At 71.0% G+C, this 115343-nt stretch carries 91 protein-coding genes and 1 pseudogene (2 of these 92 cut by a window edge); 45 read left to right on the forward strand and 47 right to left on the reverse strand.

The annotated features are described in order from the left end of the window. A protein-coding gene (locus tag ACSRUE_RS05155; RefSeq protein ID WP_441290047.1) for a tetratricopeptide repeat protein crosses the window boundary here: on the forward strand, window positions 1-2218 show its 3' portion. The gene continues 854 nt to the left of window position 1, outside the view; 2218 of the gene's 3072 nt are visible here — the last part of the coding sequence; its start codon lies beyond the left edge, outside the window; it ends in the stop codon at window positions 2216-2218. A gap of 354 nt (window positions 2219-2572) precedes the next feature. Continuing rightward, window positions 2573-5563 carry a kelch repeat-containing protein gene (locus tag ACSRUE_RS05160; RefSeq protein WP_441290048.1) on the forward strand — a complete coding sequence of 997 codons (2991 nt, stop codon included), beginning with the start codon at window positions 2573-2575 and terminating at the stop codon, window positions 5561-5563. A 121-nt stretch (window positions 5564-5684) separates the two neighbouring features. Here the strand turns inward: ACSRUE_RS05160 and ACSRUE_RS05165 are convergent, their stop codons facing one another. Beyond that, a complete protein-coding gene (locus ACSRUE_RS05165; protein ID WP_441290049.1) occupies window positions 5685-7256 on the reverse strand; it encodes a sigma-54-dependent Fis family transcriptional regulator in 1572 nt (523 codons plus the stop codon). A 621-nt stretch (window positions 7257-7877) separates the two neighbouring features. Here ACSRUE_RS05165 and ACSRUE_RS05170 point away from each other — a divergent pair. Beyond that, the gene (locus tag ACSRUE_RS05170; RefSeq protein ID WP_441290050.1) at window positions 7878-10835 is read left to right on the forward strand and encodes an HD domain-containing protein; all 2958 of its coding nucleotides are present in this window, start codon (window positions 7878-7880) and stop codon (window positions 10833-10835) included. Between the two features lie 406 nt (window positions 10836-11241). Here the strand turns inward: ACSRUE_RS05170 and ACSRUE_RS05175 are convergent, their stop codons facing one another. From ACSRUE_RS05175 to ACSRUE_RS05185, 3 genes are all read right to left on the reverse strand, one after another. Continuing rightward, window positions 11242-12693 (reverse strand): peptidoglycan-binding domain-containing protein, encoded by a 1452-nt coding sequence (locus ACSRUE_RS05175; RefSeq protein WP_441290051.1) that lies wholly within the window; start codon window positions 12691-12693, stop codon window positions 11242-11244. Window positions 12694-12881: 188 nt separating this feature from the next. After that, window positions 12882-13319, reverse strand: coding sequence for a hypothetical protein (locus ACSRUE_RS05180; RefSeq protein WP_441290052.1), 438 nt, complete (start codon window positions 13317-13319; stop codon window positions 12882-12884). A 112-nt stretch (window positions 13320-13431) separates the two neighbouring features. Beyond that, a complete protein-coding gene (locus ACSRUE_RS05185; RefSeq protein ID WP_441290053.1) occupies window positions 13432-13677 on the reverse strand; it encodes a hypothetical protein in 246 nt (81 codons plus the stop codon). A 275-nt stretch (window positions 13678-13952) separates the two neighbouring features. On the opposite strand from ACSRUE_RS05185, the gene ACSRUE_RS05190 reads away from it, so the two are divergent. Next, on the forward strand, window positions 13953-14675 hold the full coding sequence (locus ACSRUE_RS05190; protein WP_441290054.1) for a hypothetical protein: 723 nt from the start codon (window positions 13953-13955) through the stop codon (window positions 14673-14675). 516 nt (window positions 14676-15191) lie between these two features. Here ACSRUE_RS05190 and ACSRUE_RS05195 read toward each other — a convergent pair. Then, on the reverse strand, window positions 15192-16904 hold the full coding sequence (locus ACSRUE_RS05195) for an ATP-binding protein (protein ID WP_441290055.1): 1713 nt from the start codon (window positions 16902-16904) through the stop codon (window positions 15192-15194). A 192-nt stretch (window positions 16905-17096) separates the two neighbouring features. Here ACSRUE_RS05195 and ACSRUE_RS05200 point away from each other — a divergent pair, with 192 nt between their 5' ends. The 5 genes from ACSRUE_RS05200 to ACSRUE_RS05220 all read left to right on the forward strand — a co-directional run bounded on the left by ACSRUE_RS05200 (window position 17097) and on the right by ACSRUE_RS05220 (window position 23575). Continuing rightward, entirely contained in the window at window positions 17097-17687 is a 591-nt protein-coding gene (locus tag ACSRUE_RS05200; protein WP_441290056.1) for a Uma2 family endonuclease, read from the forward strand. Between the two features lie 225 nt (window positions 17688-17912). After that, on the forward strand, window positions 17913-18221 hold the full coding sequence (locus ACSRUE_RS05205; RefSeq protein ID WP_441290057.1) for an endo-1,4-beta-xylanase: 309 nt from the start codon (window positions 17913-17915) through the stop codon (window positions 18219-18221). 94 nt (window positions 18222-18315) lie between these two features. Further along, window positions 18316-19080, forward strand: coding sequence for an ABC transporter ATP-binding protein (locus tag ACSRUE_RS05210; RefSeq protein WP_012241252.1), 765 nt, complete (start codon window positions 18316-18318; stop codon window positions 19078-19080). Next, complete coding sequence (locus ACSRUE_RS05215) at window positions 19081-21201, forward strand: FtsX-like permease family protein (protein ID WP_441290058.1); 2121 nt, start codon at window positions 19081-19083, stop codon at window positions 21199-21201. 592 nt (window positions 21202-21793) lie between these two features. Further along, entirely contained in the window at window positions 21794-23575 is a 1782-nt protein-coding gene (locus tag ACSRUE_RS05220; protein WP_441290059.1) for a right-handed parallel beta-helix repeat-containing protein, read from the forward strand. Window positions 23576-23604: 29 nt separating this feature from the next. Here the strand turns inward: ACSRUE_RS05220 and ACSRUE_RS05225 are convergent, their stop codons facing one another. Then, a complete protein-coding gene (locus ACSRUE_RS05225) occupies window positions 23605-24384 on the reverse strand; it encodes an RNA polymerase sigma factor (RefSeq protein WP_441290060.1) in 780 nt (259 codons plus the stop codon). Between the two features lie 425 nt (window positions 24385-24809). Between ACSRUE_RS05225 and ACSRUE_RS05230 the strand changes: the two genes are divergently transcribed. From ACSRUE_RS05230 to ACSRUE_RS05240, 3 genes are all read left to right on the forward strand, one after another. Then, window positions 24810-26756, forward strand: coding sequence for a YgiQ family radical SAM protein (locus ACSRUE_RS05230; protein WP_437762933.1), 1947 nt, complete (start codon window positions 24810-24812; stop codon window positions 26754-26756). Then, complete coding sequence (locus tag ACSRUE_RS05235) at window positions 26731-27963, forward strand: aminotransferase class V-fold PLP-dependent enzyme (protein WP_441290061.1); 1233 nt, start codon at window positions 26731-26733, stop codon at window positions 27961-27963. The genes ACSRUE_RS05230 and ACSRUE_RS05235 overlap by 26 nt, the downstream gene beginning before the upstream one ends. 902 nt (window positions 27964-28865) lie before the next feature. Further along, complete coding sequence (locus tag ACSRUE_RS05240) at window positions 28866-31244, forward strand: hypothetical protein (protein WP_441290062.1); 2379 nt, start codon at window positions 28866-28868, stop codon at window positions 31242-31244. 6 nt (window positions 31245-31250) lie between these two features. Here ACSRUE_RS05240 and ACSRUE_RS05245 read toward each other — a convergent pair whose 3' ends face one another. After that, window positions 31251-31832 (reverse strand): hypothetical protein, encoded by a 582-nt coding sequence (locus ACSRUE_RS05245; protein ID WP_441290063.1) that lies wholly within the window; start codon window positions 31830-31832, stop codon window positions 31251-31253. Between the two features lie 39 nt (window positions 31833-31871). Further along, window positions 31872-32750 (reverse strand): hypothetical protein, encoded by an 879-nt coding sequence (locus tag ACSRUE_RS05250; RefSeq protein WP_441290064.1) that lies wholly within the window; start codon window positions 32748-32750, stop codon window positions 31872-31874. Between the two features lie 92 nt (window positions 32751-32842). Between ACSRUE_RS05250 and ACSRUE_RS05255 the strand changes: the two genes are divergently transcribed. The 4 genes from ACSRUE_RS05255 to ACSRUE_RS05270 all read left to right on the forward strand — a co-directional run bounded on the left by ACSRUE_RS05255 (window position 32843) and on the right by ACSRUE_RS05270 (window position 39197). Then, window positions 32843-34708: a bifunctional homocysteine S-methyltransferase/methylenetetrahydrofolate reductase gene (locus tag ACSRUE_RS05255; protein WP_441290065.1), complete on the forward strand. Its 1866-nt coding sequence runs from the start codon at window positions 32843-32845 to the stop codon at window positions 34706-34708. Between the two features lie 75 nt (window positions 34709-34783). Further along, the gene (locus ACSRUE_RS05260) at window positions 34784-37447 is read left to right on the forward strand and encodes a M1 family aminopeptidase (RefSeq protein WP_441290066.1); all 2664 of its coding nucleotides are present in this window, start codon (window positions 34784-34786) and stop codon (window positions 37445-37447) included. A gap of 44 nt (window positions 37448-37491) precedes the next feature. Continuing rightward, window positions 37492-38280 (forward strand): enoyl-CoA hydratase-related protein, encoded by a 789-nt coding sequence (locus ACSRUE_RS05265; protein WP_437762940.1) that lies wholly within the window; start codon window positions 37492-37494, stop codon window positions 38278-38280. 65 nt (window positions 38281-38345) lie between these two features. Next, window positions 38346-39197 (forward strand): hypothetical protein, encoded by an 852-nt coding sequence (locus ACSRUE_RS05270; protein ID WP_441290067.1) that lies wholly within the window; start codon window positions 38346-38348, stop codon window positions 39195-39197. A gap of 339 nt (window positions 39198-39536) precedes the next feature. Here ACSRUE_RS05270 and ACSRUE_RS05275 read toward each other — a convergent pair whose 3' ends face one another. Next, entirely contained in the window at window positions 39537-40682 is a 1146-nt protein-coding gene (locus ACSRUE_RS05275) for an FAD:protein FMN transferase (RefSeq protein ID WP_441290068.1), read from the reverse strand. Window positions 40683-40856: 174 nt separating this feature from the next. Between ACSRUE_RS05275 and ACSRUE_RS05280 the strand changes: the two genes are divergently transcribed. After that, on the forward strand, window positions 40857-42044 hold the full coding sequence (locus tag ACSRUE_RS05280) for a M20 family metallopeptidase (protein WP_441290069.1): 1188 nt from the start codon (window positions 40857-40859) through the stop codon (window positions 42042-42044). Window positions 42045-42150: 106 nt separating this feature from the next. Here ACSRUE_RS05280 and ACSRUE_RS05285 read toward each other — a convergent pair whose 3' ends face one another. Further along, on the reverse strand, window positions 42151-42732 hold the full coding sequence (locus ACSRUE_RS05285; protein ID WP_441290070.1) for a hypothetical protein: 582 nt from the start codon (window positions 42730-42732) through the stop codon (window positions 42151-42153). 227 nt (window positions 42733-42959) lie between these two features. Between ACSRUE_RS05285 and hemE the strand changes: the two genes are divergently transcribed. The 7 genes from hemE (at window position 42960) to ACSRUE_RS05320 (ending at window position 52484) form a co-directional block, all read left to right on the forward strand. Beyond that, complete coding sequence (gene hemE, locus ACSRUE_RS05290; protein ID WP_437296424.1) at window positions 42960-44009, forward strand: uroporphyrinogen decarboxylase; 1050 nt, start codon at window positions 42960-42962, stop codon at window positions 44007-44009. Between the two features lie 221 nt (window positions 44010-44230). Beyond that, window positions 44231-45016 carry a class II glutamine amidotransferase gene (locus tag ACSRUE_RS05295; protein ID WP_437762945.1) on the forward strand — a complete coding sequence of 262 codons (786 nt, stop codon included), beginning with the start codon at window positions 44231-44233 and terminating at the stop codon, window positions 45014-45016. Window positions 45017-46113: 1097 nt separating this feature from the next. Further along, window positions 46114-47013, forward strand: a complete 900-nt coding sequence (locus ACSRUE_RS05300; protein ID WP_012241235.1) for a GGDEF domain-containing protein — start codon at window positions 46114-46116, stop codon at window positions 47011-47013. A gap of 43 nt (window positions 47014-47056) precedes the next feature. Continuing rightward, a complete protein-coding gene (locus tag ACSRUE_RS05305) occupies window positions 47057-48418 on the forward strand; it encodes an aspartate aminotransferase family protein (RefSeq protein ID WP_441290071.1) in 1362 nt (453 codons plus the stop codon). 49 nt (window positions 48419-48467) lie between these two features. Then, on the forward strand, window positions 48468-49667 hold the full coding sequence (locus tag ACSRUE_RS05310; protein ID WP_441290072.1) for a LuxE/PaaK family acyltransferase: 1200 nt from the start codon (window positions 48468-48470) through the stop codon (window positions 49665-49667). A gap of 2 nt (window positions 49668-49669) precedes the next feature. After that, a complete protein-coding gene (locus ACSRUE_RS05315; RefSeq protein WP_441293060.1) occupies window positions 49670-50788 on the forward strand; it encodes an acyl-CoA reductase in 1119 nt (372 codons plus the stop codon). Window positions 50789-50921: 133 nt separating this feature from the next. Beyond that, on the forward strand, window positions 50922-52484 hold the full coding sequence (locus ACSRUE_RS05320) for a GAF domain-containing protein (RefSeq protein WP_441290073.1): 1563 nt from the start codon (window positions 50922-50924) through the stop codon (window positions 52482-52484). 27 nt (window positions 52485-52511) lie between these two features. Here ACSRUE_RS05320 and ACSRUE_RS05325 read toward each other — a convergent pair whose 3' ends face one another. Continuing rightward, window positions 52512-52652, reverse strand: a complete 141-nt coding sequence (locus ACSRUE_RS05325) for a hypothetical protein (RefSeq protein ID WP_437762949.1) — start codon at window positions 52650-52652, stop codon at window positions 52512-52514. A gap of 114 nt (window positions 52653-52766) precedes the next feature. Here ACSRUE_RS05325 and queD point away from each other — a divergent pair, with 114 nt between their 5' ends. Continuing rightward, the gene (gene queD, locus ACSRUE_RS05330; protein WP_437762950.1) at window positions 52767-53129 is read left to right on the forward strand and encodes a 6-carboxytetrahydropterin synthase QueD; all 363 of its coding nucleotides are present in this window, start codon (window positions 52767-52769) and stop codon (window positions 53127-53129) included. 4 nt (window positions 53130-53133) lie between these two features. Continuing rightward, the gene (locus tag ACSRUE_RS05335; RefSeq protein WP_441290074.1) at window positions 53134-53418 is read left to right on the forward strand and encodes a (2Fe-2S)-binding protein; all 285 of its coding nucleotides are present in this window, start codon (window positions 53134-53136) and stop codon (window positions 53416-53418) included. 51 nt (window positions 53419-53469) lie between these two features. Here the strand turns inward: ACSRUE_RS05335 and ACSRUE_RS05340 are convergent, their stop codons facing one another. Then, window positions 53470-54297, reverse strand: coding sequence for a class I SAM-dependent methyltransferase (locus ACSRUE_RS05340; RefSeq protein ID WP_437762951.1), 828 nt, complete (start codon window positions 54295-54297; stop codon window positions 53470-53472). Further along, complete coding sequence (locus tag ACSRUE_RS05345; RefSeq protein ID WP_437762952.1) at window positions 54297-54974, reverse strand: HEAT repeat domain-containing protein; 678 nt, start codon at window positions 54972-54974, stop codon at window positions 54297-54299. Before ACSRUE_RS05345 ends, ACSRUE_RS05340 begins: the two co-directional genes overlap by 1 nt. 198 nt (window positions 54975-55172) lie before the next feature. On the opposite strand from ACSRUE_RS05345, the gene ACSRUE_RS05350 reads away from it, so the two are divergent. After that, on the forward strand, window positions 55173-56114 hold the full coding sequence (locus ACSRUE_RS05350) for a hypothetical protein (RefSeq protein ID WP_441290075.1): 942 nt from the start codon (window positions 55173-55175) through the stop codon (window positions 56112-56114). On the opposite strand, the gene ACSRUE_RS05355 is transcribed toward ACSRUE_RS05350, so the two are convergent. Together ACSRUE_RS05355 and ACSRUE_RS05360 are read right to left on the reverse strand one after the other, a co-directional pair. Further along, window positions 56096-56788 carry a response regulator transcription factor gene (locus ACSRUE_RS05355; protein WP_437547491.1) on the reverse strand — a complete coding sequence of 231 codons (693 nt, stop codon included), beginning with the start codon at window positions 56786-56788 and terminating at the stop codon, window positions 56096-56098. The two genes, ACSRUE_RS05350 and ACSRUE_RS05355, sit on opposite strands and share 19 nt — an antisense overlap. A 177-nt stretch (window positions 56789-56965) precedes the next feature. Further along, window positions 56966-59323 carry a hypothetical protein gene (locus ACSRUE_RS05360; RefSeq protein ID WP_441290076.1) on the reverse strand — a complete coding sequence of 786 codons (2358 nt, stop codon included), beginning with the start codon at window positions 59321-59323 and terminating at the stop codon, window positions 56966-56968. Between the two features lie 698 nt (window positions 59324-60021). On the opposite strand from ACSRUE_RS05360, the gene mgtE reads away from it, so the two are divergent. Together mgtE and ACSRUE_RS05370 are read left to right on the forward strand one after the other, a co-directional pair. Beyond that, entirely contained in the window at window positions 60022-61413 is a 1392-nt protein-coding gene (gene mgtE, locus ACSRUE_RS05365) for a magnesium transporter (protein WP_441290077.1), read from the forward strand. A gap of 254 nt (window positions 61414-61667) precedes the next feature. Continuing rightward, on the forward strand, window positions 61668-62282 hold the full coding sequence (locus ACSRUE_RS05370; RefSeq protein WP_441290078.1) for a single-stranded DNA-binding protein: 615 nt from the start codon (window positions 61668-61670) through the stop codon (window positions 62280-62282). A 122-nt stretch (window positions 62283-62404) separates the two neighbouring features. On the opposite strand, the gene ACSRUE_RS05375 is transcribed toward ACSRUE_RS05370, so the two are convergent. The 4 genes from ACSRUE_RS05375 to ACSRUE_RS05390 form a co-directional block, all read right to left on the reverse strand. Then, a complete protein-coding gene (locus tag ACSRUE_RS05375) occupies window positions 62405-63073 on the reverse strand; it encodes a hypothetical protein (protein WP_441290079.1) in 669 nt (222 codons plus the stop codon). Then, complete coding sequence (locus tag ACSRUE_RS05380) at window positions 63054-63419, reverse strand: MerR family transcriptional regulator (RefSeq protein ID WP_437983059.1); 366 nt, start codon at window positions 63417-63419, stop codon at window positions 63054-63056. The genes ACSRUE_RS05375 and ACSRUE_RS05380 overlap by 20 nt, the downstream gene beginning before the upstream one ends. An 11-nt stretch (window positions 63420-63430) precedes the next feature. Continuing rightward, entirely contained in the window at window positions 63431-63736 is a 306-nt protein-coding gene (locus ACSRUE_RS05385; protein ID WP_012241218.1) for an integration host factor subunit alpha, read from the reverse strand. 319 nt (window positions 63737-64055) lie between these two features. Further along, window positions 64056-65621, reverse strand: a complete 1566-nt coding sequence (locus ACSRUE_RS05390; RefSeq protein ID WP_441290080.1) for a glycosyltransferase family 2 protein — start codon at window positions 65619-65621, stop codon at window positions 64056-64058. A 517-nt stretch (window positions 65622-66138) separates the two neighbouring features. On the opposite strand from ACSRUE_RS05390, the gene ACSRUE_RS05395 reads away from it, so the two are divergent. Beyond that, a complete protein-coding gene (locus tag ACSRUE_RS05395; RefSeq protein ID WP_441290081.1) occupies window positions 66139-67179 on the forward strand; it encodes a hypothetical protein in 1041 nt (346 codons plus the stop codon). An 82-nt stretch (window positions 67180-67261) separates the two neighbouring features. On the opposite strand, the gene ACSRUE_RS05400 is transcribed toward ACSRUE_RS05395, so the two are convergent. The 8 genes from ACSRUE_RS05400 to ACSRUE_RS05435 all read right to left on the reverse strand — a co-directional run bounded on the left by ACSRUE_RS05400 (window position 67262) and on the right by ACSRUE_RS05435 (window position 76072). Beyond that, entirely contained in the window at window positions 67262-67636 is a 375-nt protein-coding gene (locus tag ACSRUE_RS05400; protein WP_437762960.1) for a response regulator, read from the reverse strand. Between the two features lie 285 nt (window positions 67637-67921). Then, window positions 67922-68680, reverse strand: a complete 759-nt coding sequence (locus ACSRUE_RS05405; protein WP_437762961.1) for an ABC transporter ATP-binding protein — start codon at window positions 68678-68680, stop codon at window positions 67922-67924. After that, window positions 68677-69477 carry an ABC transporter ATP-binding protein gene (locus ACSRUE_RS05410; protein ID WP_441290082.1) on the reverse strand — a complete coding sequence of 267 codons (801 nt, stop codon included), beginning with the start codon at window positions 69475-69477 and terminating at the stop codon, window positions 68677-68679. The genes ACSRUE_RS05405 and ACSRUE_RS05410 overlap by 4 nt, the downstream gene beginning before the upstream one ends. Beyond that, window positions 69474-70724 (reverse strand): branched-chain amino acid ABC transporter permease, encoded by a 1251-nt coding sequence (locus ACSRUE_RS05415; protein WP_441290083.1) that lies wholly within the window; start codon window positions 70722-70724, stop codon window positions 69474-69476. The genes ACSRUE_RS05410 and ACSRUE_RS05415 overlap by 4 nt, the downstream gene beginning before the upstream one ends. Window positions 70725-70780: 56 nt before the next feature. Then, on the reverse strand, window positions 70781-71509 hold the full coding sequence (locus ACSRUE_RS05420) for a ClpXP protease specificity-enhancing factor SspB (protein ID WP_437762964.1): 729 nt from the start codon (window positions 71507-71509) through the stop codon (window positions 70781-70783). A gap of 259 nt (window positions 71510-71768) precedes the next feature. After that, window positions 71769-72998 carry a phenylacetate--CoA ligase family protein gene (locus ACSRUE_RS05425; protein ID WP_441290084.1) on the reverse strand — a complete coding sequence of 410 codons (1230 nt, stop codon included), beginning with the start codon at window positions 72996-72998 and terminating at the stop codon, window positions 71769-71771. A gap of 381 nt (window positions 72999-73379) precedes the next feature. Beyond that, complete coding sequence (locus ACSRUE_RS05430) at window positions 73380-74303, reverse strand: DMT family transporter (RefSeq protein WP_441290085.1); 924 nt, start codon at window positions 74301-74303, stop codon at window positions 73380-73382. Window positions 74304-74350: 47 nt separating this feature from the next. Then, window positions 74351-76072: an IgGFc-binding protein gene (locus ACSRUE_RS05435; RefSeq protein ID WP_441290086.1), complete on the reverse strand. Its 1722-nt coding sequence runs from the start codon at window positions 76070-76072 to the stop codon at window positions 74351-74353. Between the two features lie 122 nt (window positions 76073-76194). Between ACSRUE_RS05435 and ACSRUE_RS05440 the strand changes: the two genes are divergently transcribed. Further along, a complete protein-coding gene (locus tag ACSRUE_RS05440; RefSeq protein WP_437762968.1) occupies window positions 76195-76410 on the forward strand; it encodes a hypothetical protein in 216 nt (71 codons plus the stop codon). A 42-nt stretch (window positions 76411-76452) separates the two neighbouring features. Here ACSRUE_RS05440 and uvrA read toward each other — a convergent pair whose 3' ends face one another. The 8 genes from uvrA to ACSRUE_RS05480 form a co-directional block, all read right to left on the reverse strand. Next, window positions 76453-79491 (reverse strand): excinuclease ABC subunit UvrA, encoded by a 3039-nt coding sequence (gene uvrA / locus ACSRUE_RS05445; RefSeq protein ID WP_441290087.1) that lies wholly within the window; start codon window positions 79489-79491, stop codon window positions 76453-76455. A 137-nt stretch (window positions 79492-79628) separates the two neighbouring features. Then, complete coding sequence (locus tag ACSRUE_RS05450; RefSeq protein ID WP_441290088.1) at window positions 79629-80399, reverse strand: PP2C family protein-serine/threonine phosphatase; 771 nt, start codon at window positions 80397-80399, stop codon at window positions 79629-79631. A 301-nt stretch (window positions 80400-80700) separates the two neighbouring features. Further along, complete coding sequence (locus tag ACSRUE_RS05455; RefSeq protein ID WP_437762971.1) at window positions 80701-81147, reverse strand: hypothetical protein; 447 nt, start codon at window positions 81145-81147, stop codon at window positions 80701-80703. 13 nt (window positions 81148-81160) lie between these two features. Beyond that, window positions 81161-82045, reverse strand: a complete 885-nt coding sequence (locus tag ACSRUE_RS05460) for a DUF2894 domain-containing protein (RefSeq protein ID WP_441290089.1) — start codon at window positions 82043-82045, stop codon at window positions 81161-81163. 197 nt (window positions 82046-82242) lie between these two features. Continuing rightward, a complete protein-coding gene (locus tag ACSRUE_RS05465; RefSeq protein ID WP_437762973.1) occupies window positions 82243-82875 on the reverse strand; it encodes an OmpA family protein in 633 nt (210 codons plus the stop codon). Between the two features lie 115 nt (window positions 82876-82990). Continuing rightward, window positions 82991-86347, reverse strand: a complete 3357-nt coding sequence (locus ACSRUE_RS05470; protein WP_441290090.1) for a hypothetical protein — start codon at window positions 86345-86347, stop codon at window positions 82991-82993. A gap of 18 nt (window positions 86348-86365) precedes the next feature. After that, on the reverse strand, window positions 86366-87217 hold the full coding sequence (locus ACSRUE_RS05475) for a hypothetical protein (RefSeq protein ID WP_441290091.1): 852 nt from the start codon (window positions 87215-87217) through the stop codon (window positions 86366-86368). 112 nt (window positions 87218-87329) lie between these two features. Then, on the reverse strand, window positions 87330-89468 hold the full coding sequence (locus ACSRUE_RS05480; RefSeq protein ID WP_441290092.1) for a prolyl oligopeptidase family serine peptidase: 2139 nt from the start codon (window positions 89466-89468) through the stop codon (window positions 87330-87332). A 492-nt stretch (window positions 89469-89960) separates the two neighbouring features. On the opposite strand from ACSRUE_RS05480, the gene ACSRUE_RS05485 reads away from it, so the two are divergent. The 3 genes from ACSRUE_RS05485 to ACSRUE_RS05495 all read left to right on the forward strand — a co-directional run bounded on the left by ACSRUE_RS05485 (window position 89961) and on the right by ACSRUE_RS05495 (window position 93636). Beyond that, a complete protein-coding gene (locus ACSRUE_RS05485; RefSeq protein ID WP_441290093.1) occupies window positions 89961-92291 on the forward strand; it encodes a nitric-oxide reductase large subunit in 2331 nt (776 codons plus the stop codon). Further along, the gene (locus ACSRUE_RS05490; protein ID WP_441290094.1) at window positions 92288-92599 is read left to right on the forward strand and encodes a hypothetical protein; all 312 of its coding nucleotides are present in this window, start codon (window positions 92288-92290) and stop codon (window positions 92597-92599) included. Before ACSRUE_RS05485 ends, ACSRUE_RS05490 begins: the two co-directional genes overlap by 4 nt. Before the next feature lie 71 nt (window positions 92600-92670). Continuing rightward, window positions 92671-93636, forward strand: coding sequence for a universal stress protein (locus ACSRUE_RS05495; protein WP_441290095.1), 966 nt, complete (start codon window positions 92671-92673; stop codon window positions 93634-93636). A gap of 140 nt (window positions 93637-93776) precedes the next feature. On the opposite strand, the gene ACSRUE_RS05500 is transcribed toward ACSRUE_RS05495, so the two are convergent. From ACSRUE_RS05500 to ACSRUE_RS05530, 7 genes are all read right to left on the reverse strand, one after another. Further along, window positions 93777-94130 (reverse strand): Na+/H+ antiporter subunit G, encoded by a 354-nt coding sequence (locus ACSRUE_RS05500; RefSeq protein ID WP_437762980.1) that lies wholly within the window; start codon window positions 94128-94130, stop codon window positions 93777-93779. Then, window positions 94127-94405, reverse strand: a complete 279-nt coding sequence (locus tag ACSRUE_RS05505; protein ID WP_012241190.1) for a K+/H+ antiporter subunit F — start codon at window positions 94403-94405, stop codon at window positions 94127-94129. The genes ACSRUE_RS05500 and ACSRUE_RS05505 overlap by 4 nt, the downstream gene beginning before the upstream one ends. Continuing rightward, on the reverse strand, window positions 94402-94899 hold the full coding sequence (locus ACSRUE_RS05510) for a Na+/H+ antiporter subunit E (RefSeq protein ID WP_441290096.1): 498 nt from the start codon (window positions 94897-94899) through the stop codon (window positions 94402-94404). Before ACSRUE_RS05510 ends, ACSRUE_RS05505 begins: the two co-directional genes overlap by 4 nt. After that, a complete protein-coding gene (locus tag ACSRUE_RS05515; RefSeq protein WP_441290097.1) occupies window positions 94896-96554 on the reverse strand; it encodes a monovalent cation/H+ antiporter subunit D in 1659 nt (552 codons plus the stop codon). The genes ACSRUE_RS05510 and ACSRUE_RS05515 overlap by 4 nt, the downstream gene beginning before the upstream one ends. Beyond that, on the reverse strand, window positions 96551-96895 hold the full coding sequence (locus tag ACSRUE_RS05520) for a Na+/H+ antiporter subunit C (RefSeq protein ID WP_012241187.1): 345 nt from the start codon (window positions 96893-96895) through the stop codon (window positions 96551-96553). The genes ACSRUE_RS05515 and ACSRUE_RS05520 overlap by 4 nt, the downstream gene beginning before the upstream one ends. Further along, entirely contained in the window at window positions 96896-99811 is a 2916-nt protein-coding gene (locus tag ACSRUE_RS05525; RefSeq protein WP_441290098.1) for a monovalent cation/H+ antiporter subunit A, read from the reverse strand. An 87-nt stretch (window positions 99812-99898) separates the two neighbouring features. Further along, on the reverse strand, window positions 99899-100618 hold the full coding sequence (locus tag ACSRUE_RS05530) for a DUF998 domain-containing protein (protein ID WP_437762984.1): 720 nt from the start codon (window positions 100616-100618) through the stop codon (window positions 99899-99901). 126 nt (window positions 100619-100744) lie between these two features. On the opposite strand from ACSRUE_RS05530, the gene ACSRUE_RS05535 reads away from it, so the two are divergent. After that, window positions 100745-101644 carry a LysR family transcriptional regulator gene (locus tag ACSRUE_RS05535; RefSeq protein WP_437762985.1) on the forward strand — a complete coding sequence of 300 codons (900 nt, stop codon included), beginning with the start codon at window positions 100745-100747 and terminating at the stop codon, window positions 101642-101644. Between the two features lie 80 nt (window positions 101645-101724). On the opposite strand, the gene ACSRUE_RS05540 is transcribed toward ACSRUE_RS05535, so the two are convergent. Next, entirely contained in the window at window positions 101725-102765 is a 1041-nt protein-coding gene (locus ACSRUE_RS05540; RefSeq protein ID WP_441290099.1) for an SMP-30/gluconolactonase/LRE family protein, read from the reverse strand. Between the two features lie 335 nt (window positions 102766-103100). On the opposite strand from ACSRUE_RS05540, the pseudogene ACSRUE_RS05545 reads away from it, so the two are divergent. From ACSRUE_RS05545 to ACSRUE_RS05555, 3 genes and pseudogenes are all read left to right on the forward strand, one after another. Further along, window positions 103101-103208: pseudogene (locus ACSRUE_RS05545) on the forward strand (helix-turn-helix domain-containing protein); the annotation flags it as partial. Window positions 103209-103410: 202 nt separating this feature from the next. Continuing rightward, on the forward strand, window positions 103411-104016 hold the full coding sequence (locus tag ACSRUE_RS05550; RefSeq protein ID WP_441290100.1) for a substrate binding domain-containing protein: 606 nt from the start codon (window positions 103411-103413) through the stop codon (window positions 104014-104016). A 183-nt stretch (window positions 104017-104199) separates the two neighbouring features. Beyond that, on the forward strand, window positions 104200-104433 hold the full coding sequence (locus ACSRUE_RS05555; RefSeq protein ID WP_441290101.1) for a hypothetical protein: 234 nt from the start codon (window positions 104200-104202) through the stop codon (window positions 104431-104433). A 104-nt stretch (window positions 104434-104537) separates the two neighbouring features. On the opposite strand, the gene ACSRUE_RS05560 is transcribed toward ACSRUE_RS05555, so the two are convergent. The 3 genes from ACSRUE_RS05560 to ACSRUE_RS05570 all read right to left on the reverse strand — a co-directional run bounded on the left by ACSRUE_RS05560 (window position 104538) and on the right by ACSRUE_RS05570 (window position 108299). Next, window positions 104538-104804, reverse strand: coding sequence for a hypothetical protein (locus ACSRUE_RS05560; protein ID WP_441290102.1), 267 nt, complete (start codon window positions 104802-104804; stop codon window positions 104538-104540). Window positions 104805-105031: 227 nt separating this feature from the next. Next, entirely contained in the window at window positions 105032-107287 is a 2256-nt protein-coding gene (locus ACSRUE_RS05565) for a hypothetical protein (RefSeq protein WP_441290103.1), read from the reverse strand. Window positions 107288-107438: 151 nt separating this feature from the next. After that, the gene (locus ACSRUE_RS05570) at window positions 107439-108299 is read right to left on the reverse strand and encodes an aldo/keto reductase family oxidoreductase (RefSeq protein WP_441290104.1); all 861 of its coding nucleotides are present in this window, start codon (window positions 108297-108299) and stop codon (window positions 107439-107441) included. Between the two features lie 76 nt (window positions 108300-108375). On the opposite strand from ACSRUE_RS05570, the gene ACSRUE_RS05575 reads away from it, so the two are divergent. Further along, window positions 108376-109278, forward strand: coding sequence for a LysR substrate-binding domain-containing protein (locus ACSRUE_RS05575; protein ID WP_437762992.1), 903 nt, complete (start codon window positions 108376-108378; stop codon window positions 109276-109278). A 137-nt stretch (window positions 109279-109415) separates the two neighbouring features. On the opposite strand, the gene ACSRUE_RS05580 is transcribed toward ACSRUE_RS05575, so the two are convergent. Further along, window positions 109416-109853, reverse strand: coding sequence for a hypothetical protein (locus ACSRUE_RS05580; protein WP_441290105.1), 438 nt, complete (start codon window positions 109851-109853; stop codon window positions 109416-109418). A 133-nt stretch (window positions 109854-109986) separates the two neighbouring features. Here ACSRUE_RS05580 and ACSRUE_RS05585 point away from each other — a divergent pair, with 133 nt between their 5' ends. The 6 genes from ACSRUE_RS05585 to ACSRUE_RS05610 all read left to right on the forward strand — a co-directional run. Further along, the gene (locus ACSRUE_RS05585) at window positions 109987-110688 is read left to right on the forward strand and encodes a DNRLRE domain-containing protein (RefSeq protein WP_441290106.1); all 702 of its coding nucleotides are present in this window, start codon (window positions 109987-109989) and stop codon (window positions 110686-110688) included. Then, a complete protein-coding gene (locus ACSRUE_RS05590) occupies window positions 110685-112034 on the forward strand; it encodes an ABC transporter ATP-binding protein (RefSeq protein WP_441290107.1) in 1350 nt (449 codons plus the stop codon). The genes ACSRUE_RS05585 and ACSRUE_RS05590 overlap by 4 nt, the downstream gene beginning before the upstream one ends. Beyond that, window positions 112031-113119, forward strand: coding sequence for an ABC transporter ATP-binding protein (locus tag ACSRUE_RS05595; RefSeq protein ID WP_441290108.1), 1089 nt, complete (start codon window positions 112031-112033; stop codon window positions 113117-113119). The genes ACSRUE_RS05590 and ACSRUE_RS05595 overlap by 4 nt, the downstream gene beginning before the upstream one ends. A gap of 284 nt (window positions 113120-113403) precedes the next feature. Next, on the forward strand, window positions 113404-114183 hold the full coding sequence (locus ACSRUE_RS05600; RefSeq protein ID WP_441290109.1) for a hypothetical protein: 780 nt from the start codon (window positions 113404-113406) through the stop codon (window positions 114181-114183). Between the two features lie 199 nt (window positions 114184-114382). Continuing rightward, window positions 114383-115009: a hypothetical protein gene (locus ACSRUE_RS05605; RefSeq protein ID WP_441290110.1), complete on the forward strand. Its 627-nt coding sequence runs from the start codon at window positions 114383-114385 to the stop codon at window positions 115007-115009. Window positions 115010-115097: 88 nt separating this feature from the next. Beyond that, window positions 115098-115343, forward strand: the beginning of a protein-coding gene (locus ACSRUE_RS05610) for an NADPH:quinone oxidoreductase family protein (RefSeq protein WP_441290111.1). It continues 744 nt past the right edge of the window; the window shows 246 of its 990 coding nt (coding positions 1-246); its start codon is at window positions 115098-115100; its stop codon lies off the right edge, out of view.

Below are 115343 nucleotides of genomic sequence, written 5' to 3' on the forward strand. Positions count from 1 at the left end.
GCACCGCCGAGAGGCCGCGGATGCGCGGGCCGATCAGTATGCGTTCTGCGTGTCGCTGTGGGAGGCGCTCGCGGGCGAGCGTCCGTTCGCCGGCAAGACCTACGACGAGCTGCGCGAGAACGTGGCGCTCGGGCGCGTGCGAGAGCCGCCGCGAGGGGCCGAGATGCCGGCGCGGATCCGCCGCTGCCTCGAGCGCGGGCTCTCCGTCGACCGGGACGCGCGATACCCCGACATGGACGCGCTGCTCGCCGATCTATCGAAGGATCCGGCGGCGGCGTGGAGGCGCGGGCTCGTCGCGGCGTCGGGGCTCGCGCTCGCGGGCCTCCTCGTGTTCGCGTTCGCGCGGCAGCCTGCGGACAGGCTCTGCAAGGGCGGCGAGGCGAGGCTCGCGGGCGTCTGGGACGAGGCGACGATGGCGAAGGTGCGGGCGGCGTTCGCCGGCACCGGGCGGCCGTACGCGGAGGACACGTACCGGCGCGTGGAGAAGGCGCTGAGCGATCGAGCGCGCGCGTGGGTCGCGATGTACGCCGACTCGTGCGAGGCGACGCATGTGCGGGGCGATCAGTCGGCCGGGCTGCTCGATCTCCGGACGCTGTGCCTGGAGCGCCGCCGCCAGGAGATGGGGGCGCTCACAGCGCTCTTCGCGCAGGGAGCGGACGCCGGGGTGCTCGATCGATCGATCGAGGCGTCGCTCGCGCTCCCGGGCCTCGAGCGCTGCGCGGACGCGGGCGCGCTGACCGCGGCGGTCCCGCCGCCCGCGGACGCCGCGGCGCGGGCCCGCATCGACGCGCTGCGGGGTCGCCTGGCCGAGGTCAGGGCCCTCGACGAGGCCGGCAAGTTCCGCGAGGCGCTCGCGCTCGCGCGGCCGCTCGCCGACGAGGCCCGCGCGGCGGACCACGCCCCGATCGAGGCGGAGGCGCTGTTGATGCTCGGGCGCGCGGCGCGGGACGCGCACGACGCCCCGGCCGCGGAGGCGGCGCTCCGCGAGGCGCTGCGCGCGGCGGCGCGGGCCAGGGACGACGCCCTCGCGGCGGAGGCATGGCCGCAGCTCATCTACGTGGTCGGCTACCTGGGAGGCCGGCACGCCGACGCGCTCGCGCTGCAGCTGGCCGCCGAGGGCGCGGTCGAGCGGACCGGGGGCGACGCGCTGGCGAGCGCGCGGCTGCTCGGCACGCTGGGCAGCGTCCTCGACGAGCAGGGGAAGTACGGCGAGGCAGCGCAGCACGTCGAGCGCGCCCTGGCCGGGCTCGAGAAGGCCCTCGGCCCGAGCCACCCCGAGGTCGGGGCGACGTGGAGCCGCCTGGGCACCGTCCTCCTCCACCTCGAGCGGTTCGACGACGCGGAGCGCGCAACCACGCGAGCGCTCGCGGTCCGGGAGGAGACGCTGGGCGCCTCTCATCCGAGCGTCGCGCTCACGCTCAACAGCCTGGGTCGCCTCTTCAACACCCAGGGCAAGTACCGAGATGCGTTGCCCCGGATCGAGCGCGCCATCGCCATCCAGGAGACGGCGCTCGGCCCCGATCACCCGTTCCTGGCGGCCTCGGTCAACAACCTCGGCAATGCGCTCGTCATGCTCGGAGAGACCGACAAGGCCAGGCGTGCTCACGAGCGGGTGCTCGCCATCCGGGAGAAGGCGCTCGGCCCCGATCACCCCGACGTCGCGTCATCCCTCAACAACATCGGGGCCGTCCTGGAGATGCAGCAGAAGTTCGCCGAGGCGACGCCCTATTACGAACGGTCGCTCGCGATCCGCGAGAAGGCGCTCGGCCCCGATCACGCGAACGTGGCCTCTTCGCTCGCCAACCTGGGGAGCGCGCTCGTCGCGCAGAAGAGGTACGCCGAGGGCCTTGTGCGCCTCGAGCGCGCCGCGGCGATCCAGGAGAAGGCCGTGGGCCCGAGCTCGCATGCGGTCGCGTCGATGCTCACGGGGATCGCCAGCGCCTACAACGAGAAGGGCGAGCCGGGAAAGGCGCGCCCGTTCGCCGAGCGGGCGCTCGCCATCTATGCGGCGAAGGGCGAGGGTGTCTCTCCCATCGAGCTCGCGGATACGCGCTTCCACGCGGCCCGGGCGCTCTGGGGCTCGGCGCGGGACCGGGCGCGGGCGATGAAGCTCGCGGCCCAGGCGCGCGACGCCTATGCGGCCGAAGAGGGGGAGTACGCGAAGCACGCGCTCACGGCGGTGAACGGGTGGCTCGCGGAGCACGGCGGCGCTCGGTGAAAGGGGGGCCGCGCTCGGGGAGGAGCTCCCGAGCGGGTGGCAGGGGAACTCCCCTGTCGTGCCGGAATGATGGAACCGCCAAGACGCCATAAGACGCCAAGGTACTTGATATTCTCTTGGCGTCCTTGATGGATGGGCTCCGCCACCGCTTCAGCGATAAAGGTGCTGAGTTAGACGGCCCAACCAGCGGACGCACCCGACGCTGCGTCCAGCCGCGTGGCGGGGCTGGACGGCTGGGCACCCTCCGGCTGATTCGCAAGTCTCTATGCCCTTGATCGAACCATGCACTCACAGATTCCACGGAGGAGCCCATTTTTCTTGACAGCTCGAGCATCGAGATTGCTATCGTCGAGCATGCGTTCAGCCTCGTTCTTGCGCCGCTTCGCCCCCGTCCTCCTCGTCGCGCCGCTCGCTGCGGCGCTCGGATGCGATGACGCCGATGCCCCGCGAAGCCGCGTGAAGGAGCAAGGCATCGGGGCGGCTGTCGCCGCGCTCACGGCGCCACGCTGGGACATGGCGCCGCCGATGAACGTCGCCCGGAGCAGGCACACGGCGACACGTTTGCTCGACGGGAGGGTCCTCGTGGCCGGCGGAGCGAGCGAGACGGCCGAGGTGTACGACCCCGCGACGAATACATGGGTGCTCGTCGCGCCGATGAGCACGCGGCACACCGGCCACACCGCGACGCTCCTTCCGGACGGCAGGGTCGTCGTGGCCGGCGGCGTGACCGAGGTCGTGGAGATCTACGACCCCGCCAGGGATGCATGGACGCTCGCCGCGACGCTCCTCACGCCGCGCGAACGCCACACCGCGACGCTCCTGCCCGACGGCCGGATCCTCGTGGCCGCCGGCGAGTTCGAAGAGTGGGTGATGGGCTCGAGCGAGATCTACGATCCCGTCACGAATACGTGGACCGCCGCGGGCCCGTTGGCGCACGTGCGCTCCTCCCACACGGCCACGCTCCTGCCGAACGGCAAGGTCCTCGTGGTGGCCGGGGTGGACGCATCCGGTGACCCCATCGGCAGCGCGGAGATCTACGATCCCGTCACGAATACGTGGACCGCCGCGGGCTCGATCCAGAATCGGGAAGGGCACACCGCGACGCTCCTCGCGAACGGCAAGGTGCTCGTCGCCGGCGGCTACACCGATTACGGTGGTGAGGGGTTCTCCTCCACGAACCGCAGCGCGGCGCTCTACGATCCGGCGAGCGCTACCTGGACGACCGCGACGCCGATGAACGTCCCCCACCACAACCACACGGCCACGCCGCTCGCCGATGGCCGCGTGCTGGTCGCCGGCGGCGGCGCGCTCACGGAGGTCTACGATCCGGCGAGCGGGAGGTGGTCGCTCGGCAAGTACCTGAACATGGACCGGAGCCGCCACACCGCCACGGAGCTCGCAGGCGGGGGGGTGCTCGTGGCCGGCGGCGGGAGCGCGACCGTCGAGAGGCTCACCCTCGCGGCCCCGGGCGATTCCTGCCTCTTCGCGGGCGAATGCGCGAGCGGCTTCTGCGTCGACGGTGTCTGCTGCGATGCCGCGTGTGACGCGGGCTCGTGTGACGCGTGCGCGGTGAGCGCAGGCGCGTCGGCGAATGGCACCTGCACGCCGCTGAGCGGAGCCGTTTGCGGCAGCGCCGACGGCTGCACGGCGAACGGCGTCTGCCAGGCGGGCGCTTGCGTCGGGGCGTTGCCGGTCGGCTGTCAGTCCTCGTGGACGCCGGCCGGGAACATGCCCGTGCCGCGGCAAGACGGCACGTGGGCCGAGCTCGCCGATGGCCGCGTGCTCGTGGCCGGCGGGTACGACAACGACTGGAACGATACCCTGTCCGCGGACCTCTACGATCCGGCGACGAACGCCTGGAGCGGCGTCGCGTCGCTCTCGCGGGCGCGCCGCAAGCCCGCGTCGATCCGGGTCTCGACCGGCGAGATCCTCGTCGTGGGCGGTGATTCTCCGTCGACGGCCGAGGCATACGATCCGGCGAGCAATACGTGGACGCTCACCGGCGCCATGGTCGCGCACCACGATCCGAGCGTCGCTCTCTTGCGGCTCCCCGACGATCGTATCCTCGTCGTGGGCGGCGGGACGGCGGTCGCCGAGCTCTACGATCCGACGACGAAGTCCTGGGACGCGACGGGCTCGCTCGGCGTCTCGCGCTCGGGGCACTCGGCGGTCCTCTTGCAAAGCGGGAAGGTGCTGGTGAGCGGCGGCGCTGGCAATCCGGCGACGGCGGAGCTCTACGACCCGGCCATGGGGACGTTCTCCCCGGCGGGGACGCTGACCTTCGCGCATTCCGGGCACCGGGCGACGAGGCTGCTCGACGGCGGCGTGCTCGTGGTGAGCGGCAACGGCGCCGATCGGTATGACCCGGCCACGAACACATGGACGCCGACGCAGGCGTTGCTCATGCCGCCCGCCGATTTCACGGCGACGCTGCTCGGTGATGGTCGGGTGCTGGTCATGGGCGCGCCGCACGTCCCGCACGCGCAGGTCTACGAGCCGGCGACGAATGACTGGACGCTGACCGGGCCCCTGGACGTCGCGCGCCGACGTCATACGGCCACGCTGCTCGGAAACGGAATGGTGCTCATCGCGGGCGGCACGGAATGGACGGGCGGCAGCCAGTGCGACCTCCGGAGCGCCGCGGTGTACGACCCCGTGACGAATGGCTGGTCGATGGTGCCGAACCTGAGCAGGCTACGCAGCTCTCCGTCGTCCGTGCTGCTCGATGGCAATCGCGTCCTGGTCTTCGGGGGGCTACTGGGAGGTTGCTCGTCCGGGGACGGCGACCCCGAGGCGCATGCAAGCACGGAGGTTTACGAGGGCGGCGTCACCCCGGAGGGCAGCGGCGGAAGCGCAGGCGCCGACGGGTCCGGCGGAATGGGCGGCTCCGGCGGAAGCGTAGGCGCGGGCGAGGGCGGAAGCGCAGGCGGCGCCGGCGGAAGCGCAGGCGAGGGCGGGAGCGCAGGCGGAAGCGCAGGCGAGGGCGGAAGCGCAGGCGGCGCCGGTGGAAGCGCAGGCGAGGGCGGAAGCGCAGGCGGCGCCGGTGGAAGCGCAGGCGAGGGCGGAAGCGCAGGCGGCGCCGGCGGAAGCGCAGGCGAGGGCGGGAGCGCAGGCGGCGCCGGTGGAAGCGCAGGCGAGGGCGGGAGCGCAGGCGGCGCCGGTGGAATGGCCGGCTCCGGCGGTCAGGGCGGTATGGGTGGCGTGAGCGGCACCGGCGGCTCCAGCGACGGCGAAGAGCCGGGCGACGGCTGCAGCGCCGCACGCGGATCCGCGAAGAATAGCGGGAGCGGCTTCGCGGCCCTCGTGGCTTTGGGCGCCCTCTTCACGCGCCGCCGCAGGCGCTGAAACGCGAGAAGGCTCTCGCAGGCTGTGATTTGCTGGTGCTGCTCCTCGTGGCTCACCTGCTCCCTCATGCCGGTCTTGATCGACGCATCCGGCTTGGCGGTTCAAAGGCCGGCGGCGTCCGTCACCCATCGAAGGCAGGGCGCCGGCCACCTGCGCCGGCCACCCGGTGCTTCGCCAGGAGCTTCTGCAGGTAGGTCCGGTTGAACCCGGATTCCCGCGCCGCCTGCGACACGTTCCCTCCGTGTCGATCCATCAGCGCCACGAGGAACGCACGCTCCAGCTCGGCGACGCCCGCCTCGCGCGCCGCATCGAGCTCGTCGGCGGAGAGCCGCGAAAAGCGCGGCGCCAGGGGCCCGGGTCCTGCTGGCTGAGCCACATCGGACGGGAGCAGATCGACGTCGAGCTCCGGCCCCGCCGCCAGGATGCACGCGCGCTCCACCACGTGGGCGAGCTCGCGCACGTTGCCCGGATAAGCATGCTCGCGGAGCGCCCGCGCGGCGCGCTCCGTGAAGCGGGGCCGCTCGCCGGGGCGCTTCCAGCAGGTGCGGAGGAAATGCTCGACGAGGAGCGGGACATCGCTCGCGCGCTCGCGCAGCGGCGGAATCTCGATCTCGATCACCTTGAGCCGGAAGTACAGATCGCGCCGGAACTTCCCTGCCTCGACGAGCGCCGGCAGATCCTGGTGCGTCGCCGCGATCACGCGGACATCGACCTTCTCGGTCCGGTCGGAGCCCACGCGCTGGATCTCTCCGAACTGCAGGAAGCGCAGGAGCTTCGCCTGCACCTCGGGCGCGATCTCCGCCACCTCGTCGAGGAAGAGCGTGCCTCCCTGCGCCGACGCGACCCGCCCGACGCGGTCCCGGTCGGCCCCGGTGAACGCGCCTTTGACGTGGCCGAAGAGCTCCGACTCGAGGATTGTCCCCGGCAGCGCCGAGGTGTGCAGCGTGACGCAGGCCTTGCTGCGCCGCGGGCTGTTCACGTGGAGCGCGCGGGCGATGAGCTCCTTGCCCGTGCCCGTCTCCCCGCGGACGAGCACGGTCGCGTCCGAGTCGGCCACCTGCGCGACCGTCTTGAGGAGCGCGAGCATCCTGGCGTCCTGCGTGACGATGCCCTCGAAGTCGTAGCGGGCGAAGAGATCGCGCTCGAGGCGCTGGCTCCGGCGTCGAAGCGCCTCGCGCTCGAGGGCCCGCTTGAGGAAGAGCCCAGCGAGCTCGGCGAACTCGGCGACGAAGCGGAGCGCCTCGTCGCTGGCGGCCCGGGACTTGTACTCCACGTAGACGGCGCCGTAGACGTCGGCGCCGTGGGCGAGGGGCGCCACGAGCGCGGCGGACGCGCCCGACTCCTCGAGGCTCTTGAGGAGCGAGGCGCGCGGCTCGTCGGCGTCCCTGGAGAGGTGAACGATCTGCCGCGTCTCGATGGCCTGTCGCACGAGGCCGCGGCTGAACTTGCGCTCCTTGTCGGAGATCTTCGCCTTGTCGAAGTGGACGGCGAACTTCTGCTCGTAGGAGCCGTCCTCACGGACGACGATGAAGCCGCGATCGGCGCCCGTCGCCTCGAGCACGCGGCGGAGCACGAGCTCGGGGGCCTTCGCGTCGTCGTCCTCGGAGAGGAGGATCCGTACGATCTGAAGGAGCGAGGGGTAGAGATCCATGGCCGCGGCGGTCAGGGTACGATGCGGGGGGAAGGGGTGCACAGAGCGATTTCCTGCGGCGTCGGCGGGTCCGCGGTGGAGTCGCCGGGTATAAGCGCGGCGAATGGCTGGCCGCCTGCGCACGCCCTGGCGCTCGCGTTCACAGCGCAGGCCTGCCGGTCTCCAACACCGCTTTCTCGAGGGTGTCCGGGCTGCGTCAGCGCGCGCGTCGCCCAGAATCAAATTTCTACGGGTGCCCTCCGCGTCGGCTGCGCCCTCTTAGCGCCCCCCGCGCCCCGCTCGCCTACCGCCGCTGTGAACCTCGTGCGGCGCCCGAGCACCTCAACGCCGGCGAGCGCTCCACCCCGAACCCGCACCGGCTCCCAGTGCTCCGCCGACGACAAGGGCACCGAGTTCGCCGCGCGGCGCGGCGTGTTCCCGCCCTTAGCGGGAGAACCTGGACCGCTGCCCTGGTGCCGGAAAGCGAGCGACGGAAAAGGTTAACAATCTCCGCAGTTCCACGAACCACGGACCGCTGGGTCCTCTTCCGCGATGGCCCACCGAGGGCCCAACCGGTCGCCATCAGAAACTTAGCTCGCGGAGCTCGGCGTGCCGGGTCGGGCTCGCGGAGCTCGGCATCTGGCTCGCGCTGTGCTTACCTCGAGCTCCGCGAGGCAACCAACCATGTCCTTTCTCTTCGAGCAGGCACTCTACCGAAGATGCGATGAGAACCCGGATCTCTCTGTGCTCCAAGCCCAGTGGGCTTACGATCGACGACTTGTAGCAGACGCACTTCAAGTCATCGGGCGCACGTTTCCGCACTTCAGTCGCCACGACGCTTCGCACTCCAACACGATTCTTGTGCAACTCGCTCGGATCCTCGGTCCAGCGCGCGTAGAGACACTCTCAGCCACTGACCTTTGGCTCCTTTTAGAGGCTGCTTACCAGCACGACATCGGCATGGTTGTCACCGAGAGACAGGCAGCGGAGTGGCTGCGGGCGCCTGAATTTGCAGCTCACCTCGAACGGATGCGACACGCCGAGGACCGAGAACTTTCGGAGGCTGCAAAGCTTATTTCATGTCTCCCAGAACTCAAGAGCCACACGCCTGACTGGCCCCTTGTGGTACGGCGTGCGCTGACCTTGGTTCTTGCCGATTTTGGTCGCCAGCACCACGCGCGCAACGCTGAGCGCATCGTGCGCGATCCAGTGGGGACCATTGGCCTCCTGAGCCCGCGCACACCGCTCATCCCGGACCGCCTCTTTAGAATACTTGGTGCCGTGTGCGCACACCACGGCCGATCGTTCGATGAGACAATGCGCCTGCCGGAGCGGGAGGCTGGGGTGGGGACCGACGACGCTCATCCCCGTTTCGTTGCGTGCATGCTCCGACTCGGAGATCTACTGGACATTGACAACGGAAGATTTTGTCCTGTGATGATGACTAGTTTTGGGCAGCTTCCCCCATCCTCGGTTGCTCATGTCGAGAAGCACGCATCCATTTTGCATCTTGATATCGGTCCAGCGCGCATCGACGTCGAGACTGAATGCGACAACTACGCTTCGTACGAGGCCACCGAACAGTGGCTTGGCTGGCTTCGCGAAGAGCTAAAAGATCAAATGGCGCGATGGGTGGAAATCGTGCCGGCTTCCGGATTTGGTGCGCTCCCGAGCCTTGGAAGGATTAGCGCGCGCCTGCTCAGGCACATAGAACTAGAGCCAGGACGGCGCCCGCGGTTCGAGGTGGAGCGCGAGGCAATCCTCAATCTCGTGAAAGGGAGCAATCTCTACGCAGACCCATTTAGTTGCGTACGTGAATTGCTTCAGAACGGAGTCGACGCGACCATACTACGACTGTGGCGCGAGAAGTGGTCGCGCAGACGGGCGAATCTGGAGAAATTCGAGCCCAGGGATTTGAAGGACGCCCTCAGGACCTGGCCGATTCGGGTGCGGATTGAACGCCTTAAGTCCAAGAAGAACGAAGATAAGGTCAGATGGCGCGTCTCCATCAAAGACAGTGGAATCGGAATAAGCTTTGATGAGATTCAATACCTGCAGCGCGTCGGGGGTTCCAGTAAGAACACGCGTCGGCTTCGTGAGGTCGCATCCATGCCAGAATGGATGCGACCATCGGGAACATTTGGCATCGGATTTCAGAGCGTGTTCATGTGCACGAGCGAGGTCGTTCTCACTACGCGTCACCACGAGAGTCATAAAGCATATCGCATTGCTCTTCGGAGCGGACGCGACTTGGGAACGGACGGCCTCTACATTCAATCCATTGAAGATGAAGCGTCGCTGCGGATGAAAATCGGAACCAAAGTCGAGTTTGACATTGAGGTCGAGAGGCTTCCCTCGCGCTTTAGCTACAATACCGAGAACACGGAACTAGAACAAGCCGTATCTGGATTTGACTTCATTGTAGACAACGAGCTACCGATCGACGCTCTCAAGCTTAAGCATACCGTAATGTCGTATGCGAAGACGTCTACATGTCCGATCCATGTTGAACTTGGCGGAATGGGTCCACTGGACGATACGCAGTCAAATCTTGGCGAATCCCAGATCTATTTCGACAGAAATACAGGGATATTGGTTCGCCGGTTTAGCGTCAGCCTTGACAGTTGGTCCAGTCTAGCACTGAGCTACCGCGGCGCTCCGGTTACGAAGGTTAAGTTGGATTACCAGTTCGTTTCGATGGCGTGTGACGCATATTTTGGTCGAGCCAGTGAGATTCTCCAACTGAACCGCGAAGCACTGACCGTAGATGGCGAGCGTATTCTCGCGGAGAGGATCCACGGCGTCGTTGAACGCATGATGCCGTTACATCTGAGTCAGCTGCGCAAAAGATCCGCTGATGATCCGGGTGACCCGACGCTTCACAAGGCACTTGTGCACGCCTCTGTTGCCGCGTACGTTCACGGCTTTCCCCCGTCGATCCATGGGCCCGAGTGGATGAATTGGCGCATGCCGGGCGAGGAAAACGTGCGCCTGGGCGAGATTGTGAATTGCCCTTCCATAGTAATCAGATCCGGCCAACATAGTATGAGTTCGGGGCTGCCGTGGGTGCCCATGAGTGCGAAGTTGGACCAAGAGTGCGTAATTGATTTACGAAGCTCCGGCGGACTCATATTTGATATTCTCGAGAAAACTCATTTACTTTCGTATGATGGAACAGAGGCGGTTGACGATGGAGAGCCGATCGAGATTTACAGGTTGTGCATGAAGGATGGGCACCACGATGCTCTTCCGCAGAGCTCAGTTCTTCGCAACGTTCTCGTGGCGTTTTCTTTGGCTCCGACTAGCCGCAGTACGATTCCTTGTCCGCTTCGCTATAGATCGCTCGCGTATTCGAAGGCTGCTGACCGGTGGCTGGCGACGCCACTTGTTCGTAGGGTTTGGCCGCGCATGCTGTGTCCGTTTGTGATTGTTGACGATAAGCGAATTGGCGCACGTCACCTTGGGAAGTACGTCAAGTGGACAAACAATAATAGCGAGGATCAAAGTGGCGAACGGGAGGTAGCGCGAGCGCTGTGGGAGTTCCTGCAGGAGGCCGACGAGCTGATGTCGGAGGCGTGGAAGGACAAGAAGTTGTACAGCCTTGATGAGGCGAAGCATCAACTCGCGGAGTGGCTGAAGTAGTGGACAACGGACCTAGTGGACTGCTCGACCAACATTTCATTATAATCCGCGAAGATCAGTAGGATCTGCGCATAGGTAGTGAGCCGCGATCGTAGGGCTCTTCTCTACGACTATGTTGAAAGGTTTATCGAACGATCCTCCTAGGAGTGATGATGCGGAAGCACGAGCGTTAGCCGCTTAATAGTACTGCGTCACGCGGCGTGGCGCTGTCTTATTAGCGGCCGCTATCAGGGGCTGAGCCTCGAAATTTAGGATAATTTCGGCCTCGACCCTCTCAAAACCAGCAGAAATCTGCCCGATGGTGTCATCCCGCTCCGCCTGAAAGGCGACGCCATCACCATTTCATCCATGCATCGAAGGCCCCGCCTTCACTCCACGACCTTCTGAGCACCCCTACTTTCGAGGCTCAGCCCCTGATGGTCGCGCCGTGGATATGCGCCGCGAGATCCGCGTACTTCATCCGAAACCGCCCGCACCCCTCCGGCAGCGGCGCGCGGGGCGGGACGCCCTGGCAGCTGTCCGCCCCCGCAGGATTGCGCAGGATGACCGATGCCGCCGCGCCATCGGCCCCACGCTCGATCTTCTCCCCCGCGACCCAGTGGTAGCCACCTTCCCATTTCAGGAGAACAGGCACCTTCTCCCCGCGCCCCAAAGCCCCGGCGACATCGTCGGCCACGGACGCGCCGCTGCGCAGCAGCGCCGAGACGCTCGTGTAGCTGCCGCCCATGAGGTCCTGGAACAGGCTCGTGAAATTGCCGAGCGGGACGCGCGAGTCGCCCCCCAGAGCAGCCCAGAACGTGTCGTTGTCCTCGGGGTTGTCGTAATCGAAGATCCAGCTCATCAGGGTCGCGTGGTTCATGAGCGCGGACTGGAACAGCCGGTCGATGTCGATGCGGCCCGAGGCGTCGCGCTGGATCGCGTTGCGCGGCATCCTGAGCACGCGGCCCGAGCGGAGCGTCACCTCGCCCGCCTCCCGCGTGATCCCGTCAACGATCCTCGTGAACTCGGCCGGATCGGCGCGCAGCAGGACGTACTCCATCGTTCCCGCGCCGCAGGTGCCGTGGCGCGCCCCCTGCTTGACGCGCAGCGGGTTGTCCACGTGCCGGATCGCCTGCGCGAGCACGAGGTGCGGATCGATGCCGCCCTCGAGCACGAGCCTGCCATCGCGCCGGACGCCCGCCATGGTCGCGAGGTTCGGCAGCAGCGCCCCCGCGTGCAGCCGGCCCGCGGCGAGCAGCCTGTCGAGCGCGGCCAGACCGCGCGCGTCGCCCCGGAGCGCGCGCCGGACCTCGTCGAGGCACGCGCTCCGATCGGCGGCGAGCGCGCCGGCGGCAGCAGCCCCGGGCCCATCGCCGACGGAGTCCACGGCGGGCGGCGGCGAGTCCGGGTCCGGCGCAGCCCCGGGCACGACCCGCGGGAGCCTGCGCGCGTCCGTGAAATAGCCCTGATCGGTGCGCGAGGCCGGGGCGACCGCCTGGACCGCGGCTGACGTGCGCCCGAGCGCCGCCACCTCCTCCGGGCTGAGCCCCGCGGCCCTGGCCATGGCCTCGTCGAGCGCCACCGTACGCCGGGCCCCGAGGCGCCTGTCGAGGGCGGCGATCGTCGCAGCGTCCACGATGCCCGTCTGCGGCAGGCCCTCCGCGGCTTGCAGCGCGACGATGGCGGCGTGCGTCTTCGGCCCGAACGAGCCGTCGGCCTTCATCGCGTCGCCGAGCGCGCCGAGCGCCTCTTGCAGGGCGCGCACGCCGTCGCCGTGCGCCCCCTGCGCGAGCGTCGCCGTGCCCGCCGCGACCGCTCTCAACGCCTCGTTCGACGCGAGCTCGGGGGCGCCGAGCCCTGTGTTCCCGCTGTCCCCCATGGGTCCCCTCCTGCGATCACCAGACGCGCTGGGTTCGTCCCAGGATACCACGCCACGCCCGTCGGTGCGCGCGCCTGGCGGCGCTGCGGCACGCGGCCGGTTCGGTACCGCGAATTCGTCCTTCAGATCGTGGGACTGCGTTCCTTTTTATCAGCGGGTCGCGGCGATTGCCTCGGCGCGAAGATCCCTCAGCTCTTGCCGAGCGTCTGCTGGAGCTGGTTCACAAGTGCAATAGCTTCCCTCTGTTCGACGGGCGAGGCATCCAACGCCCGCAGCGCGTCCATGATCTGGTCTCTCGTGAAGACCTGATATTGACCGCTGAACGGATTCAGCGCCGGTGTATCCATGCCATCGACCACTCCACGAACGAATGTCGAGCCTGTTACCAGGCAGATCTTGCTCGGCAAACGAAACAAGGATGAGCATGGGTGGCTCATCATGCGCTGCCACTGGGCCGGAGACGGCGCACTGCCGTCCGTCACGATCAGCGTACGCGTACGGGTACGTCCCTGAAAATGAGCCACAATCGCGTCGAGGTACAGGTTCCAATCCTCGTCAGACGGAGCCATGCTTCCATGTAAGAGCACGAAGATCTCGCCCACCGCTCCGAACGTCATCGTCTTCATGCACCGAAGAATACCACAATGCGCTGACGGGCAGAGTGAGTGCATTCCGTCCGGGCAGGAGCGTGCGCCCGAGCCCACAGAGAACGTCGATATGCCGGTCGCCCAACGCGGGTCAGACCGGGACGACCTGCGGGAGCCTGCTCGCGTCCGTGAAATACGTCTGATCGTGGTGCGAGGCCGCGGCGGACGCCTCGACCGCGGACGACGTGCGGCCGAGCGCCGCCACCTCGTCCGGGCTGAGCCCCACGGCCCTGGCCAGGGCCTCGTCGAGCGACAGCGCACGCCGGCGCGCCGTCAACCGCGGCGGCAACCCGCCCACGGCGTCGCGGTGGGTCGCGCTCGCTCGTGGCTCTGGCACGCGGGCGACGTCGTGCAGCCCAGGGCGCACCGCCGTCCGTGCGCTGGGAAGTAACCGATGAGAACGGAATGCCGGCGGGTCGCCTCGGCGGCGATGTTCGCTCTCGTGCTCAGTGCCGCTTCGACGCAGGTAGAGGCATCGGAGCTGAGCGCCGGCGTAAGCTTCGGTTGGATCCCGGCTGGCACTGCTCCACGCCTCGCGGTCGGCCCGCATGCTGGGATATCGTGGGACATCAGTCTCCGCAAGCGCGTGGCTGGATCCAGAGTCACACAGCCATGAAGCACCCGGTCGAGGAATTGTTCGACGTCGTACATCGCTATTACCCTCGGCGGGTTCCGTACGAGGATCCTGGCCGCGTGCAAACAGAAGAGGATCGACGGCTGGTGGACACCCGTCGCCGAGCCGGCGCCGATTGTGGACGGTGGCTTGGCATGTTGGGGCGCCTGCGTGAACAGTTCCCCGGGAACGAGGTCGACAATTTCTCCGTCCATCTCGCGACAGGCAGCCACGACGCGTGTTATTCCGGCTCTCTCTACCTTCCGAAGGCCATCGGAGAACACCGACATGCAGTTGAATTGAGGGTGAGCTTCCTGGTTCCTTATTACATCGTCTACAGCTCGCGCCTCGTTGACGATCTCGAGGAGATCGAGAGGGAGAAGACGCTCCGCGCCACGCCACCTCGCGCCGTCACGATCTTCGCCCATGATATGGCCTACATCCTGTCCGCCTGGGTTGGCAAGCTGATCAGGCTGGTCAAGCCCGATCTTGTTGAGCCACCTTCGATGGAAGATTCACCCACGCGGCAGGTCATCTGCTTCGATCTATCGCCCGATGAGCAGCCGTACGCTGCGGGGATCGCCCGAGAGATCGAAGCGACATGGGGATACGAGCGCATGCCGCCGGAGGTCGGGAATGTGGTCGTACCAGACGTGGCGACCAATCTACGACGTTTGGGAGAGGCCAGGCTCTACGATTGCCTTTTTTCAGACGCATGGTAAGCCGGGGATGCTATCCACCTCGGCGCTCACCGGCACCCCAAGCGATCTTGCAGAGCACGAAGCGCAGCGGACCGGCCTCGAACCGGCCAGAGCGGATCGAGCTCGCCGACGTGACCTTCGACGTCCGCGCCGCGCGATGCGATGGGGCGTGGGAGACCAGGGGATCGAGACATCCTGGCCGACAATCAGGACAAAACATGACGGGATCTAGAAAAACAACGCGGATTTCTAGGTGAATATAGGCCATATCCAGAGAATCAGCTTTCTCAACAAGACTATCGAGAGCCACATCCAGAGAGTCGGCTTTCACAACTAGACTATCGAGAGCCATATCCAGATAATCGGCTCAAAGAACCAGCTCGACGCGCCCTGGATCCAGAGAAACAGCTCAGGAATCGAGCCAATCGGACCGGCCCTCTCGTGCTCGCTTGGCGGAGACACGCCCCGGCTCCACCTCCGAGAGCCGGCGTAGCTGGTTGCCTGTTCAAGGCGGCCGATGGAGAGACGTAGAACGCCTCACGTCCAGCCCTGGGCCGGCCGCGCGTCCGCTGGCAACCGCATCGTGAACGTCGTCCCGCGACCGGGAGCGCTGTCCACACGGACGCTCCCGCCGTGGGCTTCGGCGCAGGCGCGTACCAGCATCAGACCGAGGCCCCATCCGGGCGCGCGGTGCTCGCCGGCGGCGCGCATGAACGGATCGAACAGCGTCTCTTGCGCCTCCGGCGGGATCGGCGCGCCCTCGTTGTGCACGCTCATCTCGACGCCGTCCCGCAGCTTCGTGATGGCGACGGCGATCGGCGCGTCCTTCGCGCCGTACTTCAGCGCGTTCGAGATCAGGTTCCAGAGCGCGCGTCGCAGCTCCGAGGCACCCCAGATCCCTCGGACACCCTCGTCTGCATGCAGCACGATGCGGCCAGGGTGATCGGCAGCGAGATCGTTGATGAGCTCGCGGCCGATCTCGCTCAGGTTGCACTCCTCGAGCGTGACCGAGAGACGCCGGCCGGCGTGAATCCGATCGGCGTCGAGCAGATCGATCACCATGCGGTCCGCCCGATCCAGGTTGCGGACGACGACCTCGACCCGCTTCGCGACGACCGGCCCGCTCGCGTCCGGCTGCGCGGCGAGCATCGTCGCGGCCATCCTCGCTGCCGACAGCGGGCCGCGGAGATCGTGCGCCAGGACCGAGACGAACTGGTTTCGCTGCTCGCGCGCGACGCGCAGGGCACCGAGCTGCTCGAGCACCTCCGTGTAGAGTCTGGCGTTGTCGAGGTGGAGCGCGAGCCGCTCGCCGACCGCCGCGATGCGCCGCGTCTCACGGGCGGTGAACGTCCGCTTTTCACGGAGGCCGATGTACAGGACACCCATGAGAGAACGCTGCGGCGGGAGACGGATGCCGAGCAGCGAGTGGATGCCGCTGTGCCGGAGCCTATCCGGCACGTCGAGCAACGTGGTCTCCACGTCGCGCATCGACATCGCATACTCCTGCAAGGCGACGGCGCCTGCGAAGGACGATGCGTCGACGGCTCGCACGTACTCGACGAACGGCTCATCGGCCAGGCCCACCGAGGCGACCATCTCCAGCTTCCCGGTCCTGACGTCGTGCAACAGCAGCGCAGCCGTATCGGCGTCCATCGACTCCATGACGACCTCGAGGACCTTCCTCAAACGCCCCGACGACAGGGGCGCCTCTCCGCCGAAAGGCTGCAAGAACGGGTCATGGAGCAGCCGCAGGTAGCGCTTCTCGGTTTGCTCGTCCTCCAGGAGGTGTTGCCGGAACGCTCGCGCTATGAACACGGAACGGGCGTGGATCTCGGCGAAGAGGCGTTCGATCTCCTCCAAGCTCGGCTGCTCTTCGGCGGCTGCGATGGCCCAGGTGCGAACGATCGCGCGCCCGAGGATGGCGAACTCTTCCAGCGCCTCCTCGAGGCTGAAGCCAGCGCGCAAGCGTGAGGACAGATGGCGCTCGATGAGCTCGTCTCGCTCGCGGCGCACCTCCTCCCCGTCCCATCCACGCGCGAGCGTCCGCACGTACTTGGGCATCATGTTCGTCAGCTCGGGGCTCGCCAGCCCCCGCGCCGCTGCTGCCCTGTTCGCTTCGCTGGCCCATGCTTCGACGATCTCTGACGCGCGCGTCGCGATGATGTGTTTGATCGTCCGCATTGACCCCCTCACATCCTTGTCGAGATGATCCTTAAGAGGCTCGACGGCGCTCCTGCCAGTGCGCGTCACCGACGCTCCGGATCACACCACCCGAGCGCTTGGACGCATTCCCAGATCACCCGGTAAGCGAACCCGCACGCACTCGGGCTCGCCCTGGTGATCGCGGTCGTAGCCCTGCCCCGGTCACCCCCCGAGCGGCGCGCCGACCTCCCCTGCTCTCACCGCCTTGCCTCGCCGCCCGCCCCCGGGCAGGCTTCGCCCATGGGCCAGCCCGCCGAGAAGCAGCGCCGCGCCACGTACGCCGACCTCGGCGCCGTCCCGCCGACCAAGGTGGCGGAGCTCGTCCGCGGTACCCTGCACGTGTTCCCCCGGCCGGCGCCGCGACACGCGAGCGCCGAGAGCGCGCTTCAGGGGGAGCTCTTCGGTCCCTTCCAGCGGGGGCGGGGTGGCCCAGGTGGCTGGCGCATCCTTGTCGAACCCGAGCTCCACTTCCCCGACCCGGACGCGCCTGGGGAGGTCGACGTGCTCGTGCCCGACCTCGCCGGCTGGCGGATCGAGCGCATGCCCGAGCTACCCGAGACGGCCTATTTCGCGCTCGCTCCAGACTGGATTTGCGAGGTGCTGAGCGCATCCACGGAGAGCGTCGACCGTGACGAGAAGATGCCTATCTACGCGCGCGAGGGCGTGCGGTATGCATGGCTGGTCGACCCGATCGCGCGGACCCTCGAGGCCTACGTGCTCGACGCGGATCGCCGCTGGGGAGCCGCGGCCGTCTACCGCAACGCCGCGCGCGTTCGCGTCGTGCCGTTCGAGGCCATCGAGCTCGACCTGTCCGTGCTCTGGGCGGAGTAGCAGGCTGCTGCGCCGTAAACGCCCGTCCATCGCCATGGGCACGGCCAATTCTGGGATCCTGCGCGCCCTTCGCCCGGCCCGGCCCGGGCGAAAGCCCAGGACGCGCCAATGACCCATCCGCTCCGCGACACCGTGCTTCCCGACAGCCGGCCAGTCTTCCAGAACGAAGAGCGTAAGCGTCCCGCGAGATTCGGCATCGGGCCCAAATCGAACTTCACCTGGGAGATGATACGAGATCTCCTGGCCAGAGGCGTGCCCATCGACGGCATCGGCTTCCAGCCGCACATCTCGATTCATCGTTATCCGGCGGAGAGCGACCTCCACGCGAACATCCGCCGCTTCGCGGACCTGGGCTTGAAGGTCGACATCAGCGAGCTCGACGCCCGCCCCCTGCTGTTGCCCGGCACGCGCGACAGCCGCTGGCAGGCGCAGCGCGTGGCCTTTCAGCCTCAGATCGCGGGCGCCTGCGTGGCCGAGCCCGGCTGCGAGTCCCCCGGAGCGCAAGGCGCGCCGGATCCTCGCCGTCCTGCATGAAATGTTCTCTCCGTGAGCGGAGAGACACGCATCGTCGAACCCCCTGACGGTATCATCCACGCGGTAATTTCGACGAGCCCGGCACCGCACGCCCATGAGCACCCCCTCGACCCCCGCCTCCGACGAGGCCGTCCTCCGCGTCCGCAACCTCCACAAGTCCCATGCGCTCGGCGCGACGCCCATCGAGGTGCTCCGCGGCGTCGACCTCGACATCCACGCCGGCGAGATGTGCGCGATCATGGGCCCCTCCGGCGTCGGCAAGAGCACGCTGCTCTCGTGCGTCGCGGGCCTCGAGTCGCCCGATCGCGGCGAGATCCGCGTGCTCGGCGAGGACATGGCCGCCCTCGACGAGCACGGGCGGACCCTCCTGCGCCGCCGCCGCGTCGGCATCGTCTACCAGTTCTTCAACCTCGTCCCGACCCTCACCGGCTACGAGAACATCGTCCTCCCCTACCTCATCGACGGCGCCGCCCCCGACCACGACGCCGCGTCGCGCATGCTCGATCGCGTCGGCATGCGCGCCCGCGCCGAGCACCTGCCGTCGCAGATGTCCGGCGGCGAGATGCAGCTCATCTCCATCGCCCGCGCCCTCGTCCGCCGCCCCGCGCTCGTGCTCGCCGACGAGCCGACCGGCAACGTCAACGTCGCGACCGGCCGCCGCATCATGGCGCTGCTCGCCGACGCCCTCCGCGACGCCGGCAGCGCCATGCTCCTCGTCACGCACAACGCCGAGGACGCCGCCCGCGCCCACCGCGTCGTCTTCATGCGCGACGGCCTGCTCCTGCACGACGCCGCCCTCGCGGGCCCCGCCGTCACCTCGGCCGCCGTCCACGATCGGCTGAAAGAGCTCGGCATCTGAATGCTCCTCCTCCTCCGCGCCCTCTTCCAGCCGCTCGTCCGCATCCTCGCCCTGCGCAACCTGCGCGCCGACCGCTTCGGCGCCATGGCCGCCGTGCTCGGCGTCGCCCTCGGCACGGCCACCGTCAACGTCGTCCTCATCCTCGACGTCGGGACGCGCGCCGTCGAGGCGAGGAGCGCCATCACCAACCCCGACCTCCCCGTCTTCACCGATCAGACCATCACCCTGCGCGGCCTCCGCCCCGACGGGCAGCCCATCGACGCCGAGGACGCCCAGGAGGAGACCCACGAGGACTACGAGATCATGCGGTCCGCGATCCGCCTCGGCTCGCTCTCCGCGTTCCTCGTCGGCGCCCTCATCGTCTTCTTCACCTTCAACGTCGCCGTCGAGCGCCGCCGCCGCGAGATCGCCCTCTTGCGCAGCGCCGGCGCGCTGCCGCCGCAGGTCGCGGCGGTCTTCGTCCTCGAGGCCCTGCTGCTCGGCGTCGGCGGCGCGGCGCTCGGCCTGCTCGGGTCGATCCCGCTCGCGTACCTCGCCGCGAAGGCGGGCATCACGACGACGGGCCGCGCGCGCATCCCGCTGAACGCCATCGTCCTGCCCTGGAGCGCGATGCTGCTCGTCTCCGGCACCGGCGCCCTCACCGCGCTGCTCGGCGTGCTGCGCCCGGTGCGCGACGCGCTCCGCCTCGACATCGCGCGCGCCCTGCGCCCGCGCTTCGTCGAGGGCGGGGCCGAGCAGCGGCGGCGCATGCGCGGCGTCACGCTGCTCGCGCTGCCGTTCATGGTGCTCGTCTACGGCCTGCTGCGCCCGTTCTTCCAGGAGTCCGTCCCGCTGTTCGCCTTCTTCGTCCTCGAGGCGGGCCTCGCGTGCGCGGCGTTCCTCGCCGCCATCGTCTTCGTCCCCGACCTCGTCGCCCGCCTCGGCGCGCTCGCCGTCCGCCTCGCGCCGCGCCGCTGGGCCGCCGAGCGCCTGCTCTTGCAGCGCCGGGTCGAGCACAGCGGCCACGAGCTCGCCTGGAGCGTCGGCGGCGTGATGATGGTGTTCGCCCTCCTGCTCGCGCTGCACATCGCCACGTCGGCGCTCAAGCAGGAGGTCTCGGCCTGGGCCGGCCGCGCCCTCGCGCCCTACGCGTTCCTCTACCCGGACGAGCCGCTCGGCCACGCCGAGCGCCTGCTGCCGCGGTTGCCCGAGCGCCTCGTCGCGGCGCGCTTCTCGAGCCGCACCCCGTGGCCCAACGTCGCCTACGCCGTCCCCGCCGACGAGCTCCTCGCGCTCGCCGAGGCCACGGGCCGCGAGGAGTCGATCGCGCTCGCCCGCCGCTTCGGCCCGGGCAAGGCGCTCGTCTCCACGATGATGGCCCGCCGCTTCGGCGTCGGCCCCGGCGACCTGCTCGAGGTGGGCGGCCGCGCCGGCACGCGCCGCCTCGAGGTCGTCGGCATCACCGACGAGCTCGGCTACGTCCACGCGGCCGGCGCGTACCGCAACCTCCGCACGTACGCGGTCATCGATGCGTCCGACTTCCCGGTCATCTCCCCGTACGCGACCGCGATCGGCCACACGCTCGCCCTCGCCGATCCGCGGACCGGCGCCGCGGCGGCGCGGGGCGGCTCGGCGACGCCGCCATGGGCCGAGCTCCTCGCCGACGTGCCGCGCGCGCGCGACGTCCGGATGCAGACGGGGGTCGAGATCGAGGCCATCCGCCGGAAGGCGACGGGGCGCGACTTCGTGATCTTCGACATGATCCTCGGCTTCACGACCGTGCTCGCGGCAATCGGCGTCGCGAACCAGATGGTCCTGGCGCTGCACGCGCGGCGCCGGGAGCTCGCGCTGCACCGCGTGCTCGGCATGACGGCGGGGCAGGTCCGCCGGATGGTCCTGATGGAAGGCGCGCTGGTGGGCGCGCTGGGCGGCGCGCTGGCCGTGCTGCTCGGGATCCCGCTGGGCTCCGCGGCGCTCGGCGCGCTGCGCACGGTGTCAACCTTCGAGGTCGAGTTCCATATCCCGCCGGAGTACGGCCTGTTCACGGCGCTCGGCGCGACCGCGGTGGCGCTCCTCGCGTCGCTCTATCCCGCGCGGAGCGCGGGCCGGAGCAACGCGGCGGAGTCGGTCCACTACGAGTGACCACGCGCAGGAGCGCGCGCCCGTCCTTCACGAAACTCGCCCGGCCGTCGCGGGCTCTTCTCCCCCGATCGCCCTCGGCGTGCCGCCGCGAAGCGCTCGGACGCGGCGCTTGCGCAGAGGCGTTCAGCATGACAAGTCACGTGGCATATCGTGGGCGCGACAACATCCCCACGGGCACGCGCGGCGGTGCCTCCGGCGCGTTCAGCGCGACGGGCAACTCGCTCTCGAAAGTAACTGTCACGGACAGCCTCGCCTAGTTCCATCCACCAGGAGTCCGGCCAGGGATCCGGAGTTTGTCGCTCCAGGAGCTGACGGCGAGCCAGCGCGCCCCGGCGCCCAGCGTCCCTGGAGTTGACGTGCGCTCTCCGCGCCCGCCGGGACGGCCGCCGCGCCGCGCGCGGCGCGCCCGCTCATGAAGATCGCTCAGGCCGGACACGGAGAGCGGGGCATCGGTGTGGTCGCGTCGCGGCGACCGCGGAGGAGGTGAGTCTCTCCTTGGCACAGCGGCGCTCCGCTCGACTTCTGCGCTCGCTCCTTGCTCCTGGTGGTGACTGACAACGACGGATCGACCCTCGTCCGAGAGGAGGTATGTGTGTTATTGGACCAGCGGTTTGTGCAGATCTGGTTCGGAGTCCTGCTCGCGCTCGCCTCCGCTCCAGCCGGAGCGACGCTGCCCCCGGACAGCGCCGCCCGCTCCGAGGCGGGCTGGGGATATCACCCCCCTCCGGAGGAGCGCGCTGTGTCCTCCCAGGGTTTCTGCAGCCTCGATCTGCCCTACACCGAGCCGCCCTTCCTGACAGACCAGACGACCGGCGTCGCCTGCCCCGATTTCACCACGCAATCGCCGCTCTGCACGGGGCCTTTCTGCCCCGCCAGCCGCGTTTGCCCGGGGACGAGCACGCTGCACGAGGACCTGAATGCTTGCGAGGGGGCAGCCTGCTGCCTGCCAGGCTCCGTCGCCCCGGACGGCGTGGTCGACGTCCTGCCCTACCTGGCGAGGCCGGCGGAATGGCCCTTCTCCGCCGACGCATCCGTCGACCGCAGCACGAACGTCGACGACAGCCCGGGCATCGCGACGGCCATCGAGTGCGCGGCGTCGCTGAGCGCCAGCAGGCGCACCGTGGCTTTCCCTGCCGGGCGTTACGTGCTGCGCACCCCGCTGCGGCCCCACCATGACGCGCTCACCCTGGAGGGACCGGAGCTGTCTCCCGAGGCCCCCCCGGGCGACCCCCGGACCGCGACCCTCGTGGCGCTCCCCTGCAATCCGGAGCAGTACCCCGGGGCCATCCAGGTCACCAGGGTCGTCAAGCCGGACGGGACCATCATCAGCGCGGTCCAGGGGCTCTGGATCCGCAATCTGCAGATCGCGATCACGGAGGGGCCACGCAGGACGGCGAACAGCGGCATCCAGCTGAACACCTGCTCGGACTGCAAGGTAGAGAACGTCATCATACGCTACGCGCCCCTCGTTCCCCAGCTACCTTCCTGCAAGCCGAGCAACCTGGAGGGCATCAGCTTCACCTGGGGCTCCGGGGGCGTCATCCGGAACGTGCTCGTGGATGGCTTCTCGAAGAGCGGCATCTACCTGTCCTCCATCGCCGGGTACCACGACACGCCGCCCATCCTCGTGGAGAACTGCGAGCTCAGGAACATCGACGGCCCGATCAGCGCCAGCGGGATCAAGATCGTCACCGCCAACGTGACCGTGCGAAATTGCCATGTGCACCACAACATGATCCATCCCGGCGACGGCTCCACCACGGCCAGCGGCGGGCATGGCCTCTGGATCTCCACCCAGATCTCCCCTGGGCCCGGGATCCCGAGCCCGGTGCCGTACAACATCGTGGTCAAGGACAGCTACTTTCATCACAACGGCGGCGCCGGCGTCGTGCTCGCGAGCCCCATCGAGGACAAACGTCCGACGGGGATCCTGATCAAGGGGGTCAAGCTCGCTTACAACGGGAGCCATGGCGTCCACGTGCAGGCAGGCGCCCGCGTGACGCTCTGGGACGTCTGGTCCTGGGGAAACGCGCTCTACGGCGTGCTCCTGAGCTCGCGGACGACGCTGCCCGCGACCTCGGCCCGGGTGGAGGATGTGACGCTGGAGAACCTGCTCGTCTTCGACAACGCCCTGCGCTTCGCGTCGGGCTCCTTTCCCGGCATCAGGATAGAGGCCAGCGACGTCACGATCCGCGGCGGCACGGTGGCTCGCTGCGAGCCCTGGCGCGGGATGCAGTCGCGATCCATCCAGCAGCAATGCTGGCTGTCGGGGCCGGCCGGCGCGCAGGTGCTCTTTCCTCCGGAAGAGAACGTCATCTCGGACGTGAGCACCTACGGCACGAGCGCGCCGGAAGTGCTGGCGTGCCCTTATTGACGAGCGGCGGGGGCCCGCGCTGCGCCGGCTCACTTCCCCCGCTTGCGCCGCCGGGGAGCCGGCCGGCGCCGCGTCGTCGCCTCGGCGGCGAACGGCCTGTCGCCGAGGCGCAGCGCGCTCCGCTGCTCCGGGTCGAGCCGCTTCACCGCCGCCCGGAAGTCCTCCCGGGCCAGCCGTAGCCGGTTCTGCCCCGTGTTCTCGTTGATCTGGAGCTCCCGGGCGATGTCCACCACCGGGATGTCCAGCATGTCGTGCATCACCAGCATGACCCGCCGCTGCGGGTCGAGGCTGGCGAGCAGCGCGTCGATCACCTCGGCCCGCTCCATCGCCTCCAGCCGCTGCTCCAGACGGGGCCGGCTGTCGACGCCGGCGGAGATGGCGATGAGCCGCAGGCCGTCCGGGATCTCGCGGCGCCGATAGGCCCGGTCGCGGTAGTGGCTGACCTGCCGCCACGCGATCCCGTAGAGCCACCGGTAGAGCGAGTCCCACACCCGCCGCGGCTGCCCCTCCCCGATCCACGGGAGCACCGCGCTGAGCGGCACCGGCTCGTGGTCCTCGTCCTCGAAGTCGTCCTCGAAGAAGTCGTCCTCGTCGCGCCGCCCCTGCAAAGCGCGCAGCAGGCGGCTCGCGTCGAAGGTCTCCAGATTGCGGTAAGCGGCGAGGAGGACGTCGTGCAGCACGTCCTCGCGATCGTTCGCCCCCACGCCAACCCCCCGCAGCAACCCGCGAAGGAAGGGAACGCCCACCTCGTGCACCACAGCGAAGCTGAGATGTTTGGCGCGGAGGTCATCCTCTGATCGTGATTCCACATATTATTTTTACTGACCCTCTTTCCGGGTCGTTTTGGAACCCTCCCCCGCGCGCCAAAACACCTTATTTTGAAGCGTTTTTTGATGAGCTCACCAGCGGCTGACGCGGAGTGAAACGCCGCAGCCCGCCGCGGTGGTGCGTGGCGCGCGCCAGCCCTCATGTCGCGTCCGGAGATCCGATGCTCCGTGACCAGAAGCCGTGACCTGCTGGCCGGGTATCGAGCAAGTTGTGCGTTTTCCCCAGGAAAACGCGGGCTGCGCCCTCCCGCCGGCCCCCCGCGCGCCGGCCTCGGCCGCGGCCCCGCGTGGCTTCCCCGGCGCCGTCACGCCGTCGCGCCGTCACCCGTCCACCCGTCCACCCGTCGCTTCCCCGCCGGGGCCGCCCCCTTGCCGCCCGCTCTCCCGGCCCGTAGGGTGACGGCGCCGTGCCCCTCACCCAGCTCCGCCGAAGCGCCGGCGCCGCCCCCCGCGACCTGACCGCCTTCCTGCCGACGACCCGGGAGGAGATGCGCGCGCGCGGCTGGGACGCGCTCGACATCCTGCTCGTCAACGGCGACGCCTACGTCGACCACCCCGCGTTCGGCGCCGCGATCATCGGCCGCTTCCTCGAGGGGCGCGGCTTCCGGGTCGGCGTCGTCTCCCAGCCCCGCTACCAGGACACGAGCGACCTCCTGCGGATGGGTGTGCCCCGGCTCATGGTCGGGGTCACCGCCGGCAACCTGGACTCGATGCTGAACAAGCTCACCGCGCAGAAGAAGGTCCGCAGCGAGGACCAGTACTCGCCGGGCGGGCAGGTGGGCCTCCGCCCCAACCGGGCCTCGATCGTCTACGCGAACCTCTGCCGCCAGGCGTTCCCGGGCGTCCCCGTCGTCCTCGGCGGCATCGAGGCGTCGCTCCGGCGCATCGCGCACTACGACTACTGGTCCGATCAGGTCCGCCGCTCGGTCCTGCTCGACGCCAAGGCCGACATGCTCATCTTCGGCATGGGCGAGAAGGCCGTCTGGGAGGTCGCCGATCGCCTCCGGCGCGGCGAGCCCGTCCGGTCGATCCGCGACGTCAGGGGCACCGCCGTCCCCCTGCGCAAGGGCGAGTGGGAGCAGATCGAGGGCTCGCGCTACGTCGCCGACGGCAAGACGGTGATCCTCCCGAGCTACGAGGAGGTGGCCGCGGACAGGGGCGCCTTCGCGGAGATGTCGCGCGCGTTCCAGTTCGAGACGAACCCCGGCAACGCCCGCCCGCTGCTCCAGGCGCACGGCGCCGAGGCGGTGTACTTCAACCCGCCCGCGTTCCCGCTGGAGACGGGCCAGATGGACGCGCTCTACGACCTGCCGTTCACGCGGGTGCCGCACTGGTCGTACGACGCGCCGATCCCCGCGTACGAGACGGTGAAGCACTCGGTCGTCACGATGCGCGGCTGCTTCGGCGGCTGCACGTTCTGCTCGATCACCGAGCACGAGGGGCGGGTGATCCAGTCGCGCTCGGCGGACAGCATCCTGCGCGAGGTGCGGGCGCTGCGGCGCATGGACGGCTTCCGCGGCGTGCTCAGCGACCTCGGCGGGCCGACCGCGAACATGTACCAGATGCGGTGCAAGGACGAGGCGATCGAGAACGCCTGCCGGCGGCTCTCGTGCGTCTTCCCGGAGGTCTGCGAGAACCTGAACACCGACCACGGCCCGCTGCTCAAGCTGATGAAGGCGGTGCGCGAGGAGCAGGGGATCAAGAAGGTCTTCATCGCCTCGGGCGTGCGCTACGACCTCGCGGAGCGGTCGCCCGAGTTCATCGAGGAGCTGGCCGCGCACCACACGGGGGGCCAGCTCTCGGTCGCCCCGGAGCACAACAAGAAGGACGTGCTCGACAAGATGAAGAAGCCGGGCATCGAGAGCTACGAGCGCTTCGCCGAGCAGTTCCGGTGCGCGAGCGAGGAGGCCGGCAAGAACCAGTTCCTCGTGCCCTACTTCATCTCGGGGCACCCCGGCTCGACGCTGCGGGACATGGTCGACCTCGCGATCTACCTGAAGAAGAGCGGGATGAGGCCGCGCCAGGTGCAGGATTTCATCCCGACGCCGATGTCGATGGCGGCCTGCATGTACCACACGGGGATCGACCCGCTCACGCGGGAGCCGGTGTACACGGCCAAGGACCTGCGCGAGAAGAAGCTCCAGAAGGCGCTGCTCCTCTACTGGGACCCGGCGCACCACGACGAGGCGCGGGAGGCCTTGATCAAGGCGGGCCGCGGGGATCTCATCGGCACGAAGCCGCACTGCCTCGTGCCGCCGGCGGCCGGCAAGGGGGCGCCGCCGCGCTACCTCGCCAAGGTCCGCGGGGAGCGCCGGGGGAAGCCAGCCGATGCGACACACCGCCGAAATCGATAGGGATCGGGCGTTCACCGCGAAGCTCGGCGATCGCGGCCTGTTCCCGCACCTCGCGCCGCTCGTCTACGTGAACCACGCGGGGATCTCGCCGCCGTCGCGGCCGGTGCGCCTCGCGATGATGGCGCTGCTCGACGACTACGCCGCGCAGGGGGCGGCCGCGTTCCCCGCGTGGCACGCGCAGCGGCTCCGCCTGCGGGAGAAGCTCGGCCGGCTCATCGGCGCCGCGACGGCAGGTGACGACATCGCGCTGGTCCAGAGCACGACGCACGGGCTCACGGACATCGCGCTGTGCTTCCCCTGGCGGCCGCGCGACCGGGTGATCCTCTTCGAGGGGGAGTTCCCGGCCAACGTGACCCCGTGGCAGCGCGCGGCCGCGATCTTCGACCTCGAGGTCGTCTTCCTGCCGCTCGGCGGCTTCGCGGACGGCAGCGGCTCGGGCCTCGCCCGGCTGGAGGGCGAGCTCGAGCGCGGGGCGCGGCTCGTCGCGGTGAGCGCCGTGCAGTTCCAGACCGGGCTCAGGATGCCGCTCGCGGCGATCGGCGCCCTCTGCCGCGCGCACGGCGCCGAGCTCTGCGTGGACGCCGTTCAGGCGGTCGGCGCGACGCCGGTGGACGTGGAGGCGGCCGGGGTCGATTACCTCGCGTGCGGCGGCCACAAGTGGCTGATGGGGCTGGAGGGCACGGGCTTCCTCTACATCCGCCGCGAGCGCCTGCCGTCGCTGCGGCCCGCGGTGGCGGGCTGGCTGAGCCACGAGGACGCCGTGAGCTTCCTGCTCCAGGGCCCGGGCAAGCTCCGGTACGACCGGCCGATCCGGCAGCGCGCCGACTTCGTCGAGGGCGGCAACCTCAACGCCGCGGGCTTCGCCGGGCTCGAGGCGGCGGTGGACCTGATCCTGCAGATCGGGGTCGAGCGGATCCACGAGCACGTGAACCGGTTCCTCGATCCGCTCGAGGAGGCGCTCCGGGAGCGCGGATGGGAGAGCCTGCGGCCGGGAGATCCGGCGCTGCGGGGCTGCTCGCTCGGGGTGAGGCCGCCGGGCGGCGCCTCGGTGGTCGAGCTGTACCGCGAGCTCACCCGCCTCGGGATCGCCTGCGCGATCCCGGACGGCGTGCTGCGCTTCTCGCCGCACTGGCCCAACGCGCTCGACGAGTGGGAGCAGGTGCTGCTGTCGGTCGACGAGGCGCTCGGGCGGATCGCGACGAGGTGAGTCGGCGCCGCGCGTGGCGCATCGTCCGATTCCACATGATCATGACACGGCACAAGCACCTCAAGCTGTGTCAGTCCAAGATGGATCGTGCCCCAAAGCTCCTCGGCGCGAAGACGGAGCAGGAGACGATCATGACGTGTTCATCGCGCTCTCGACGCGTCCCCTCGGCGCCACCGCCCTGACAGCCGACGAGGACGACGATGCGATTCGAGCCGTCCTCGACTTCGAGCTGGAGCGGTTCGTCGCCTGAGCGCCTCGGCGGCGCTATCCGCTGAGATCCTCACCCGCACCGTCCCGCCCGGAGATGTCGTTATCCGTCCTGTCGACATGTCGCATTCCGTGCGGCGGCTGTCTGACATCCACGCATTGAAGGGCCCACCTTCACACCACAGCCTATCGATATGGCGCCCTCTCCCGGCGTCATCGATGCTTGCCCTCCTTGACACGCGCGAAACCGAAGAGGACGATGAGAACGGCAAATAAGGACGGGGGCGTCCTTCACGTGACTTAACCATCCGCGTGCGCTCGTGCGCTGGGGGGCTCCGCAAGGCGCTCGACGGCGGCGAGCCGCTGTGGACCGCCTTCCAATCCAAGTTCGGGTCATTGGCTCCGGCGCCGCATACGCCGCCGGTCCGTCAGGGTCTACCACCGACAGGGAGAGCCACATGCCGCGTCACAGAACATCCATTCATGCACTCTGGTTTTGCATCACCGCCGTCACGTCGTGCAGCGCAGAGGTTGATCCAGCGAGCACGGACAGCGCCGAGGAAACTCGGCCTCACGCGCAGCAGGGGCCCGACGCCGCGTCCCTGGAGCGCCGCGCGGCATTCATCGCGACAGTTCAGAGACAGGCGTCCTCCGCGTACAATGTAAGCCTCAACACGGCTGGCGCGCGCGCCGGGGTGAGCGCTCTGAATCCGGCGCACGGCCTCGTCTCCGAGTTCACGTCGGCCGGCGTCGTCGTGACCCGCGAGAGCTCGGTGAGCGCGGGTCGACTCACGATGAAGCTCGCGCGTTATGGCTGCGAGGGGGAGCTCGTCCCCCTGGACGTCGCGGCCGAACCGCGCGGATCAAGCAACCGCGTCGAGCTCAGGCACCTAGCCCGGTCCGCGGGCCTCCGCGTCACGGAGTGGTACCTGAACGGCCCCCTCGGGCTGGAGCAGGGCTTCTCCCTGGATTCGCCGCCTCCATGCCGCCGCGACGGCGAAGGCAAGGTGGAGCTCGAGATCGCGCTCGGGGGCGATCTCTCGGCGGAGCTAGCGGAGGACGGCCAGTCGGTGGCGCTCCTGGACGAGGCCGGCGCGGCCGTGCTGCGGTATGCCGATCTCGTCGTTCAGGACGCGCGCGGGAGCGTGCTTCCGGCGGAGATCAAGCTGAGCGACGCGAGCCTCTCGATCGTGGTGGACGACACCGGCGCGGCCTATCCGCTCGAGGTCGACCCGCTCATCGCCACGGAGCAACACGTGCTCTACGCCAGCAACGCTGCGAGCAACGACGGATTCGGGTGGTCCGTGGCCATCTCGGGGAACACCGCGGTGGTTGGCAGCCTGGACGCCGATGCAGCTTACGTGTTCGTGCGCAGCGACGCGTCGTGGACCCAGGCGGCCGTGCTCACGCCCAGCGACGGTCTGCCGGGCGATCGCTTCGGCGCGTCCGTCGCCATCGACGGGGATACGATCGTCGTCGGGACCTTCTCTTACCCGGCGAATCACGGCGCTGCGTACGTGTTCGCACGCAGCGGCAACGTGTGGCAGGAGCAGCAAAAGCTCGTCGCCCAGGACAACCCGCGCCGCGACAACTGGTTCGGATATGCCGTCGCCGTATCGGGCAGCACGATCATGGTCGGGGCGCCCTACGATAGCCCCCTGGCGCATGATGGTCCCGGCGCAGCGTACATCTTCGCCCGGAGCGGCGCCGCGTGGGCGCAGCAGGCCAAGCTCGTACCCAGCACCGACACCTTCGACCAGGGCTCCACCATCGCCCTGGACGGCGACACCGCTGCCATGGGGGGAGAATGCGATGATGGGGTTGACTTCAACGCGGGCTGGGATCGTCCGTGTCAGGTTCACGTATTTTCCCGCGCCGGCGACACCTGGGCCGAACAAGCCGTTCTTTATCCGCCGATCGGAGCGACACCGCACTACAGGTTCGGAGCCTCGCTCTCGTTGAGCGCGGAGACGCTGGCGGTCGGCACCACCGTCTACGATGAGCGCGGGCCCGACAGGACAGCCGCCGTGGTCTTCACGCGCAGCGAGGGCGCGTGGACCCAGCAGGCCATGCTGTACCGCAACGACGTCGACACGCCGGACTATGGCGGCTGGGGGCGCAGCGCCAGCGTCGCCGTGTCCGGGGACAGGTTGATCCTCGGCGGAAGTCAGGACGGCGGACGGGGGCTGAGGGTCTTCTCCAGGACCGACGGCGTATGGACGCCGCAGAGCACGGTCGAGAGCTCCACGTGGAACACGTGGGATGTTCGTGTAGCGCTCTCGGGAGACACGCTGATCGCCGGTACATGGGCCGACGGCGTTCGCGGCGAGGGCGCGGGCGCCGCTTACGTCTTCCAGGTGAAAGAGTACCTGCCGGCTCACCTCGTGGGAGCCCGCACGTTCGTCGAACATACCGCCGACACGCCGTTCGTGCTCGACACCGTCGACACCAACAGGTTCGCGACGCCGAGCAGCATCAACTGGACGAGCTTCACCGGGGCCACGCAGGGAGCGTCGCTGTTCACCCTGTCCCTCCTGCACGAGGATCCCGCGCTGACGACCTCGATCCTCCGCGGCTGGTGGGGATCGACGAGCCCCACGTCCGCGAGCCTGTACGGCCACGTGGTCGCCGGGAACCACTTCAAGCGGATCTCGAAGATCGGCGACATTTTGCCCGGCGATCTGCTGGTCATCAACTACACGGACGGCGGCTCGGGACACACGGCGATCGTCGATGCGTTCCCGACCGCCATCGCGCCGGCCATCGAGCCCGTCGTCTCCGGCACGACCCAGTATTCGCTCCGGGTCATCGACTCGACCAGCACCGCCCACGGGTGCGCCACGGACCCGAGCACGGGAGACACGCGATGGGTGCCGACCGATCCCACCAAGCCGTGCCGCGGCGGGAGCACGGATGGCGGGGCGGGCAGGGGCACCATGCGTCTTTACGCCGTCTCCCCGGACCAGGCGAACGCCGGGGACCTCACCGGGTACAGCTGGAGTCTCACGTCGGGCTCCGCGTACTTCCCGCAATCCGGCGCGCGGCCCCACGTGATCGGCCGGCTCGCCCGCTGATCTCGCTCACCGCCCCCGCTCGTAATCGAGCGCGGCCTTCTCCACGACGTCCCAGTCCCGCGCGGCCCGCTCGGCCTCGGCCACGAGGTCCGCGGTGAACAGCGTGAGCCCCCAGATGCCGTTGTCGCGCCGCCGGAACGGGTACCGCGTGCCGCGCGCCGTCTCGACCGTGGCGCGCTCACCCGTCACCTCCACCTTCCCGATGCCGGACATGTCGCGCCGGAGGCGCGCGACGAAGCCCTGCTTCGTGGCCATGTCGACCCACACGTCCGCCCCGTCCTCGGCCATCGCGTGCGCGCGGTACTGCTCCAGCAGGCGCGCGCGCTCCGGCTCCGGGTAGCTCGCCTCGATCCGCTCGCTCGCCTTCCGCCGGTAGTCGCGGATGGTGTACGCCGCGTGCTGCGCCCGGTCCTCGAGGTACGCGAAGCACGCGCGCGGATCGTTGACGCCGATGCTGTTCGCGATGCGGAGATAGGCGCCCTCGGGCGTCGTGTCCGGCGGAAACCGGCCGAACTTGACCCCGACGAGCACGAGGGCCAGCGCGCCGACGATGGCGGCGCCCCAGGCGATGGCACGGCGACGGGTCATGTCCGGCTCATCTCTCGCTCTCTCGAACCGCCCGGCACGCTAGTCGATGTGCCCGCCGAACTGCAGGTAGAGGGACGTTACCCGCCCCCGGTCGAACGCGGGCCCGAGCGGCTCGTCCAGCGCGAAGAGCAGGCCGGCCCGCATGAAGAAGGTCTTCTGGCTGTCGTACACGAAGTACGGCAGCAGCGAGACCTGCCCCCGGTCGTCGTAGACCGACGACGGCACCCACACCGTCTGGAGCGCCACGCCGCCGCCGAAGCCGGAGCGGCTCTGGAGCTCGGGCTCGACCTTGGCCTGGAACACCGCCTCGAGATCGTCGGAGTCGTCGATGAAGCCGCGCCGGACGCCGTCCCCCACCGGGATGAAGAACGTGAGGTCCCCGCCCGCCCGGAGCACGAAGGACCTCCCGAAGCGGTACTCGATGCCGCCCAGGCCGCCGACCGGGAGCGCGTTCGCCGCCCAGAGGTGCAGATCGTAATAGGCCATCGCCGACGCGCTGAAGCCCCTGGCCACGTGCCAGTCGTAGCCGTCGACCGCGCCGAGCGGCAGCCCGGCGCGGCCGCCCGCGTACCACGTGAGCTTGCGGGCAATGTCCGAGTAGTAGAGCGTGAACGTCGGGTTGCCGAGCGCGGCGCGCGACTGGCGGTCCCGGTCCTCCAAGTCGCCCGGGCCGTCGAACGAGAGCGCCAGCGGGAACTTCAGGTTGATGAACAGATCCGGCGACGGCTCGAACTGCACGAACGGGACGGCGGCGAGCGAGGTGCCGAGATCACGGGCGCTCCACAGGTAGAGATCCACGCCCGCGTCCGAGCGGTGCACCGGCGGATGCCAGGCGTGCGCCTCGGAAGGGGCGGCGAGGAGCGGAGCAGCGGCGGAGACCGCCAGGGCGAATGCTTGAAGCCATCGGGGCGTGCTCATCTCGAGCACTGCCCTACCGAGATCCTCGCCGCGCCGTCAACCGCGTCGAGCCCCCCTTCCTGAGAAGCCGGAGCGCCCCTACGATGCGCCCCATGTCCCGCACGAGACCAGAGGCCCCGTTCCTCGACGCGCTCCGGCGTTCGATCCTCGTGTTCGACGGCGCGATGGGCTCGCTGCTCTACGAGCGCGGGGTGTTCGTCACCCAGAACTTCGAGCAGCTGAACGTCGCGCGCCCCGATCTCGTGAAGAAGATCCACGCCGAGTACGTCGCGGCGGGCGCGAACGTCATCGAGACGAACACCTTCGGCGCGAACAGGTTCCGGCTCGAGCGGTACGGGCTCGTCAACGAGGTCCGCAACTTCAACCTCGCGGGCGCGCGCGTCGCGCGCGAGGTCGCGGGCGGCGACGCGTACGTCGCCGGCTCGATCGGCCCGACGGGGCTCGTGCCCGGCGTCGCCACGCGCGACGACCTCGCCGCCGCGTCCGCCACGTTCGCGGAGCAGGCCGGCGCGCTCGCCGAGGGCGGCGCGGACCTCCTGATCCTTGAAACATTTCGCCATCTTGACGAGATCAAGCTCGCCATCGACGCGGCGCGGTCGGCCGCGCCGGGGCTCCCGGTCCTCGCGTCGATGACGTTCGACACGAGCGGCGTCGCGGCGGACGGCAGCGAGCCGGAGCGCGTCGCGCGGACGCTGCGGGACTGGGGGGTCGAGCTGCTCGGCGTCAACTGCGGCGACGGCCCGCAGCTGTCGCTCGCGATGGCGGAGCGGATGGCGACCGCGGGGCTCCCGCTCTGCGTGCAGCCGAACGCGGGCCTGCCCCGCACGGTCGACGGCCGCCAGCTCTACATGGCGACGCCCGAGTACTTCGACGTCTTCGCCCGCCGCATGATCCAGGCCGGCGCGGCGATGATCGGCGGCTGCTGCGGGACGACGCCCGAGCACGTCCGGTGGATGGCCAAGTCGGCCCGCATGCTCCGGGGCGGCGCCGCGCCCGAGGTCGCCGCGCGCCCGCACATCACGATGGACGCGCCCACGGGGCTCGAGCCCACGCCGCTCGGCGAGCGGAGCCCCCTCGCGGCGAAGATCGCCGCGGGCAAGTTCGTGGTCTCCGTCGAGGTGAACCCGGCGCCGGGCCTGAGCCCCGAGAGCGCGCTGAGCGCCGCGAAGATGCTCATCGACAGCGGCGTCGACGTCGTGAACGTCGCCGACGGCCCGCGCGCCACGGCGCGGATGACGAACCTCGCCTTCTGCTCGCTGCTGGTCCAGCGCTACGGCATCGAGCCGATCCTGCACGTCTGCGGCCGCGACCGGAACCTCATCGGCCAGATGGCGCACCTGCTCGGCGCCCACGCGATCGGCATCAAGAACCTCGTCGTCATCACGGGCGATCCGCCGAAGGTCGGCGACTACCCGGAGGCGACCGCCGTCTACGACCTCGACTCCATCGGGCTGCTCCACATGGCGAGCACGATGAACCGCGGCCTCGACCCGGCCGGCAAGCCGATCCCGGGCGGCAAGACGTCGTTCCTGCTCGCCACGGGGCTCGAGCCCGGCGCCCAGGACCTCGACAAGGAGATCGCGCGTCTGGAACGGAAGCGCGCGGCGGGCGCCGACATCATCATGACCCAGCCGGTCTTCCACCAGGATCTGCTCGAGAAGGTGCTGCGGCGCATCGAGCACCTGGGGATGCCGGTGCTCGTCGGCGTGCTGCCGCTGGTCAGCCACAAAAACGCCGAATTCCTCCACAACGAGGTGCCCGGCATGCAGATCCCGGAGGAGATCCGCGAGCGCATGCGCAAGGTGCCGGCCGGCCCCGAGGCGCGCAAGGAGGGGGTGAAGATCGCCCGCGAGATGCTCTTCTCGGTGCGCGACCGGGTGCAGGGGGCCTACCTGATGCCGCCCCTCGGCAAGTACGAGCTGGCGCTCGAGGTGCTCGACGGCCTCAAGACGGGCTGATCTGCCCGGCGACCCGCCCCCGCGCACGAGTTCTTGCTTGCAGCGCCGGGCGCCGCGCGGGGAAACTCCGCGGAGATGTCCATCGAGTACCGGCTCCACTCGCGCTGCGCCTGCGGCTCCGTGCTGTCGTCGTCCGAGTTCGCGGCCGCGTCGCGGCCCTTCACGCTGGCCGGGACGAGGCGCGTCTACGAGCGCTCGCGCCCCTTCACGATCCGGCACATCGCCCTCGATCTCGCCCTCGACGTCGAGGCGCGCTCGATCCGCGGCACGGCGCGGCTCGACGCGGTCCGCGTCGACCCCGGCGCGCGCGAGATCGCGCTCGACGCGGTAGGCTTCGACCTCGAGGCGGTCGAGATCAGCGCCGGGGCCGGCCGCGCCGCGAAGCCCAAGCGCGGCGCGGGCAAGGCGGCGAGCGGCGGGTTCCACCCGGCCGAGCACACCTACGACGGCGAGACGATCCGCGTCGCCGTGCCGCTCGACGAGGCCGAGGTGTCGATCCTGGTCCGGTACCGGGCGACGCCGCGCCGGGGGATCTATTTCCTCCAGCCGGACGAGCACGTCCCCGACCGCCCGCGCCAGGTCTGGACGCAGTGTCAGGACGAGGACGCGCGCCACATCTTCCCGTGCATCGACAAGCCCCATATCAAGCAGACGACCGAGCTGCGCGCGCAGGTGCCGCCGGGCTGGTACTGCCTGTCGAACGGCGAGCTCGCGAGCGACGCGAGATCGCAGAAGGAGGGCGTCTATCACTACCGGCTGGACGAGCCTCACCCGAGCTACCTGTTCACGCTCGTGGCGGGCGAGTTCGCCCGCATCGACGACGCCGCGCTCGACGTCCCGCTCGCGTACTTCGTGCCGAAGGGGCGCGAGGAGGACGGCCGCCGCACGTTCGCGCGCACGCCGGACATGATCCACCACTTCAGCGAGAAGCTCGGCGTAAAGTATCCTTTCCGCCGCTACGCGCAGGTGGTGGTGAGCGACTTCATCTTCGGAGGGATGGAGAACACGACCGCCACCACGATGTACGAGCACATCCTGCTCGACGAGCGGGCGGCGCTCGACATCTCCTCGGACGATCTCATCGCCCACGAGCTCGCGCACCAGTGGTTCGGCGATCTGGTGACCTGCCGCGACTGGTCGCACGGCTGGCTCAACGAGGGATTCGCGACGTTCATGGAGCACGTCTATCGGGAGCACCACCTCGGCGCCGACGAGTACGATCACGGCTTGAAGGCCGATCTCGACTCGTACCTTGGCGAGGCGCGCGGGCGTTACCGGCGGCCCATCGTCTGTCAGGACTACGACGCGCCGCTCGACGTCTTCGATCGACACCTCTACGAGAAGGGCGGGCTCGTGCTCCACCTGCTCCGCCGGGAGCTCGGAGACGAGCTCTTCTGGCGCGGGGTGAGCACCTACCTGACGCGCCACGCGCGCGGGGTCGTGGAGACGCGGGATCTCGCCCGCGCGCTCGAGGACGTGAGCGGCAAATCGCTGGAGCGCTTCTTCGAGCAGTGGGTCTTCCGCGCCGGGCACCCCGAGCTCGACGTGAAGATCGAGATCGAGGGCGACCTGTGCACCGTGACGGTGAAGCAGGCGCAGGCGGCCGGGCAGCCCAGCCGGGAGCACGCGCTCCAGCCGGACGCCTCGACGCCGCCCGTCTTCGCGTTCGATCTGGTGCTCGATTTCGGCTTCACCGAGGGCAAGAGCTCGACCACGCGGCGCGAGGTGCGGCGCGTGGATCAGGCGGCGCACACCTTCGTCATCCCGCTGCCGCGGCGGCCTCGGTTCGTGGTGGTGGATCCGGACCTCAGGATCCTGGGCGAGGTCCGGGTCGACGCGCCCGGCGATCTCCTGCGGGCGCAGCTGGCCCACGCGCCCACGGCGCGCGGCCGCATGCTCGCCGCGAAGCCGCTCTCGCGGCGCGACGACCCGCCGACGGCGCGGGCGCTCGGGCAGTCGCTCTCGGACGCGAGCGAGTTCTGGGGGGTGCGCGCCACCGCCGCGGCCGCGCTCGGCGCGCTCCAGTCGAGCGCGGCGTTCGCGCTGCTCGAGGGCAGCGCGGGCGTGGAGCACCCGAAGGTGCGCCGGGCGGTCGCGAGCGCGCTCGGCAACTTCCGGTCGGCCAAGGCGGCGGAGGTCCTCGGCAAGCTCGCCCTGCGCGACGCGAGCTACCTGGTGCAGGCCGAGTCGGCGCGCGCGCTCGGGGCCACGCGGCAGAGCTCGGGGTTCGAGACGCTGGTCGATCTCCTGGATCGCCCGTCGTGGGGCGAGGTCATCCGCTGCGGCGTGATCGACGGGCTGGCCAACCTGCGGGACGAGCGCGCCGTGCCGCACCTGACGGCCCGCACGCGCTATGGCGTCCCGACGCGGGGGCGGCGGGCGGCGATCATGGCGTTGCCGAAGCTCTCCAGCGATCGGCGGACGCGCGAGCTCCTCGAGGAGCTCCTCGATCAGCCGGATCCGTACCTCCGGGTCGACGTCGCGCGGGCGCTGGGCGATCTCGGCGACGGGCGGTCGCGGGGCGCGCTCCAGCGGCAGCTCGACCGCGATCTCGACGGGCGGGTGCGGCGTCGGATCCGCGAGGTCTTGCGCGATCTCGGCGGGGCGGGCAAGCGCGAGCTGGATCGGCTGCGGGACGAGCTCGAGGCGCTGCGGCGCGACAACGCGGAGATCAGGGCGCGGCTGGGCAAGCTCGAGGCGACGAGCACCAAGGCCAAGAAGGCGGCCGACGCCAAGTGAGCGAGCCTCTTTGCCGCGCCGCCGCGGTCGACTAGGCAGGATCCATGTCGGAAGCCCCTCCCGTGAAGCTCGACCGGCGCGGCGCGGTCGCGGTGCTCACCATCGATCGGGCGGATCGCCGCAACGCGCTGTCCCGGGACGCGCTGCTCGCCTTCGGCCGCCTCGGGCGCGAGCTCGTCGACGACCCGGAGGTGCGCGCGATCGTGATCACGGGCGCCGGTGACAAGGCGTTCTGCGCGGGCGCCGATCTGAAGGAGCGGCAGGGCATGAGCCCCGACGACGTCCGTCGCCAGGTGGGCCTGTACCGGACCGACCTCGGGGTGCTCGCGCGGAGCCCGAAGCCGGTGATCGCGGCGATCAACGGCGTCGCGTTCGGCGGGGGGCTGGAGCTCGCGCTGATCTGCGATCTCCGGGTGGCGGCGCCGCACGCCGAGCTCGCGCTGCCGGAGACGTCGCTCGGCATCATCCCGGGCGCGGGCGGCACGCAGCGGCTGCCGCGGGTCGTCGGCGAGGCGCGGGCGAAGGAGATGATCCTGCTCGGCAGGAAGCTCACCGCGCCCGAGGCGCTCGCCTGGGGCCTCGTGAACCGGGTGTCGCCCGAGGGGACGCCGGTGGTCGACGACGCGATCGCGTGGATCGAGCCGATCGCGAGCGGCGCGCCCATCGCGCAGGCCGCGGCGCTCGGGGCGATCGACGACGGCTATGACGTGCCGCTCTCGCTCGGGCTCGAGATCGAGCGGGTCCACTACGACGAGACGCTGCGCAGCGAGGATCGGCTGGAGGCGCTGCGCGCGTTCGCCGAGAAGCGGAAGCCGGTCTACAAGGGGCGGTGAGGGGCGAACGAGGCGCGCTCCGGAGCGAGGTTCCTCGCAGCGGCCAGCATGCTACCCTTGCTCGCATGGATCCGAAGCCGACCGGCGCCACGTTCCTGCTCGCCCCGGCCGCTAGGGGCGGCGCGGCGGCCAGGCTCCCGCCTGCGGATCAGCGGCGCGCGGATTTCCCGCCGGTGGACGAGCACCTCGTGAGGCCGGAGGTGACGCGCGACGAGGTGCTCCGCGGGCGCAAGGTCGTCGCGGCGCCGTCGCTCGAGCCGCACGCCGAGCAGCAGGTGCGGCTGGATTTCCTGATCGCGCCGCATCTACGGCCCGGCTACATCGGCGCTGCCGACCTCATCACCCGCGTCGCCGAGGGCTCGGATTTCGCCACGGACCTCTCGATTCGCAAGACAGGGACCGATCCCGCGACGGGGCGCCGGTACCTGGAGGAGCTCTCGTTCGAGATCGTCAACGAGCAATCGATGCGGGACGTGCGTGAGAAGGCGGAGGATCTCATCGCCCGGGGCGTGCGCCGCGTCTTCGCGATCTTCGTCAAGCGCGGTGAGGTCGCTGAGTGGTCGGTGGCCGAAGCGCGGTTCGTTCCGCTCACGCCTGACGCAAGGCTCGAGGATGTGTGCCTGGTCCGTCCGGTTCATGTCCGCGCATTGCTCGACGGGGCGGCGGCCGAGCGCGAGGTCATCCGCGCGCTCGAGCACAAGGGCAATCCGGAGATCGAGGCCATCAAGGCGCGTGAGCGCCAGGACGCGCTCGACGAGGGGCAGCGCGCCGTGCTGCTGCGCCAGATCCGGGCGAGGTTCGGCGAGGTGCCCGGGGCGGCGCGGGAGAAGATCGTCGCGGCGTCCGGGGAGCGGCTCGCGGTGTGGGCCGAACGGATCCTGGTCGCAGGGACGCTGGACGAGCTCTTCGAAGGCTGAAACGCCGCACGTCGCGGGCGGCCCCTGCGCCGGAGCCGAGCGCGTGGAGGAGTTCGCCAAGGCGGCGGCCGCATTCCGGGATCAGATCGGGCTCGTCGAGGCACTCTACTGCATAGCGACGATCATCGCTTCGCGGCACCTGGCATCTGCAAATACAATCTCCAGCAGATGCATCGACATCTCCCTCGTTGAGAATGGCAATTGCAACATTGAACTCGTCTTGATGTTTGACGGCTCGAAGCTCCTCGGAAAGCGTGCGCACGCCGCAAATTTCCGAGAGCACGATGGGCTCCACACGCAAAGCGCAACACCTGAAACCTGGCCTCAGGGCCGAGACCACTACAGCCCCTCCGTCGGCTGCCGCAGCACCTCGACCTTGCCCTCCAGCCGCTTCGACACCCACACCTTGTTGTTCCGGTCGACGATCACCGCGCCGCAGTCCTCGATCGACTCGACGAGCGCGAGCCCCTTCTCCGCCCCCAGGATGAACACCGCGTCATCGATGGCGTCCGCCGTCAGCGCATCCCTCGCCCAGATGGTCACGCTCCGGCTCCCGGTCGCCGGGAACCCGGTCCGCGGATCGATGATGTGGTGATAGCGCCTGCCGTCCTTGATGAAGCTCCGCTCGTAGTCGCCCGCCGTGGAGAAGGCGTGGTCCTCCACCTCGATCATCGCGAAGTGGTCGTTCGCGTCCTTGCCGCGCGGGTCCCGCACCCCTGCCCTCCACGGCGACCCGTCCGGCTTCTTTCCGGCGATGTACAGGTCACCGCCGGCCTGCACGAAGAACGACGTCAGCCCCTCCCCGCGCAGCACCCGCGCCGCGGCGTCGACGGCGTAGCCCTTCGCGATCCCGCCGAGGCTCATCCGCATCCCGGGCTTCCCGAGCATCACCGTGCGCCGCGCGCGATCGATCTTGATCTGCCTGTGATCGATGAGCGCGCGCGCCCGCTCGACGTCTTCCTTGCGCGGCACGTTGTCGTCGATGTCCTCGTCGAACTTCCAGAGCCCGTGCATCGCCTCGAAGGTGACGTCGAAGACCCCCTCCGAGCGCTCGCTGATCCAGAGGCTCTTCTCGATCACGGCAAGAGACTCCGGGCTCACCTCCACCGCGCCCTTCCCGGCCGCCGCGTTGACCCGCGACAGCTCGCTGTCCGGCCGCCAGGTCGTCATGAGCCCCTCGAGCCTGCGGATCTCGGCGATCGCCTTGTCCAGCCGGCCCCTGATCGCGGCCTCATCCATCGCCTCGCTCGTGTAGGCGGCGAGGAGCAGGCTCGTGCCCATCGCCCTCGCCTCGACCGCGACGCGGGCGGGCCCGGCCTGCGCCGGAGCGGCCTGGGCCGGCAGAGGCCCCGCGCTCGCGCTCGCGGCGGCCGGCCCGGCCTCCTGGCGCGCGCGTGGGCGCGCGTCGCAGGCAGCGAGCGCGAGCGCTGCCGCGAGGCACGGGCAGAAGAAGAAGAGGAGCGGAGAACTGCGCGGTCCGTGCATTCGAGGGTCCTGGCTCCGTGAGAAGTCCCGACAGCGTGGCGGCGCGCGGCGTTCCAGCTTGCGAACGCGCGAGCGTGCGAGCGTCACCACCGGGCGGCGTCGGCGGAGCTCCTCCGCCAGCGCCACCATGGCCCGGGCGAGCCGCGCGGATCCAGAGTAGTATCGCTCGCCGCTATGAACCTCGACCCGAGCCGCATCCAGCGTGACATCGACGACCTCTCCCCGGACCTCCGCGAGATCGCCGCGCGCATCCACGCGAACCCCGAGCTCCGGTTCGAGGAGCACAGGGCCGCGGCCTGGCTCGCCGAGGCCGTCGAGAAGCGCGGCATCCAGGTCGAGCGGGGGCTCGCCGGCATGCCCACCTCGCTCCGCGCGCGCATCGGGCGCGGCGGGGGTCCCCACCTCGCCATCCTCGCCGAGTACGACGCGCTCCCGGAGATCGGCCACGCTTGCGGGCACAACCTGATCGCGGCGGGAGCGCTCGGCGCGTTCCTCGCGCTGGCGCGGCAGAAGGACGCCGTGGCCGGCACCATCGATCTGGTCGGGACGCCCGCCGAGGAGGGGGGCGGCGGCAAGATCAGGCTGCTCGAGGCGGGCGCCTTCGAGGGCGTCGACGCCGCGATGATGTTCCACCCGTTCGACCGCGACCTGCTCGCGCACGACACGCTGGCCAGCGCCTGGATCGAGCTCCAGTTCCGCGGCAAGCCGTCGCACGCCGCGCTCGCGCCGTGGGACGGCAACAGCGCGCTCACGGCCTGCCTCGACACCTTCCGGCTGATCGACGGCCAGCGCGTCCACTTCCGCGACGGCGTCCGGGTGCACGGGTTCATCAAGAACGGCGGTCAGGCGGTCAACATCATCCCGGAGCTCGCCGTCGCCGAGTTCTCGGTCCGCGCCCTCGACACCGAGGAGCTCGCCCGCGTGCGGGCGATCGTGGAGCGCTGCGCCCGCGGCGCGGCCATGGCGAGCGGGGCCGAGCTCACGCTCGTCGATCAGGGCGGCTACAAGAACATGGTCAACAACCGGAAGATGGCGCGCCGCTTCGGCGAGCACCTGCGCGCCCTCGGCCGCTCGCCGCTCGAGATGGACCCCGCCGTCGGCACCGGCTCGACCGACATGGGCGACGTGTCCCACGCGCTCCCCGCCATCCATCCGTGGATCGCGATCTGCGGCAAGGGAGAGACGACCTGCCACCAGCACGCGTTCGCCGAGCGCGCCGCGAGCCCCTCCGGCCAGGACTCGATGCTGATCGCCGCCAAGGCCATGGCGATGACGTGCGCGGATCTCCTGCTCGATCCCGAGCTGCGGCAGGGCGTGCGCGAGGAGTTCGCGCAGCGGAAGGCCGGGGCGAGCGCGCGCTAGTTCCCTCGGGGCTCCGCCCCGAACCCCGGCGTCCGCTTCGCGGCCGCCCTGTTTCTGCGCGTCAGCAATCCCTGGCGGGATTTCTGACGCGCAGAAACAGGCGCGTTCAGCCGTCGTCCTGAAGGGGGTTCCCGAGATCGTCCATCAGCCCGGTCCCCCCCTCGATCGGGATCGCCCGCGCCAGGGCGACCCGCTCCAGCATCACCGACAGCGCGATCCTGTCTCCGACGTCCGGCAGCCAGGTGCGCGACCCGTCCCAGAGATCGAGCCGGATGTTGCTCGCCGGCACGCTCCCGCTGACCGCCGCGGCGCCGGCGCTCGCCTGCGCGGAAGGCACCGCCATCCGGTCGATCTGCGACCAGGCGAAGCGCCGCACGCGCGGCACGCCGAAGGTGAGCAGCTCGCGCAGCTCGATCCCTTCCGGGTGCACGACGACCCCCCGCATCTGCTCGCGCAGCACCATCGCCAGCGCGCTCACGCACAGGATGATGGCGCACACGCTGGAGGAGACGAGCCGGTGGCGATCGCCCTCGACGACGTACTGGAAGATCCGGGAGCTCGAGGGAGCGTTCTGGCCGTAGACGATCACCGCCGAGACGCCGAGAGCGAAGGCCAGGTAAAGCAGCGCCGGGAGGCGCTCCTTCAGCGGCGGCCCGAACGCGATGCGCTTCTCGGGCCTGTACGTCATGTCAAAGCCGGGAGGTCTGGAGGGACGCGCCATAGACTCGTAGTCTACACGGCGGGTGAGCCGGCGCTTGGGTCCGCCCCCTCGGCCGGGCCACCTCGGGCCGGGTCGCGCCGCGCTCCCGGCGACCCACGTGCGGGCGATGGGCTGAAACCCATTGCCGGGCGATGGCTGAACGGACATGAAGGGGCGTCCCGACGGCGTCCCGTCCACCCCTCCTGGAGCCTTCCATGCACGATCGCTTCCTGCGCGCCTGCCGGCGAGAGCCGACCGATGTCACGCCCGTGTGGTTCATGCGCCAGGCCGGCCGGTACATGGCCGAGTACCGGGAGCTCAGGAAGAAGTACACGCTCCTCGAGATCTGCAAGACGCCCGAGCTCGCGCTCGAGGTGACGCTCCAGCCGCTGCGGCTCGGGATGGACGCGGCGATCCTCTTCGCAGACATCCTGCTGCCGCTCGAGCCGATGGGCGCCCCCTTCGAGTTCGCGAAGGGCGAGGGCCCGGTGATCCACGAGCCCGTGCGCGATCGGGCCGGCATCGAGCGGCTGCGGGTGTTCGAGCCCGAGGAGGGCCTCGGCTACGTGCTCGACGCCGTGCGCCTCATCCGCAAGGAGCTGGACGGCAAGACGCCGCTCATCGGCTTCGCCGGCGCGCCGTTCACCATGGCGAGCTACCTGGTCGAGGGGGGCAAGTCGAGCGACTACCGGCTCACGAAGCAGCTGATGTGGAGCGACCCCGAGGCGTGGTCGGCGCTGATGGGCAAGATCTCGGAGGTCGTCCGCCGCCTGCTGCGCGCGCAGGTCGCCGCGGGCGCCCAGGCGGTGCAGCTGTTCGACTCGTGGGTCGGCTCGCTCTCGATCGACGACTACCGCGAGCACGTGCAGCCGCACGTGCGGCACATCCTCCGCGACCTCGAGGCGACCGGGGTCCCGGTCATCCACTTCGGCACGAACACGGGGGCGCTCCTGGAGGCGCAGCGCGACGCCGGCGGCACGGTCATCGGCGTCGACTGGCGCACGCCGCTCGACAAGGCGTGGCAGCGCGTCGGGTACGACCGTGCGGTGCAGGGCAACCTCGATCCGCTGCTGCTCTGCGCGCCGCGCGCCGTCGCCGAGCGCCGCGCGCGCGCGGTGCTCGAGGAGGCCGGCGGGCGCGCCGGGCACATCTTCAACCTCGGCCACGGCATCATCCCGGAGACGCCGGTCGATACGGTCAAGGCGGTCATCGATCTCGTCCACTCCATCCCGCGCGCGTCGCTCCAGGGCGAGCCGGACCGCTGACGCCGCGCATCGCGCCGCGGCGTCGACCGGGATCGTGGGGCGGGCGCCAGGCCGCGCCGCCGCATCGCGCCGCGCCGGCGCATCGCGCCGCGTCGGTGACCAGGATCGTGCGGCGAGGAGCGAGGCCGCGCCGCCGCCTGGCCCTGATGAAGAAGCCGCATCGGCGCCTCACCGTCGAGATCTCAGACACCCTCCCGGGGTGATATGGTCCAGCCGCGAGCATGTGCGAGCTCCTCGGGATGGAGTGCAACGTCCCCACAGACATCGTCTTTTCGTTCAACGGCCTCCGGCACCGGGGCGGCCGCACCGGTCCCCACGCTGACGGTTGGGGCCTCGCGTTCTTCGAGGGGCGCGCAGCGCGCGTGTTCCTCGATCCGAGCCCCGCCGCGGAGAGCCCGCTGGCGCGATTCCTCAGCGAGACGCCCATCAAGACGCTGCTCGCGATCGGCCACATCCGGCGCCGCACCCGCGGCGACGTGCTCCTCGCCAACACGCACCCGTTCATGCGCGAGCTCTGGGGACGCCACTGGGTCTTCGCGCACAACGGCACGCTCCCTCGCGTCCGGCGCCGCGCGCTGGGCCGCTTCAACCCCATCGGAACGACCGACAGCGAGCACGCCTTCTGTTACCTGCTGGAGGGCCTCCGCAGCTCGTTCCCCGGCTATCCGCGCCGTCCCAGCGAGCTCTGGGAGGCGATCGCGGCGCTCGGCGGCGAGCTGGGCCAGGATGGGACGTTCAACTTCCTGCTCGGCGACGGGCGCCACCTCTTCGCCCGCTGCGCAACCCGGCTCTGTCACATCATCCGCAAGGCCCCCTTCGGCATCGCGACGCTCCTCGACGACGATGTCCGCGTCGACTTCTCGGCCGTCACCACCCCGAAGGATCGGATCGCGGTGGTCGCGACGAGCCCGCTCACCGCGAACGAGACCTGGACGACGGGACGGCCGGGCGAGCTCTGGGTATTCGATGGCGGTGAGCTGCGCGCGACGCTGCCGTCGCTCGCCTGATCGACGCGCCGGCGCGGTGTCCACCCCTCGCGCGCGGTCGCGCCGCGGCCTGAAGATGGGCACGGCGGCCTGAAAAGAAAAACGCCGCGACGGACCTGGGGGGGGAAGGTCTCCGCCGCGACGCAGGTCTATCCTACGCACCCTGTGTGCCAAGTCAACTAACCGGCAACGCCGGCGGCCCCTCCGCTGCGCGGTCGCGGCGCGCGCCGCGCACGTCGGTCCACGCGGTTCCGCTCCGTTCCGCTCCGTTCCGCTTCGCGGGGCTCCGTTCCGCGCCGCTTCACGCCGTCCTGCTCGGCTTCGCTCGGTTCCGCTCCGGTGCAGCTCCGTCCCGCGCCGCTTCGCTCGGTTTCGCTCCGTTCCGTGCCGCGTCACTCCGTTCCGCGTCGCTCCGTTCCGCTTCGCACGGTTCCGCTTCGCGCGGTTCCGGTCCGCTGCGTTCCGCTTCGCTCAGTTCAGCGTTGTGATGCGCCCTGGTTTTGAGGCAGAACTCACAGAGCCTCGTCCCCGCAGAACGCGGACATGCCAGGCAAACAGACACATCGTGTTCCAGCGAACCATTCTCTCCCTTGCCGGCTCAATCGCTCGCCGGACGGGTGGCGGCGCGCTCGGGAAACGCATAGAGAGACCCGCGTCCTCGGCAGCTCGGGCTGCACAAGAGGAAAGAGATGGGGCGTCAGCTGCGATAACAGCGCACAGCACCCCACAAGGCGCATCGGCGAGCACCGGCGGTGCGGCGCGGCGTGAGCGGCAGCAAACGACGGCGAGGGGCGGACGGCGTGCGGGGAACAAGCCGAGAACGAGGAAGGGCGCGACGAGCGCGACGAGCGCGACGAGCGCAACAAGCGCGACCGAGCGCAGAGGGCGACGTAGGCCGTTGTCGGGTCGGGAAGGCGGAGGAAGCACTGAAGACGGCTCCGCCCGGATGGCCGTCTTGACGGGAGTCGGGGCATGTCAGTACGCTTTGACGTTGGGCGAGCTAGGGCATATCGAACCGTTGCATCGCGACCGAAGAGCCACGCCCGGGTAGGTTCCGTCTCGGGAAGAGCTCGAACGATGTCGAGGCTAGGTCGCACGACGGGTTGGGCTGAGCGCGCGTGAGTGACTTCGACGAAAAGACTCGTGTAACGCAGGTGGTCCAGCCCCCACCGGGCGGCGGCAGCAAGAACACGACCGACTGCCTGGTCGTGATCTACACGAAGGAGCCCACGCTGCTCGGCAAGCGGTTCGTGCTGGAGAACAACCCGACGCGGGTCGGTCGCGGCGCGGACAACCACATCGTGCTCGACGGCGACTCCGTGTCACGGAGGCACGCCCATTTCGAGCAGCGGCCGAGCGCCTGGATGGTCGTCGACGACGGGAGCACCAACGGGACGTACTGCAACGATGAGCAGATCTCCCGCGAGGTGGTGCTGAAGAACGGAGACCGGGTGAAGATCGGCCCCACGATCTTCAAGTTCCTGTCCGGCGCCGACGTGGAGGCGCAATACCACGAAGAGATCTACCGGATGACCATCATCGATGGTCTCACGCAGATCCACAACAAGCGCTACCTCTACGAGGCGCTCGAGCGCGAGATCATCCGCGGCCGCCGCCACGAGCGGGACCTCGCGATCCTCCTGTTCGACATCGACCACTTCAAGCGCATCAACGACGTCCACGGCCACCTGGCCGGCGACTTCGTGCTGAAGGAGGTCGCGCGAATCGTGCAGAGCCGCATCCGCCGCGACGAGGTCTTCGCGCGCTACGGCGGCGAGGAGTTCGCCATCATCCTGCCGGAGACGTCCATCGAGGGCGCGGCGGCCCTCGGCGAGACCCTGCGTCAAAAGGTCGCGGAGCACCTGTTCGTGTTCCAGGCCGACAGCATCCGCGTGACGATCAGCGTCGGCGTGGCGCTCCTCCAGGAGGGCGATCGCACCGCGAACGACCTCATCAAGCGCGCGGACGAGCGCCTCTACCACGCGAAGAACAGCGGGAGAAACCGGGTGTGCGCCTGAGCAGCCGCCCGCGGGCGCGCTAGGCTCCGGCGGAGGAAGGACGATGCCGAACAGCGATCTGCCGCTGCCGTCGGCGCCGGACGCGGGCAGCGGCGCTGAGCTGCCCGCGATCCTGTCGCCGCCGCCTGGTCCCCTGTCGCGGCGCGCCCTCGAGCGCCTCGAGCGCGTCGAGTGCCCGGCGTTCGGCCGGCGGCGCGAGGCGCGGGCGCAGAAGAGCGGCGCCGACATGCTGCCGATCGTGCTGTCGCACGGGCGCGGCGCGAACGTCTGCGACGTCGACGGGAACCGCTACGTCGACCTGTGCGCCGGCTTCGGCGCGCTGCTGCTCGGCCACGCGGCGGCGCCGGTGCGGCGCGCGGCGGAGGAGCAGCTGGCGCGGCTGACCCTCGCGCTCGGCGACGTGTACTCGGCCGACGTGAAGATCGCCCTGCTGGAGCGCCTCGCGGCGCTGCACCCCGGGCCCTCGCCCATGGCGCTGCTGGGCCAGAGCGGCAGCGACGCGATCACCGCGGCCGTCAAGACGGCGGCGCTCTCGACCGGACGGCCGGGGCTCGTCGCGTTCGAGGGCGCGTACCACGGGCTCGGGTACGCGCCGCTCGCGGCGTGCGGGCTGCGCGAGAGCTACCGGGCGCCCTTCGCCGAGCAGCTCAACCGGCGCGTGACGTTCGCGCCCTACCCGCGCGACGAGGCGGGCGCCGCGCGCTCGGTCGACGCCGTCGAGCTCGCGTTGCGCGGGGGCGACGTCGGCGCGGTCCTCCTCGAGCCGATCCTCGGGCGGGGCGGCTGCGTCGTCCCGCCCGGCGCGTTCCTGCGCGCGGTCTGCGAAGCGGCGCACCGGCACGGGGCGCTCGTGATCGCGGACGAGATCTGGACCGGCCTCGGTCGATCGGGGGCGATGACGCGCACAGGAGAGCTCGGGGCGCCGGTCGACATCCTCTGCTTCGGCAAGGGGCTCGGCGGCGGGCTGCCCATCTCCGCGTGCGTGGCGCCCGAGCCGATCATGCGGGCGTGGGCGCGCGAGGGCGAGGTGGTCCACACGTCGACGCACTCCGGATCGCCCCTCGCGGCGAGCGCCGCGCTCGCGACGCTCGCCGCCCTCGACGAAGGCCGGCTGGCCGCGCGCTCACGCGACGTGGGCGCTCGCTTCCAGGCGATGCTGCGAGAGGCGCTCGCGCGCAGGGCAGGCGTCGTCGACGTGCGGGGCGCGGGGCTCATGGTCGGCGTCGAGCTCGAGAGCGCCGAGCTGGGGCTCCGGGCCATGCGCGGGATGCTGGCCGAAGGGTACCTGGTCCTCACGGGCGGGGTGCGCGGCGAGACGCTGACGCTGACGCCGGCGCTCACCATCCCCGAGGCGCTGCTCTCGGCCGCGGCCGGCGCGCTCGCGCGCGTGCTGCGCGCGTGTTGACGCGCCTAGCGCGCGAGCGGAGCAGGACGCGCGTGCTATCCCGGTGCCCGTGGGACCGATAGACCAGAGCGAGGCGCTGCACCGCCGCGCGCGGGCGTTCATCGAGGCGTCGCTCGGCGTGGACAGGGCGGGCTCGACAGGCGCCGGCCGAGCCGCGGCGGCCTCTCCTCCGCAGGACCAGGGCGAGCGCGGGGCGCTCCCGGAGACCTTCGATGCGCTCGCGATCGCCCTCGCCCGGCACCAGGCCGCGCGTTGCGCGCCGGTGGCCCGCCTCTTCGAGGCGCGCGGCGCGGACGTCGCCGCGATGGATCATGCGGCGCAGATCCCCGCTGTGCCGTGCGACGTGTTCCGGTTCGCGCGCGTCGCGGCCCACCCGTCGGAGGCGGACGAGCGCGTCTTCCGCACGAGCGGAACCTCCCTCGGCGCGGCGTCCCGCGGCGAGCACCCGTTCCGCACGACCGCCACGTACGAGCTGGCCGCGCTCGCGTGGGGGGAGCGCCTGCTGTGGCCCGACGGCGCGCGGCTCCGGGCGATCGTCCTCGCGCCGCCGCTCCACGAGGCGCCGGACTCGTCGCTCGGGTTCATGATCGACCGCTTCGCCGCGCGCCTCTCGGGGCCGGCGAGCTGGCACGTTCGCGGCGGCGAGCTCGACGCCGCGGGGTTCGCCCGCGCGTGCGCCGAGGCGCGCGCCTCGGGAGAGCCGGCGCTCGTGCTCGGCACGTCGTTCGCCTTCGTGCATCTGCTCGAGCACCTGCTCGAGGCGCGGCTGCCCGAGGGCGCGGCGCGGCTGCCCGAAGGGAGCCGGGTCATGCAGACCGGCGGCTACAAGGGCCGCTCGCGCGAGGTGCCCGCGGACGAGCTGCGGGCGTCGATCGCGCGGGCGCTGGGGGTGCCCCTCTCGCACGTCGTGAGCGAGTACGGCATGACCGAGCTCTCCAGCCAGCTCTACGAGGGCACGCTCGCGGCGGCGCTCGCCGGCGCACCGGGCGCGGCGCCGGGGCTGTACCTCGCGCCTCCCTGGACGCGCGTCACCGCGGTGGACCCCGAGACGCTCGCGCCGCTCCCCGCGGGGGCGATCGGGCTCGCGCGGATCGTCGATCTCGCGAACGTCGACTCGGCGGTCGCCATCCAGACCGCCGACCGCGTGCGCGTCACCGCGGAGGGCGTCGAGCTCCTGGGCCGCGCGTCCGGGGCGCCGCCGCGCGGCTGCTCGATCGCGATGGACCAGATGCTCGGCGGCGGGCCGTGAGGATGGACGACGGCGCGGCGCGGCGCCTCCGGGTCGAGCGCGCGGTCGCCGCGGCGGCGCGGATCGCGGACGCGCGCGATCCGCTGGGCGAGGAGGCGCGCCAGCGGTTGCCTTCCACGAGCGGCCTCTCGCCCGAGGGCGTGGAGCTCGCGCTCGGCCGCCACCTCGAGGTCGCGCCGAGCGACGGCGAGCTCGACGCGCTCGTGGCGGCCTCGGGGCGCGCGCGCCGCTGCCACGTGGTCCTGGCGGCCAACGTCTGCACGGCGCCGCTGCGGGCCATCGCCGTCGCGACGGCCACAGCGCCGGAGGTCCTCGTGCGCCCGTCCCGCCGCGATCCCGTGATCGCGGAGCTCCTCGTGCGCGCGCTGCAGGCCGACGAAGGCTTCCGCCGCGCCGGCGGGGCCATCGCGCTGGTCGCGGACGTCGCGCTCGGGGACGCCGGGGCGGCGGCCGGCGAGGGGGGTCCCTGGGATCTGCCGCACGCCGAGCTGCACGTGTACGGCTCGGACCAGACCGTGGCGACGCTGCGGGCCCAGGCCGGCCCGGGCGTGCTCGTGCGCGGGCACGGCGCCGGCCTGGGGCTCGCCGTCGTCGGCCTGGACGCGAGCCTCGTCGAGGCGGCGCGGGACATCGCTGCGGACGTCGTGCCGTTCGATCAGCGCGGCTGCCTGTCGCCGCGCTTCGCGCTGGTGGAAGGCCCGGCCGAGCGCGCGGAGGCGCTCGCGCGCGCCCTGCACGGGGCGCTCGAGGAGGCGGGCGCGCGCGTCCCGCGCGGGCCGCTCGACGGCCCCGCCCGCGCGGAGGTGACCATGTACCGGGCCACGCTCGAGGCCGTGGGCTCGTTCTGGGAAGGTCGAGGACACGGGGTCGGCCTGGATCCGGCGCCGCGATCGCTGCTGCTGCCGCCGGCGGCGCGCGTCGTCCACGTGGCGGCGAGCAGCGCCGAGGCCGCTCCGGCGCTGCTCGCGCCGATCCGCGGCGCGATCACCGCGATCGGCGCGGGCGGAGGCGGGATGCTCGCGCGCGCGGCGGCCGCGGCAGCCCCGCGCGCCCGGCGCTCCGCGCTCGGGTGGATGCAGCGCCCGCCCCTCGACGGCCCTGTCGATCTGCGGACGCCCTGACGTCCTGCTGCCCGCGCGGGCGGGTCGCGGCGAGCGCGCACGTCGCGCGGCCGCGCCGTCCAGACCGCGACACGATCCGGACGTGGTGGGAGCAAGGTGCGCTCGAGCGACGGTGTGTGATAGCGATCATGGCATGTCGTCGCGCACCGATCCGAAGGCGACCCATCCGCCCACGGAGCTCGAAGCGATCGCGAGCCCGTCGGCGACGCCGTCCGGCGTGGAGGGCTCACGGGACAGCCTCGTGGACCGCGCGCTGGACGCGCGCCGCCCCGACGAGGACGGCGCGCCCGTCTCGAGCGACCCGGCCGGCAGCTCGGCCCGCGCCGCGGACGCCGGCGACGAGGGCGCGCCGCCTTCGGTCGCCTCCGCGAGGATCCAGGTGCGCCGCGACGAGCGCCTGGATCTCGTGATCGAGTACCTGGCCTTCGTGGCGAAGCCGATGCCGCTGTCGCTCCTCCTCGACGAGGCGCCACAGCGGATCGCCGCGATCCTCGGCGCCGACGTGGCCTCGCTGTATCTCCTCGAGGGCGACGGCGACGAGCTCGTGCTGCGCGGCAACGTCGGCTTTCCGCGCGAGGCGCGCGGCACGGTGCGGCTCTCGGTCGGGCAAGGCATCACGGGCATGGCGGTCGAGTGCCTGCGGCCGATCTCGGTCGTCCAGGCGACCGAGCACGAGCGCTATCGAGCGTTCCCCGAGCTCCGTGAAGAGCGCTTCCCGGTCTTCCTCGCGGCGCCCATCCTCGGCAGCGGCCGCCCGCTCGGCGCCTTGGTCGTGCAGCGGGCGGGCGATCGCGCCTTCACGGCGCGGGACGTCGAGCTCGTCATGGCGCTGACCGCGCCGATCGCGGCCGGCGCTCGCCACGCGCAGGTGCTCGACGAGCTGCGCGAGCGGCGGCGGCGCACGGGCGGCGGCACGCGCAAGGTCACGCTGCCGGGGTTGCCCGTCGTCGCCGGGCGCGCGCTCGGCGCCATCGCGGCCCTGCGGCGGCCGGCGACCTCATCGCTCGGCGCGCGGCAGGGCAGCGGCGATCCGAAGCTCCTGCGGCTCGCGTTCGACATCGCGGAGAAGGCGCTCCTCGACCTCAACGCGCGCGCGGCGAAGCGAGGGCTCGCGCAGGAGGCGGCGTTCCTCTCGAACTACCTCCTGATGATCGGCGACGGCCGCCTGCGCGCGCGCGCCTTCGAGCTCGCGGCCGGCGGGCGCAACGTCGCGCAGGCGCTCGGGACGGTCGCTCGCGAGGTGGCGCGGGCCGCCAACGGGATCGTCGGTGACCCGTTCTTGCAGGATCGCGCCCGTGACATCGAGGATCTGTGCGATGCGATCCTGATGCTGGCGACCCCGGATGCCCGGGCCGAGCTCCCGTCGAAGGCGGTCCTCGTGGGAGACCAGCTGACGGTCTTCGACCTCTTGATCTCCGCCCGGGCCCACCCGGTGGGCGTCGCGCTCAGCGACCGGTCCGGGCCGCGCTCGCTCGTGCTCCTCCAGCTGCTCGGCGTGCCGTCGATCGTGGATGTGGCGGGGGCGTTCCGCTGGGCATCGCCGGGAGACGTCGCGCTCCTCGACGCGGACCACGGCTTCCTGGTGATCAACCCGTCCCGGGCCGAGGTCGCGACCGTTCGCGCGGCGCGACGCAGGGGCCCCACGTCGTCGGAGCCGGACGACGACGACGACGGAGAGGACGAGCCGGCGAGCTGAGCACCGGCCGGGGCCGGTGCTCGAGGCTCAGCTGCCGGACTGCGCGGCGGCGGCCGGCTCGGCCGGCGTTCCCTGGGCGCTCTGCAGCTCCTTCTTGGCGCGCCAGTTCGCCAGGCGCTTCGTATCGCGACGCTTCTTCTTGGCTCTCACTGCGGGCTTCTGCGGCATGGCCGGCGGTATAGTCGCTCGAGCCCCTCGAGGGAACCCCGTACCTCACGCCGCCCCCGTTGAGGCCACGGGGCGTTGACGCCCCACGGCGGCCGCCCCATGACCGCTGCTCCGATGAACGTCCGTCTCGTACACGAGTTCCGCTTCGAGGCCGCCCACCGCCTTCCCAAGGTGCCGCAGGGGCACAAGTGCGCGCGCCTCCACGGTCACAGCTTCAAGGTCGAGGTCGCGATCCGCGGCCCGGTGAACGAGGAGACGGGGTGGTTCATCGATTACAGCCACCTCTACGAGGCCTGGGCTCCCCTCCACGACCTGCTCGATCACCACTACCTGAACGATGTCCCCGGGCTGGAGAACCCGACGAGCGAGGTGCTCGCACGGTGGATCTGGACCCGCCTCGCGCCGTCGCTGCCGTCCTTGAACCGGGTCACCATCTTCGAGACCTGCGACGCCCGCTGCGAGTACGAGGGCGATTAGGTCGATGAAGACGCTCGTCTGCCGCTGCGAGGACGTCACGCTGCACGAGCTCGAGGCCGCGATGGATCGCGGCTACAAGGACATCGAGTCCGTCAAGCGCTACACGGGCTTCGGCACCGGCTGGTGCCAGGGCAAGTGGTGCCTCGCGCTCTGCGCGCGGCTCATCGAGGAGCGCGGGGGCGACGCCCGGAAGCCGATCACCCCGCGGCCGCCGTACCACCCCGTCTCGCTCGCGGCGCTCGCCGGGCTCGACGAGCTCGGCCTCCGCGGCGGCGGGAGCGAGCGCTAGCGCTGCCCGCGCTCCGCGCGACCAGCGCCCTGGCCCGATCGTCGATCGTGATCAGACGAGGGGGCGCCGAGCGCTCGCGCACCCGACGTTCACGGTCAGCTCGAAGACCCCTTCGGACCAGTACTTCGAGACCGCGTGGTGCAGGTACTTGAGCATCGAGTCGATGATCTGCGGCTCGACGTCGAGCATCGCCGTCGCCTCGGGGATCACCATCAACCTCGAGATGGGATCCTCGAGGAACTCACGCCCGCTCTCGAACGACACGGCGATGAGCTGGACGTCGACCTCGACCTCGTCGAGCCCCGCGCCCTCGATCTCCTCGGCGATCGTCTCGATCGTGGGGCGGCTGACGGCGGCGGCGTCCACCGCGGCGCCGAGCTCCGAGAGGTCTTGCTTGAGCGCGCACTCCCGCGCGATGTCCGCGATCTCCGGGAACGAACCGCGGAGCGGCAGCGCGATGAGCGCCTGGCCTCCGGGGACCAGGACCCGGCGCAGCTCGGCGAGGAGCTGCGCCCGCTCGCTCGGGCGGCAGACCGGGTGCAGCGTGAACGCGTGGGAGAAGCTCGCGTCCGGCAGCGGCGTCGGCAGGGCGTCGGCGAGCACGTAGCTCGCGTTCATCCCGGAGAACAGCGCGGCCTTGTCGCGCGCGAGCTCGAGCGCGGCGGCGGAGCCGTCGACGCCCACGAGGGTCGCGCCGGGCAGCTTGTCGGCCACGATCGCGTCGGGGAAGCCGCTCCTGCAGCCGAGGTGGACGATGCGCGCCGCCTCGGAGGGCAGCAGCATCTCCACCGCCAGCGAGGCGAAGAACGACAGGTAGCGCGGGACGACCGCGTGCTCGAACAACACGGCGTCCGCCGCGCTCAGCGGCGGGCCGATCATCAGGCGACCCCGTCCTCCTCGTCGTCGTAGGGCGCGAGGAGGCTGAGCGCCTCTTCGGCGAGCTCGCCGATCGTGACCTCCGACGTCGCGTCGTCGCCGCCGTCGTCCGCGAGCTCGACCGTGCGCTTGTCGTCGAGCAGCGGCTGGATGAGCGGCGCATGCGCCGGGTCACCGATCTCGACGAGCGTCTCGATCGCCGCCGCGACCGCGTCCGGATCCTTGTGGCTCAGGAACTGGCTGAGCAGCTTCGGCACGCCAGGCTCCGGCACCTCGGCGATGAGGTACGGCAGCTCCGGGAGCGCCGACGAGCCCACCGGCAGCCGCTTCAGCGCGCGCTCGATCGCCTGCGCGACCTCCTTGAACCGATCGTAGGCCAGCGTTTCGATCTCCTCGCCCGCGGCCTGCCGCGCCTCGGGGTGCTCCGACGCGAGCACATCGATGAGCGCGTCGAGCGCGCGCGGCCCCTCGTGCTCGCCGAGCAGCGACGCGATGCGCACCAGCCGGAGCGCCGCCTCGTCCTCGTCGTTCTCGCGCGTCGCGGCCGCGATCGCGTCCGTGAGGACATCCAGCAGCCCATCGCCGGGCATGGCCGTCAGGTCGTCGTGGAGCCGGCGAGCCGCGCGCTCCGCGTCGAACAGCTTGTTCAGGGTCGTCTCGATGGCTTGACGATTTTGCACGAAGAGGAGCTATCAACAGCGCGTCGCCTCCGCAAGCCGGCAGGCAACAAGGGCCTGTTCCTCGCGAATTCCCGTCCACGGCGGGCGCGGCCGCGCGTGCCCGGCGCCGCCCGCGCCGCGCGCAAGCCGGGCGGGACGAGCGCGCCGCCGCAGCATCGAGCTCGCCCGCCGCGCGCGATGCGGTAGACCGTTCGTGGCATGCGTGTGTCCGGCTCATTGCAAGCCCGCCCGGCGAGGGCAGCGGTCTCCCCTTCCCCGCTGGTGCGCGGCGCCGCGGCGTCGGCGCTGGTCCTCGCGCTCGGCGGCATCGACGACCCCGAGCCGCCGCCGCCCGCGGTCGTCCCTCCGGCGGCCGCGGCGCGCGGCGCCGCGGGCGCGGCGGCGCTCTGCGGCCCGCGCACCGTGCCGGAGGGCGCCGCCTGCGTCCCGCTGCCTGCTCCGGGCGCGCCGCTCCCCGAAGGCGGCGCCGCGGCGCTTTCCGACCCTGCCGGCGCGCGCCCCGCCGGAGCGGGCACGCGCAGCCAGGCCCACGAGCACATCCCCCGCCGCCCGGAACGTCCGGCGAGCGCCGCCGCGTACACGTTCCCGATCGGCGCGCCGGACGCGCCGCCGGGGTTCCTCCTTGTCGAGGACGCTCCAGCCGTGGCGGGCGCGCTGCCTGCAGCGGGCTCCGTCGCCGCGATCGGCGCGGCGCGGCCCGAGCCGCCGTCGTGGATCGGCGGGATCGACATCGCCGCGACGCGCGGCGAGCGGGTGGCGGCGCTCAGGCTCGAGGGCCAGGAGGGGAAGGCCGAGGTCGTCTTCGTCGGCGCGCTGTCCGGGATCACGGTGGCCACGGCGCACGACGTGCGCGAGGCGCGCGACGTGGATCGCGTGCGCAGGTACCTCCTGCTCCATGGCCACCTCGATCGCCCTGGCCCCGGCGTCGTGGCGGGCGCGCGCCTCGACGCGGGCGACGTCGTCGGGTACGCGGGCGAGACGGGCAGCCCGGGTCTCGTCCGGCTGCGCCTCGAGGCGCGGCAGATCCGCGAGGGCGCGCGCCCCTCCGAGCTCGATCCGAAGCGCATCACCGACGCCGCGGTGACGGTGCCTTGCGACCTCCGCAACGTCCTGCCGCTCCGTCAGGGAGCGAGCTTGTAGCCGAAGCCGTAGACCGTGAGGATGTGCTCCGGCTTGTCGGGCGAGCGCTCGATCTTCTTGCGCAGCTTGACGATGAAGTTGTCGACCGTGCGGTTCGACGGCCCGGCCTCGATCCCCCAGATCTTCTGGAGGATCTCCTCGCGCGAGACCGGCTGGCCCACGCGCTCGTGCAGCAGGCGAAGGAGCTCGACCTCGTAGAACGACAGCTGATCCGAGCGCGAGCCCCGCGAGACCGTGTGGGCGGTCATGTTGATCTGCACGTTGCCGATGGAGAACACCTCGACGGGCGCCTCGGCCGGCCGGGCGGCGCGTCGGAAGAGGGCGCGCAGGCGGGCGATGAGCTCGCCCACGCTGAACGGCTTGGTCACGTAGTCGTCGGCGCCCGCGTCGAGGCCGCGGATCTTGTCGATCTCCTGACCGCGGGCCGTCAGCATGATGATCGGCACGAACGCGTCCCAGCGCCGCAGATCCTCGCAGACCTTGAAGCCGTTGGTGTCGGGGAGCATGAGGTCGAGGAGGATGGCGTCCGGCTTCTCCTGCCGCGCGAGCAGCACGCCGTCCTTCCCCTTCGAGGCCGACGCCACCGAGAAGCCCTCGAACTCGAGGGCGTCCGTCAGCCCCAGCACGATGTGGGGCTCGTCCTCGATGATGAGAATCTTCTTGCGTGCCACCACGAAGGAGTCCGGTCTTAGCACAAAACCGGGCAGGTCCCCCCGAGCGCTCCTCCGGCCGGCTCGCTGGCGCCTCCTCGGGGCCACAAAAGCGCCGCGGGGCGCGATCTCACGATCGCACCCCGCGCGCCGGGCTCAATCAGACGCTAGCTGACGCTAGCTGACGCTAGCTGACGCCGCCTACTCGCCGGAGCAGGTGATGAACAGCGTGGCCCCTTGCTGGGCTTCGCCCTGACCCGTGAACCGGATCTTGCGCTGCTCGGTCGACGGGCAGTCGGCCACGATGGAGGGATCGCCGAGCCGGATCGACGGGTCGACGTAGCACCATCCATGCACGTCGATGTCGTCGCTGACGCTGGTCCTGCACGCGACGGCCCCGTCGCCCTCGAGCTGCTGGATCTCGCACACGCAGTCCCAGCCGGACGCCTTCGCGATGTCGAGCGAGAGCACCTCGTCCTTCGCCGCGGTATGAGCGCCCGTCACGTCGAGGCGCCCGAGCTTCCTCGGATCCGCGCAGTTGCACTGGCCCTGCGAGTTGCGCGCCTCGAGGATCAGGCAGGAGACCTGCTGTTTCGTGTCCGGCGTCAAGGTGCGCGGCAGGCACTGGCCGCCGAGCACCGTCTTCAGGCGGTCGATGATGGCGCCGATCGCCGGCCGGTAGCCGTAGTCGGCCGCGTCGTCGTTGGTGAGCTGGCGCGGGCACACCGAGCCGACGATGCCCTGGGGGCCGAGCTCCCGGATGAGCTGCAGCTCGCGGAGGCCCGGGTAGGCCTTCGCCTTGATCTGCGTCGTCGACCTGGGCTCCGGATCCTCCTGGTCGTTCCCCGCCCCGGGCTGGCACAGCGGGTTGTCGGTCGGCTGCCCCCCCACCGCTCTGCAGTCGCAGCTCTGAGCCGCCCCGTCGCAGGTCTTCACCGCGTCCCGGGGGAGATCGAAGATGCAAGCGTACTGGAGGTCCCCCGTGCTCCCCTCGGGGATCGTGTACTCGCGGCCGTTGATGCCGTTCCAGCCCGCCTCCTGCGGCCCGACGATCGTGTCGTTGGTGATCGGGTTCGTGCCCGTGCGAGGCTTCATCGACTCGACCATGAAGGGATCCTTCGGCGGCTGGTACTTCGCGGGATCGCCGAGGATGAGCTCCCAGGTGCTGCCGGCGCCGGCCACCGGAGCGCTGAGCTCGTCGGAGTTCTTGAACCCCCCGACCGGCTCGCCGTCCTGGTTGAGGCCGTTCAGCAGGTCGGGCTGGCCTTCCGCGTTCTGACGCGCGATGTCCTGCCACGGCACGCCGACGATACCGGCGAAGAAGACGAGCCCGGGATCGCGGACGTTGGAGTCGAGGTCGTCCGGGTTCGGATCGCTGAAGATCGGGTTCGGGACCAGCTCGCCCCTGCGGTTCGGGATCTGCGCCTCGGTGAAGGCGCGCCGGTAGCGGTCGATCGGATAGAGGAAGTCGAAGCCGAACCGGCGCTTCTGATCCCAGCAGCGAGAGTTCACCGGGTCCTCCGCGGGGGTCAGCCTGGCGGCATTGCCGTCCGCGCCCGTGCACGCCGGGTCGGTGGGGCAGCCATCCTGGTTCTGGCTGCACGACCTGCAGCACTTGTTGCCCGGATCGTCGGCACACTCGACGCGCGGCCGCCACAGGCGGAAGCCTGGCGAGGTGTCTGCCACGAGGTAGTTCTTGCCCTCCTCACGGATCGAGCAGTCGTTCTCGTCGGTGAGCATGATGATCGCGAGGAGGGAGCTCGGCCGCATGAAGTCGGCGCGCTGCTTCTTGACGACGGCATCCTCGCCGGTGACGACGATGTTTTGTTGCGCGTCGATGCCGATCGTATCGTAGGGCTCCGGGTCGACGAGGAAGCGGTACACGCTCTCGAGCTGCGCCTCGAAGCCGCAGCCGGTCTGCCCCGTGCCCTTGACCATATCGGTGAGCTGCTTGACCAGCGACGTGTCGTTGAGGTCGGCGTTCGAATCATCAGGGCCGATGTCCGCCTCGCCGTCGTTCGGATCCGGCCTCCCCGGCTCGCCGTCGAGCTTCTGATCCGGGTCCCAGGCCAGGAAGCCGAGGTTGAGGTAGGTCGGGATGTCGTTTGTCTCGGAGGTCTCGCTCCTGCGCGCGAGGAGGTGCGCCATGTCCACGTTCGAGGGGCTCGTCATCTCCTGGCAGGCGCCCGACCCGTGGCCGCCGAGGCTCGAGCTGATGATGCCGATGTGGATGTCCTTGACCGGCTCGAACTCACGCTTGTAGTCCTGCGGACAGGGCGTGTTGGGCGAGGCGACCGTGGTCGCCATCGTGCCGTCCTTGTGGATGCAGCGCGGGTTGACGAGACCCTGGACGAGGTCGGGGATCGCGGTGGCGAGGATGGCCTGCTTGTCGGCCATCGAGCCCGAGTTGTCGATCGCCAGGAGGAGGTCGATCTTGTCCACCGAGCTCTGCGTCAGCCGCTCGACGATCGTCGACGTCGACCGGGGCTTGTTCTCGGCGATGGGGCGGCTCAGACATCCGAAGGCGCTGCCTGTGCCCGCGATCAGCAGGCCCGCCATGGCGAACCTCACCGCGCCCCTCCACGGGCGCCTGCTCTCACGCTCTATCCGCGTCATATTCGACTTTCCTTTCGACCACCGATCCAGTTGCGCGGCGGTCAAGCCACCGAAAAGGCCCGCCGTCCACGGGCCCATGACCGACTTCCGCAGGCGATCCACGGCTCGACGGGAGCCCGATGCTAGGGACCCGACCGGAAGGCTGTCAATTCGACCCGGCCGGCCCCGCTCGACCCCGCGAAGGCGTGCCGTAGCAAACGAGATGCCGCCGCCGCAGACCCGTGCCCTCCATGCCCCGCGCGCCGCCGCGACGTCAACCTGATTGCGCGACAGCCAACGCAGTAGGCGACCCGTCCCTCAACCTGGGTCGACCTGGCTCCTTCGACCTGGTCCTCAACCTGGGTCGGCCAATCGAGAAAGTTCACTTCTCACTGTATTGCAAACCACACCTTCACGGTTCGCGGGAGCCCGGCCTCCATCGCGCGCGACCGGCGGTCGTGGGAGGCCCAAACTCGGTCGGCCGCGGCGCCGCAACCCAACCTCGGTCGATGCGGGGAGCCGGTCGTGGGAGGCCCAACCTCGGTCGGCCGCGGCGCCGCAACCCAACCTCGGTCGATGCGGGGAGCAGGGTGGGGCGCGGGCCCGGCGCCGGTGGGGTTTGCCGCTTCCCAGCCGGGCCGAGTTGTGGTCAGTGCCCGGGCATGTTGCGCGTCGCCCTCGCCATGGTCCCGGAGGTACGGCAGCTGCTCGCCGAGGATCCGGCGCAGCTCTCCGACCTGCTGGACGAGATCCACGACGAGGACCTCGCCGACCTCATCGGCCTGCTGGACGACGCCGAAGCGGCGAAGGTCCTGATGGCGCTCAGGGCCGAGGAGGCAGCGCCCATCTTCGAGCGCCTCGACGGCGAGACCCAGGAGGCGCTCGTCGAGCAGATGGGCGTCGAGAGCATCGCGCCGATCGTCTCCGAGATGGCGGCCGACGACCGCACGGACCTCATCGAGGCCCTCCCGGACCAGGTCAGCGGCACGCTGCTCTCCACGCTGGAGAAGGTCGACCCCGAGGCGGCGGCCGAGGTCGAGGAGCTCGCCAAGTGGCCCGAGGACAGCGCCGGCGGTCTCATGACCACCGACTACGTGTCGGTCGGCATCCACCTCACGGTCGCCGACGTGATCGAGCGCATCCGCGCCGTCGGCGAGGACGCCGAGACCATCTACTACGTGTACATCGTCTCCGATCGCGGGCACCTCATCGGCGTCGTGTCGCTGCGCGATCTGCTGCTCGCCTCGCCGTCCGAGAAGCTCGCGGACGTGATGACCGAGAACGTCTTCGCCGTCAGCCCCGAGACCGACCAGGAAGAGGTCGCGCGGACCATGGCCAAGTACGATTTCAACGCGCTGCCCGTGCTCTCCGCGGACCGCAAGCTGCTCGGCGTCATCACCGTCGACGACGTGATGGACGTCCTCACGGAGGAGCAGTCCGAGGACATGCAGCGGCTCGGCGCGGTCGGCCCCATCGAGGAGAGCTACTTCAAGACGAGCTTCTGGACGTTCATCCAGAAGCGAGCCCCGTGGCTCGCCGTGCTGTTCGTCGGCGAGTTCATGACCGGCGAGGTGCTCCGGCGTTTCGAGCACGAGCTCGAGGCCGTCGCGACGCTCGCCTACTACGTGCCCCTGCTCATCTCCACGGGCGGCAACTCCGGCTCGCAGTCGTCGTCGCTCATCATCCGCGGCCTCGCCGTCGGCGATGTGCGCGTCGGCGACTGGGCGAGCGTCCTCGCCCGCGAGCTCGGGCAGGCGGTCGTGCTCGGCCTTATCCTCTCCACCATCGGCATGTTCCGCGTCTGGCTCTGGGGCGACGGCACCGGCTTCGTCCTGACGATCGGCGCGACGCTGATGGCGATCGTCCTCATGGGCTGCACCGTCGGCGCCATGCTCCCCCTCCTGCTCCGGCGCCTCGGCCTCGATCCGGCGACCAGCTCCACGCCATTCATCGCGAGCCTCGTGGACGTCCTGGGGATCCTCCTCTACTTCACGATCGCCCGGCTCTTCCTGGCCGACCTCCTCGCCCAAGCCGGAGCAGGAGCGGCCGGGTGAGCGGAATCACGCGGCATTGCGCGAAACCGGGCGGAATTGGACGGCGATCGGGCGGCGATCGGGCGGCGATCGGGCGGCGATCGAGCGACGCCGCGCCGCCCGTGCCGAGGCCCACGCCGGTCCCGCCGCGCGGGCGCGCCGCGTGCTTTTCGGCGCGCCACGACCCTTGACGCGTCGGCCCCCATGGGGGAGTGAAGCAGGCGACGTTCGTTCAGCGCAGCGTGCGCTGAGCCCCTCCTAGGGAAGGAGTGACGATGGCCGAAGGCTTGAATCGCGTGATGCTGCTCGGCAACCTGGGCGCCGACCCAGAGCTCCGGTTCACCCAGGGGGGTCAGGCCGTCTTGAACCTGCGGCTCGCGACGACCGAGTCGTACCTGGACCGCGACAAGGTCCGGAAAGAACGGACGGACTGGCACAATGTCGTGATCTGGGGCAAGCGCGCCGAGGCCTTGGGCAAGATCCTCAGCAAGGGTTCCTCGATCTTCATCGAGGGCTCGCTCCGCACGTCGAGCTACGACGACCGGGATGGCAACAAGCGCTACAAGACCGAGGTGATCGCGAACAACGTCCTGCTGACGGGCGGGGGACGCGGTCGCGGCGCTGTCGGCGATGACGCAGGCGCGTTCGGCGCTGATCCCGGCGGTGGCTACAGCGGCGGCGGCGGTGGCTACAGCGGCGGTGGTGGCGGCGGCGGTTACGGTGGTGGCGGCGGCGGCGGACGCCCGGCGGGTGGCGGCTACAACCGCGGCGGCGGCGGCGGCGGCGGCGGTCGCCCCGCGCCGGCTGCGCAGGATCCCGGTCCTCCGCCCGACGATTTCGGCGGCGGCGGTTACGGCGGCGGCGGCAACGACGACGACATCCCGTTCTGATCGCTCCCCCTGCCCGGTCGAGTCATCAGCCTGGCGCACGCCTCTCTCTTCAACATCTCGCATCCACGCGAAAGGTCCTCTCCGAGGGCCGGGCAGCTCTCCACGAGCCCCTCTTCCCCCTCCTAGGGCCGCGGCCGCGGCCGCGGCCGCCGCGCCAGCAGGACGGTCACCCCCGCCGCCGCGAGCACTCCGAGCGCCGCGGTCATGGCGAGGGGCTGCTCCGCGGCGAGGAAGATCGTCCGCACGAGCAGTCCCGGCTCAGGTGGCGCCACGAACACGCCCTCGAACGCGGTCGCGCCGAGCAGCGCGCCGCACCGGGCGCCCGTCCCCTGCGCGGGCTCCACGCAGGCCAGGCTGCAGAGCGCCGCGTCGTGCTCGCTCCCGGCGAAGCCGAGCACGTGCTGCCCGCGGATCACCACCGCGCGCGCGCCTGCCCTCCCGGCTCCCTCGAACGCCTGCTCGAACCGCTGCGACTGCGCGCGGATCGGCCCTGCTTCCCACCGCTCGATCGCCACCCCGAGGCCCCCCCGCACGAGCCCCGAGGCCCGATCGAGCACGAGCTCCTCCAGGCCGGTCACCCACTGCCGCGACGGGGCCGTCACGCACACCGCGCGCAGCGAGAGCCCGCCCGCCTCGACGCCCCGCAGGAGCGTCACCTTCGCGCCCGCGATCGCGGAGACGTCGATCGCGGGAAGCGCCTCCTCCGGCGCGTCGCTCGCCCCGGCCGGCAACGCAAGGCGCAGCCCGAGGCCCGGCGCCACGCCGTGGAGCTCAGACGCGCTCGAGCTCATCCATCAGCGCGATCACCTCGGTCCGGATCTCGACGAGGGCCGTGCGCATCCGCTGCACCTCCTCGTGGCTCGCGCCCGCGTCCGGCGCCGGCGGCTCGATGCCGCCCTCGCGCAGCTTGCGCCGCGCGCCCGCGATCGTGAAGCGGTGCGAGTAGAGCAGCTCCTTGACCTTGAGGAGCGTCTCGACGTCGCGCCGGCTGTAGACCCGCTGCCCCTTCGCCGACTTCTGCGGGCGGATGGAGCGGAACTCGGTCTCCCAGTACCGGAGCACGTGCGGCTCGACCCCCACGATGCCGGCCACCTCGCCGATCCGGTAGTACAGCTTCGCCGGAAGCTGCGCGCGCACCGCCAAGCGGTCTACTCCTCGGCCGCCGAGGCCGTCTCACGCGGGTTGAGGGCCTGCTTCAAGATCTGGCTCGCCTTGAAGTTCAGGACCCGGCGCTCCGTGATCAGGATGGGGTCGCCGGTCTGGGGGTTGCGGCCCTGCCGCTGGCGCTTGTCGCGCAGCACGAAGTTGCCGAATCCAGAGATCTTGATCTTCTCCCCGCGCCCCAGGGTTTCCTTCATGGTTTCGAACACGAGGTCCACCAGGTCGGCAGACTCCTTCTTCGAGAACCCCCCAAGGCGGGAGTAGACCGCCTGAACGATTTCGGCTTTCGTCATGACACCCCCATCGCCCTTGCAGAAGGGGGGACGCGCCGCAACCCCTGAAGACCGTTCAGGAAGCCGCGTGCGGTCCCCCGACCGGCCTGGAGGGCAGAATGCCAGCGTGCGTCGGTGAGGTCTAGGGGGTTACGCAGGCTTCGCCCGACGTGCACCAGGCACGCTTCGTGGAGCCCCCCCGAGCAGCGCAGCGCTCGGAGCGAACCTGCGTCCCACGAGCAGCGCCCCACACCTCGCCCCCTCGAGCCGGCGGCCAGGAACCCGGCGGGCTCACCGGCGCGAACGCGGGCGCAGGATGGGCTCGGCGGCGACGATCCGCTCAGACGGCAAGATCGCCGAGGTGGCGTTCCTTCGTCGACTGCCGGGACCAGGCGCCGACGACGGCCGCCTCGCTCGGCCGCGCGTCGCTCCAGCCGACGACCGGCGCGCTCGAGGCCACATCGCGGCGGCGCGCGATCTGCTCCTGGACGACCAGGAACGCCACGTAGAGGTAGCCGACGGCGAAGAGCACCGCGAACGGCGTGGCGAAGTAGTGCCCCGTCTCCACGGACGCGACCACCGCGCCGCACGACAGCACCGCGAGCATCGCCTCGGTGATCGGCAGGTCCGTGCGGACCTTGTACCGGCCCTTGTTGTCGCCCTGCTTCGGCGTCCGGACGAACTCGCCGGACATGCTGCGGAGCCCCTCGATCACGGCCTTCGACAGGTACGGCGCGAGCCCCGTCCCGAGCGCGATGAGCATCGGCAGGCGCCTGACCGCGCCCCAGCGCGAGCGGCCCTGCGCCGTCTCGGCCAGCATGTAGAACGCCGCGAGCGACCCCGTCGTCGCCGTGCAGAGCGGCAGATCGATGGCGATCATCGTCAGCGTGTCGGCCGCGGGGAACAGGACGAGCGCCGGCAGCAAGAGGACGCTCAGCATCACCAGCAGCGGGTAGGCGAAGTGCGGCGTGAGGTGGAAGAACGCCTCGATCCGCTGCCCGAGCGAGAGCTTGGCGCTCAGCACGGTCGCCATCAGCTTGCGCGCCGTCTGCACCGTGCCCTTGGCCCAGCGGTACTGCTGCGCGCGCAGCGCCGAGATGTCCTCGGGGAGCTCCGCCGGCGAGACGACATCCTCGCGGTAGATGAAGCGGTAGCCCGCGAGCTGCGCCCTGTACGACAGGTCGAGGTCCTCGGTCAGCGTGTCGTGCTGCCAGCCGCCCGCCTCGCGGATGGCGTCCTTGCGCCACATCCCCCCGGTGCCGGAGAAGTTGAACAGGAGGCCCGCGCCGAAGCGCGCGCGGTTCTCGACGAGGTGGTGGCCGTCGAGCATGAGCGCCTGCACCTGCGTGAGGATCGAGACGTCGCGGTTCAGGTGGCCCCACCGCGTCTGCACCATGCCGACCGTCGGGTCCTCGAAGTGGCCGACGATGGACCGCACGAAGTCCGGCTGCGGGATGAAGTCGGCGTCGAAGATGGCGATCAGCTCGCCCTTCGCGATCTTGAGCCCCGCGTCGAGCGCCCCCGCCTTGTAGCCGACGCGGTCCACGCGGTGCAGGTACACCGCGTCGAGGCCCTGCGCGCGCAGCCGCTCGACGTGCGCGCGGACGAGGCCCTGCGTCTCGTCCGTCGAGTCGTCGAGCACCTGGATCTCCAGCTTGTCGCGCGGGTAGTCCATCCTCGCGACGGCATCGAGCAGCCGCGCCGCGACCGTCGACTCGTTGAAGAGCGGGAGCTGGATCGTCACCGGCGGGAGGTCGCGATCGGTCAGGGCCGCGACCTCCTGCGCGCGGGTGATCTTGGCGCGGTTCACGCGACAGAGGACCACGAGGTGCAGCCGGTGCAGGCCGTAGGCGCTGAGGCCGAGCAACACGCCGAAGTAGAGGACACAGAGCAGCAGGGAGAGCATCGCGAGCACCTACCGCCGGCGGGTTGCCGTGCAGCCGTGGGGACGGGCGAGAGCGCCCTTCTCCACCCCTGCAGGCGCCGGCAGACAACGAACGCGTACCATCCGCCGGATCCGAAGTTGTCAGGCACTTGTAATTCGTTGCAACTCTCTGTCGCGAGGTCTGCAAAGTTGACTTCGGCCCGAGTCGCTCCCCGCGAGAAATGACAATCACCGACAATCCCGCTTCGCCCGAGCGCGCGGCGCTGCCCGCAGGTCCGCCGCACGAACGCACGTGCGCGAGCGGCGCGCCGACTCAGGGAGTCCCCGGACACTGGAGCTCCAAGTAAGGTGTTTTTGGTAAGGCTCCTCCGAAACCACGTTCAAAGAGTAGGGGGCTCACCCGCTGGGCAGATTCACAGTACTGCGCGATTTCGGGGGCCGAGCGGAGGCCAGGGGCCGCGTGCCGCGCGCCGCGTCGGCAGAGGCCCGGGGTCATCTGCGCCTGGCACCAGCGGGGGCTCGGGGCTATCGGTTCCCGATGGATCGCGCGCTACTTAATGAACTGAAGGCTCGTCAGATCGCGTTCCTCGAGGCGCGGCTCGTCTCGGAGGCGGCCGCGCGCGACTTCCGGGAGCGGCTGCCTGCCGGCTTCGCTGCGCTGCTCGCGACGCCGCTCGGCGAGCTCGTGGACGCGGGGGCGATCGGGCGCGCGCTCGAGGCGCTGGCGGCGGAGGAGCCGCTCCGGCGGGCGGTCCGGCCCGCGGCCGCCGCGGCGCTCGCGGCGCTCGTCGAGGCGGCGCGCGCCGAGCGGCGGCGCGCGAAGGAGCTCCTGCCGGAGGGCGCCCGCGACAAGCTCGACCGCATCCTCGAGCAGCCGAAGATCGTGCCGGAGCGGCTCATGCGCGAGGTGCTGGAGAGCGCGGCGCTCGACGCGGTGATGCGCGACGTCCTCTACGACACGCTGATGGAGTTCTCCGAGAAGGTGAACCCGTTCTTCGCCGAGTGGGGCCTGCCCGCGCTCCTCAAGCGGGTCGCCCCGTTCGGCCTCGGCGGGGTCGGCAAGACGATGGGCGCGATGCGGGGCGAGTTCGAGCGGCGGCTCGAGCCGGAGATTCGCCGGTTCTTGCAGGGCTTCTCGCGCACGGCGATGCGCCAGGTGCACGACATCCTCGTCGCCAAGGGCGACACGCCCGAGTTCGTCGGCCTGCGCAAGCAGGTCGCCACGTGGGTGCTGGAGCAGGAGATCTGCGCGCTCGTCGGTCAGCTCGACGCGAAGAGCTCGGCGATCGCCGAGGAGCTCGGCGCCGACATCGCCGCGCAGCTGCTCCGGGATCGGCCCGTCCGGGCGCGGACCAGCGAGGCGATCGCGGCGTTCGTGGCGGCGCACGCGGGCGAGCCGCTCGGCGAGGCGCTGGGGCGGCTCGGGATCGCGCCCGCGCTCGACGTCGGCGCGCTCGCGGACGCGCTCTGGCCCGTCGTGAGGAACATGTGCGCGACCGGACCGGTGCGCGCCTGGCTCGCGTCCGTGGTGGAGGAGTTCTTCGACGGGTTGCCGGACGGGCTCGAGCCGTCCGCGTGAGGCGAGCCGACGCGGTAGGCGCCTGCCCCGGGTGGAACCCGGCCCGCGGTGAGCGCGGGCCCCGCTCCGAGGCCGGCCGCGGTCAGCCCATCGCCGAGGCGTCGGCCACCGCAGACTCGATGTACGCGAGGCCGCGCGACGGGCACGCGGGCACCGTGGGCGCGAACGCCTCCATGTCCAGGATGAGCTCGGGGCCGCCCGCGGGCGTGAGCACCACGACGGGCACGCGCGGCGACATGCGGCGGAGCTCCTCCATCTCGCTGTGGAGCTCCGCCTCCTCCCGGGGCACGAGCACCATCACATGAGGACGCCAGCGGGCAAGCACGTCACGCGCATGGCCGAGCCCGCAGCACGTCTCCACCGTGTAGTCCCGGGATGAGAGGAAGTGGACGAGCGGCTGGGAGTTGCTGGCGTCGTCGTCGATCACCAGGACGCGGGTCGTGCTCTCAATCTCCATGGGTATCCCCCGTCAGCAGCCGGCTCTGGCCGCCGCTGTGAAAACCAGGTCTCATTGGCCTGGCTCACAGTGACCATACTCCATATTCGGCAAAGAGCGATATCAATCGCGCCTCAGCGCATCACGCGATGCGTTGATACGCGCTTGAAACACCAGCGCTCTCTGCCTGTTTCTTTTGTGATCCGCGGTGATCCGCTGCGATCCGCCGTGATCCGCGATGGCCCGTCAGCGAACCGCTCGGGGAATCGCGGCGCGCCGATGAGCACCTGCGCGGGAACGGCGGGATCAGCCGCCGAGGTAGGCCGCGCGGATCTCTTCGTTCGCCGCGAGGTCCTTCGACTCGCCGCTCATGGCGATCTGCCCAGTACGGAGCACGTAGGCGCGCGTCGAGTACTTGAGCGCCAGTCGGGTATTCTGCTCTACGAGGAGTACGGTTGTTCCTGACGCCGCGATCTTGGCGATCGACTCGAAGATGTCCGCGACGAGCCGCGGCGCGATGCCGAGCGAGGGCTCGTCGAGGAGCAGCATGGCGGGGCGCGCCATCATGGCGCGGCCGATCGCGAGCATCTGCTGCTCGCCGCCGGAGAGCGTGCCGCCGTGCTGGTGCATGCGCTCGCCCAGCCGGGGGAAGAGCTTCACCACGTCGTCGACGGTCTCCGCCATGGTGGGGCCGTGCTTGTGGCACCACGCGCCGAGCTCGAGGTTCTCGCGGACGCTGAGGTTCGAGAAGATCGCGCGCCCCTCCGGGACGAGCGAGACGCCGGCCGCGACGAGCTCCTCCGTCGAGACGGACGCGAGGTCCTTGCCGTCGTAGCGGATGCGGCCGGAGGCGATCGGGAGGAGGCGGACGATCGTCTTCAGCGTGGTCGTCTTGCCGGCGCCGTTCGCGCCGATCATCGCCACGATCTCGCCGCGCCGCACCTCGAGGCTGACGCCCTTGAGCGCCTTGATGCCGCCGTAGCTGACCGCGAGGTCGTCGACGACGAGCAGGGGGCCGCCGGGGGCCACCGAGGGGGGCTGCCGCGTCGGGTGTGATGTCTTCATGCGGGCTCCTCCGCCGCCGCGACGGCCGCCTCGTCGTCGATCTCCTCGCCGAGGTACGCGGCGAGGACCTTCGGGTCCCTGCGCACGACCTCCGGGGTGCCGTGCGAGATGGTCTCGCCGTGATCGAGGACGTGGATCTCCTCGCACACCCCCATCACGACCTGCATGTTGTGCTCGACCAGCACGACCGTGATGTCGAAGGTGTCGCGCAGCCAGCGGATCTGCTGCTTGAGCCCCTCGGCCTCGCCGTAGTTCATGCCCGCCGCCGGCTCGTCGAGCAGGAGCAGCCTCGGCTTGAGCATCATCGCCCGGGCGATCTCGAGGCGGCGCTGGTTGCCGTACGAGAGCGACGTCGAGATCTCGTCGGCCATGTCCTCCAGCTTGAACACCGAGAGCAGCGAGAGCGCGCGCTCGGTCATCTCCTGCTCGTCCTTGTAGAAGAACGGCGAGCGCAAGAGGGCGGCGGCGAGCGTGGATCTCCGCAGGTTCTCGCAGGCGACGAGCACGTTCTCGAGCACCGTGAGCTGGCCGAAGAGGCGGATGTTCTGGAACGTGCGGGCGATGCCGAGGCGCGCGATCTGGCTCGGCCGGAGCGGCGCGAGGTCGGTCCCGCCGAAGCGGATCGCGCCCTCGTCGTGCTTGTAGACGCCGGTGATCAGGTTGAACACCGTCGTCTTGCCCGCGCCGTTCGGGCCGATGAGCCCGAAGATCGAGCGCTCGGGCACGGAGAAGGAGACGTCGCCGACCGCCCGCAGGCCGCCGAACCGCTTGGTCACGTGCTTCAGATCGAGGTTCACTCGAGCTCCCTCCCGGCCGGCTTGCCCTCGCGGCCGACGGTGATGCCGGGCGGCGGCTCATCGGGCGGCGCGCCCGGGCTGGGCAGCGCGCCCTCGTACCCGGCGCCCGCCTCCACGCCGGTCGTGGCGGGGACGGGCTCGGCCGGGCCCACCGGGGAGCGCTTCCTGCGCGACCAGCGCCGGCCGAAGAGCTCGCGCTCGCCGAACAGCCCCTCGGGGCGGAGGACCATCAGGCCGATGAGGATGCCCGCGTAGAGCACCATCCTGAGGGCGTTCAGATCGAGCGCGGGGTAGGCCGCCTTCAGCGCGAGGACGCTGTCGAGGCCCTGCAGCTGCTCGATGAGCTTCACCGTGAAGGTCACGAACACGCCGCCGAGGATCGCCCCGGAGACGCTGCCCGAGCCGCCGAGGATCACCATCGTGATGGCGTCGAACGAGTAGTTGAACGTGAACTGGTCCGGCTGGACGGTGGGGTTGCCGTCGCGCATCGACGAGAGCAGGGCGCCGGCGATGCCGCCGCCGGCGGCGGAGATGACGAACGACGTGACCTTGTAGCGCGTCGGATCGACGCCCACCGCGGCGGAGGCGATCTCGTCCTCGCGGAGGGCGCGCAGCGCGCGGCCCCAGCCGGAGAACTTCAGCCGCCAGGCGAGGATCGTCGCGAGCACGACGGCGCCGAAGATCCAGAACGGGCCGGCGTACTGCGGCACGCCGGTGTCGTCGGGGCCGGCGTAGCCGATCGGGCCGCCGAGCGCCCCGAGGAGCTTGCCGATCGCCCCCTGGTCGGGGCCGCCGGTCGTCGCCGTCGCGATCGTCAGGCGGAAGATCTCGGCGAACCCCAGGGTCACGATGGCGAGGTAGTCGCCGCGGAGCCGGAGGCTCGGCAGGCCGACCACGAGGCCGAAGAGGGCCGCGACGAGCCCGGACGCGAGCAGCGCCGCGGGCATCACGACGAACGAGTTGCCGAAGAGCGGCTCGCCGCCGCCGAGGTGCTGGTGCAGGTTGCCGGCGACGACCGCCCCGGTGTACGCGCCGATGCCGACGAAGCCGGCGTGGCCGATCGAGAACTGGCCGGCCATGCCGTTGATGACGTTGAGCGACAGCGCCGCGATGACGTTGACCATCGCGAACAGGGCGAGCTGCCGCCAGGCAGCGTCCGGCAAGACGGTCTCAAAGCCGAACTCGAGGGCGACGACGACGCCGAGGAGCAGGAGCGCAGTGAGGACGCGCTGCAACGGTCGAGGCATGGCCGGCCAGAGTTGGAATGGCCGAGCCGCACCGTCAAGCAGTAGCGTCAGTGGCGTTACTTGATGACCCGCAAATAGGGGGGCAGTTCCCGCTTCGGCTTGCCCGCCCCTTGGCGAGGCCTGGGCTCGGGCTCACCGGAGCCACCCGATTCGTCGTCTTCGCGCTCCTCGGTGGACCGCACCGGCGCGAGGGCCGGCGCCGGCACCGGCGCGAGCTGCCTCACGGGCGCGCCGGCGTCCCGCGCCGGGGCCTCGCCCGCGCCGAGGCGCTCGCCGGCCTCCACGGACTCGAGCTGGGGGCGCGCCCTGTCGCGCGCCCGCGCCTCGTCCGCCGCCTCGTCGCTCCGCTCGTCGTCGCCGCTGGGGGGCGCGACGGCGGCGAGCCGGGGGCGCGGCCTCTTGGCGGGCTTCTGCGGCGGGGCGACGGCGGGGCGCTGCTGCTTCTGCGCGGCGAGATCGGCCGGGATGTCCTCGGGCCACACCATGCCGCGCTGGTCCTCGCTCACGAGCGCCCAGATCGCGTGCCACGGCAAGCGGCACCAGAACGGCGCGCGGTTGAACGACAGGGTGCAGCTGATCCCGTCGTCGTCCACCTTGAGGTCGGGGATGGCGATCGCCATGTTCATGCCGACCTGGAGGATCAGCTGCGGCTGTCCCGTGAACCACTTGGGGACGGAGACACCGGGCCGGCGCGGATCGAGGTGGATGAACACGCTCGGCTCTCGCTCGAGGAGGGCCAGCGCGACGTCCTTTTTCGGCGGGAGCGGTCTCTGCACGTCGGACATCGTACTGCTCTGCCCAATACCCCGGACCGCGCGGCTCCGCCAGCGCTTCGGGGACGCCGCGCGCCGAGCCGCGTGGCGGGTGAGCAGGACGCGGCGCGCCAGCCACCGGGCGCTCCAGCAGATCTGTAGAAAACGCGCTGTAACCGTGAGCGCGGCGCGCGGCCGGCGCCGGCGCCGCGCGAGCCCCCCGGCGGCCCCGCGCCGCCGGGGGCGCCGCGCGGCAGCGGCGCGGCAGGCCCGCGCCCGACCCCGGCGACGCTCACGCCGCGCGCCCCCGGCCCAGCTCGATGGGGACCTCGGAGAGGGTGACCCGGTGCTTGCCGCCGCTCGTGAGGGGGATGTCGTCGACGATCTGGACGCAGACCTCCGCGCGCTCGCCGAGGTGCTGCCGGACGACGCGCTCGATGAGCCTCGCGGTCTCGGGCTCGAAGCCCTTGCCCGGCACGAGCTTGACCGTGAGCGCGCGCCGCCGGTCCTGGTAGACCTGGTAGCGGGCGATCGTCGGCTGGTCCTTGATGAGGTGCGGGAAGAACTCGCCGGCGAGCAGCTCGCCGTCGGGGCCGACGAGCAGGTCGAGGACGCGGCCCTCGACCGAGGCGAGCATCGGCAGCCCGCGGCCGCACGCGCACGGCGCGCCGGCGGCGATCGCGACGTCCTGGTTCTTGTAGCGGATGAGCGGCATCGAGCGGCAGACGAGGTCGGTCACGACGACCTCGCCGGGCTCGCCGGGGAGGGCGTGGCGCCCGTCGCGGAGCAGCTCGACGAACACGTTCTCCATGTTGATGTGCTTGCCGGCGTGCCGCTCGCACTCGGCGGCGATCAGCATGAGCTCCCGGCAGCCGTACCGATCGAACACCGGCGCGCCGAACGCGCGCTCGATGGCCTCGCGCTGGTGCGCGAACAGCCGCTCGGCGCTGGTGACGATGCCGCGCGGCGCGGGGAGCGCGCGGCCATCCGCGAGGGCGTAGCGCGCCGCGTGGTACAGCGCGCTCGCGTACCCGACGAGGAGCTGCGGCCGGTACCGCGCGATCTCGTCGAGCAACGCGGCGAGGCGCCGCTCGGACAGGTCGAAGGCGGAGATCATCTTCTTGCGGAGGATGGCCTCGTGAAGGCAGCGCTTGGCCTTCTTCGCGAGCGTCTCGCTGACCAGCACGGTGCTCCACAGGTGGAGCTCCCGGTCGCCGAGCCGGGCGCCCGCCCACCCGTCGGACCGCATGGCGGCCGCGATGCGGCGCTCGTAGGTGCGGTGGTCGAAGCGGAACTGCACCGGCTCCCCCGTCGACCCGCCCGTGCCGCTCGCATAGAGCCGGCCGGCGAAGCCCTCGGCGAGGAGGTCCTGCCCGTGGGCGCGGAGGTCGGCCCTCGTGAGGACGGGGAACCGCAGGAGGTCCTCCGGCGCCTTCACCGAGGCGGCGCGCACGCCGTGCTCGGCGAAGCGCGCCCGGTAGAACGGGACGTGCTGCTCGGCGAACTGGAGGGCGGCGAGCATCCGCCGGAAGCTGAGATCGCGAATCTCATTCTCCGATCGCCACTGGGAGCGCTCTATCCGCTCCAGGTCTTTCAGGGTCTCCCTGCCCCTCAAACGGGTCTCGTAGAGCGGAAACAGGATGTTTCGAAACAGCCCACCGTACATGGGCGAAGCGTTCTTTCGAATCATCGACCGTCAAGCGCCCGCGGGCGGCTCTCCCGCGAAATCGCTGTGTTCGAGGCGCGGAGTCCGACCGGAGCGGCGCGCGCGGGCAAACTCCGTCGCAGCAGCGCCGGTGAGCGCTCGGCGCGACCGCTGCCCGGACACACGCAGTCAGGCGTTCACGCCGCGCCGGACACCGGGCGCCAGCCGCGGGCCGCGGCGCGCCGGAGGAGGCGCGCGTCAGCCTGCGCTCGTCGCCGCCGACGAGCTCGACCCGAGGATCGCGACGGTGGCGCCGGCGAGGATGATCGCGGCGCCCGCGATCTCGAGGGCGGTCGGGGTGGCGTGGAGCCACAGGGCGCCGATGGCGATCCCGCCGAGCGTCTCGCCGGGGGACACGAGCGCGACGATGGACGGGGACATGCGGCGCGCCGCGATCTGGACCGCGGTGTGGCCGACGACGGTGGGGACGAGCGCGAGCGCGACGATGGCGACGGCGGCGTGGGCCGGCGGCGGGGCGACGCCCTCGAGCGCGCCGGGCGCGAACGGGAGCGCCACGGCGAGGAACACGGCGGCGCTGCCGTAGACGAGGGTGGCGTAGCTCCGCGCCGGCAGCGCGTCCCGGAGCGCGCGGGCGAAGGACACGTAGAGGCCGTAGAGGAGGGTGGCGCCGACGACCAGGAGGTCGCCCGAGAGCCGGTGATCGCCGGCGCCGGCCGAGCGCGCGACGACGAGCGCGCCGACGGTGGCGAGGAGCACGCCCGCCTGCTCGGAGCGCGTGGGGCGGACGCCGAAGAACGCCCACGCGCAGAGCACGACGGCGAGCGGCTCGAGCGAGACGAGCGAGAGGGCCGCGGCGAGGGACGTGCGGTCGAGCCCCCAGAGGAAGAGCGCGAAGTGGACGGCGAGCAGGAGGCCGGCGCAGAGGACGGCGGCGCCCTGGCGCGGCGAGAGGCGAGCAGCCGAGCGGGCGATCGCGCGCAGGTCGAGCAGGGAGAGCGCGATCGCGGCGAGGGCGACCCGGCCGAAGGCGATGGCGAGCGGGTGGACCGGGCGCGCATAGCGGGCGAGCGGGCCGCTCGCGGCGAAGGCGAGGCTGGCCAGGACGACGAAGAGCGCGGCGCGGCGGGCGCGACGCGCCGAGGTGCGCGGCTCGTCCGTCATGCGAGGGTGCTAGTTCAGGAGACCGGGAAAGACAACCAAGCGCGGGGTCAGCGGGGCGGGGGCGGCGGGGGCGCGATGACGACGAGGTTGAGCCCGCCGGGGTACTGGTAGCTCGTGTAAGCGCCGTAGCCGAGCACCTGGATGCCGACGGGCGCCGAGGCGGTCAGCACGTGCGCGCCGCCGTTGCCGGGGCCGAGCCGGACACGCGCGACACCGAAGCCGGAGCCGTTGCCGATCGGGGTCGGGGCGACGTCGACGGGGCCGTCGTCGAGCGTGATCGTGGCGTCGAGCGGCTGGATGATGTCGACGTAGCTCTCATCGTAGTCGCTCGGCGCGAGGAAGACGTACTTGGAGCGGTATTGCTCGACCGCGGTGGGGTGGCTCTGCGACGGATCGCCCTTCTGGCGAGACTCGGTGTCCGCGTCGACGATCTCGGCGCCCAGCATGAACGTGCTGACCGCGAACTCGTGGTCTCCCACGACCTCGAAATCCCGCCTCACCACGTCGAGGTCGACGACCTGGCCAGCGTCGATGGTGGTCGGCGCGCCGTCCGGCCTGCCGGACGGGTACGTCAGCGCCGTGCCGTCGACGTTGCCATAGAGGCGCACGATGTGGCCGATGACGCGGCCGCCCGGCGACGTCGGGACCGTCACGAAGTACCGCTTGCCCAGCGTCTCGGCGGGGAACACGGACTCCTCGAGGTGGTCGCAGGCCTGGCGGCCGATCGGCGCCTGCACGCACGGGATGCCCGTCAGCACCTGGACAGGGCGGGTCGCGGTGACGAGGCTGCCGCTGAGGTCGCTCCTCGGGTGCCCGAGGACCTCGACGACATCCCCCGCGTCGAGCTGGACGGTGAAGCTGCCGCCGCCGGTCGTCCGGGGGATGCCGTCGCCCGCGACCACCGTGCCTCCCTGGGCGACGTTCACGGTGACGCTGGTGCCGTCCTGGATCCCGCTGATGACGATGTAGCCGCCGAAGTCCGCCTCCGCCCAGCCGCGCTGGCCCGTGACGCGGTAGTTGCCTGTCATCGCGGTGCTCGGCAGGAGCAGCGACGCGTCGTTGGTGAAGGAGAAGCAGCCGAAGGGCTCCCCGTCGTTGGCCGCGCACGCCTCGTTGCCAGGGCAGGAGGACCAGTCCTTTCCGGACGGGCCGCCCTCGCCCTTGTACTCGAGCGCGTTGAATTGATAGACCGTGACCGGCCTGGTCGAGACGAGGTGGTAAGCGCCTCCGTCGACGCGGACGGAGCTCGTGATCGAGTCTCCCCCGGTGCAACGGGTGGCGTCGGGCCCCTTCAGCTCACGCACCCAGGGGAGGTAGATCTTGCTCAGGCTGTTGGGCTTGACCTCGGCGCGCGCCACCGCGGCGCCGGCGCGCGTCACCTCGACCTCGGCGATCTCGTCGCCGGCGTTCGCGACGACGACCGCGTAGTCGAAGATCGACCAGACGATGTTCGCGGTGACCGTGGGCCAGAAGTCACAGCCGATATAGGACTTGCTCGCGGCGGCCTCCGCGCACGTCCTCGGGTCGCCGACCAGCTCGGGGCCGACGTCGCCGCCCCCGGTGCCGGCGCCGATGTCGTCGCCGATGTCGTCGCCGAAACCGCCGGAGCTCATCGACCCGACGGCGTCGCCGCCCGAGCCGCCGCCGCTGGAGGTGGTCCCAGGCCGAGGGGCGCCCGCCGACGAGCCGCTGGCCGAGCACGCCGCCGCCGAGGCGGCGCCCACCCAAAGTCCTACGCCGAGAAATAGAGCATGCTTCGAGATCTGCATGGGCCCTCCCGTCAACGGATCTCGAGCGCAGGGGCCTGTACGACAGCCCCGCTGGCACGAGAACTCATGATGTTGTTTGCTGAAGGTGCTGGTCGGGTGCTCGCGCACCCCTGGACACGTTGGTGTCCATCGATCCCGGCTACGCGCTTTTGCAGCGCGGCGCAAGCCGATCGAATAAATCAGTTATGGGCGACACCAATGAATATCGCGCTTCTCTGAAATGGATGGCCAGCGAGCGGCACAGATCACAAATGCGTCTGTCTCAGGCGCGTCGGGATGAGCCGTCGCAGACGTTCACCCACGTGAACGTGGTCGTGGTCGTCAACGTTGGACCGTGAACGACCGCGTTCGAATGTAGGAGAACGCGGCGCGAGGCCTGGTTAACGCCTCGGGGGGAGAAGGGGGCGAAGGAACTGTCCTGTGTACGAGCCCTTCACCTTCGCGACGTGCTCCGGCGTCCCCTCGGCGATGACCCGGCCGCCGCCGGCGCCGCCCTCGGGGCCCAGATCGATCACCCAGTCCGCGCACTTGATGACGTCGAGGCTGTGCTCGATGACCACCACCGTGTTCCCCGCTTCGACCAGCCGGTGGAGCACGCCGAGCAGCTTGCGGATGTCCTCGAAATGCAGGCCCGTCGTGGGCTCGTCGAGGACGTAGAGCGTTCGCCCCGTCTGGCTCTTGCCGAGCTCCCGGCTCAGCTTCACGCGCTGCGCCTCGCCGCCGCTCATCGTCGGCGCGCTCTGGCCGATCTTCATGTACCCGAGGCCGACCTCGACCAGCGTCTCGAGGACGCGGCGCAGCGCGACGTGGTGCTCGAAGAGACGCAGGCAATCCTCGATGCTGGTGTCGAGGATATCCGCGATGCTCTTGCCCTTGAACCGCACCGCGAGCGTCTGCGCGCTGTACCGCTTGCCGGCGCACACCTCGCACGGGACATAGACGTCGGCGAGGAAGTGCATCTCCACCTTCACCATGCCGTCGCCGCTGCACGCCTCGCAGCGCCCGCCCTTCACGTTGAAGCTGAACCGCCCCGGGCCGTAGCCGCGCGCGCGCGACTCCGGCAGCTCGGCGAAGATCTCGCGGATCTGGTCGAACGCCTTCGTGTACGTCCCCGGGTTCGAGCGCGGCGTGCGGCCGATCGGCTTCTGGTCGATCGCGATGACCTTGTCGAGCGCCTCGAGCCCCTGGATCGCGCGGTGCGCGCCGACCGGCTCGGTGCTGTGGTGAAGCGCCCGGCCCAGCGCCGGCAGGAGAATGCCGTTCACCAGCGAGCTCTTGCCGGCGCCGCTCACCCCGGTCACCGCGAGCAGCACCCCGAGCGGGAAGCGGACGTCGATGCCCCTCAGGTTGTGCTCGGCCGCGCCCAGGATCTCCAGCCACCCGCGCGGCGCGCGCCGCGCCTCGGGCACCTCGATGCGCGCGCGCCCCGCCAGGTACGCGCCGGTCACGCTCTCGGGGTCACGCGCGATCTCCTCGGGCGTCCCCGCGGCCATCACGCGGCCGCCTAGGTGGCCGGCCCCGGGGCCGAAATCCACGACATAGTCGGCGGCCCGGATCGTCTCCTCGTCGTGCTCCACCACGAGCACCGTGTTGCCCAGATCCCTGAGGCGCCGCAGCGTCTCGATGAGGCGCTGGTTGTCCCGCTGGTGCAGGCCGATGCTCGGCTCGTCGAGCACGTACATCACCCCGGAGAGCTCGCTGCCGAGCTGGCTCGCCAGCCGGATGCGCTGCGCCTCGCCGCCGCTCAGCGTCGGCCCCGAGCGGTCGAGCGTCAGGTAGTCGAGCCCCACGTTCAGGAGAAAGCTGAGCCGGCTCGTGATCTCGCGCCGCACCCCCTCCGTGATCTTCTGCCGGTTGCCCGGCAGCTCGAGCCGGGCGAAATGCTCGTAGGCGTCCCGCACCGTCATCGCGGTGACGTCGGCGATCCCCTTGGCCGCGACGCGCACCGCGAGCGACTCGGGGCGCATCCGCCGGGAGCCGCAGGCGTCGCACGGGCGCTCGCTCATGAACTTGCGGTAAGCGTCCCGCGCCGACTCGGACGACGACTGCTGGAACCGGCGCATCAGGCTGGGGATCACGCCTTCGAACTTCATGCCCCAGGTGCCGTGCGTCTCGGTCCCCTCCTTCCCCCACGTCACCGCGATGCGCTTGCCGGAGAGGCCATGGAGCACCATCTCCTGCTTCTTCGCCCCGAGCTTGCGCCAGGGCACGTCGAGGTCGACGGAGCACGCCTTGGCCACGGCGTCGATGATGCGGAACGTCCAGCCCTCCCCGCGCGCCATGGCCGACGCCCAGGGGGCGATGGCGCCCTCCCGGATCGACAGCGCAGGATCCGGGATCACGAGGGCCGGATCGATCTCGAGGCGGGTGCCGAGGCCGTTGCAGGCGCCGCACATGCCGAGCGGGCTGTTGAAGGAGAAGCTCTGCGGCGAGAGCTCGGGGAAGCTCTGGCCGCAGCAGGAGCGCGCGGCGCTGAACAGCAGCGGGGCGTCGGGGCGACGCCGCCGCCCGGACGCCCCCTCGTCGGCCTGGAGCTCGACCCGGAGCTCGCCGCGCCCCTCCTGGAGCGCGACCTCGACCCCCTCCGTGATGCGCTGGCGCTCGTCCGCCCGCACGACCAGCCGATCCACCACGAGCGCGATGGTGTGCTTGAGCTTCTTGTCGAGCTTCGGCAGCTCGTCGAGCCGGTGCTGCGCCCCGTCGATCTCGACCCGCACGAAGCCGCGGCCCCGGAGCTCCTCGAACAGGTCCTTGAACTCCCCCTTCCGGTGCGTCACGAGCGGCGCGAGCAGCACGAACTTCGTCCCCTCCGGCATCCCGAGGAGCTCGTCGACGATCTGCTCCGAGCTCTGCGCCTTCACCGGCTTGCCGCAGAGGTGGCAATGCTGCTCGCCGGCGCGCGCATAGAGCACGCGCAGGTAATCGTAGACCTCCGTGATCGTGCCCACCGTGGAGCGCGGGTTGCTCGACGCGCTCTTCTGCTCGATGGCAATGGTCGGCGACAGGCCGCGCAGGTGCTCGACCTGCGGGCGCTCGAGCTGACCCAGGAACTGGCGCGCGTAAGAGCTCAGCGTCTCGACGTAACGCCGCTGCCCCTCGGCGTAGAGCGTGTCGAACGCCAGGCTGGACTTGCCCGAGCCGCTCACCCCCGTGAACACCACGAGCTTCCGCTTCGGCACCTCCAGCCGATCGATGCGGAGGTTGTGCTCCCGCGATCCGAGCACCTCGATGAAATCCGGCTCGCGCGCCGCGTCGAGGAGCTTGAGCGCCGGCCGGTGGTGCTCCGCAGGATCGAGCTCCGCCGCCGCCGGGCCGGCGCGCCGCGCGCCCGACGCCTTCCCCGGCTTGCTCAGCGCCGCGCTCCGGGACGGGGATTCGATGGATTGCGGGGGTGTTGATCCGTTCGTTCGCGCGCCCATTGGGATTCCCCACCGCCATTAACACGGTGGCGCGCTCTCTGGCACCTCCAGGCACGCGATGTTCCATGGAAAAACTGGCGGGCTGAGCGCAATGCTCTCGCCCGCACACCGCCGGAGCGGCAGGGCGGGCGCGCGGATCAGCGCCGGGTCGGGCCGCCGGGCGAAGCGCGCCAGCGCACGACAACGCAGGTGACGTTATCGGGGCCACCGTTCTCGTTGGCGCGCTTGACGAGCCGGGACGCGATGCCGGCCAGATCGGTGGGGGTCGCCAGGATACTTGCGATATCTTGCGCCGGCACCACGCCGGACAGGCCATCTGAGCAGAGCAGGAGGACATCCCCTCCCTCGATGGCCTCGATCCGCGTCTCGACGTCGACCGCCTCGTCGGTGCCGAGGGCGCGCGTGATCACGTGCTGGAGCGGGAACGAGCTGGCCTGCTCGGGGAGGAGGTGGCCGAGCCGGATGCACTCGTTGACCAGCGAGTGATCGCGCGTGAGCTGCTCGAGGCGATGCTCGCGGAGGCGGTAGACGCGGCTATCGCCCACGTGCGCGACGGCGATGAAGCCGTCGCGCGCGAGCACGGCCGCGATCGTGGTGCCCATGCCGCGCTTCTCCCGGTCGCGCCGCGCGGCGGAGAAGATGCGGCCGTTCGCGAGCTGGATGCCCGCGACGAGCAGGGGGAGCCCCTGATCGACGTAGCGCGCCTCCGAGCCCCGCGTCGTGGGCGGCCCCACGCCGACGGCGATAGGCCAGGTGGAGTCCGGGTCGTCGAAGAAATCACGCACCGTATCGATCGCCATGCGCGAGGCGACCTCCCCGGCGGCGCGCCCTCCCATGCCGTCGGCCAGGAGGAACAGCCCCCGGGGCTCGAGGATCGCGAAGCTGTCCTCGTTCGTGTCTCGGACCATGCCAGGATGGCTGATCCCGGCGGCTTCAAAAACGAGGTGACGCTGCACGGCGCTTCCCTCCAGCGTGCTCGCAGGCACGCTCTGCCGGACTGCCGGACGACGGGCGCGCGTCTTCCGTCATCGCGTCATCCACACCCTTCCGGCGCCTTCCTCGGACCGATCGCGCGACACGGGGTGCTTCGTCTGCTCATCTTGCCGCCCGCTCCGACTGCTCCTAGCGAGCCTACGCGCCAAGGATCGGTCGCGTCCACCAGATCAGGCCTCGGGGCGCGCCCGCCCGCGGCCGTCCGCGGCGGCCTCGTCACGGGACCGCGAACCGCTCGGCGCCGCCGCCGGAGCACGCGCTCAGCGCGAAGCCGAACCGCCCGTCGTCGGTGCCCTCCTGCATGATGCGCTCGAGGTTGCGGCACTCGTGGCGGAAGACGCCCCGGAGCGCGTAGCGATCCTTGCTGTCCACGACGACCACGACGCCCGTGAGCGTGACCTCGAGGCGGTAGGTGACGGGATCGCCTTCGATGGTGTACCGCGTGGTCGTGAACTCGGACGGGTCGTGGTTCCTGTACGCCTGCCAGATGCACTCGCGCGCCGCGCCGTTGTAGCCGTCGCCGCGCTTGACCACCTCGGTGCCGCACTGCTTGAGCGGCGGCGTGAGCGGCCCGCTCTGCACCTTGTCGGGCGAGGACGAGCAGGCGCTGACGAGCAGGAACAGCGCGAGGGAAGCGAGCGATCGGCCTGGCGAGCGGAGCATGGGGACTACTTACCTAACGCGATCCGCGAAAAAGGGATTCTTTTTTTCGGGCGGACCGCGCCGGCCGCCGGCGAGGGGCGGCGTCGCTCGTGTTCCGAGGGGCGGCTTTTTTCCTGGCTGGCTTCCCGGGCTGCGGCTCGAGCGCGGCGGCCAGGGCGCCGAGGTCCTGGAGGCCGGCCACGAGCGCGCGCAGGTAGTGCGCCGAGAGCCGCTCCGCGGCGCAGAGCGCCCGGGAGGCGAGCACCTGGGCGTTGTAGGGGCCGGCGTCCTCCGGCACGTTGTCGGCCGCGCGCGCGACGGCGAGCGTGGCGCGGGCGCTCACCAGCGACTCGTGGAACAGCGCGGTGGACAGCGCGCTGCTGAGGGCCTGGGCTTGCCGCTTCACCCGGCGCTCGACGACGTCGCCGTCGCACGGGAGCTCCGCGAGATCGCGCGCGAGCGGCCCGGGGAGGCGCACGTCGCGCGCGGCCACCTCGCCGCGGAGGCGCGCGAGCGAGGGGACGGCGGTCGTCTTGCGCTCGGCGGCGAGCGCGCGCAGGCGGCGGCGCGCGGCCCTCACGACGGCGGGGAAATCGCCGAGCGCGAGCGCCGCGGCCAGGGCGCCGTCGTGAGGGAGGCCGGCGTCGGCGAGGGCGCGGAGGTGGGCCTCGGCGTCGGCGCGGGCGCGGTGGAAGGCGGCGTCGAGCGCCGCGAGCCGCGCGGAGGCGCGGGCAGCGAGGCGCGCGCGGGCGCCGCCGTCGAGGGCGCGAGCGCGCTCGAGGAGCGCCTCGACGAGGCGGTAGCCCGCGGGGTCGAAGCGGTGGGCGCCGGCCGCCCGCAGGGCGGCGAGGCGCGCGTCGGCCGGGGGCGACCCGGGTTGGGGCGACGGGGGCGACCCGGGTTGGGGCGACGCGGCCAACCCGGGTTGGGGCGACGGGGGCGACCCAGGTTGGGGCGACGCGGCCAACCCGGGTTGGGGCGACGGGGGCGACCCAGGTTGAGGCGACGCGGCCAACCCGGGTTGGGGCGACGGGGGCGACCCAGGTTGAGGCGACGCGGCCAACCCGGGTTGGGGGTGGGGGGGCATTGTCGGAGAAAAATCCGACGTGGATGTCATCAGGGCGCGCCTCGCCGCGGGATCGGCGAGATCTCCACCCGGCGGTTCTTCGCCCGGTTCTCGCTCGTGTCGTTGGGCGCCACCGGGTGCCGCTCTCCGAAGCCGGCCGCGAACAGCGACGTGTCGGGGACACCCGCCGCGGCGAGCGCCCGCGTCACCGTGAGCGCTCGCTGCGCCGACAGCTCCCAGTTGTCCGCATAACCGCGGGACGAGCTCGTGAGCGGGCGATCGTCCGTGAAGCCGCTCACCATGATGAGCTCGTCATGATGCTCGAGGTACGCCTTGAGCGGGTCGGCCAGCGCGCGGAGCAGCGCGATGCCCGCAGGCTGAAGCTCGGCCGAGTTGAGCTCGAACAGGATGCTGCCGCGGATCCCGATGCGCCCCTCCGTCAGGGTGATCCTTCCCTCGGCGAGCGGTCCGGCCAGCGCGCGCTCGAGCGTTTCCAGACGCGCGCGCTCCGTCGCGCGGGTGGCGCGCTCGGCGGCGAGATCGCGGGCCAGATCGACCTGAAACGAGATCGCCCAGACGAAAAAGAGCACGAAGAGGCCGAAGAGACAGGCCATGAGGTCGCCGAAGACCGGCCAGACCGCCGCCTGCTCGGGGACTTCGTCTTCGGCCGGCGTCAGGGACATCGCATCGCTCTCGCGGCGGACGTCAGCAAACGCGGTGAGATCTCGCCGCGATCCGCCGAGCGCACGGCCTCAAGGCGCGAGAGACCAGGGCCAGACGCACGCGAGGCGCGGCGCATCAGCTCGTCTTGCTCCTCAGCGCCCGCAGCTCGGAGAAGAGCTCGCGCTGGAACTGCAGCGAGTGATCGAAGACCTCACGGGTCTGGTCGAGGTAAGCGCCGAGGAGGTCCGTCGCCTCGCCGTGCTCCCGGCGCTCGATCGCGTCCTCGATCGCCCCCAGGCTGTTCAGCCAGCGATCGCTCGCGTCACGGTAACGGTCAACCGCCACGGTGAACATTTCCGCCACAGACGTCATCTCGGCGCCGCCGGCCCGCACGAGCTCCGAGGCCTCCCGCACCACCGCTGCGGTTGCCTCGAGGCTCTCGCCGAGGCCGCGGGCGTGGGCGCTGAGCCGCTCGGCGAGCCCGTCGGCCGCCTCCCGCCGCGCTCCGTCGAGCCGCTCCTCGAACGCCAGCAGCCGCGACGCCTGCTCCGCCAGCTGCGCACGCGCCGCCTCGCCCAGCGCCGCCACGCGCGCCTCCGCGCGCGCCTCTCGCTCCGCGCCGCTACGCTCCGCCGCCTCCGCCAGCGCGGCCACCCGCTCCGCCTGCTCCCGCGCGCTCCCGGCCATCCCCGCCGTCGCCTCCGACAGCTTCTCCAGCAGCGCGTCCAGCCTCACATCCCGCGCTGCGTCCGCCTCCGCACGCGCCGACAGCCGCTCCGACGCCTCCCCGATCAGCCGCGACGCCGCCTCCGGCGCCGCCTGCGCCGCCCGCGCCGCCTCCGACAGCGCTTCGCCCAGCGCCTCGCCCAGCGCCGTCAGGTGCGCCGCACGCTCCGCGTCCAGCTCCGCCTGCCGCTCCGCCGCTTCCGCTGCGCGCGCCGCGTGCGCTCGCTCCAGCCGCTCGACCGCCTCCCCCACCACCGACGACAGCCGCTCCGCCTGGCCCTCCAGCCTCGACGCCGACGCCGTCTCGAGCTCGCGCCGGTGCGCAGCGGCCTCCTGGTCGAGCCGCGCGAGCCGCTTCGCTGCGCCCTCTTCCATCCGCTCCAGCCGCGACGCCACGCCCCCTTCCATCCGCTCCAGCCGCGACGCCACGCCCCCTTCCAGCTGCGCCAGGCTCTCGCCGAGGCCGCGGGCGTGGGCGCTGAGCCGCTCGGCGAGCCCGTCGGCCGCCTCCCGCCGCGCTCCGTCGAGCCGCTCCTCGAACGCCAGCAGCCGCGACGCCTGCTCCGCCAGCTGCGCACGCGCCGCCTCGCCCAGCGCCGCCACGCGCGCCTCCGCGCGCGCCTCTCGCTCCGCGCCGCTACGCTCCGCCGCCTCCGCCAGCGCGGCCACCCGCTCCGCCTGCTCCCGCGCGCTCCCGGCCATCCCCGCCGTCGCTTCCGACAGCTTCTCCAGCAGCGCGTCCAGCCTCACATCCCGCGCCGCGTCCGCCTCCGCGCGCGCCGACAGCCGCTCCGACGCCTCCCCGATCAGCCGCGACGCCGCCTCCGGCGCCGCCTGCGCCGCACGCGCCGCCTCCGACAGCGCCTCGCCCAGCGCCTCGCCCAGCGCCGTCAGGTGCGCCGCACGCTCCGCGTCCAGCTCCGCCTGCCGCTTCGCCGCTTCCGCTGCGCGCGCCGCGTGCGCTCGCTCCAGCCGCTCGATCGCCTCCCCCACCACCGACGACAGCCGCTCCGCCTGGCCCTCCAGCCTCGACGACGACGCCGTCTCGAGCTCGCGCCGGTGCGCAGCGGCCTCCTGGTCGAGCCGCGCGAGCCGCTTCGCTGCGCCCTCTTCCATCCGCTCCAGCCGCGACGCCACGCCCCCTTCCATCCGCTCCAGCCGCGACGCCACGCCCCCTTCCAGCTGCGCCAGGCTCTCGCCGAGGCCGCGGGCGTGGGCGCTGAGCCGCTCGGCGAGCCCGTCGGCCGCCTCCCGCCGCGCTCCGTCGAGCCGCTCCTCGAACGCCAGCAGCCGCGACGCCTGCTCCGCCAGCTGCGCACGCGCCGCCTCGCCCAGCGCCGCCACGCGCGCCTCCGCGCGCGCCTCTCGCTCCGCGCCGCTACGCTCCGCCGCCTCCGCCAGCGCGGCCACCCGCTCCGCCTGCTCCCGCGCGCTCCCGGCCATCCCCGCCGTCGCTTCCGACAGCTTCTCCAGCAGCGCGTCCAGCCTCACATCCCGCGCCGCGTCCGCCTCCGCGCGCGCCGACAGCCGCTCCGACGCCTCCCCGATCAGCCGCGACGCCGCCTCCGGCGCCGCCTGCGCCGCACGCGCCGCCTCCGACAGCGCCTCGCCCAGCGCCTCGCCCAGCGCCGTCAGGTGCGCCGCACGCTCCGCGTCCAGCTCCGCCTGCCGCTTCGCCGCTTCCGCTGCGCGCGCCGCGTGCGCTCGCTCCAGCCGCTCGATCGCCTCCCCCACCACCGACGACAGCCGCTCCGCCTGGCCCTCCAGCCTCGACGCCGACGCGACGTCCGCCTCCCGCCGCGCGCGCGCCTCCTCGTCGAGGCGCCGCTCGACCGCCTGAAGCGCGCCGCCCGCGACCGCGCCCGCGCGCTCCACCGCCTCCGCCAGGATCGGCCTGACCACGCTCGCCGCGACGTCAGCGGTCTGCCGGAGGCCCGCGGCGATGTCGCCGCGGACCTCGGCCGCGGCCGCGGCGAACGAGGCGGCGGCCTGGCGCGCGCCCTCCACCTGGACCGCGAGCAGCCGCTCCTCGAGGCGCTCGAGCCGGCCCGTGGCCTCGCGGAGCGACGCCGCCGCGGCGGGGAGCGCCTCGCCCTGCCGCGCGAGCGCCTCCAGCGCCGCGAGCTGCCGCCCCGCCACCGTGAGCGCCGCGAGCGGGCCCGACGCGTAGGCCTGGAGCGCCGCCGCGGCCCGCGCCTCGGCACGGCGCAGGAGCACACCGGCGAGCCCGAGCACCCCCGACGCCGCGACGCCCGCCGCCGACGTGCCGAACGCGCGCGAGAGGCCCTGCATGGGCGCGGCCAGGCTCGCCCGCAGCGCGTCGACGTCGGCGCTCAGCGTCAGCGCCTCGCGGGCCCCCTGCAGCGTCTCGAACAGGCCGAGGAACGTGCCGAGCAGCCCGATCATCACGAGCAGGCCGACGAGGTACGAGGCGAACGTGGCGCTCGCCGGGGGCAGCGCCGCGCCGGCGACCCGCGCCTCGAGCATCGATCGGAGCGGGGCGCCGCTCTGCTCGATCGCCGCCCGCGTCGCCGGCCGCGGCAGCGCGCCGACCTCGCGCTCGATCCGGGCAGCCCGCCCCGCGCGCACGAACAGCTCGAGCGTGCCGAGCGCGAGCCCCAGCGCGATGAGCTGCACGAGGCGGTACGCGAGCGGGTCCGCCCCGCGGTAGACGAGCGCCGCCCGCCCCACCAGGGCGAGGCCGACCCCGCCGGTGAGGAGCACCAGGATCCGCGTCGTCCACTGCCGCGCCGTCGCGAGCCGCATCGTGAAGCCCCCCGCGAGCTACGCGGGCGCGCCCGCCGCCGCCGCTCCGTCGACCAGCGAGAGCAGCCTGCCCGCCTCGTGCGCGAGCACCGCCTGGACCACGAGCTCCATGCGCTTGAGCTCCCGCAGGAGCCACTGCTCCTGCCCGAACCAGCCCGCGACGTCCTCGAGCCCGGCCCCCTCCGGCAGCGCGCCCACGGCCGCGCGGAAGGCCCGCGCGAAGGCGCGCGAGAGCCCGGGGACGAGCTCGGCGAGCGCGCGCTCGCGCCGCTTCTGGGTGGCGGCGGAGATCGCGGCGTCGAGCCGCTCGAGCCGCGCCGCCTCCGGGCCGAGCGCCCGCAGCGAAGGCGCGAGCTCCTCGCGCAGCGCGCGCGTCTCGAGCCGGATGCGGCCGAGGGCGCGGCCCATGAGCTCTCCGAACGGCTCCCAGATCTGCCCTGCCGCGGACGCGAGCGGGCGCCCCGCGCGGTCGCGGGCCGCGCGGGCAGGCAACACCCCGGTCTGCTCCAGCGTCGCGTGCACCGCCGCCGCGTCGGGGAGCTTGTTCCGCCGGTGGAACGGGGCGGCGAACACCTGGTCGAGCGCCTCCGCGAGCTCGCCGAGGCGATCGGCGGCGAGCGCCCGGACCTCGGCGCGGGCGCCCTCGGACGCCGGCGGCGGCGCGGGGTGGCGGTCGAGGAGCGAGAGCTCGCGCGCGAGCGAGACGCTCCCGTGCAGGTCCATGAGCCCGGCCAGCACCGCCGCAGGATCGGCGAGGTCCGCGAGCGGCGCGCGCGGGCCCTCCGCGAGCGCCGAGACGGCGGCCGCGAGGGGGCGCGAGATCAGAGGCCCGCGGCGGGAAGCCCCGGCTACGGGGTGAAGCGTTCGCACAGCGGCGCGTTGTTAGCCGTCGCGGCGCGGAGCCGCAAGCCTGTCCGTCGCCCCGCCCGCGGCGCGCGTCCCGCGCCTCACGCGCGCCGCTCGTGGCGCGCCGCGCGCCGCCTCACCGCCTGATCGCCGGCGCCTGCGCGCTCGTGGCCCACAGCGCGAACGAGATCTGGTCGGCGCCCTTCGCGACCGCCGACTTGATGAGATCCGCGCCGCCGTGCCCGGCGTTCCGCTCGATGCGGAGCAGGACGGGGCCGCCCGCGCTCGCGGACTGCAGCGCGGCGGCGAACTTGCGCGCGTGCATGGGGTCGACCCGGTCGTCGCTGTCGGCCGACAGCAGGAGGACCGGCGGATACCGCTTCCCCGACTGGACGTGGTGATAAGGGGAGTAGGCGTAGAGCGCCTTGAACTGCTCCGGATCGTCGGCGGAGCCATACTCGCTGATCCACGTCTTGCCGGAGCCGAACAGGTGGTATCGCACCATGTCGAGCAGCGGGACGCCGCAGAGGACGGCCCCGAACAGGTCGGGCCGCTGCGTGAGCGCGGCGCCGACGAGCAGGCCGCCGTTCGAGCCGCCCAGGATGGCGAGCCGCTCGGGCCGCGTGTACCCCTCGCCGACCAGGTGCTCCGCGGCGGCGATGAAGTCGTCGAACACGTTCTGCTTCTTGAGCAGCATCCCGTCCCGGTGCCACGCCTCTCCGTACTCGCCACCGCCGCGCAGGTTCGCCACCGCGTACACGCCGCCCCGCTCGAGCCAGGGGTACATCGAGGAGGTGAACGCGGGGGTCTGCGACATCTGGAACCCGCCGTAGCCGTAGAGCAGCGCGCGGGAGCTCCCGTCCTTCTTCATGTCCTTGCGGCGGACGATGAACATCGAGATCTTCGTGCCGTCCTTGGAGGGGAAGAAGGCCTGTTCCACGCTGAAGGGCGACGGGTCGATGGGCACCTCGATGCGCGCGTAGAGCTCGGTCCGACCCGTCCTGATCGAGGTCGCGTGGATCTCGTGAGGCGATGTGTAGGACTCGAACGAGAAATACGCCTCGTCCTCGTCGGGCAGCCCGGAAGGGCCGCCGACGGTGCCGATGCCCGGCAGCGGGACCTCGCGGACCAGCTTGCCGTCGAGCGCGCGCACCTCGACGCGGCTCGAAGCGTCCTTGAGATAGCTCAGCGCGAGGTGCCCACCCACGATGGAGACGCTGTCCAGCGTGGCGTCGGGGCGCTCCGGGACGATCTCCTTCCATGCGGCGCGATCCGGCCTGTCCGGATCGACCTCGAAGACGCGGTAATGCGGCGCGCCCTCGTCGGTGTGGACATAGAGCCGGTCCTTGTAGACCTCGACGTTGTAGTGGGCGTCGCGCCCGACCGCGAGCGGCTTGTCCGCGGCCTGGCCGCCCGGCCTGCGGAGATCGCGAAAGTAGACGTCGGCCGAGGTCCATCCGTGAGCGACGGTGAGCACCAGGAAGCGGCCATCCTTGGAGAGGGACGCGTGAAGGAAGGTCCTTGGATCACCCGTCCTGCCGCGCACCACGCGATCCTGCTTCGGATCCTGGCCGAGCCGGTGGAAGCGCACCTCGGCGTAACCCGGCCGCTCGGCGACCGGGATGGACGGGTCCGTGGGGAGCCAGACGTAGTAGAAGCCGTCGCCGGAGGGCGTCCACGACGCAACCGCGTACTTGGCCCCTTCGATGACGTCCACCTCGGAGCGCTTGCCGGACGCGACATCCATCACATAGAGGGTCGCTTCATCCGAGTTGTTCTGCTGGATCTTGTAGGCGACGTTCTTGCCGTCCCACGACACCTCCCATCCGCCCAGCGAGACGCTGCCGTCCTCGGACCAGGTATTCGGGTCGAACAGCACGCGCTCGTCGCCGCTCTTTCCCTCCTTCCAGTAGACGACCGACTTCTCCTTCGTCGCGTGCCGCCGGCTCAGGAAGTACCGGCCCCGGCGGTGGCGCGGCGCGGAGACCGCATCGATGTAGAATAGCTGCTTCAGCCTTGACGCGATCGCGTCCCGCTCGGGGAGCCGGGCGAGCTCGACGCGCGTGAACGCGTCCTGAGCCTTCATCCACGCCTTCACCTCGGGCGCGTCGCCGTCCTCGAGCCAGCGGTACGGGTCGGTGATCTCGACCCCATGCACGGCGTCCGTCACCGGGGCGACGCGGGTGGGCGGGTACGCGGGGCGGCTCGGGTTTTCGGGGGCGGGGGCGGGCGCGGCGCTGGCCGCGGTGGGGAGCAGAGAGGAGCTTGCGGTCATGGTCGGACCTGATGGGTGTGCCTCGCCACCTCCGCAGGCGCCAGCGAGAAACGCCGAGAGGAGCAGGCAGGGAGAGTACTTCATGGTGCGACAAGCATACCGTGCCCCGGCCGACAGGGGCACGCGGGTTCGCGGGGCTCGCGCCGGGGCGCGAGCGTCGTGCGAGGCGGGTGCGAGGCGGGTGCGAGGCGGGTGCGAGGCAGGTCGCTGAGGAGGGCGGTGTTCCCGCGCCGGCCAGAGGGCGGGAGGCCACATGATGGGCTGGAATATCCGATAGATGCGCTTCGAGCGCGCTTCTCGTCGTGTCCCGACGCCGAACGCCGCCCGACCGCCAGGACGAGCTCGCCGTCAGCGGCCAGGAGGAATCCGCGGAAAGACCCCCGCTTCCTCGTCCAGGTCATCGTACCCGGCACGAACGCCGCGCAACGCAGCCTCCTCGGTCGTCATCTCGGAGAACGGGTGGGCCCTCCTCGGCTTGCTCCCGGCATTCCCATGACGCGCTCCTCCGAACGGCGAAACCTCCTCATCTCGCGCGGCTGGGTCCAGGCGACGGCCCTCGTTTTCCTGTTCGGGTTCTTCGTGCTCGGCCTGCTCGCCTACCGCACCTACGCGGCACAGCCACCCATCCCCGCCCGGGTGGTCGACCCTGCAGGGCGCGTTCTGTTCACGGGCGACGACGTGCTCACGGGTCAGGAGCTGTTCCTGCGCAACGGGCTCATGGAATACGGATCCGTCTTCGGCCACGGCGCCTACCTCGGCCCGGATTTCACCGCCGATTACCTCCGCCGGGCCGCCTCCCACGCCGCCTCTCGCCACGGCGGCGTGGACTCGGCGGAGGCGCTCGCGCGCACCGCCGGCGATTTTCGTCAAAACCGCTATGATCCCGCGACAGGAACGCTGGTCTTCACCGACGCCCAGGCAGAGGCCTTTGAGCTGCTGAAGGATCACTATCGCCGCTTCTTCGCCCAGCCCAGCGGCGAGCACGGCCTGCGCTCCGGCCTCTTCTCCGACGCGCGCGAGCTCTCGCAGCTCACCTCGTTCTTCGCCTGGACGGCCTGGACCGCCTCGACGGAGCGCCCCGGAGAGGCCTACTCGTACACCAACAACTGGCCTCCAGAGCCGCTCGTCCGGAACCAGCCCACGGGCGAGCTGGTGGTGTGGAGCGTGCTCTCGCTCATCGCGCTCCTCGGCGGGACCGGCTTGCTCTTCGCGGCCTTCGGGCGATGGCGCTTCCTCGGTTGGCACGGGCGGGAAGGGCACCGGCTCAGCTTCCGCCAGCCGGGCGAGGTCGCCCTGACCCCAGCCCAGCGCGCGACGGCGTGGTTCTTCCTGGTCATGGCGCTGCTGTTCACCCTCCAGTCCGTCCTCGGAGGCGCCACGCAGCATTATCGCGCCGAGCTGTCCAACTTCTTCGGGTTCAACCTGGCCGGGGCCTTCCCCTTCAACCTGGTGCGCACCTGGCACCTGCAGCTCGCCATCTTCTGGGTCACGGTCTCCTATCTCGGCGCGGGCATCTTCATCGCGCCCATGATCAGCGGGCGCGAGCCGAGAGGCCAGAGCTGGCTCGCCTATGGCCTGCTCGGGGCGCTCGTCATCGTCGTCGCGGGCAGCCTCCTCGGCGAGCTCCTCGCCATCCACGGCGCCTCGGACAGCATCTGGTTCGCGCTCGAAGGGTTCGAGTACCTCGATCTGGGCCGCTTCTGGCAGGTGCTCCTGACGCTCGGCCTGTTCGCCTGGGTGGCGCTGCTCTTCCGCGTGCTCCGGGGTCGGCTCGCCGTCGAGCACCGGGGCAACATGCCCTGGCTCTTCTTCTTCGCCGCGCTGGCCATCCCTGCCTTCTACGCCGTAGGCCTCCTCGCGCACCCGCGCGCGAACTTCACGAGCACCGACTTCTGGCGCTTCTGGGTGGTGCACCTCTGGGTCGAGGACTTCCTCGAGCTGTTCACCACGCTCATGGTGGCCTATCTCTTCGTCCTGCTCGGGGTGGTGGCCGAGGCGATCGCGCTGCGGCTCATCTACCTGGAGGTCATCCTCTATTCGGCGGGCGGGGTGATCGGCACCATGCACCATCTGTACTTCTCCGGCACGCCCGTGGAGCACATGGCGCTCGGCGCCTTCTTCTCGGCCGCGGAGGTGATCCCGTTGACCTTCCTCACGGTGGAGGCGTGGACCTTCCTCCGCCTGGGCATCGTGCAAGGAGGACAGTCGACGAAGCCCTTCCCGCATCGCTGGGCGATCATGTTCCTGGTGGCCGTGGGGTTCTGGAACTTCCTGGGGGCCGGGATCTTCGGGTTCCTGATCAACTTGCCGATCGTGTCCTATTACGAGATCGGCACCGCGCTGACCGCCAACCACGGGCACGCCTCGATGATGGGCGTCTATGGCATGCTGGCCGCCGGGCTCGCGCTCTTCGCGCTGCGCTACCTGATGCCCGCCGCGCAGTGGTCCGACAGGGCGGCCAAGATCAGCTTCTGGTCGCTGAACGTCGGGCTCGCGTGGATGGTCTTCGCCACGCTGTTCCCGCTCGGGCTCCTGCAGCTCCACCACGCGGTGAGCTACGGGTATTTCGAGGCTCGAGAGCTCCAGTACCTGACGAACCCCACGAACCGCCTCGTGGAGTGGATGCGCCTGCCGGGCGATGTGCTCTTCATCGTCGGCGGCACCCTGCCGCTCCTCCTCCTCGCCTACCGCGGCGTCCGCCACCGCGTTCCGCAGCTCGCGGGGCCGGAAGCCCGCGACAGCCTCTTCACCGAGATCGAGGCGCCGCCGGACAGCGCCGGGAGGGCAGCGCCCTCGGGCGCGGGGCAGGGCGAGCTCCCGTGAGCGTCGCGCCGGAGGCGCTGCTCGGCGCCGGATATGCGGTGTTTCTCCTGGGGATCGCCGCCGGGATCCGGGCGTTCGGAGGCGCCAGGGGCGAGCCCGCGCCCGGGTGGCCGCACGACGACGCGCGCCGCTTTCACCTCGGCCTTTCGCTCGTGGTCCTGCTCGCGGGCGATTGCATCGTCGGGGCGGTCGCGCTACGGAACCAAGGTCTCGCGGATCTCGGGATCCTTGGCCTCGCCGCGGCGCTCGTGACGAGGGCGCTCGCCAGGGGCCTGGCCGCGTTCTCCCGAGGCGGTCGTCGCGCCTAGATCGGCTGCTCCAGGCACGGTGGAGGGCGTTCTCCGAGAAGAGACCTGCTTCATAGAGAGGAGGCCACACAGTGACCGAGAGTCTGAAGAAGCCGGGGGCAGGCGAAGGGCAGCCCGAGCTGGACGAGGGCGAGCGCTTCCATTCGCTGCTCGTCCCCGTCGATCTGACCGCCATTTCGGACCGCGTCCTCGGCCGAGTTGCACTCCTGCCTCTGGCCGATGGAGCTCGCGTCACGCTGCTTCACGTCGTTCCCGGCAACCTCCCCGCCAGGGCCCAGGACCGCGCCGAGCGCGACGCGAGAAAATCACTCGTGAACGAGGCGCGGCATCTCGCAAAGATGCTGCCCCAGGGCGTCGACGTCGAACCGGTGGTGAAGGTCGGCAGCGCGGCCGCGGAGATCGCAGGCTGCGCGACCTCGACGAGCGCCGAGCTCATCGTCATGGGCCGCGGCGGCAGCCGCGCGCTCCGGGACACCTTCCTCGGCTCGACCGCGGAGCGTGTCATCCGCCGCGGGCAGCTCCCGGTCCTGGCGGTTCGGCTGGCTCCTCGCGCGGCGTACAGCCGGCCCGCGGTCGCCCTCGATCTCGAGCCAGGATCCACAGATGTGCTCGCGCTGATGCTCCGGTTGATTCCGACCCCGCGGCCGCGTGTCATGGTGATCCATGCGTTCGACACCCCTTATCGCGGATCCATCTATCGCAGCCTCTCGGAGGAGGACGCAGAGGCATGGAGCAGCGGGCTCGAGCAAGCAGCGACACAGCAGCTCGTGAAGCTGCTCGCCACCTCGCTGGCGCAGGCGAAGGTGCGGCCGGCAGAGGGGCCGCCCTGGAAGATGCATGTTCGATGCGGCTCCGCGCGGCGCGTGATCGAGAAGGCGGTCAAGAAGGCAGAGAGCGACCTCCTGGTGCTCGGCACCCACGGCTATTCCGGGGTCGCTCACGCCTTCCTCGGAACGGTCGCCGGAGACGTGCTGCGTGAGGTCGCCAGCGACGTGCTGATCGTGCCTGCTCGGCCACGCGCCGAGGCGCCCGAATGAGGCGGCATCCTGCCGTTCGTTCTGGGCCCCGCCGCGGCCGCCCGCCCGCTGCCGATTCGTTGGATGAGCATCAGACTCGACGTATCTGACGACCCTGGCCTACGTTCGCGCATGAGCCGCTCCCCGGCCTCGAACCGCCCTCAGGAGTCGCGGTGTGGAGTGAGCGGAGGCGGAGCGTCGGCTGCTCCCGCGGCGCGGCGGCGGAACAGCGCCACACGTGCCAAGAGCAGCGTGGTCACGGGGACCGTGATGGAGAGCATGACGATGATGAGCCACGGGTACAGCACGGGCCGGGACTCGATCATCGAGGAGTGGAGGATGCCTGCCAGCGTCACGCACCAGCTGCCGAAGGTGTACGCCAGCGCAGGGGGGTGCATGCGCAGGAAGAAGTCTGGCAGGCGCAGGAACCCGAACGCGGAGATGACCACGAACAGGCCGCTCAGCACGAGCAGCGCAGCGACCGCCGCCTCGCCCCAGAGGGGAAGCTGGTTCATTCAATCACCTCCCCGCGCAGGATGAACTTCGCCATCGCGGACGAGCTCACGAAGCTGAACAGCGCGATCAGCAACGCGGCGTCGAAGTACGTGTCGCTCCGGTGACGAATACCGAGCACCAGCATGACCAGCATCGCGTGGAAGTAGAGCAAGTCGAGCGCGAACACGCGATCCTGTGCCCGCGGCCCGCGGATCAACCGGATGACCACCAGGACCGACGCGACGGCGTAGCAGCCGAGCGCGAAGGCAATTGCGCCAGACAGAAGTGCGCTCATTCGAAGATCTCCCTGAGAGGCTCCTCGTAGCGAGCCTTGAAGCGGGCGACGAAGGCGCCTTCATCACCGACGTTCCACACGTGCAGCAAGAGCGCGCGGCGATCGAGCGCGAGCTCCGACCACACGGTGCCCGGAACCACGGTCGTCACCATGGATAACGCGGCCAGCCCGACGGGGTCACGCAGCTCGAGGGGCACGATCACGAACCCCGACCGCGGTCGCCGCCATTGCCATGTGACCACGCCCCAGGCGACCTCGAAATTCGAAATCAAAACGTCGTAGCCGACCCTCAGGATGAAGCGCACGACGACCAGCGGTCGCCGCGCCCGGACATTCGTCAGTCGCAGGGTCGAGGTAACGAGCGGCACCGCCAGCGCGAGCCCTAGCCCGAGGACGATCTGGCCCGCGCTCGTGGAGCGCGCGAGCGCCAGCCACAGCGCGAACAGAGCGGCGGACAGCAGCGGAGCGGGTACGATCTTCTTGAGGAAGGTCACGGCGCCCCCTCCTCTTCGATCACCGAACGCGTCGGTCCCGGGCGAGGCCTCGCCGACAAGACGGCCTCGATGTACGCCTGCGGCGAGTGCAGTCCCGCGGCTGTCGCGCTCGTGGTGCGCAGGACCGGCTCAGCGTACAGCGTGAGCAAGATGCAGCAGAGAAGGAGGCCGAGGACGGAGGCGGCCTCGACGACCTTCAAGCGGGGCGGAAGCCGCCCGCCCGTCAACCAGAAGTGTCGAATGCCCGCCCTCGCGAGGGAGATGGTGGCCGCGAGCCCCGAGAGGAGCAGCAGCCCGAAGAGGACCCACGCGGCGGACGAGACGGGGGCGCTGGTGCTCGCGTGGCCGTCCCCTCGGGGCGACAGGAGGGCGGTCAGCAACGAGATCTTCGCGACGAAACCCGAGAGCGGCGGCAGCCCTGCGACGAGCAGCGCGCAGACCATGAACGCCAGGCCGAGCAACGCGATGGACACCGGAAACGCCTGGCCGACCAGCGGCGCCTCCTCTTCATCGAGGTTGGTGTCCTCGCCCGGCTCCACGTCGAGGTCCGGCACCCGCCGCTGTCCGTCGGAGCCGATGCGCTCCACCAGCTCGACGAGGAGAAAGAGGGCGCTCACCGCCAGCGTGGCGCTCAGCATGTAGAACAGCGCCGCCGACGTCACCGCGGGGGTCCCCGTGCCGAGCGCCGCGAGGAGCGTCCCCGACGACACGATCACCGAGAAGCCCGCGATGCGCCCGAGGGACGTGGACGCCATGAGGCCGATCGCGCCGAAGGCGATGGTCGCGAGCCCTGCGTAGAGCAGGACTGTCGCCCCGAACTGCGCTGAAGCGCCCGCGGAGAAGAACAGCGTCCACGAGCGCACGAGCGCGTAGATGCCCACCTTGGTCATCAGCGCGAAGAGCGCCGCGACAGGCGCGCTCGTGGCCGTGTAGGCCGGCACCAGCCAGGAGTTGAGGGGCCAAATCGCCGCCTTGATGAGGAACGCCACGGCGAGGACCGCCGCGCCTGCGTGCAAGAGCCCGCGATCGCGCGCCGGGACGAGCGCGAGCTTCTCGGCGATGTCGGCCATGGAGAGCGTGCCCATGACGCCGTAGAGCACGGCGAGGCCGACGAGGAAGAGCGACGACGCGAGCAGGTTCACCGCGATGTAGTGGAGCCCCGAGCGCACCCGCGGCCACCCCGACCCATGAAGATGCAGGCCATACGACGCCGCGAGCATCACCTCGAAGAACACGAAGAGGTTGAAGAGGTCCCCCGTGAGAAAGGCGCCGTTGAGCCCCATCAATTGAATCTGGAAGAGCGCATGGAAGTACGCGCCCGCGCGACCCCACGCGGCCTCGGCGTACAGGGCAGCGCAGAGGCTCACCACGCCGACCAGCACCAGCATGAGCGCCGAGAGCCGGTCCGCGACGAGCACGATCCCGAAGGGCGCCTCCCAGTTCGACATGAGATACACACCAGCCGCGCCGGACGAACCGCCGGCGTCGGCGCCGCGCAGGATCTCCAGCGCCACGAGGAGGCCAGCCAAGGCCGCGCTGATGTTGACGATCGACTTGGCGCGCTTGCGCTTCTCACCGAGCAGAAGCAGCAGGGCCGCCGTCATCAGCGGCAGCACGACGGGCGCGACGATGAGGTGCGGGAAGCGCTCGGTCATGGCTCCTCCCTCGTTCCATCCACGTGGTCGGTGCCGCTGAGGCCGCGCGAAGCGAGGAGCACGACGAGGAAGAGCGCCGTGGTCGCGAAGCCGATCACGATGGCCGTGAGCACGAGGGACTGCGGCATCGGATCCGTGTAGTGCTGAAGATCGGCGGGCGCTCCAGGTCGCACGATCGGCGGCTTGTCGATGAAGATGCTCCCCATGCTGAAGATGAAGAGGTTCACCGCGTACGAGAGCAACGTGAGCCCCATGATCACCTGGAAGGTTCGCGGACGCAGCACGAGCCAGACCCCGGCTCCGCCGAGCACACCGATGACGAGCGCGAGCAGGGCTTCCATCTAGCTCGTGCCCTTGCTCGTCAACGACGCTGGACTCTGCGTTGATCGCCGGTGCGCGCGCAGCGACTGGTGAGCGAGCGCCGTGAGGGTGAGGAGCGTCGCTCCCACGACGACCGCGAACACGCCGAGGTCGAAGAAGGTGGCGCTCGGCAGGTGCACCTCGCCGACCAGCGGCAGCCTGACATGCGCCGTGTGCGTCGTGAGGAAGGGATAGCCGACGGCGAGCGCGCCGAGGCCCGTGGTCGCCCCGAGCAGCAGTCCAGCGGCGATCCAGCGCGCCGGACGGAGGCGCGCGCGCGCTTCCAGCCAGAGCGCCCCCGAGACCATGTACTGCATGAGCATCGCGATCGCGACGACGAGGCCGGCCACGAAGCCGCCGCCTGGCTCGTTGTGCCCCCGAAGAAGGAAGTGCGCCGCGACGAGGACGGAGACCGGCAGGAGCGCGCGCGCGATGACCGCCGGCACCATCATGTATCCGCGCTCGGCGTCCTCGGCCGTGCGCGGCTTCATGAGGTCGGTGACGATATCGGCCGGCAAAGCTCTCTGTTGCTGGGGCTGCTCGATGCTCTCCGGCGGCGGCCGAAAGCGGCGCAGGAGGGCGTAGACCGTGAGCGCGACCGCGCCGAGGACCGTGATCTCGCCGAGCGTGTCGAAGGCACGAAAGTCGACGAGCATGACGTTGACGACGTTGGCGCCTCCTCCCTCCGGCAGCGCGCGGCTGAGGAAGAACGGTGAGATGCTGTGCGGCGCCGGCCGGGTCAGCATGGCATAGGAGAGCGCGGCGAGACCGCTGCCGGCGCCGATCGCGAGCAGCAGATCGCGCGCGCGTCGCGCCCTGTCGCGGGCCGTGACACGCCTCGAAATTCCTTCGATGCGCATCGGCAACCAGCGCAGCCCGAGCAGGAACAGGATGGTGGTGACGACCTCCACGACGATCTGCGTGAGGGCAAGGTCGGGCGCCGAGAACCACATGAACGTCAGGCAGGTGACGAGGCCTGCGCCGCCCATCAAGGTGATCGCGATCAGCCTGTGGAACTTTGCCATCACGGCAGCGCCGACCGCGCAGACCGCGCCGATGCCCCACAAGATCACGAACGCAGGCGACGCGGGGAGCCTGTCCCGGTCGCCCCACTCCAGCGGGACGCCATGCGCCGCGAGGAGCGCGAGGAGGAGCGCAACCGCGATGATCGCGAACATCTGCGTCTGAAGTCGTCGAGTTCCGACGAGCCGGAGCGCCCTCCGCGAGAGGCGCGTGAGCCCGAACAGCGCGCCCTCGAACAGCCGCCTTCCGTTGAGCCGCTCGACGAAGGGCGCGTCCTGGAGCCGCCCCTGCTCCTGATGCTTGCGCAGCCAGAGGTACCCGACGACGCCGCCCGAGATGGCGACGAGGCTCATGACGAAAGGCGGGTTGAAGCCGTGCCAGATGGCGAGGCTGTAGTCCGGGAGCGTCCCGCCGACCACGGGGCGGGCAGCCGCCGCGAGCGACGCCCCGATGGAGAGCGTCGGCGCGACACCGACGATGAGGCAGCTGAGCACCAGGAGCTCGATCGGTGTCCGCATCCACCGCGGGGCTTCCTCCGGCTGGCGAGGGAGATCGGTCGACGGCGGGCCGAAGAAGATGTCGTAGCCAAAACGCAGCGAGTACACGACCGCGAAGATCGCCGCGAGCGTCGCCAGCACCGGGAGCCCCACTTCCACCGAGGGGTGCGCGGACAAGAACATCGTCTCGGCGAAGAACATCTCCTTCGACAAAAAGCCGTTGAGCAGCGGCACGCCGGCCATCGCGCCGCTCGCCACGAGCGCCAGCGCGCCGGTGCGGGGCATGGAACGAATCAGGCCGTTCAAGCGACGGATGTCGCGCGTCCCGGTCTCGTGGTCGACGACGCCCGCGGCCATGAACAGCGAGGCCTTGAACGTCGCGTGGTTCATGATGTGGAACACGCCCGCGACCGCGGCGAGCGCGCTGTTGAGCCCGAAGAGGAGCGTGATGAGGCCGAGGTGGCTGACGGTCGAGTAGGCGAGCACGCGCTTCAGATCGTTCTGGAACATCGCGATGTACGCGCCGAGCAGGAGCGTCGTCATGCCCGCGCCGCTGACGATCCAGAACCACAGCTCGGTCCCCGACAGCGCCGGCCAGAGCCGCGCGAGCAGGAATACGCCCGCCTTCACCATGGTCGCCGAGTGCAGGTAGGCGGACACCGGCGTCGGCGCCGCCATCGCCCGCGGCAGCCAGAAGTGAAACGGGAATTGGGCGCTCTTGGTGAGCGCGCCAAGCAAGATGAGGACGAGCGCGACCGGGTAAAGCGGGTGTGCGCGCACGCGGCCGCCCGAGGCGAGGACCACATCGAGCTCGTAGCTGCCGACGATGTGGCCGAGGATGATCATGCCTCCGAGGAGCGCGAGCCCGCCCGCGCCGGTCACGATGAGCGCCATGCGCGCGCCCCGCTGCGCGTCCACCCGGTGATGCCAGTAGCCGATGAGCAGGAACGAAACGAGGCTCGTGAGCTCCCAGAAGGCGACGAGCTGAACGAGGTTGCCCGAGACCACGACGCCCAGCATCGCGCCCATGAACGCGAGGAAGAGCGCGTACAGGCGCGCCACCGGATCCTCGGGGGACATGTAGTAGCGCGCGTACAGACAGACGAGGGCGCCGATGACGGTGATGAGCACGGCGAACATCCACGCGAACCCGTCGATCCGAAGGACCAGATCGAGACCGAGCGAAGGCACCCACGAGATCGTCTCGCGAATCACGCCCCCGTCACGCACCCGCGGGAACAGGCTGATGACCCAGGCCGCCGCGCCGGCCGACACGAGCCCTGCGCAAGCCGCAAGCTCGGACCGTGCCCGCGTCGGCAGGACCGCGGTGAGTACGCTTCCGAGAAACGGCAAGAGGAGCAGGGCGACCACAGGCATGGCGCGCGAGTGTACTTGCCGACCGCGCCGGTTTCAGCCAAAAGGTGGGAGGGGTCGCGGCGTTCGCGGCCTGCGCGACGACGTCGGTCAGGTAGAGCTCGCCCTGCGCGGCGCCGCTGCCCGCGCGTTCGCCGCGCTCGAAGGAAGAGGTCGCGAAGCTGCATGAGCGGTCCTGCGATTCCAGATCGACGTCCCCGCACAGAGGAAGCCGACCAGGATGGGATAGACGGCGCAGCGCTCGACGAGGCCGATGAGGACGTTGGCCCCCGAGCTGGCGACCGCGAGGAAGGCCACCATCGAGGCGAGCCCGAACACGCCGAGGACGACCATGGCCCTCCCGGCCCTCGGAGTGACTCCGATCTGTCGGCGCTGGCGTCCAAGAAAGATCGCGAGCACGTTGCCTCCGACGATGGACGCGAAGGCGCCCAGGCCGTGATAGTCGACCGCGCCGTCGGGCGGCTCTCCGGAGCCGGGGTTGAGCGCCAGCAAGACGCCGCCAAGCGCCACGAGCGCTCCCAGGATGAGCGCTGCCCAGCGGCGCCAGCTTCGCAGACCCTCGAGCGCGGCGACACCGATGAAGAACAGGATCCCGAAGAGGAAGAACCCGGTGTTCATGACCCACGCGAGCGGCGAGTTCATGAACTGGCCAAGAGCCTCGAGGGGGCCACGGACCCCCAGGTTGCTGATGTAGTGATGCGTGTAGCTGTAGGGAGGGTCCGTCCATGCCGCGGCGGCGATGAGCTCGGCGAGGAAGAAGATCACCGCCCCGGCGACGAGCGCCGCGCCGGCGGGGCGACGTTGCATCATCGGGTTCGCCTCGGGGTGAGCCGCCGGGCCTCTCTCGTGTCGCCTCATGTCGAACAGCCTGCACCGTCGCGTTCGAGACCACCATGACATTGATCGCAACGGTTTCAGACCTGATAGATCTGAAACATGGAGCTGCGTCACCTGCGGTACTTCATCGCCGTCGCGGAAGCGGAGCACTTCGGGAGGGCGGCCGAGCAGCTTCACGTCTCGCAGTCGCCCTTGAGCCGGCAAATCGCTCAGCTCGAAGCGGAGATCGGCGTCGAGCTCTTCGTGCCCTCGGGACGCGGGGTGAAGCTGTCCGCCGCCGGCCGGAGCTTCCTCGAAGGTGCGCGCGCGACCCTGGCTCGCGCCGCGCTCGCGGTCGAGGACGCCCGCGCGACGGCGCGAGGCCGTATCGGGAGGGTCGTGGTCGGATTCGACGGCGCCCTGGCGGACACCCTCCTTCTGCCGGGGATCGTGCAGGCGTTCCGCGCGCGTCATCCGCGGGTCGAGGTGCGCCTTCGGCCGCTGCCGAGCGAGGAGCAGGTCGCCGCGCTGCGCGATGGCAAGATCTCGGTCGGGTACGGCTATCATTCGCCGGACGACAACCCGCTCTACCGCTTCCGCGTGCTGTATCGCGAGCGCGTCGGCGTCGTGATGTCGAAGAGCCATCGCCTCGCTGCACGGCGCACGCTGAGGGTCGCGGACCTGAAGCAGGAGCGCTTCCTCTGGCCTCCGCGCAAGGAGGGCCCGCGCCTCCAGGACGACATCATCGCCGCCTTCCGAGCGCACGGTCAACCGCTCGAGCTGGCCCACGAGGAGGCCAGCAGCGATGTGATCCTCATGCTCGTGGCGAGCGGCGAAGGTCTCAGCTTGTTTCCCGAGAGCGCCGCGCCGACGCTCCTTGCCGGGGTGGTGTTCAAGCGGGTTCGGGACCTCGATGTTGTCATCCTTGGCCGCGCGGTGTGGCGCGCCATGGACGATAACGACCCGCTCGTGCGGTCGCTCCTCGAGATCACGAATTCGGTGCATGGATCCTGCGCATAGGGGGCCGTGGAACGTTCGCCCGGGTCAAGCTCCGCGGGGACGGCGCCTGGCGAGCCGTCTTCGGCCCAGGCTCGCGACGATCACGGGAGCGGGCCGTAGGAGAGCAGGCCCACCTTCGGGGTCTTCATCGACAGCAGCGTGATGAGCCCGAAGTTGGTGAGGAGGGCGTGCTTTTCCGAGCCCAACGTCGCGAGCGCGACGCTCGCAGGCCCATCGAGCAAGCCGCCCCTGGCGAGCACGGCCGCTTTGCCGTCTGTCCCGACCCGGACGAGCGCGTTGCCCCCGTTGCCGGCGACAAGGATGCTCCCGTCGGCGTCCACGGTGATGCCGTCGGCGCCCTGGAGCGGCAGGCATGTCGCCGGATCCGAGGTGGAGAACTCGACCGCGACGTCCGGTGTCCCGTCGGCCTTGATCGGGATCTTGATGAGCGCCGCCTTGTCCGTATTGGCCACGTAGAAGGCGCTGCGCGAGAGCGCGAGGCCGTTGGCGCCAAACGGGATGCCGAGGACCGTCTTGCAGGGGTTCGTCGCGGCGATGTCCCCCTTCAGCAAAGGGTCGGTGAGCCAGTTGGTCACCGTCTTGCCGTCGGGGCTTATCTTGAAGATCGCGCCCAGGGCCGAGTCCGTGACGAAGAGGTTGCCATCCTCGTCGAAGACGAGCCCATTGGGCAGGTTCATGGCCGCGTCGGCGGCGAAGGCCGTGGTCACCGGACCGCCCGCCGCCGGGATCTTGTAGATGCCGGGCGCGTACGACGCCGGGTCGAGCGACGCGGCGGCCACGTAGAGATCGCCGGCAGCAGACTGGGTGATGCCGGTGACGAAGCCCGTGTTCGCGGGCGGCGCCGGCACGGTGGCGAAGGCAGACACCTTGTTGTCAGCGAGCGAGACGGCGACGATCTCCCCGGTCAGGGCATAGCCCATATACGCCGTCTTGCTGTCGGCGGTGACCCAGAGCCCCTCGGGGAGCTGAAACTTTGCTGCGTCGAGCTCGGCGTGGACATTGAGCTCCGGCGTCGAGACGCTGTCGCCGCTGCCGCTGCTCGTGGTGTTGTCTCCGCCGCACGCGACGAGAGATGCGCTGAGCCCCAGCGCCGTCAGGAGGATCGAGCGGGAGAGTGCCATGGTCGATTTCATGAGAGCTCCTTCGGTAAGGTGTATTTACTAACAGGGCGGCTGCCGCCCCTCGGTGAGACGTGAAGGACCGTGAAAGGTCGTGCCCGCGCGAACGAGCGAATGAGCGAACGAGCGTCCGCCCTCGCGCCGCGAGGTCTCGCCAGCGCCCGCGACAGGCGGCAGCGCCGCGCGCGCGCGCGCCGTCGATGGCGATGGCGATGGCGATGGCGATGGCGATGGCCTGAAGATGAAGCGGCCTTCGTCGTTGCGGTAGAGTCCTCCGCCGGTTAAACTGTTCTGCTCACAGGACAATGCTGACCACCTCCCTGGACGATCTCCTCTCGATGGCGATCTTTGCGCGCGTGGTGGAGCGCAAGTCCTTCACGGGCGCGGCGAGCGCGCTCGGGCTCTCGAAGTCGGTCGTCAGCGCGCGGCTCGCGGCGCTCGAGGAGCGGCTCGGCGTACGGCTGCTCCACCGCTCGACGCGGCGCCTCGCGCTCACCGAGGAGGGCGTGCGGCTCTACGAGAGCTGCGAGCGTATCCTCACAGCCGCCGACGAGGCCGCGTCCGCGATGCATGGCGTGAGCCGGGTCCCCGAGGGGCTCTTGCGCGTGTCGGCGCCCATCTCGTTCGGCGATACTGAAGATCGCTCCCTTGCTAGGCGACTTCGCGGCGCGCTTCCCGCAGGTCCGCCTCGAGCTCTCCCTCTCCGACAGCCTCGTGGATGTCGTCGGCGGGGGCTTCGACGTCGTGGTGCGTTTTGCGCGGCAGCTCGATGAGGCGCGTGTCGCGCGCAAGATCGGGTCTTACCGTCGTGGGGTCTATGCCTCGCCCGGCTACCTCGCGCGCCACGGCGCGCCGCAGGTGCCCGGCGATCTCGTCCGGCACAACTGCATCCGTCTCTCGGGGCAGTCGAGCGAGTGGGTCTTCGAGTCCGGCGCGGAGACGCTCGCCGTGCCGGTCAGGGGCAATCTGGTCGTGGACAATGTCGTCGTGCTCAGGCAAGCGCTCGTCGACGGGCTCGGCCTCGCGATGCTGCCGTACTTCGCCGTAGCAGCGGATCTGGCAGCCGGTCGGCTCCAGCCTGTGCTCTTGAGCCATGTCGGGCAAGAGATATCGATCTTCGTCGTCTTCCCTCACCACCTCCACCAGCCGGCCAAGGTCCGGGCGTTCGTGGAGCTCCTCGTCGAGCGCTTGGGGAACGAGGCAGGAGCAAGCGCCGCGCCGGGGAGAAGGAAATCCAAAGCAGCTCGGACATGACAAGCCCCGATTGCGCGATTGGCCCGCAGGCTGTGGAGTGACCGCGGCAACATGGTCATGTGCTGAAGCGCGCCTGCCCGTCGAGGCGGCGACCTCAGGCGCGATCCACCAGGCCGAACGGAGAGCGCCCCGCTCCGGCGGCCAGCCGTCGCCGCTGGTACGAGGCTTGCTTCGAAGATCAACATGAAAAAGCAGCAGAAGAATCAGCCGACACCGGCGACGAGCCAGCAGGAGCAGGCGGACCCGGCGGCGAAGAGAGAAACGAGGGAGTCCTCCCCGGAGAACGAGCTCGCCGGAGGCGCGGCCAAGGGGGCGCTCGTCGGAGGCCTCCTCGGAGGCGCCGGCGGCGCGGCCGTGGGCGGCGCGGCCGGCCTGATCGGCGGCGTGCTGGGCGAGGACGAGAAATCCGGCTGGTGACCGGCATCAGCCGCCCGGGTCGGTCGCCTGCGGCGACGCGCCCACCTTTTCGCCCCACCCCTTTTCGCCCCACCCCGGGCCGTCATCGATCGATGGAATGGCCGTCAATCGGAGATGGGGCACTGCTCGTAGCAGCGCCAGACCTCCGTGCTGCGGTCCGTGCCGCCGGCGAAAGACGCCTTGATCTCGTCGCAGGGCGCGTCGAGCACGCACGACGCCCGACACGCCTCGTGTTCGGAGCAGCCGGTGAGGTCGTCCTCGAGCTCGAGATCGTCGACCCCGCAGGCCTCGGCGTGCTCGACGGCATCCGCGCATGTCCCCGTTTTGCAGCCGGCCCCCAGGAGCGCGGTCGCAACGAAAATCGACGCCATGAGATAACTCTTTCGCATGGTCCAGCCCTGCAGCTCGCAACGTGTGGATGGAGGGGAGCCGGCCGGCCCATGCAGCGCGGCGCCCCGGAAGCGGCCCGCCGTTGTCGCCGGCCCCTTCGCCTTAGGAAGAACGTGACGGAGCCAGTCTGGGCACGGGCCGATGTCGATTGTTGAGTTCGCGTCTTGCTGGAATCCGGCGGAGGTTGAACCGGGCGCCGCACGCCGGCTCAGTAGCTCTCTGCGCACACGCCGTAACCGCACGGATGGACCATGAAGGCGCCGGCGACGGCGCTTCGCAAGCCCGGGAAGGTCGCGAGCGCCGCCCCCGTCTCGATGTCGTAGAGGACGCCGTCATAACGCGAGTAGAGCGCCGTCGCCGAGACCGGCTGGATCCCGTAGTTGTCGCGCACATCCGTGGAGTCGGTGCGGATGGGAATCCTCGGCAGCGGCGGCGCGTCGACCGGGTTGCCGAGCTCGTCGTAGATCGTGGAGGCCTGGTACGTCCAGGGGCTGCTCTGGGGGAAGCGGGTGTACGACTGGACGAGAACGTGGGTGTCGTCGAGCCAGCCGATCGCGCAGCCGGGCACCACGTTGACGAGCGCGCCATGCTCGTAGAGCTGCGTGAACCCGCAGCCTTCCGAGGGGGCGGAGTCCGTGACGACGACGTGGTGACCGTCGGGGGAGACGAGCGGCGCCGGCCGGTGCCCGGTGTCCTGGAAGAGCGGCGCGCTGCCCGCCCAGTCGCTCACGACGCGCTCCGTCCTGCTCGAGTCGACGTGGTAGGTGCGGCCGACCGTGCTGCCGTCGAAGGACATCGAGAAGTCTTGAATCACCTCCTCGCGCGAGAGCGAGGCGAGCTGCGCGCCGTCCGGCAGCGAGAAGAGACGGAGTGATGTGTCCGTGACCATCGGATCGAGCGCGGCGCGCGCCGCGAGCAGGCCGCCGTCCGCCGAGAGCAGCACCTTGTTGCTGTGGAACGGAACGACCGCCGAGGGCCCGGCGTCGAGCGCCGCCGTATCATAGACGAGCGTCTTCCCCGAACCCGTCGCGAGGGCCACGTGCCCCGAGGGCGCGCCTGCGACGGAGTGGAGCGCGCCGCAGCCGAGCAGCCCCGAGCCCTCCGGGTCGGTGAGGGTGCCTTTGTACGAGATCGCGCCGTACACGTTCGAGATCGCCAGGCGCAGGTCCTGGTCGATGTGGACGCGGGCGTTCGCGACCAGCGGCGGCACGTGTTCGCTCAGGGTCACCTCGGGGCCGTCGAGATCGATGATGTCGAGCCTCGACGCTTGCTTGTGGAGCAAGGCGAGCGCACGCTCGGTCGGCGCGAACGTGTAGCGATAGTCGGCTCGGTCAGGGTACTCGGCGACGGGGACGGCTCCGCCTCCGACGCGATAGACCATGAGCGGAGAGTCCGCTCTGTTGTCCGCGACCATCCAGAAATAGTCGCGCGTCCCCGCGAGTTGGTTGGTCGACGGCAGGTTGACGATGCCCTCCTGGATCCCCGCCTTCGAGTACACGCGCACCGTCGTGCCGACGGTGGTGAGAAATCGCTCGCCATCCTGGAACCAGGAGTGGAATTCGCCCGAGAGCTCGGGGGTGACCGTGGGAGGCGAGCCGTCAGCGGGGAGCACGGCGATGCTATTTTGCAGGGGAACTGGGGGCTGCGGTGCGATCCGGAGCGCGTCCGGCGCCGCGTGGACGTCGCCGTGGTGGCTCACCGCTGCGGACCAGCGCTCGACCCCCGCGGTGCTCCAGAGCGTGATCGTGCTGGTGGACTCGCGGCGCGTCCAGGCGTAGCTGCCGTCGCTCGCGAGCCCCGCCTGGTCGTACTCGGTGGTCACGGAGGCCAGGACGGAGCCGTCGATGGCGCTGCGCAGCTCGAAGGCGTGCTCGGGGTCCGTCTGGATCAGCACGATGTTGCCGCGGAGGGCCACGCCGCCCGGCAGCTCGAACGGCGGGATCCCGAGGTTCGGGCTGCCGGGGTCGAGGCCGCCCGGCGCGTGTCCGTCGGCGATCGCAGCGCTGGAGTCGGTATCCCAGAGCATCCAGCGATCGTAATCCCAGCTCAGCACGCGGCTTCCGGAGACGAAGAGCCGGGTGATGCCTTTCGGGTGACCGAGATCGAGAAAGGCCTCCGGAGGGCCGAACGAGGTGCCTGCAGTGCCGCACGGCCCGAAGGCGGCGCCGCCCCCTTCGCCGCCGCCCCCTTCGCCGCCGCCCCCTTCGCCGCCGGCGCCGCCGGTGCCTGATGTGGCGCTCTCGCCGCCCGAGCCCCCGGCACCCCCGTGGCCTCCAGAGCCGGAGGTGGAACTCTCGCCGCCGGAGCCTCCGTCGCCTCCGCCTCCGCCCCCGGAGCCGCCCTCCGCGCCGGTCGTCGTTCCAGGAGCAGCTCCGCCTCCGCCGAGATTTCCGCCCTCTGCGTCGGAGCAGCCGAGGAGAGCGACGAACGACACCGCGACAATCTGGGTGGATCTCGTGTACATGGCGCCTTCGATGCCGCCAATCCCCTGGCCATTCATCGCCAAAGCAGCGCCAGGGGGCGTCGCAGGGCTCGAGTCTGCACAATCGACGTTGTTGTGCGCCCCCCCTTTCTATCACCCGAGGTGAGCGGGACAACGTGACCTTGAGTGTGATCTAGATACGGTCGAGCGCCTCCATCGCGTCGTCGGACAGCTCGAGATCTGCCGCCGCGAGGTTCTCGCGCAGGTGCTCGACGCTCGACGTCCCGGGAATGAGAAGGATATTCGGCGAGCGCCGCAGGAGCCACGCGAGCGCGACCTGCATCGGCGTCGCGCCGAGCCGACGCGCGACGTCGGACAGCGTAGAGGACTGGAGCGGCGAGAAGCCGCCGAGCGGGAAGAACGGCACGTACGCGATGCCCGCCGCGGCGAGGCTGTCGATCAGCGCGTCGTCCTGCCGGTGCGCGAGGTTGTACAGGTTCTGCACGCACACGATCTCGGTCATCGCGCGCCCCTCTTCCACTTGCTTCGCGGTCACGTTGCTGAGACCGATGTGGCGGACCTTGCCCTCGCGCTGCAGCTTCATGAGCGCGGAGAGCGGCGCCTCGATCGAGCCTTCCGCGGGTCCCTGCGCGTCGAACAGGATGCGCAGGTTCACGACGTCGAGCGCGTCGACGCCGAGGTTCCGGAGGTTGTCGTGGACCGCGCTCGCGATGTCCTCGGCGGCGAACGCCGGCTCCCAGGAGCCCTGTGGGCCGCGTCTTGCGCCGACCTTCGTGACGATCACCAGATCCGTGGGATACGGGTGCAGCGCCTCGCGGATGATCTGATTCGTGACGTGCGGCCCGTACACGTCGCTCGTGTCGATGTGATCGACGCCGCGCCTCACCGCCTCGCGCAGCACGGCGAGCGCGGCATCGCGGTCTCTCGGCGGTCCGAACACGCCCGGCCCGGCGAGCTGCATGGCTCCGTACCCGAAGCGCTTCACCGTGCGACTGCCCATCTTGAACGTCCCGACCCTGGCTAGATTCGTCATGGCTGTCGACGGTAGGCGGCGACGGGGTGTATGATAAGAGCCTAGAATCAGCACGGCCCGTACGGAAAGGCGAACAATGGCAGTGGATCTCGACGACGTCCGGGTCTTCGCCGCGGTGGCGCGCGCCGGCGGCTTCCGCGAGGCGAGCCGCACGGGCCGCACGAGCGCGTCGAGCGCGAGCGAGGCGGTGCGCCGGCTGGAGGGCGAGCTCGGCGTCCGGCTGCTTCATCGGACGACCCGCAGCGTCGCGCCGACCGAGGCCGGCGCGCGTCTCCTCGAGCGGCTCGGCCCTGCGCTCGCCGAGATCGCGGCGGCGCTCGACGTCGTGAAGAGCTCGAGCGAAAAGCCAGCCGGCACGCTCCGGTTGAACGTCCCCGTCGTCGCCGCGCGGCTCGTGCTCCCACGGATCTTGCCGCCGTTCCTCGCCGCATATCCCGATATCCGCGTCGAGGTGACGGCGGACGACACGCTCGTCGACATCCTCGCCGCGGGCTGCGACGCAGGCATTCGTTACGAAGAGACGCTCGAGAAAGACATGATCGCGGTCCCGATCGGCCAGCGCGAGCAGCGCCTGGCGCTCGCGGCGTCGGGCGCCTACCTCGAGCGGCACGGGCGCCCGACCCATCCGCGCAAGCTCCTCGATCACGCGTGTCTGCGCGGCCGCTTCCCGAACGGCGCGCTGTGCCCGTGGGAATTCGAGCGCGACGGCGAGGTCGTGAAGGTCGACCCGACCGGCCCGCTCGTCGGCAGCCTCGGGAGCGCGACGGACCTCCTCGTGGACGCCGCGATCGCGGGCACCGGCCTCATCTACTGGTTCGAGGACTGGCTGCACCCGCACCTCGAGAGCGGCGCCTTGAAGCCGGTCCTGGAGCGCTGGTGGTCGCGTTTCTCGGGCCCCTTTCTCTATTATCCGAGCCGCCGCCACATGCCCGCCGCGCTTCGCGCGTTCGTGGACTTCCTCCGCGCGGGCAGCAAGTAGTCATGGAGACAGCATGAAAAAGAGGTAGTCGACGAACGACGTGGGCAAGACGTTTATTCTACAACGCGACGCGCGCCCCTACCGCTCCCACCCCTCGCGGCCGACCTCCAGGCGCTCCGAGCGCTGCCTTCCGCCGCTCAGCGCGGCGTGCTGCTCGCCGCCGGCACCGCGGTCCTCTGTCCAGAGCCCGAGCGCGCGCCGCCCTTGATGCGCGCCTCGGTCACGACCTCGTCCCACTGCGCGTCGTAACCGTCGAAGTGGACCCGATAGGAGCCGGGAGCGACGACGCCGGTGATGATGGCGGGCTTGTACGAGCCCTTCCACTCGACCTCGATGCGGTCGCCGACCTTCCGCGCAGCGCCCTCGCCCGAGGCGCGCTGCTCCTCGTCGCGCAGGCGCCGGGCGCTCCCCTCGTGCAGGCATTGCTCGCGGTGGCAGGCGAGGCCTGAAGCGCAGTCGTCGTCCGCGCGGCACGGAGACCCGAGCGGCGCCTTCTTTCCGCAGGCGGCGAGCGCCCCAGGCACGGCGGCCAGGATCACGAGCGCTCTCAGGAAGGTAACGGCTCGAACGCGCACGACACGGCATCCCAGCAGAGCGGCCGCGGCCCGACAACAGGGATCGCGCGCCGGCGACCGGCGCCCCCACCGCCCCCGGCACGCCACGCCCCGCCCCGCCACCGGGGCCGCCCTACCCGGGCCGCCCTCTGCTATGGTCGCCCCCGCTGTGCGTCTGCTCGCCGCCCTCGCGCCCGTGGCCCTGCTCGTCGCGGCGCCGCCGCTCCTGGGCTGCGGCGGCGGCCCCGCGAGGGACGCGGGCGTGTGCGCAGGCGCGGGCGTCTGCGGCGCCGGGTACTGCGTCGCCGGGCGCTGCCGGCCCGCGAGCGCCCTCCCCGCGCCCCTCGACGCGCGCCGCGTGCTGCTCCCGCCCGAGGACCTCGCCGTCCTCGTCGAGGACGACGCCGCGGCAGCGCCGGGCCTCCCCGACGCCGTCGCGCTCGGGCGCGCCGGGGGCGGTGAAGTCGTCCTGCTGCTCCGGTTCTCGCCGACCTTCGGCGTCGGCGCCGACATCGCGAGCGCCTTCGTCGTGCTGGAGCCGGCCCCGATGGCGCCCCCCGCCGAGCGCGCGCTCACCCTGGAGGTCGCGCGCGTCCTCGAGCCGTGGCGCTCGGAGACGGCGACGTGGGGCCGGCAGCCGCGCCTGTCGATCCCGGAGGCCGCCGCCATCGCGCGGCCCCGGCCCGCCACGCCGCTGCGGATCGACGTCACCTCGCTCGTGCGCGACTGGGCCAGGCGGCGCAAGGACGACCACGGCATCGCCATCCTCGCGGCGGGGAGCGACGCCGTCGGGGCCGCCTACTCGATGGGCATCTCCCAGGGCGTCGGCCCCCGCCTCGAGGTGTACGTACGGTGAGCAACGGCCAGGACGACGAGGACGACGACCTCGGCGCGCGGAACTCGCTCCCGCTTCCCCTGATCCGCCACGACCTCGGCGAGAGAAGGCCGGCCGTGCCCAGCGCGCCTTCCCTGCCCAGCGCCCCGGCCCCACCCGACGCCTCGAGCGCGGGCGCTCTTCCCGCGCCCAGCGCCTCCGCCGTCCCTCACGGCGCCCTCGCGCGCGGCCTGCTCGACGACGACGAGCCCGCCGTCACCCAGCGCTCGACGGTGAGCGGGCGCCCCCTCCCGCTGCCCCGCACCGCGCCGCCCCTCTCGCCCGAGGAGGCCCCGTCGCCCACGCTGCTCCGGGTGAGCGACCTCCGCGTCTCGTTCGCCGCCGACGGCCGCGTCACGCGCGCCCTCGACCGCGTCTCGTTCACGGTGCCGCGCGGGCGCACCGTGGCGCTCGTCGGCGAGTCCGGCTGCGGCAAGACCGTGACCGCGCTCAGCCTCCTGCGGCTCCTGCCCGCGCCCTACGCGTCCATCGACGGCGGCTCGATCGAGCTCGACGGCCAGGACCTCCTCGCGCTGAGCGAGCGCGAGATGCGCGCCGTGCGCGGCGGGAAGATCGGCATGATCTTCCAGGAGCCGATGACCTCGCTGAACCCCGTGTACACGGTCAGCGCCCAGATCGCCGAGGCCATCCGGCTGCACCGGCCCATGTCCCGCGGCGACGCCCGGCTCTACGCCGTGAACCTCCTGCGCAAGGTCGGCTTCCCCGAGCCCGAGGTCCGCGCGAACAGCTACCCGCACGAGCTGTCCGGCGGGATGCGCCAGCGCGTCATGATCGCCATGGCCCTCGCGCCGGAGCCCTCGCTGGTCATCGCCGACGAGCCCACCACCGCGCTCGACACGACCACGCAGGCGCAGATCCTCGACCTCCTCGAGCGGCTCAAGGCAGAGACGTCGATGAGCCTCCTGCTCATCGCGCACGACCTCGCGGTCGTCGGCGAGCTCGCGGACGAGATCGTCGTCCTCTACGCCGGCGTCGTCGTCGAGCAAGGGCCGGCGCGCGACGTGCTCGCGGCGCCCTCGCACCCGTACACGCGCGCGCTCCTCAGGAGCATCCCGGCGCGGGGGCTCCGCCCGCACCGCGTGCGCGGCGAGCGCTCGCTCCGCCTGCCGACCATCCCGGGCGCGCTGCCCGATCTGCGCGATCCGCCGCGCGGCTGCCGCTTCCAGGACCGCTGCGACGCCGTGTTCGACCGCTGCCGCGCCGAGGCGCCGGACCTGGTCGCCGTCCCGCCCGGCGCGGGGCACCACGCGGCGCGCTGCTTCCTCCTCACGGGCCCGGGGCGCGCGGGCAACGAGGGCGCCTCGTGACGCGCGACAGCGGATCCCCGCCGCCCACGCAGCGCGACGAGCCCGCCGCGCCGCACCCGCGCCCTGCAGCCGCGGCGCCCCCGGAGAGCGCGGAGAGCGCGCCGGGCGAGCGGCCGCTCGTCCAGGCGGAGGGGCTCTCGAAGTTCTACCCGGTGCAGCGCGGCGCCTTCGCGAAGCCGACGTTCGTGCAGGCCGTCGTCGAGGCGACCTTCCACGTCCACCGGGGCGAGGCGCTCGGTCTGGTCGGCGAGTCGGGCTCCGGCAAGAGCACCCTCGGGCGCCTCGTGCTCCGGCTCATCGAGCCCACGGTCGGCCGGGTCCTCTTCGACGGCCACGACCTGAGCGCCCTGTCGAGCCGCGCGCTCAGGGCCATGCGCCGGCGGATGCAGATCGTCTTCCAGGACCCCTACGGCTCGCTCAACCCGCGCATGACGCTGCGCGAGATCGTCGGCGAGGGCATCGTCATCCACCACCTCGCGAGGAGCCGCGACGAGGAGACCGCGATGGTCGAGGGCGCGCTCCAGAAGGTCGGCCTGCGGCCGGACATGATGGAGCGCTTCCCCCACGAGCTCTCGGGCGGGCAGCGGCAGCGGGTCGCGATCGCCCGCGCCCTCGCCGTGCGCCCGGACTTCATCGTCTGCGACGAGCCCGTGAGCGCGCTCGACCTCTCGGTGCAGGCCCAGATCGTCAACCTGCTGGAGGAGCTCCAGGACGAGCTGTCGCTCGGCCTGCTGTTCATCTCGCACGACCTCCGCGTCGTCGAGCACGTGAGCCACCGCGTCGCGGTGATGTACCTCGGCCGCATCGTGGAGATCGGCCCCACGCAGGGCGTGGCCGGGCGGCGGCACCACCCGTACACGCGCGCGCTCTTCGACGCGACGCCGTCGATCGAGCGGGGGAGCAAGGCGCGCCGCCTGCTGCCGGGCGCGCCCGGGAGCGCGATCAACCCGCCCGACGGCTGCGTGTTCCACCCTCGCTGCCGGAAGTCCGAAGAGGGCAAATGCGACGTCGAGATCCCGCCGCTCGAGGAGCTCGTCCCCGGCAGCGGCCACCGCGTGGCGTGCTGGCACCCCGAGGTCGAGTGACGGCGGCGCGCCGGCGCATCGCGGGATGAGCCGGGCCGGCTGCTGGTTCGTGCGTTGAAATGTCGCCGGGATGCCCCGGAATAGCTGACTCGCCGGGAATGGCGCCCTGGGAGCGGAGCAGCTCACAGCTCATTACGGCCCAAACTGGCACAATCGAAGATCCGGTGTGTCACGCGCCAGAGGCGCTCCTGCGGGATCTGCGTTTGTTGCGCGAGGCACCCCTTTTGCTGCACGCCCCGCGCCGCCGCGCGCGAGGTTCGGTGGCGGAGCCACGAGGTGATGCGATGACGAGCGACGTGCTTCGCGTGCTGGCGGCAGCCCTGCTGTCCGGTGCGTGCCTGATGGGATGCAAGAACAGCGTGAATGACGGCGTTGGCGCCAGCGGCGGCAACGGCGGCAGCGGCGCCAGCAGCAGCAGCGGCGGCGAGGACGGCACCGGCGGAAGCGGCGGCCACGACGGCGGCAGCGGCGGCGACGACAGCGGCGGCGGCGGCAACGACGACACCGGCGAGGACGGCACCGGCGGCTGCGGCGACGGCAGCGGCGGCGGCTGCATCGACCTGTCGGACTGGCCGTGCGAGGTGCGCGACGTCGAGGGCACGATCCCCGGCGTGAAGATATCGATCGAGTCGAGCCGCTGCGCCTACCACCAGGGAGAGCCGGCGGAGTTCATCTTCACGGTCACGACCGACTCGAGCGTCCCCCCGATCGACATAGCGGCCTCCACCGGCTGCGGGCGCTGCGTCGAACCGACGAGCGATCCGCTCTCGTTCGTCTCCTACAAGATCAGCGGCCTCTCGTGGGGCGCCGATCCGCAACCGCAGCTCTACTGCCTGTGCGACGTGGGCTGCTGCGCTCCCGACGAGGCGGTGACCGTGCAGGTCGACGCGACGACGGTGACGCAGACGATCCGCTGGTCCGGGCGGCAGTGGACCGGGCCGTCCGACACGAGCAACCCGGAGGGCGCCTTCTTCCGGGCGGGGAGCTACGATGTCGAGGTGACGTTCGACGGGCAGGAGCAGGGCTCCGTGACGGCGAAGCTGCCGATCGAGATCTACCCCTGAAGCACGGCCGAGGCGACGCCCGCGAGCAGGCCGCGGCCCAGGGTGGCACAGTCGACGCCCCGGGGTGGCGCGCGCCACGGCCTGTCCCTCTGGAGCCCCGCGCGCGCTTCGCGGAGCATCTCCCTTGCTGCCGATCGCGCGCCGCCGCAGACAGACGGCGTGGCGCGAAGGAGGGAGAGGTGAGGGAATGGCAAACGACATGCTTCGAGCTCTGGCGATAGCCTTGCTGTCCGCCGCGTGCGCGACCGGATGCGGCGGCGGCAAGGAGGGCGGCGGGAGCGGCGGTGACGGCGCGAGCAGCAGCAGCGGCGGCGACCGCGGGCTGCCGCCGGGGGCCGAGCCGTGCGCGGTGCGCGACGTCCAGGGCACGATCCCGGGCGTGACGATATCGATCGAGTCCAGCCGCTGCGTCTACTGGAGGGGCGAGCCAGCGGAGTTCGTCTACACGGTCACGACCGACGCGAGCGTCCCTCCGATCGAGATCGCGGCCTCCGACGGGTGCGGGCACTGCGTCGTGCCGAGCGCGGATCCGCGCTCGTTCGTCACGTACCAGATCACCGGGCTGTCGACGGCGGGGGATCCACAGCAGTACTGCCTCTGCGACACCGGGTGTTGCGCTCCCGACGCCGCGGCGAACGTGCAGGTCGACGCGACGGCGGCGACGCACACGATCTCCTGGTCGGGGCGGCAGTGGAGCGGGCCATCGGACACGGACAACCCGGAAGACGAGTTCTTCGCGCCGGGGACCTACGATGTCGAGGTGACGTTCGACGGGCAGGAGCAGGGCTCCGTGACGGCGAAGCTGCCGATCGAGATCGTCCGCTGATCGCGCGCGCCGGCGATCCCGCAGGGGATCCCCGGCGCGCGAGGCGGCGCCGCCGGGCCGCCTGGGCTTTCTGCTAAGGTCCGCGGGCATGCATGCCTGGCGCGGACACGCCTTCGGTCCCCCCGAGATCCTCGTCTGGGAAGAGGTGGACGACCCCCCGCTCGCCGAGGGGGAGGTCCGGATCGAGGTGGCCGCCGCCGCGATCAACTTCCCCGACGTGCTCTTCACGGCGGGCGCGCACCAGGTCAAGCCGACCCCGCCGTTCATCCCCGGCTTCGAGGTCGCCGGCCTCGTCGTCGAGAGCCGCGAGCCGTCCCTCCCGCCGGGCGCCCGC

The organism is Sorangium sp. KYC3313 (assembly GCF_052075895.1).
Classification (GTDB): Bacteria; Myxococcota_A; Polyangia; order Polyangiales; family Polyangiaceae; genus Sorangium; species Sorangium cellulosum_B.

Bases quoted from the DNA above. Each gene is read 5' to 3' on its own strand.
- ACSRUE_RS05405 (WP_437762961.1), bottom strand. From the start codon at position 68,680: ATGAAGACATCACACCCGACGCGGCAGCCCCCCTCGGTGGCCCCCGGC.
- ACSRUE_RS05585 (WP_441290106.1), top strand. From the start codon at position 109,987: ATGGTCGCCCCCGCTGTGCGTCTGCTCGCCGCCCTCGCGCCCGTGGCC.
- ACSRUE_RS05480 (WP_441290092.1), bottom strand. From the start codon at position 89,468: ATGACCGCAAGCTCCTCTCTGCTCCCCACCGCGGCCAGCGCCGCGCCC.
- ACSRUE_RS05520 (WP_012241187.1), bottom strand. From the start codon at position 96,895: ATGGAAGCCCTGCTCGCGCTCGTCATCGGTGTGCTCGGCGGAGCCGGG.
- ACSRUE_RS05415 (WP_441290083.1), bottom strand. From the start codon at position 70,724: ATGCCTCGACCGTTGCAGCGCGTCCTCACTGCGCTCCTGCTCCTCGGC.
- ACSRUE_RS05285 (WP_441290070.1), bottom strand. From the start codon at position 42,732: ATGACGTACAGGCCCGAGAAGCGCATCGCGTTCGGGCCGCCGCTGAAG.
- ACSRUE_RS05260 (WP_441290066.1), top strand. From the start codon at position 34,784: ATGTCCATCGAGTACCGGCTCCACTCGCGCTGCGCCTGCGGCTCCGTG.
- ACSRUE_RS05190 (WP_441290054.1), top strand. From the start codon at position 13,953: ATGAAGCACCCGGTCGAGGAATTGTTCGACGTCGTACATCGCTATTAC.
- ACSRUE_RS05435 (WP_441290086.1), bottom strand. From the start codon at position 76,072: ATGCAGATCTCGAAGCATGCTCTATTTCTCGGCGTAGGACTTTGGGTG.
- ACSRUE_RS05320 (WP_441290073.1), top strand. From the start codon at position 50,922: ATGTCGTCGCGCACCGATCCGAAGGCGACCCATCCGCCCACGGAGCTC.
- ACSRUE_RS05205 (WP_441290057.1), top strand. From the start codon at position 17,913: ATGATACGAGATCTCCTGGCCAGAGGCGTGCCCATCGACGGCATCGGC.
- ACSRUE_RS05505 (WP_012241190.1), bottom strand. From the start codon at position 94,405: ATGAGCGCACTTCTGTCTGGCGCAATTGCCTTCGCGCTCGGCTGCTAC.
- ACSRUE_RS05420 (WP_437762964.1), bottom strand. From the start codon at position 71,509: ATGTCCGACGTGCAGAGACCGCTCCCGCCGAAAAAGGACGTCGCGCTG.
- ACSRUE_RS05535 (WP_437762985.1), top strand. From the start codon at position 100,745: ATGGAGCTGCGTCACCTGCGGTACTTCATCGCCGTCGCGGAAGCGGAG.
- ACSRUE_RS05400 (WP_437762960.1), bottom strand. From the start codon at position 67,636: ATGGAGATTGAGAGCACGACCCGCGTCCTGGTGATCGACGACGACGCC.
- ACSRUE_RS05605 (WP_441290110.1), top strand. From the start codon at position 114,383: ATGCTTCGAGCTCTGGCGATAGCCTTGCTGTCCGCCGCGTGCGCGACC.
- ACSRUE_RS05560 (WP_441290102.1), bottom strand. From the start codon at position 104,804: ATGGCGTCGATTTTCGTTGCGACCGCGCTCCTGGGGGCCGGCTGCAAA.
- ACSRUE_RS05295 (WP_437762945.1), top strand. From the start codon at position 44,231: ATGTGCGAGCTCCTCGGGATGGAGTGCAACGTCCCCACAGACATCGTC.
- uvrA (WP_441290087.1), bottom strand. From the start codon at position 79,491: ATGGGCGCGCGAACGAACGGATCAACACCCCCGCAATCCATCGAATCC.
- ACSRUE_RS05575 (WP_437762992.1), top strand. From the start codon at position 108,376: ATGGCAGTGGATCTCGACGACGTCCGGGTCTTCGCCGCGGTGGCGCGC.
- ACSRUE_RS05215 (WP_441290058.1), top strand. From the start codon at position 19,081: ATGCTCCTCCTCCTCCGCGCCCTCTTCCAGCCGCTCGTCCGCATCCTC.
- queD (WP_437762950.1), top strand. From the start codon at position 52,767: ATGAACGTCCGTCTCGTACACGAGTTCCGCTTCGAGGCCGCCCACCGC.
- ACSRUE_RS05530 (WP_437762984.1), bottom strand. From the start codon at position 100,618: ATGATGCAACGTCGCCCCGCCGGCGCGGCGCTCGTCGCCGGGGCGGTG.
- ACSRUE_RS05170 (WP_441290050.1), top strand. From the start codon at position 7,878: ATGTCCTTTCTCTTCGAGCAGGCACTCTACCGAAGATGCGATGAGAAC.
- ACSRUE_RS05470 (WP_441290090.1), bottom strand. From the start codon at position 86,347: ATGCGGCTCGCGACGGCGCGGCAGTGGACGACGCGGATCCTGGTGCTC.
- ACSRUE_RS05180 (WP_441290052.1), bottom strand. From the start codon at position 13,319: ATGAAGACGATGACGTTCGGAGCGGTGGGCGAGATCTTCGTGCTCTTA.
- ACSRUE_RS05565 (WP_441290103.1), bottom strand. From the start codon at position 107,287: ATGTACACGAGATCCACCCAGATTGTCGCGGTGTCGTTCGTCGCTCTC.
- ACSRUE_RS05275 (WP_441290068.1), bottom strand. From the start codon at position 40,682: ATGCACGGACCGCGCAGTTCTCCGCTCCTCTTCTTCTTCTGCCCGTGC.
- ACSRUE_RS05500 (WP_437762980.1), bottom strand. From the start codon at position 94,130: ATGAACCAGCTTCCCCTCTGGGGCGAGGCGGCGGTCGCTGCGCTGCTC.
- ACSRUE_RS05265 (WP_437762940.1), top strand. From the start codon at position 37,492: ATGTCGGAAGCCCCTCCCGTGAAGCTCGACCGGCGCGGCGCGGTCGCG.
- ACSRUE_RS05515 (WP_441290097.1), bottom strand. From the start codon at position 96,554: ATGACCGAGCGCTTCCCGCACCTCATCGTCGCGCCCGTCGTGCTGCCG.
- ACSRUE_RS05455 (WP_437762971.1), bottom strand. From the start codon at position 81,147: ATGCTCCGCTCGCCAGGCCGATCGCTCGCTTCCCTCGCGCTGTTCCTG.
- ACSRUE_RS05375 (WP_441290079.1), bottom strand. From the start codon at position 63,073: ATGAGCTCGAGCGCGTCTGAGCTCCACGGCGTGGCGCCGGGCCTCGGG.
- ACSRUE_RS05340 (WP_437762951.1), bottom strand. From the start codon at position 54,297: ATGATCGGCCCGCCGCTGAGCGCGGCGGACGCCGTGTTGTTCGAGCAC.
- ACSRUE_RS05385 (WP_012241218.1), bottom strand. From the start codon at position 63,736: ATGACGAAAGCCGAAATCGTTCAGGCGGTCTACTCCCGCCTTGGGGGG.
- mgtE (WP_441290077.1), top strand. From the start codon at position 60,022: ATGTTGCGCGTCGCCCTCGCCATGGTCCCGGAGGTACGGCAGCTGCTC.
- hemE (WP_437296424.1), top strand. From the start codon at position 42,960: ATGCACGATCGCTTCCTGCGCGCCTGCCGGCGAGAGCCGACCGATGTC.
- ACSRUE_RS05280 (WP_441290069.1), top strand. From the start codon at position 40,857: ATGAACCTCGACCCGAGCCGCATCCAGCGTGACATCGACGACCTCTCC.
- ACSRUE_RS05395 (WP_441290081.1), top strand. From the start codon at position 66,139: ATGGATCGCGCGCTACTTAATGAACTGAAGGCTCGTCAGATCGCGTTC.
- ACSRUE_RS05570 (WP_441290104.1), bottom strand. From the start codon at position 108,299: ATGACGAATCTAGCCAGGGTCGGGACGTTCAAGATGGGCAGTCGCACG.
- ACSRUE_RS05600 (WP_441290109.1), top strand. From the start codon at position 113,404: ATGACGAGCGACGTGCTTCGCGTGCTGGCGGCAGCCCTGCTGTCCGGT.
- ACSRUE_RS05485 (WP_441290093.1), top strand. From the start codon at position 89,961: ATGACGCGCTCCTCCGAACGGCGAAACCTCCTCATCTCGCGCGGCTGG.
- ACSRUE_RS05540 (WP_441290099.1), bottom strand. From the start codon at position 102,765: ATGGCACTCTCCCGCTCGATCCTCCTGACGGCGCTGGGGCTCAGCGCA.
- ACSRUE_RS05200 (WP_441290056.1), top strand. From the start codon at position 17,097: ATGGGCCAGCCCGCCGAGAAGCAGCGCCGCGCCACGTACGCCGACCTC.
- ACSRUE_RS05450 (WP_441290088.1), bottom strand. From the start codon at position 80,399: ATGGTCCGAGACACGAACGAGGACAGCTTCGCGATCCTCGAGCCCCGG.
- ACSRUE_RS05370 (WP_441290078.1), top strand. From the start codon at position 61,668: ATGGCCGAAGGCTTGAATCGCGTGATGCTGCTCGGCAACCTGGGCGCC.
- ACSRUE_RS05305 (WP_441290071.1), top strand. From the start codon at position 47,057: ATGCCGAACAGCGATCTGCCGCTGCCGTCGGCGCCGGACGCGGGCAGC.
- ACSRUE_RS05245 (WP_441290063.1), bottom strand. From the start codon at position 31,832: ATGACCCGTCGCCGTGCCATCGCCTGGGGCGCCGCCATCGTCGGCGCG.
- ACSRUE_RS05555 (WP_441290101.1), top strand. From the start codon at position 104,200: ATGAAAAAGCAGCAGAAGAATCAGCCGACACCGGCGACGAGCCAGCAG.
- ACSRUE_RS05430 (WP_441290085.1), bottom strand. From the start codon at position 74,303: ATGACGGACGAGCCGCGCACCTCGGCGCGTCGCGCCCGCCGCGCCGCG.
- ACSRUE_RS05175 (WP_441290051.1), bottom strand. From the start codon at position 12,693: ATGGGGGACAGCGGGAACACAGGGCTCGGCGCCCCCGAGCTCGCGTCG.
- ACSRUE_RS05325 (WP_437762949.1), bottom strand. From the start codon at position 52,652: ATGCCGCAGAAGCCCGCAGTGAGAGCCAAGAAGAAGCGTCGCGATACG.
- ACSRUE_RS05315 (WP_441293060.1), top strand. From the start codon at position 49,670: ATGGACGACGGCGCGGCGCGGCGCCTCCGGGTCGAGCGCGCGGTCGCC.
- ACSRUE_RS05525 (WP_441290098.1), bottom strand. From the start codon at position 99,811: ATGCCTGTGGTCGCCCTGCTCCTCTTGCCGTTTCTCGGAAGCGTACTC.
- ACSRUE_RS05360 (WP_441290076.1), bottom strand. From the start codon at position 59,323: ATGGCGGGCCTGCTGATCGCGGGCACAGGCAGCGCCTTCGGATGTCTG.
- ACSRUE_RS05235 (WP_441290061.1), top strand. From the start codon at position 26,731: ATGCGACACACCGCCGAAATCGATAGGGATCGGGCGTTCACCGCGAAG.
- ACSRUE_RS05255 (WP_441290065.1), top strand. From the start codon at position 32,843: ATGTCCCGCACGAGACCAGAGGCCCCGTTCCTCGACGCGCTCCGGCGT.
- ACSRUE_RS05250 (WP_441290064.1), bottom strand. From the start codon at position 32,750: ATGAGCACGCCCCGATGGCTTCAAGCATTCGCCCTGGCGGTCTCCGCC.
- ACSRUE_RS05160 (WP_441290048.1), top strand. From the start codon at position 2,573: ATGCGTTCAGCCTCGTTCTTGCGCCGCTTCGCCCCCGTCCTCCTCGTC.
- ACSRUE_RS05425 (WP_441290084.1), bottom strand. From the start codon at position 72,998: ATGCTCGCCGCCCTCCAGTTCGCCGAGCAGCACGTCCCGTTCTACCGG.
- ACSRUE_RS05335 (WP_441290074.1), top strand. From the start codon at position 53,134: ATGAAGACGCTCGTCTGCCGCTGCGAGGACGTCACGCTGCACGAGCTC.
- ACSRUE_RS05390 (WP_441290080.1), bottom strand. From the start codon at position 65,621: ATGCTCTCCCTGCTGCTCTGTGTCCTCTACTTCGGCGTGTTGCTCGGC.
- ACSRUE_RS05210 (WP_012241252.1), top strand. From the start codon at position 18,316: ATGAGCACCCCCTCGACCCCCGCCTCCGACGAGGCCGTCCTCCGCGTC.
- ACSRUE_RS05270 (WP_441290067.1), top strand. From the start codon at position 38,346: ATGGATCCGAAGCCGACCGGCGCCACGTTCCTGCTCGCCCCGGCCGCT.
- ACSRUE_RS05465 (WP_437762973.1), bottom strand. From the start codon at position 82,875: ATGTCCCTGACGCCGGCCGAAGACGAAGTCCCCGAGCAGGCGGCGGTC.
- ACSRUE_RS05350 (WP_441290075.1), top strand. From the start codon at position 55,173: ATGCGTGTGTCCGGCTCATTGCAAGCCCGCCCGGCGAGGGCAGCGGTC.